The sequence below is a fragment of the Kordia sp. genome (assembly GCF_965283645.1).
Taxonomy (GTDB): domain Bacteria; phylum Bacteroidota; class Bacteroidia; order Flavobacteriales; family Flavobacteriaceae; genus Kordia.
The window spans coordinates 3,215,141-3,330,483 of the sequence record NZ_CBDIPG010000001.1; the positions used below are offsets into that span (position 1 = coordinate 3,215,141).

Sequence of the window (115,343 nt, forward strand, 5' to 3'; positions counted from 1 at the left end):
TTTCACCTTCTGGTCGATTGTTTTTTCGACGTTTGTACACATATATTTCTACTTCATCACCATCTAACGCTCTGTTTAGTTTGTTGTTTGGTACAAAAATATCTTCTTCAAATTCTTCACAAATTATATAACCTTGTCCGCGTGTGGTCATATCAAGAATTCCCGTGTAATATTCAGTAGATCCAACTACTTTGTATTTTCCACGTTCAATTTCTTCAATTTTCTGTTTTGCTTGTAATTTTTTAAGCGTTTTTATAATTTGATTTCTTCCGCTTGTATCATTAATATTAAGCTTAGAAGCTATTTGTTTGTAATTAAATATTTTGTTGGAAGATTTTTTAAATATTTGAAGGATCGCATCTGTTAAGTTTGGAATATTGTGCGATTTCTTTTTTTTCTTTCTTGTCATTATATCATTCTATTTTACACGATTTCGTGTATATTTTCGGTTTTTTGTTATTATTATTTATTGTTATGAAAAAAGCATACCGAAATTGCTTTTTTATGGAATTTTACTCGATAATCGAGATTTAACTTTCGGAAAAGTACAAATTAATTCTGTCAGGAATGTTGCTGTTTTTAGAAATTAACGATTTCTTTTTAAACACCAACGAGTAGGAGAGAAGTATTAATAATTCTGATGCAAATATAATACTATTTTTCAATTCGTATTTTGCAACACTTTAAATTGATGTTATTTATGTGTAAAGATACATGGTTTTTGATTGTAAATCCTGCTTCTGGAAGTTTTTCTGGAAAGCGAAAATGGAAGCAAATTGCGACAACTTTTGAAGCTGAGAACATTCCGTTTGAGTTTGAATTTACCACCAAACCTCAACATGAATACGAGTTGGTAATTGAAGCGTTGGAAAAAGGTTTTCGAAAATTTGTAAGTGTTGGTGGTGATGGCACTTTGCATCATATTGTAAATGGATTGATGCAACAAAAAATAGTTTCGAAAGATGAATTGAAACTTGCTGTTATTCCTTCAGGAACTGGAAACGATTGGGTAAAAACGTATAAAATTCCAAAGAAGATTAAAAAAGCAGTTGCAATTATTAAAGCTGAACATACTGTTTTACAAGATATTGGAATAATTTCATTGTTAAATTCGGATACAAAAGTATTTTTTAATAATGTAGCCGGTCTAGGATTTGATGGCTATGTAGTGAAACGAAATGAACGTTTGAAATTTTTAGGCGGTGTTTCTTTTTTAGTTTCTACCGTGTTGAGTTTGGCAAGTTATAAGACTACTGAGTTTAGTATTGAAAGTGTTGCAAAAAAAATAACTACAAAGTCATTGTTAACAATTGTTGGCATTTGTCAGTTTTCTGGTGGCGGCATGCAGTTGACTAAAGAAGTTGATTCTACTGATGGCTTGTTTGATGTTTCGGTTGCTAAACATTTTTCGTTGTTTAAGTTGATACGAAATGTAGTTGGTTTGTTTAACGGATCTATTACCAAACATCCGTTGGTAGAAACATTTAAAACAGATACAGTTACGATTGAAACTTTAGAAACGGATGTGTTTGTACAAGCAGATGGCGAATTGATTGGAACTGGCGGATTTACCGCTGCAATTTTACCAGGCGCTTTGCGGTTTGTGGTTCCTTAGATATCTCGAATGCGCTCGATATGACAATTGAATCTTAGAAAAAAGTGTTCTTTTTTTTAAAAATTTTAACTTCCTAAAATCTATTTTCTTAAAAAAAGTTAAAAAAATCTTAAAAAAAATGTAACATTTCTGTTTTTATCACGTCTATATAGAAAGTACTGTTAATTTTTTAACTACTATTTATGAAACGAGTGTATAAAGTTATTTTATTATTTATAGCGATCTTCTTGATCGGTATTTTCTCGTTTGGTAGTTATATTAACTCTTCACTAAAGAAGGAACAAGATACACGAGCTGTTGATATTCAGAAAGATTCCTTGAAAAACGCGTCTATAGATACGTATTATTTAAACTAGTTTTCTTACTTTTAAGTTATTACTTGATTCTCGATGTTATTATTTTTGAGTTGAGTAAATTTTCCATGCGATAGTTTATTTTTTGTTTTATGATCAATTTTGTAACCGTAGCGACTTTTACCTATCCTTTTGAGTATGCAATTTTACGAATTGTGTTAGATCAGAAAGGAATTACGTATGTGTTTGAAAATGAATTGATGTTGAGTGTTTTTCCTTTTTATTCAAATGCTATTGGTGGAATTTCGTTGAAAGTTCATAAAAATGATGTTGAAATTACACAACAAATTTTAGAAGATTTTGAAAGCAAACAATCACATTTACGAATTGTGTAATTGTTGAATGATTTAATGATTAAAAGAAGCGTTGTAAGCGTAGTTCAGCACTATTTGATACATAGACAAGCAAATTGATTCACCAATTGGGATTTAGGATGCTACTTTGTGTACTAGGAACGTTTTGTATGTTTTCTTTCTGAGTAGTTTCAAATAGTATTGACTGATTACCTTCTTTTTTTTTTGCGAAAGCGCTCTATTTTATAACAAACCAAATTGAGTTTTTACCTCACTATTTTCAATTTTAAAAGATCACTTTTATACAAATGTTATAAACATTAATAATATATATATTTCTTTCTTTTATAAATTTAAAAAAAATAATGATGGTTATTATAGCGTGTGAATAGGTAGCAAAACTTTTTTAGATTTTGATAGGATTTGTTTTTTATCGAATTTGATGAACAACTTATGAAAAGGGTAATGTGTTCATAGTAAGATTCATTAGCTAGGTTATCAACAGTTATTAACAACGTTTATACACAGCTTTTTTTTGATAAAAAGTTGGTGAATTATTGTTAACAATCAAGAAAACGATTCTTAATAAGTTTCCAAAAAAGAAATGCTAACTAAATAGGTTTCCTCAGTTTTTCGTTTGTATTGTAAAATTATTTGAAGCAACAAAATTTTGTTCTTAGTTTTTAGCTACTAGATATCAACAATTGATGTTAGGTTATAATTACCTCACTGTTAAGTTATTGTAAAATGAAATTAACAACAACTTTTTTCGGTTGTTCACAAGTCTATTCATACCTTTGTTTTCAACAAACACAACAACTTTATTTTATGAAACGAGCATGTTAAAAATATTATCATTTAATAAATGATTAATAGCGAATATATGTGACCTTTTAAAAATAAATAAATAACAAACACATGAAAAATATTGTCATCGGTAATGATCATGCCGGAACCGACTATAAAAATGCTATTGTAGCACATTTGGAAGCGAAAGGATATAGTGTTAAAAACTATGGAACAGATACAAATGATAGTGTAGATTACCCAGATTTTGTGCATCCAGTTGCTTCAGATGTGGAAAGTGGAAAAGTGAAATTTGGAATTATTATTTGTGGAAGCGGAAATGGAGCTGCAATGACGGCTAATAAGTATCAAAAGGTACGTGCGGCACTTTGTTGGACCAAAGAGATTGTTGCTTTAGCTAGGGAACATAATGATGCAAATATTTTGAGTATTCCTGCACGTTTTACGTCAATTCCACAAGCTATTGCTATGGTGGATACTTTTCTGGAAACAGCATTTGAAGGTGGACGTCACCAACGAAGAGTAACGAAGATTGCTTGTAGTTAATGTTAATAACTAAATAACTATAAGATTTAGAGATATTTATATTAAAAACCCAACTTGTTTAGAGTTGGCGTTTTTTTAGGTTATGAATATTTAATTATTTTATTTTTTTAAACCCTGCTTTTTTTATAAATGTATTTTCTAATTTTAAAATTTCTTCTTCCGACAACTTAATATCTTTACTTATATTAGTTAATACATGATTTAAAAATTTAGTATCAATATTGATAGTTGGATATTTTTCTATATAGGCTATAATGTATTGTGGCCAAAACCATTTCCCATCTGTATATATAGAAAGATACCCTATAAAGTCATCATCGTTATAATCATCTGTATCATAATATGGATCATTAGCATCTTCTACAAAACCCATCAAAGGAACACATAATTTTCCTTTTTTTAGATAGTTGATAACGTCTTTTCTGTGTGCATTTTCTTGCGTATTAGAACTTATTAATTCACTAATACTTTTTGCATAGCGTTGATTTTCATGTTCTTTTATAAAACCAAAATATTTCATAGTTTGTTTAGGTTGTGAGATTTAAAAATATTAAAAACCCAACTTGTTTAGAGTTGGGGTTTTTGGTTAAAGTTCTTTTAATTCATAAATACCATTACCATTTATTATAGCTTTTAATGGTATAGGTCTTCCCATAGAACAGTCTAAGTAAGCTTCTATTTTCAGTGTATCATCATCAATATAGATAATTATAGAAGCTAATTCTCCTGCAAATTGATCATCATTGACAGGTACGTTTACTAACCAACAATTTTCTATTAGTTTACCTGGATTATAGATTTTTTTATTTCTTATAAATTCAATAGTAATTGGTTTATAAGTATAATATTCCCTTTGTAAATCGTCCATTAATTTTTTAATGGTTTCATTAATTTTTTCTTTTGTATGTTTCATTTTATAAATCTTTAATTTCAACATTATCTTTACCAAAAAACTTTCTTAAATAAGGTTTCTAATGACTGTAAGAATTAATTACATCAATATCATTCATTATATCATCAATACTCCACTTTCCAACCTTTTGAGCATTTTGTTTCAATATTTCACCTACAACATTTAATTCATCTAACACCCTTGGTATTTTTTTATAAACAGAAGCTAATTCAGGAAATTCCTTAGTCATTTGATACCATAGTTTTAAATGTATTAGTTCATGTTGTATTGTATAAGCAGTAATTTTTATTTTTCCGCCGAATTTATGAATTCCTTGAAAAAAATAGATTGCAGGTCCATCAAGTACTATTTTATATCTAGAGTTTTTAAAAGTAGCCTTGTGAAAAACTGCAAAAATTGGATTATCATACCATTTTTTATATAATTCTGCAAATTCTTGACTGTTTCTATCAATCCAATGTAATTTAGTTCCAAAATGTTTTTCGATTTGTTTAGGTTGTGAGATTTAAAAATATTAAAACCCCAACTTGTTTAGAGTTGGGGTTTTTGGTTAAAAGTTATTCATCTAAAGTGTATACAGCTTCAAGAAATAGTTGATATCTAGCAGGTTGTTTTTCACCATGTGAAAATATTAGGAGATAATTGTCATCTAAAATATAATACAATCCTAAGTTTGATTCTTTAGATCTATACGTATTAGATGAAGTAATTACTATTTGATTGAATTCTTCTTCAGAAAATATATCCTTTAAATTTTTAAATTTATTTTTAACTAAATCCCATATTTTAAATGTTTTGTGATATCCTTTTATAGTAAATTCTTTTTTTTCTTTATATAATGGATCTCCTAAACCATCATATAATTTTTCAGTATTATTATGTATTAATTTCATAGTTTACTAATTCTCCTTTTTATCCCAGATTTTATCAATTGGATTCCATTCAAAAGTATCTGAATAATCTTCCATGATTATTTTTTCAATTCCATTTTTAAAATCTTTAGAAACTATAATTGGAAATTCCCCCATCAAATATATTGTTCCATTTTGATCGCATTCAATTGTTCCGTTGTCATCAGAATTATGGTAAAATCCAATAGGAAAAGTTAATACATTGTTTTTAAGTGATGGTTTTTCTAAATATGATTTTATTTTGAGTCTTTTTTTTGAAATTTCTTTTAGATTCAATGTTCCTGTAAAGGTTTTATCTGAATCAGTAGTTTGTACCATTAAGTCTCCATATTCATATAAAAACTCTTTTAGAAATTTAGGTAATTTATTGAAATACTTTATTTTATCATACTTATATACTTTCTGAATAGCTAAAAGTAGTTAAATTTTAGATGTTCATAATTATAAGATTTAGAGATATAAAAAATATTATTCTATTGATAAATACATTGGTTTATTTTCAGAAATACATTCTTTACAAATACTTATAATTAAAAAATAATCATTTATTAACCTATGTTCAGGGTTAGTAAATCTAAGATCTAATGAATATGTTTTATTTTGCCATATAATATCTTTATGTGCAGGTTTTTCTGAAGATTTATACTTAATAAGTTTTTTATTAAATTCACGCTCAAAAATAAATTTTATGCTTGAAATTTCTGCATTTGTTAAAATATGATCATGAAACAATTCATCTACTTTTGAACCTAATATTTCACGAAGTAATTCTTGATAAAGAGGAACCAAGGTACTGTAACTTTCACTAATACCAAACATTTTATATTTTACATTATTATAAAAGTCTAAAGGTGTCAATTTTTCTGTTTTTATATTACTTATACTTATTGCTTTCATTGAGATTCTTTTAAAAATTTAATTATTACTTCATCTGGAGTAATTTGTTGTTTTACATTTTCTACTACTACTTTGGTAAACCCATTTTCTTTAGCCCATTTTCCTCCAAAGGTGGAAAAAGCAGACTTTTCTATATCTCCTCCATTTTGTTTCATTGCTTTCCAAAATTGCTTTAATAGAATAGATTCACCTCCATAATTTTTATACAATCTTGAATCTTTTATATAAAGATCAATAGTACCGTCTACATTACCAAATTTTTTATTTTTCTTAAAGAAAGCTAATGCATCATCTAGCATTATTTTACCTAAACCTGAAAGTTCATCTGTAATAGATTTTGGAATAGCAAAATCAACATATAATAAATCTTCTCCATCTTTTATAGGTAATTTGTAAGTCTTTCCAAATTGCTTATTAGCAAGAGAAACTTCACTATAAATATTTATTTTTTTATTTTTATAAAAAAGACGATATTCTATTTTTCTATTTTTATTTGATCTTATTATTTTACCAATAACAGTACCAGAATCGTCTATCAGTTCTAATTTTGTAACACCTCCATTTTTTGGTATTGTTCCTAATTTTTCAGGATATTTTAACTTAATTTTATTTCTTGATGTATTTAATTTACCTACATTATCCATATACTTATTCAAAGCTTCATCACCAGATAATTTTGGATATCTTTCAGTAGCATCATTCATATATCTAGCCATTTGTTCAGCAGCTTCATCTTCAGTAAGTCCTGTATTATATACAATACTATTATCTGCTTCATCAACAATTTTATATTTTCCTTGTTTATCAGATATTGGAATTATACATGCTAAAGTGATAGAAGTATTTTTAGCTTTTACCAACTTTAAACCAGCTTGATTTAATAATTCCTTCAGTTCTTTTCTTTTCTTTCTTCTTTTTTCCCATGCATACATGAGAATTTTTAATAGTTTTCTCATTGTATGTTATTTTATTGGGCAAAAGGTGATGGCATTTCCAGCATCATTTACTTTTGTAGGTTTGAGTCCTGCATTGGTAATTTTATCTCTAGCTGCTTTACTTGGGAATAGTTTTTCAAAAGCAGTATCAATGTATTTATTAGCAGCTTTTAAAAGGTCATCAATCCAATTGTCTAGTTTTTTAAGTAATTCAGGAAGTTGTTTGGCTACCTTTTTTAGATTTTTAAATAATCTCGTAATAAGATTAATAGAAAATTTACCAACTTTAATAATTCCTTTTGTTACAGTAACTGGAGCTTTTATTATACCTCGTAATAAATCATAATACCCTTTAAATGTTGCACGAGTTGCTGTTTGAATGGTACTAGCACCACCTGTTACCAGTGTAAATAAAACTTCACTAATAATAAAACCTGTTAAATATCCAGTTGCATATCCGTATTGCTCTACGGAAATACTAGTTAAATAAGATTTGGTTTTGTTTTTTACTTTTTCAGGATATAAAATATTAGCAATAACTGTAAGAGCTTGTTTGTTACTCCATGCAATAAAAGCTGTTATATTTTTTAAAGAGAATAAATTGTATACTACTTCTAAAAAGTTTTCATATAATTCAAAAAACATACTAAATGTTTGAGAAGTATTGTTTTTTAAACTTCTTTTTACCCTTTCATATGCAGCCATCCCTTTTAATAACATGCTTATTAGTTGTATAATTCCAGTAACAAAATCTACAAGGCTATTATGTAATCCAATGATATATGCGTTTAAATGCAGATATATTTTTTTTACAACTGCTACTAGTATGTATTTATCTTTTAATTTGTTTAAAGCAGTTTCAGTTACTTCTTTTACATGAATTTTTGTTTGAGTTAATGAATCATAAACACCTTTTAACTTAGCCTTAGCTTTTGATTTTAATTGTTTAATTTGAAGTTTATCAATACAATTATCTAATTCTAACTCTAGTTTTGTTATGTCTTCATTGAATTTACTCAACATGATATCAGCTGTGAGATCTTTTAAAGCTTTTTCATTAGTGGCTTCCATCCTTTTAATCTCATCATAACCGTATAGGAAAGGATCAAAATTTGGATTTTCTTTCCCCATATTATCATGTGCTTTCCATGTGTTAATATCATTAGATCTTAGATTTACATGAATTAATTGTGTAAGTTTATCAAGTCCTTGAGCTGTTAAATCCATTGACCATTCAGGTATTCTACTAAAAACCCCAAGTTGTTTATTAACATGGTAGTAGTTTCTATCTTCAAAGCTTTCTGCAATTACTTCTTCAAATTGTTTGGTAGTGATAGACACACTATAAAGTTTGCATAAGTATGTCAAAGTACTGTAATGATCATGTTTTAGTTTTTCAACTTGTATATTATTTCCAAAACGAGCTCTAAATACTGTTCCAAAGAGATTTGAACCTAAGTTATTTTCTATAAAAATGACAATTTCATTTTCTAAAGGTGTGTGTAATTTATTAAACGCTTGTTCTAATTTGAAACCATCATTTGATATCATAATAATGATAGAAATATTTTCCTCCGCTAATAATTCATCTAAATCGAAAAGAATAGGTGCTAAAACTTTTTTTCTAGTTTCTTCAAAAGGTGTAATTTTTTGAGGTTTATTAATGGTAAATACTACTGGTTGAAGCTCATCAGCATCTAAAATATGTGCATAATATTCTTCATTGTAAATAGCTATTGGTCTATCTATTTGATTTGGTAATCCATTGATAGTTCGAGTATGTTCAGTAATCGTTACTCCATTAATTTTTGCAAGATATTCTTCAAAAAAACTAGTTGAATATTGTTGATAGTTTTCACCATATACTACTGAAGCAGTAGTTATATTGTCATCAAGCTTTACTTTTACATATATTCCTACTCCTTCAACTCCTCCTATAGTATCATCTTCAATTTTAATATCATCATTAAAAAGCGTAATACGATCATAAGGTCTGTATATCTCATTAAAATTCTTTAATCCGTATTCGTATGCATACATGATTTTATTTTTTTAAATATTTGTATTTAGATTCCTGTCAAAATTTGACACTAGAAAAGTTGTCCCGAACCTAGTTCGGGACTCACTTTTTCAATAAAAATCTATGATTAATTAAAGGCTATTGTACTATGATTGGATTCACCGTTTCGCTTCCAACACCTTCGCCACCACCAATAAGATCTTCATTTGGAACAATTGGGTTGGTAGATACTTGGTTTCCATCATCATCTAATACAGGATCTCCGTCAGAATTAAATTGTAACCAATCGTCACAATCCGTATCACATGGCAATCCTTCTACATCTAAACCAATAGCACCTGCCTGAATTACGGTTAATGAAGTTGGTACACGTGATTCCCACGTTTCTTCAACAATACTTTCCGGATTATCTAATTCTTGTATAATTGATACAAACTCATCATCGTTAAGTGTTGGTACTTGCCCACCATTCCAAACTTGTCCTGTTGCTATATACCAATTAACCATTTTTTCAAATCCTGGACGAACGGTAATAATTACACGCGCCATTCCACTTTGTAAAAAAGCTTTGAATAATGGATCATTGTTTTGAACTTGGTATAAATCTTCCCATTTTTCTTTAGTTGCCCAATAGAACGGATAGAAATTATAACTCATAATATCCCATTCAAAAGCTTGCTCAAAGAATTTTACTTTTGCGGCATAACTGTTTAAAGCGGCATTTGTATATTGAGGAATGATAGCAGAAAGCGTACCTCTGTTATCTACCAAATCTTGTCCAACATTTTCTTGTCCTAGTAAGTATGAAATACAGTTTTTACGCAATACAGTTCTTTCGATTTCTCTGTAGAATCCTGGGTTTATCTCTAAGAACTTCGTTTGCTGTTCTTTTTGTGCAGCATACTTTTCTTCAAACTCAGCTAAACGTTGTTCGTAAGCTTCAATAATAGTATTAAACGTTTCTATTTGCCATGCTTGTTTTACTTCAGGCATTAATTTACAGTCTACACGTAAGTTAAAAGCATAGGCTCCCATATCCCAAGAAGTTACCGCAAAATCTAAAGAGTTTATAATTGTATTTGCTACGTAAGTTCCAGTCACAGTAATATCATTTCCAGTGGCTAATGTATGTTTATTACCACCAACAGTGACATCTGCTCTCATATACGTAGAACCATCATGGTATCCATGTTCCGCAGAGAAATATCCGCTATATTTGAAAGCGTAATAATTTTCTGGAATTTCCACACTTTCATGTCCAGCATGTGCCCATCTTCCATCATTGATAGCCATATCATCTTTACTGTGAGATTTTGATACAGAGATACTGTTTGATGGCATTGCATTTACTTCGGCATTGTAAATTGCTGCCCAGTGTTTATAAGTATATTCATCAACTTCTGTGTAATCTTTCATATTTAAGCTACCAGAAGCTGTTCTTGGATCTACTGGTTTTATTAAGATTTCCGTGTCATTTTTTAATTGAATGGCTAAGTCGTGGAAAGAAGCAGGTTCAGGAACCATGAATTCATACATCAATCGTTTTCCGTAGTTTAGAATTTGATTTCTGTACACTTTATCTACCCAACGATACACACCCGAAATATGTTTGTCTCCTTTACGGTTATCGAATCCGTGAGACGTATTTTCTTCGTATTCTTCAACAACTTTTGTCACACGCTCTTCACGTACTTTTTGAACAACTCTATCCAATGCTCTTTCGGTTAATTCTTTTGCATGTGAAATTGCTTGGTTTTCTGAATCTTCAGAAGATGTGTTATTTGCAAAACTAGCATTAGCATTTCCACCAAAATTATCACCTCCCCAACGAACTCCAGCACTTGCATTTACAGATTGATCTTGAGAATTCATAGAAGCAATTTCCTGATTCATTTCAAAACGATCTGTTGAGGTAGTTTCTGTAAGGTTTTCTCGTTCGCTTTCGCTAGAAAAAGTATCTGTAGTTTCCTGACGACGTGTACGTGTTACACTTTTCAATTTGTGCTCACGTGCCATGATGTTTTCAATATGAGAAACTTCTCCAGGCACATAACAACAAACTTCTTGCTCTATTTTACGGTAATCGGCAATTCCTAAACGTTGAATACCGTATGCTACAGGTGGTTCTGTAGTTGTGCCACCGCCAACACTAGAAGGCGTAATTTTTCCTGTAAAGCATTTTTCTTTTACAAAATTTGTAATGATAAAATCGTATGAATCTCCATTTGTAAATGTAATTGTTCCAGAAAATTCAGTGGTAGGATTGTCTAAGTTGATTCCGCCATTGTACAAGCTCAACATAATTGAATTTGCTGTTTTAGTTTCTTCAAAGTATCCGTTTGTGTTGTTTGATGCATTCGCAAATTCTATATTATAGATCATACTTGCAACACTATACGATGCATTTGGCATACTTAACATCATTGCCACAGCATAGTTAGTACTTCCCGCTATAGGACGTGAACAAACTCTAAAGTTAAAAGGATTTGATGAAGGGTTAGAAACTGGGACAGAAACACCACCTGTAACTACTTGCGTGCTTCCAAAATCAATATTATTAAAAGCCGTTGCTGTATTTGTTTGAATTTCATCAGAAATAACAGCGCTTACCTCATCTAAGGTGGTAATTCCATGTTCTGTTTCAACAGCTGTGATATAATTAACAACTTCACCACTTAATCTACTAGCTAAAATATTTTTATCTAACTGATCTACTTTAGGAAAAGCATAGGTAGGAATAACTAACCCACTATATTCTTTCACTACAGAAGTTTCACCAGAGTCAGGATCTGTAACGACACGCTCTACAATGGTTGCAGCATCGTATGCATCTTTAACATCTTTATCATATGTTTTTTGATATGCATCTTTTGCTACTTGATTTTCTCTTTTGAATTTTTTTGATGCTTTTTCTATTTCTCCACCAATTTTTTTAAGCTCTTTGATACGATCTTGAGCCATAAATGCATCCATTTCTCTTTTTAAACTATTTTCAGAAATAGGTACATATTTGTCTGTAGCAGCAGTAGCAACTTCATTTGTAAATAAAGATTTATCTATAATTACTTTTGCGTTTGCTAACTTTCTATACATTTCATCAGTAGCATCTACGTTAGCTGCAGTATTGATAAAAGAACTAGCAACTATAAATGAAAGTAATAAGTCTCGTAAATACGGATCACCGTTGGTAAGGATGTTATAATGTAAATCGTCCCAAATTTCAATAATATCATAAGTAAAAGGGCCAGTTGCAATTTTAGCATCAGCTGCTGCTACCGTCAACGTTTTTTTGTTTGCACTTAACCATTTTACAAATTCATAAAAGGCAGCCAAATCTGTTTTTAATTCCTCAACGGTATTAAAGTGTACACCATATGAATCAACTGCAGTTGCAATGGCTTGTTTGCGTTCCGTCTCTGTTGTTGCCTGAGAAGCAGGAGCAATAAAAGCACTTGGTGCAAAATCAGGATACTGAACAAATCCTACTTCTTTTTCTTCGTCTCCAATAAGTTTTGGAGCTCGCATTGTCACAAATCGGTACAATGTGTTTTTGATGTTTTGTTTCATCTTTTAAATTTTAATCGTTTGGATATATTTTGAATAAACTGTTTCCGCTTTTCTAATAACAGCACTTCTTTTCTGTACGATTAAAACTTATTGTCATTCCTTTCAATATTCAATCAAATGTTTGAATATTTTCTCATAGAAATTAAATAATCCATATTTTTCAGCTATACTTGTATTGTTTTATAGCTTTTATGAATAAATAACGAAGCAAATATAAAACATATTACATATTAATCAAAACATATTACAATTTATTTTGTAAAATGTTCGAATATTTTTTATAAGATGTTGACAGTAAGCGTAAAGACTTTTAATGAGTTTACAATTGATGAATTGTATGATGTACTACAATTGCGAAGTGAAGTATTTGTAGTAGAACAAGATTGTGTGTACCAAGATTTGGACGGAAAAGATAAAAAAGCACTGCATGTAATTGGAAGTGATGCCGCTGGAAAAGTTGTTGCGTACACTCGACTTTTTGATGCAGGCGATTATTTCGATGCTGCAAGTATTGGTAGAGTAGTGGTTTCAGAATATGCGCGTGCCTTTGGGTATGGCCATACCATTATAAAAGCTTCTATAGTGGCTATTGACAGACATTATAATACTAAAAACATTAAAATTTCTGCACAAACGTATTTGAAAAAATTTTACGAATCGCATGGTTTTTCACAAATAGGTGAGGAGTATTTGGAAGATGGAATTCCGCATATTGCAATGGTTATAAACGGTTGATTATGAAAATTAGTTGTAGAAAATGTAGTCCAAATGAAGTGTTTGAAATTCCTAATTTCTCTTTAGCTGAAAAGAAATTGTTATTGGAAGCACTAAACGTTTCTGGCTTGGAAGCAATTAAAGAAATGCGAAAGTTGCATAGAATAACGCTTAGAAACGCAAAATTTGTGATGACTCACATCAATATAGAACACAAAAAATGTAATCGTTGTGCATATCAACTTAACATTCTTGAATATACTTCATGTGCCAATTGTGATGCGTTAAACCTTAATTGGAACGTATAATTTTTAGTTTAAAATTTTATCGTAGTTGTTTTTATTTGCTAAAATTTCTGTCGCTTTTTTAATAGCTTTATCATTTGTTAATTGATACGAAAATAAACCTTCTCGGTAGAAATAGCGCTTTAAAATTTCACTTTCAAGCTCTTTCATAATTTCATCCTTGTAGGTATCAAGCGCATCTAATTTGCTTTGTTTTATAGACGCTAACAATTCGTCATATTCTTTAGAAACATCTTGTCCAAAGTTTTTAGCTTCTTTCGTGTTCATTGCTTTTTTTAATGCTTTTTCGGTTTCAGTTTCATAAAAATCCAATCCAGCGGAAGCGATATTTTGCTTGAAAGTATTGTACTCAGAGTCATCAAAACTGAACGCATTTATGTCTGCAAATGAATTTTTGTTGTAGAATTCTGTTGCATAATCAAAGATGACTAAATTCCCTAGTAATGATCTTGTAAAATCACTAGTTTTTTGAGAAGCAATTTCAATATCTGGATTAATTCCACCACCATCATAAACCGTTCTTCCTTTTTTCGTTTTAAACGCTGTATAATCGTTTGCGTTTGTTCTAACAGCATTTCCATCTTCGTCTCTATTCCAGTAATCTAATGCTTGAATGCAACGTCCAGAAGGTGTATAATATCTTGAAATAGTTACTTTTAATTGCGTTCCGTACGTTAATTTTTTAGGTTGTTGTACCAAACCTTTTCCAAAACTACGTGCGCCAATTACAACGGCTCTGTCTAAATCTTGCAAAGCTCCAGAAACAATTTCGCTGGCAGAAGCGCTTCTACCATTTACCAACACAACCAACGGAATTTCAGTATCTACAGGTTTTTTTCTGGTTTTGTAGGTTCTGTTATATTTTTTAACCTTCGATTTTGTTGTTACAATCACTTCTCCTTTTGGTACAAATAGATTTACAATAGCAATTGATTCGCGAAGCAATCCACCAGGATTACTACGTAAATCTAATACAATACGTTCTGCGCCATCTTCTTTTAGTTTTTCCAACGCATCTTTGGTTTGTGCACTTGCTTTTTTGTTGAATTTTGCCAATACAATGTATCCAGTTTTGTCGTCAATCATATCAAAAAACGGAACTGCATCTACTTCTATTTTGCTACGTGTAAGCTTAGTTTTGTATTCTTTCCCTTGACGTTTGTAGACAATGTTTATGGTACTATTTGCAGCACCTTTGAGCAATTCTCCGGTGTCTTCTTTAAAGTTTGCAATGACGATATCATCAATTTGAATAATTTCATCACCAGCTTTTAGTCCGGCTTTGTCAGCAGGATAATCTTTATACGGCTCAATGATGGTTATTTTTTTATTGTTTCTTCGAACAGAAGCACCAATTCCAGAATATTCTCCAGCGTTTCTAATTTTGGCCGCTTCTACATCTTGTTCGTTGTAAAACTTTGTATACGGATCTAAATCGTTGAGCATTTCCTTTATTGCATCGTCCATTAACTCAGCAGGATTGGTTTCATCTACATAGTTCATATTTAATTGCTTAAACATGGTTGTAAATATTTCAATTTGCTTCGCGATTTCGAAAAAGTCACTTTTAAAACTTACAGTTCCAAGTAGAAATACGATAGCTAAAACTGGAATTACAATTCTTCTTTTAAATATTTTTTTCATCTTTTTATATCATTAATAGCTAGAAAGATAGCAGGAATAACATTATTTTTCGGGTGTGTTTGTTATAGATGTTTTTTCTAAAAATTTCTCCAACAAACGAACCATTGAGGTTTCAATTTCCTCAAAAGTAGGTTCTCGTCTTCCAATATACAAAAACATAAAAGCATAAGATGTTGATATTGTGTTAAAAACGTCATTTTTGTGCAATCGGTAGGCTTCTCGCAATAATCTTTTAATTCGATTTCGCGTGACTGCTTTTTTAAATCTTCTTTTTGTGACAGAAACTCCAGCTTGAATAGGTACATTTTTTGGCAATTCAGTTGCTGTGTAAATAAGTTTTAGCGGAAATTTTGAAACTGATTTTCCTTCACTAAAAAGTTGATCAATGCATTTTTTGCTTTTTAATTTTTCTTCTTTTGGAAAGCTATAATTCATGAAAATATATTGAATCTCGGTAAAAATAGAAAATAAGATTGTATTTACTATCTTTATTGTACACGGACTGCAAATGAAGGAAACAGATTTAGAACGATATTTTAAATTATTCACCAATGAAGAAGCTGAAAATTTCTTTGATTCGGCATTGAAACAGCAACACATTAAGTTTGTGAAGCGTGAAATTCCAGATTCTAAGTTTTCAGAGTATTTTTTTCATAAAAATGATATTGTTTTGGTAGAAATCATTAATGAAAAATTGAAAGAAGTAGAAGCAGAAGAAACAAATAGGCTAACGTCTAAAAAGCACAATAAACCATATACTATTGAGCTTTTATTAATGCTTGTGTTGATAGGAATTATTATTGTAATCATTACACGTTTATAGTAAAAAAACATCTCAACAGAGATGCTTTTTTACTTGATAAATAGAGTAGTTTACCATAACCGAACACCAACACCAATATTGTGCGTGGTTGATTGTATTTGATTGAGATTTACTCTGTAAGAAGCAAACCATTTTCCTTTATTTTGATATTGCAGCCCAAGACTTAGATTATCAAATTGAGTTTTATTTCCACCAATTTCACCAAAAACATACAATCCACTTTTATACGTTTTTGGATGTTCAATGGTTTTTGTGATGGTAATTTCTCTAGGAACTTTCAGTTTATATGAAAATTTGCTGTCAATTAAAGTTCCGTCCACTAAATTGTGTGTAAAAATATCAATGTCGTCGGTACGTAAGGTATCTTTATACAGCTTTCCTTGCTTAAATAATGCTGTTTCTGCAGTGGTAATTTCTTTTTTAAAATTTTTCTGTTCTTCTTTTGTTCCCTTAACGGGAATGTACACATATTCAAACTTTGTTGTTTCAACATGTAACGTATCAATTTTCGTTTGCCAAATGGTATCTTTTACAATTGTAATTGTTGGTTGTGGACTGATATTAACATCACTTTCGCACGACTTTAACAACATGTTATACCATAAGAAACCAATAATGACAACAAGCAATATACGGTCTGTAGATATATGTTTTGCATCCATGATTTTTTGAGATAAAAAGAGCCTTTGATTATCAAAGGCTCTTAGGTTAGTACTATTAATAATTATGTTTAGTAGGTATTGGTACTTCCAATAGTTACGGTTGCTGTTGAATTTGTATTTCCAACAATTGTAGTATTTAAAACACCATTGGTAACTAATGAATTTTGAAGTTCTACTTTAGAGCTAAAATTTGTAGGATTTGCAGTAGCGTACTTCGTTACTATGTCTGAACCAGGCGTTGTTGTTTGATAAATTGTATTGTGTCCTTTAAAAACAAGTGAATCTGTAGTGAAGTTCGTATTTGTTTCAAGAGCAACTAAACCAGCAGGAACTTCAATGTAAGAGTTTTTTATAAAAACTTGTGCGCCACCACCAATGTACGTACATATTGATCCTGTAGATTCTACAAGAATATTTTCAAAGAATAACTTGTTTTGTAATCTTGCTACAGCAGTATTCAATTTTACTTTATTTCCTGTAAAATAAGTTTCGGCAGCATTAAAGTTACCGTATACTTCAGCATTATTTTTAAAGTTAACATATACTTTTCCTCCTGTAGAAGCAGCTTTTATAATTTCGCCAGCAACATTAGGTTTATGCATACCAAAGTTAACATATACTGAGTACGAAAGTCCTGCTTTTAGTAGCATTACTTTATGTGTTCCTTCTGCAAGATCAAAATCAAAATAGTTGGTTCCGCTTCCTTCATTATTAACCATGAAATCAGCTCCAACACTTTCAACATTCCCTTTAAAACTGTTTACACTACTTGTACTTAATGTACTAAAGGCAATTCCACTTCCTTTAAGTAAATTGTAGGAAACATTAGCTTGTCTTACAGAAATAAATCCTTTACCAAAAACACTATATGCAGCTCCATAGGTTTCAATGGTATCAAATTCTCCTTCAAAATATAAAGTACCTCCTAAAAATTTGTTTTCAGAGTTATTTAGTAATCTTCCTTTTGGTAACGAAAACACATATTTATTGTAAACATCTTCAACTCTATCGTGGAAATACTCATTGGTATTATTTGAAAAGTCAATGGTACAGGCTTTTTCAGATTTGAACTGAATATTTCGTTGTGGTAATACTGAATTTATTTCATACGTATCATCTGTGAGTACTTCAACATTTAAAAAAGGATGTTCTAAACTTGTTAAATCTCCTTGGCGTGGTTTTTTTGTTTCAAAAGTAGCAATTGCCGCATCAATAGTTTTATATGGCTTGCCCATATTATCTATTTCTGCTGTAGTATCGTCTCCACTTTCTACATCTACAAATACCGTATTTTCAATTTGTATATCATCTTTATGAACAAGACTGTCAAATACATCTGCATATTCAGCTTGTGTAGGCTTATCTCCTGTTTCGAAATAAGATTTTAATGTTTCTAATGATTGTTTCATTTTTTTTGAATTTTATGATTTTGCTCTTTATCATTTACAAGAATGTCTATTGTTTCTTCTAATTCTTTTAGAGACTTTTTCTTAATTAAATTGATTAATGCTTTAAATGGATTGATGCCATATATTTTGTTGAAGTTTTCCAAAATAGATTTCACTTCAGCAATGGCTATAAACCCAGTAATAATTCTTTGAAAAGGAATTTCTTTTACAATATATTTTTCTAATAAAAAGGCGGATAATATCACCAGGTTATAGATGAAAAATTTAGAGATCGTATTTCCAATACGTTCACTGCTAATTGGAATATTGCTTTTAAAAGCAGCGTATGCTCCTGTAATAAAATCAACAACAATTAGGAAAATTATAGTGAACATTATGGTGGCTATTGGCGAAACTAAAGCCAACAACCAAAACACATATAATTTAATTTTCTCCATTTTTATATAGTTTTTTATAATCTAATATTCTATTTTTTGGATAGGCTTTTATACAAACACTATTGTTTTGGTTTCCGCCCAAAACATATACATAGCGTTTCGTTTGTTTTATAAAAAAGCCAACGTGTCCTTTCCAGCTACTAGGAGATTCGCGCCATAAAATGACAAGGTCTCCAAGCGCAGGTATTGCTGTTGATTCTCCAATATTTAGCCAACTTCGTGCATTTAATTTTCCGCTAAAAGGGTAATTTTGTGTTTTGGTAACCCAATTCACAAATGCACTACACCAAGCGGTTTCATCATGCAATTTATTACCGTCGTATCCTACTATTTCAAAGTATCTAACGATTTGAGGATTGTTAGATTTTCCACTAACTTCTTTAACACCATATTGTGATAATGCTTGTTGAATTAAGCTCATAGCTTTAACTTTTTTAGATTTAACGACAATAACTATTGCCTGAATAATGTTCATAGGTACTATATCGTGCAACTGTTTGTAACAGCGCATGATTTATATATTCATGAAAATGTTGGAATTGAATTTGAGAAGAAAAAGTAACTAATTATATGCAACAGTGATTTTTATATTTTCTTAACCAGAATAAGGCTTTTGCATGTGTGTTATGGTTCTTCTCAACAGTATTTTTGATATGAATCGTACAAAAAAGTTGTACCGTTCATTAGAAAAGCGAGTACAAATATAAAACATATTACACTATAAAACAAACATATTACAACATAATTATATGTTTTTCTGTTTTTTGTTGGAAAATGTTAACTTATGTGAATAATTGGCATAAAAAATCCCTTTCGTCATGAAAGGGATTTTTAAGTAATAATCTGATATTGGTTATTAAATTAACTTGCTAAAGGATCAATACCTTCCAATGCAATAATAGTATTGACAACTAAATACGGTTGCATGTTATTTACAGGAGTTGCACTTCCAGTAGTAGCCGTATTTCCAGATAATGTTACATTTCCATTGATTTGTACATTGTCTGCTGCCATTAATCTATCATTTGATACTGAATTATAAGACAAAGTATCGATATTAACAGAACTACTACTATCTATTAAACCAAAATTCTTTCCCGCTGGTTCATTAGACTCTCCATCATCTTCATTTGCCATAACGGTTCCTGTTAATGTGTTAGAGGTAGCTAAATTTCCAACAGCATGGCTATGTGAAGGTAATTGACTTTCTGAAAGTGTATTTTGTGCTTCCCCACCTATTTGACCAAGATTTGTAGTTTGACCATTATGCAACGTGACTCTATCTCTTAAATCAGGTAAGGCAAAAGTTGTAATTCCATCGCCACCATAGGTTGTACCAATTAAACCATATAAAATAGAGTTACTAGAAATTTGAAGTAATTGTCCATCACATTTAGCCCAGCCACTTGGAACAGCAGCAAAGCTTACAGTTTTTATTTCGCCAATCATTGGCATTGCCAAGCTATCTAGTAAATTCATATATTCAACTTCCATTCCTTGGAAATAAGATTTCAAAGTTTGTAGTGATTGTTTCATGGTATATAATATTAGTATTAATAAATTTCTTCAACAAAAGAAGTGTAATACTTTCAATATACAAATATATTAAGGAATAAGACTACAAATTATCAGAATTGACTAAAAAGCAACTTTATCTGCTAAAGAGATTTTTTGAATATTCGCTATTTAATGAGTTTTAACTTGCTAAAGGATTAATTCCCTCTAACGCAATAATGGTATTTATAACTAAATATGGTTGCATATTATTTACAGGTATTGCGCTTCCTGCAGTAGCTGTACTTCCAGAGAGTGAAATGTTTCCAGAAATAACTACATTTCCAGTCGCCATTAATCCCATATCAGTTGGAGTATCAGTGTAACTCTTTGGTATTCCCGACACAAAATCATTACCTGATGCTTCATCAGAGAATCCTTCATCTTCTTTAGCCCTAACTGTTCCACTCAATGTATGTGAAGCCGCCAAGCTTCCAACATCGTGACTGTGTGATGGCAATTGACTTTCAGACAATGTATTTTGTTCTGTACCTCCATTTTGTCCCAGGTCTTTAGTTTCACTTTTATGAACCATTACTTTGTCTCTTAAGTCAGGCAAAGCAAAAGTTGTGATTCCATCTCCGCCATATGTGGTTCCAAGTAAACTAAATAAAATTCCATAATCGGAAATATTTAATAGTTGTCCATCACATTTTGCCCAACCATCAGGTACAGTGGCAAAACCAACAGTTTTTATTTCGCCAACCATAGGCATTGCTAAGCTGTCAATTAAGTCTGAAAATTGACTTTCTGTAGGTTTATCTCCTGTTTCAAAATAAGATTTTAGTGTTTCAATTGTTTGTTTCATGATAAATAGTATTATAGGTTTTTACTAATAATTTGTTCTGTTTTGAATACTTCAACTTACGAATAAATTAAAGAATATACTTACACAAGTAAGAAAGCTCCTTTACCTTTACAAAGGAGCTTTCAGATATACATATTTTAAATGCGTATGAGTGACTAGCTAATTACTGTTTTAAAATATTGTATATGGTTTTTTCTGAGATGAATAACTGTTCTACTAACTCGTTAATTATTACTTTCATTTGTTTGGCAGAATTATCTTTTACATAGTTCTGCACAAATTGTTTTCGTTTGCCTAAAAGCTCTTTACTTCGTTTCATCTGTATTTTTTTATTTAATTAATTCTGTCAGATGGAATTTGCCAACAAGTCTAATTATTAGGTTGTAACTAGTTATTATGGCACATTTCATAACTGTTAAATGTATCGTGTATTTTATATGTTTTATGTTTCCAAAATCGTATTCAAAAAGTGATTTTCAATACGTAACCGTCAGTCTATATTTTGTCACCTATATTGTATTTATGAAGAATAAAACCGACATTTATATCCACAAATGTTTGATTTTCAATAAAAATTCATATCTTAGCAACAAATTACAATGCAAATATAAAACAAATTACAGAATAAATAAAACAAAAAACAGAATTTTTTGTAAAATGTTTAACTTTTAGTGAGCGAGATATGGAAGGTATACATGAAAAAATAAAAGAGATTATAGATAATTTTCACCTTAATAATAATTCATTTTCCAAACGAATAGGAGTGACTAGCACCACTATAGATAGCATTACCAATGGTAGGCCACAGTCCGACGGAACACGAAAAAGAACAAAACCAGGGTACGATTTATTAACGAGTATTATCAACGAATTTGAGATCAATCCAGATTATTTATTTGGAAAAAGCTCACAAATGTTTAAATCTGATAAAAAAGAATTTCAAACATATGCTGGAATTCCACAAGTAGTAGCCGTCAATCAAGATGGAGAAGAAAACGTAGTGTATGTTCCCATTAAAGCAAGAGCTGGTTATTTAGACGGTTATGGAGATGCAGGATATATAGAAACGTTGCCTTCTTTTAGCATGCCACATTTAACCAACGGAACATTTCGTTGTTTTGAAGTACAAGGAAATTCAATGGTACGTACGTTTTTTGATGGCGATTTGGTGTTTGGAAAGTATGTGGAGGATTTAAGCGACGTAAAAGACGGACGCGTGTATGTAATAGTGAGCCGTAATGACGGAATTGTGTTGAAACGTGTTATTAATAGAATAGAAGAACGCGGAAAACTGATTTTGAAATCTGATAATAAAGATGGAAACTATCCAACATATACTATTAATGCAGAAGAAATTATGGAAATATGGTATGTAACGATGTTTGCATCCAAACAAATGCCCGAACCTGTTGATGTGTACGACAGACTTCACGATTTGGAAAGTAAAATTGTATTGCTCGAAAACGCACTACAACGAAAGAATTAATCATTTATAAATAAACTTCTGAGATCGTCTAAAAGTAAATTTTAGGCGATTTTCTTTTTTACACTATAGCACTTTTAAAATTTTACGGCAATGCCGTAAGTCGCTGGGATATAATTTTTATAGTTTTCAGAGAACCAAAAAAAATTATATTATATCATGAAAAAAAAGAATCTAAAAACCTTAAACTTAAACAAAGAATCTATTTCTAAACTTGAAAATGAAAACTTAAAAGGAGGTTGGACAACGAAGCCAACTTCTCCATTAGTTTCTTGGCCTGGCTTAAGTTGTGATCCACTTGAAACCTGTGGAAATTGCTATTAAATTTCTTTTCATATATACTTTATTGGGAAAGATCAGAAAAGAAAAAGCGAGTTCATAATTAATTATGAACTCGCTTTTAAAGTATATAAGAGTGCCCAATTATTTTCGAGCAACATTGTTATCTCTGTCAATATCAGCCATCAATTGTGATGGATCTATTTCTACGCTTTTAATACCTTTATTTGTTTTTAAAGAATAATACGGATACGCCCAAGCCCAATCGTCTTTTATAGTAGCTTTTGTTGGCTTTTCACCACGCATCATACGTAACGGAATGTAAAAGTTTTCACTAGTTCCATCTGTGTAATTTACAGTAATATCTATAGGCATTGGCATTAATCCAATACGTTCTAAAACAACAGTATCTCCGTTAATTTCTTTTACACCATAATCAATAGTATTGGTTGTTTGCGCCCAATCAGTTAAATACCAATCTAAGTGAATTCCTGAAACTTTTTCAGCACTTCTTTTGATATCATTTGGTGTTGGATGTTTGAAACTAAAATCGTCAAAATACTTTCTAAGTGTCTTTTCTACGTTATCTTTTCCAATTACATATTCTAATTGTGCTAAAAAGATTTGTCCTTTGCTGTATGCTGAGGTTCCGTACGCTCTGTTGTACTCGTAACGATCAGCATGTGTTGTCAATGGCTGTTCTCTTCCAGATTTTACAAGTCTAAAATATGCGCTGTATGAACCTTTATATGGGTTTTCTACGTTTTTGCCCATCTTTTCATTCATGTATCTACCAGAAATATAAGAAGTGAATCCTTCATCCATCCATTCGTGCTTTGATTCGTTTGTTGCTAATAAGAACTGAAACCACGTATGTGCTAACTCATGTGCTGTAACGCCAACTAAGCTTCCAAATTTTCGCTTTCCAGTAATTAATGTACACATTGCGTATTCCATTCCGCCGTCTCCACCTTGAATTACAGAGTATTGTTTGTATGGATATTGTCCAATATGTGTATTAAAATAGTCAAGCATTTCTGCTGTTCTTGGTTGTAGTTTTTTCCAGTTTTCTTTGATGCTAGGATCATTTTTGTATAAAAAGTGCAATGTAACACCATTAGCTCCTTTGTAAGTATCATGTATATAATCTGGGTCAGCGGCCCAAGTAAAATCGTGAACATTTGGCGCTTTAAAATGCCAAGTAAGTGTATTTCCTTCAGGACGCTTTACAGTTCCGGTTTCGTATCCGTATCCTATTTTATTAGGATTTTGTAAATATCCAGTTCCACCTAAAATATAGTTTTTATCAATGGTAATTTTCACATCAAAATCTCCCCAAACACCATGAAATTCACGTCCAATGTATGATGGTGTATGCCAACCTTCAAAGTCGTATTCTGCCATTTTTGGATACCATTGTGTCATTGATAAAGCAATACCTTCTTTGTTGTTACGACCTGAACGACGAATTTGCACAGGAACTTGTCCTTTAAATGTCATATCAAATGTAGTAGATGCGCCTGGTTGAATAGGTTTTGCGAGCGTTACTTCTAAAATAGTATCTTCTGTCGTATGCGTTATTTTTTGTCCATTTTGCGTAAGCGATAGTACTTTTATGTATCCAATTTCTGAATCGGATAGTTTACTAATTCTGCTTCCAATTTTCGGGCTTGGATCTGCTATTGTTCTAGAACGTACGTCCATTTCACTTCCAGGTTGAAACGCATTGAAGTATAAGTGGTAATATACTTTGTCTAATACGTCTGGCGAATTGTTTGTATATACCAACTTCTGAGTTCCTTGATATTGGTAATTGTTCACATTCATGTCAATATCCATGGTGTAATCAACATGTTGTTGCCAATAGCCTGAAGATGAATTTGTGTTATTGTTACTTTTGGTAGTAGATTTTTGCGACGCGCAAGCCACAAATACCAAAAGAACGAGCATACTTATTTTACTAAAAATTTTCATGGAATTTGGTTTTATTTTACAATTTTACTTGTCCTCTATTTACTTTATCTGCTAAGATAAGTGCATTATATGCATTTACAATTTTACCTGAACGTGATGATTTTGAGAACGGCATTGCATCTTTAGATTGATCAACAACAACATCTCTGTTGATTGGAAGACCAGATTGCATGATGATTTGTTTTACTTGAGCCGCCGTTAATTTTGGATATTGTGACAATATTAATGCTGCAACTCCTGCAACTCCTGGTGCCGCCATAGAGGTTCCGCTAATAGCTTCATATTCGTTTTCAGGGAATGTAGAGTAAATTTGAGATCCTGGTGCAAATACATCTACGTTTGTTTGTCCGTAGTTAGAATATCTTGCAACCATTTGAGAACCATATTTGTTTGAAAGCGCGCCTACAGTTAAAAATGTATCAGATACTTCTGTTCCTGTTTTAGTTTGATCGTTTGGATAAACTGGTTTTGTATCTAAGTCTAGGTTTTCATTTCCAGCTGCATTAACAATTAATACATTGTTTTTTCCAGCGTAAGCGATTGCATCACGAACCCATTCAGAGTTTTGAGAGAAATATTTACCAAAACTTGTGTTGATAACTCGCGCACCATTGTTAACTGCATAACGAATTGCCAAAGCAACATCTTTATCATATTCGTCTCCATTTGGAACTGTACGTACAGCCATGATTTCAACGTTGTTTGCTACACCATTTACACCCTTGCCATTGTTACGTTCGGCCGCAATAATTCCAGCAACATGTGTTCCGTGTAATTCACTTTTTTTAATGTGTTTTACATTTCCGTTACCGTAGTTGGTATCTGTAATATCGTACGGATCGTCACCAACAGGAGTTCTTCCATTGAAATTTTTGTTTAAGTAATAGTTTAGAAAATCGGTTACACTTTCCATGTCACCATTAATTGCCTCTAAAACCTCACCTAAATTTTTGTACCTACCACTTGCCAATATTTGTTTTGCAAGTCCAATATGTTGTTGCAATTCCTCATTAGTTGTTTTGATCGCTTTTACTTCCTCAAATGTGTAATTATCTTTTTTGAAATATGCTTTTAATGCATCATCTGAGCTTTTAATTCTTGCCGCCGTTTGATCTAAACGTGTTTTAATACCGCTATACTTTTTGTACTCAGCATCAATTTCTGCTTGTGCCGCTTCATAATCAGGATGACTTGGTCCTTTTTTTGCGATACGTGTTTTTTCCATGTTTTCATTGTACGAATCACCTAAGAAGTTCCAACCGTGGATATCATCAACATATCCGTTTTTATCATCGTCTTTTCCATTATTTGGAATTTCTTTTTTGTTGGTCCAGATTACATCGTCCAAGTCTTCATGATCAATATCGATTCCAGAATCTAATACAGCAACAATTACTTTTTTTCCTTTTTTCCCTTTGATGATTTCTGCATATGCTTTGTCAACACTCATTCCAGGAATTGTATCTGTAATTAAATCTTTGTGTCCCCAAGTGTGTAATTCTTTTTCAGAAAGCGGCGTTTCTTTTAAAGGTGTTGTATCAATATTCGCTATAGGCGTTGATAAAATAGGAGCTGTACTTCCACAACTAGCTATAACAAGTGCAGAAGCAATATAAAATGAGGATTTTAATAGTTTCATGAGGAAAATTTTTATTCGTGAATTTGTATTTAATATGTTTAAAAAATGTCTTTACAGGTAAATACTTCATTGAGTCTTACACCTTTTTCTGTGTGTTTTACGGTAATAATTTCGTGATGTGCATCGTGTTCTAAAAATAGGTAATAGTTATTATCTGCGGCCATGTTTAAAAACGTTTCTTTTTCATCCAAGCTTAGTAAAGGGCGCGTGTCATAACCCATAACAAAAGGAATTGGTAAATGACCAACCGTTGGTAATAAATCTGCCATAAAACAAATTGTTTTTCCTTTGTAATGAATCATTGGAATCATTTGTTTTTCAGTATGTCCATTTGCAAAAAACACATCAAAACCTAACGCTGATTTAGTTAAAATGTCATCTTGCGGTTGTGCAATAAAGTTGAGATGACCGCTTTCTTGCATTGGAATGATATTTTCTTTTAAAAAGGAAGCTTTTTCACGTCGGTTAGGAACGGTTGCCCATTGCCAATGATTTTCATTGCTCCAAAATTTTGCGTTTTTAAAAGCTGGTTCGTATCCAGTTTTATCTTTATTCCATTGAATACTTCCACCACAGTGATCAAAATGTAAGTGTGTCATAAATACATCTGTAATATCATCTTTGTGAAAACCATGTGCTTTTAATGATTTTTCAATAGAATCATTGCCCCAAAGATGGTAATAGCCGTAAAACTTGTCTGTTTGCTTGTTTCCCATTCCTGTATCAACCAAAATTAATCGGTTTCCATCTTCAATGAGTAAACAACGTGCGGCAATATCAATCATGTTGTTTGCGTCTGCAGGATTGGTGCGTTGCCATAATGATTTTGGAACTACGCCAAACATAGCGCCACCATCTAATTTGAAATTTCCAGCCGCTATGGGATAAAGTTTCATACGAAAGTTAGGTTTTGGTTTCGCAAATTAACAAAACCACAACAAAAATGTGTGTTTGTTAAGTTTTTATTAAGAAAACCAATACTATATTTCTGATTTTTGCGACTATTTTAAATTCAGAAGTGTTTTTTTTATGGAATCTCTAAGTTTATGATTTACATATACTGCATCTGCATAATCATTCCAGTTTTGTACTTTTTCATTTATTTCGTTGATGATAGTCTCTGGTTTTTTTATGTTAATTTGTTTTGCAAAATGTAGTAAATCTTGTTTTTGAATACCTATTCTTTTCCCGTTAATACTTAGAGCGTGTTGACTTACCCAAATACTATCAGGTCTGTAAGCATGACAAATATCGTACCCAGGAGCTAATTCCCACCGATCGCCTTCTTTGAGTCGAAACGCAAAGTTTTTTGTATGATCGTCACAGTTTCTTGCAATTATATTAAACACCATTCTGCGATACATTTGCTCGGCTTCAGGATATGGCAAGCGCAGCAATCTCATGGTTTGAAATAGTTGTTCGTAACTAAAACTTCTAACTTCATTGAAATCATAATGTTGCATAGCGCAAAATGTTTGCATATGATATTTCGTTGCTCCTTGATCTCTGTCAAATCTTTTCGTCATAAAATGCGCTCTTCCATTTTCTTCCATCAATTCGGATTCCATCATTTGTATGCCACAATCTTTTGCCATATGATAATATGCCATTTCAATTCGGCCATAGCCTTTACTTTCCCCAAATTGAGCATCACTAACACCATCGAGTTTTATAAGCCAATGTTCAAATCCTTTTGGAGCATTTGTTTGTCCAGAACGAACTTGCCCAGTTTTTTTATTATAGGCAATAATAGCTTTAGGTCTAGCACCACCAGCAGAAGTACCAATTTTTAAGATTTCCATCATTGCCTGCTCTTCATCTTCATTTAAATTTGTTTCAAACTCTTCTCTTTTGTGGAGCATTCGTTGCGCTATAGTAACTAAGCTATCAATTTCTACTTGAAATGTTTTTTTAGCAGATTTTATTTGCGTGGGTTCAAATTCCAAAGCTCCCATACCTCTAGTACCAATAAAGCATAATTGTTCTATAGGATTCATACTATCTTGTGGGCGTCCATTTTGTGCTAACCAAATGTTGATTAATTGATTTCCATATTTATCTGGAAGTACATCTGCAAGCAAACCCGGAAGTCCTTTAAAAGTATCGTATTGACTATTTTTTGAAGCTCGTAATTCTGGAAATGAAAAGATACTTTGACGTGATTGAATGGGCATTTTTATTGGAGCTAAATCTATGTTTTGCGATTTGAATTTTGGATCATATTCAAAACTGGCAAGTTGTTGATTTTCATCCCAAGCGACTGCGCCAACAATTGTACCCCAAATTTTAACAAATGCTGTTGTTGTGGTTACCATTCGCTTTCAATTTGTGTGTTATCATTTTGGTCTTTGCTAGCTCTTTGCCTTTTCTGTTTTTCTAATTTTGCAAGTTCTAAAGGGCTGATTACTTTTTCAGCTTTAAATATGTCAAGTATATCAAGTAAATTGAGCGCTCTTAAAATTTGTATCAATGAGTTTAAAGATATAGGTTCTCCGTTTTCAATTTGACTCATAGTCCATCGATTGATTCCTGCCAACTCAGCAACTTTTGCTTGTGTTTTATTTTGCAGTAAACGCTGCTGCTTTACATAGCTGCCTATCATAGAAATGATAGCTTTATCGCTTAAAGAAAACCAGTTTATGTTAGTATTTCCCATCTTTATTGTATAAAATGATAGTTTATGTTGGTATTTTCTAACTCAAAGATATGAAAAATTAGTTAAATAGAGAATGTAGTGATGTTGGTATTTCCCATCATTATGATATATAATTAAATTAACGTTGGTATTTCCCAACAAGTAGATAATTAAAAAGTGAAGATTTTATTTTTGAAGTACATTTTTTAAACGTTTTCCAAAATCATAAATTACTTTAATTTCCTTGATGTTTGCCAAGCGTTCTTTCCCAAAAATCAACAAGGCTTTCCCGTTCGATTCTACATGATAATACAGATTGCTTTCAAAGAAATGTACCAAATCATCGTTAAAAAATGATTGAATGGCTTGTACATCTTCACCTAATAAGTAGAAACGATTTGAGAAATCGGTATGGTTATCAATTGGAATGTCTTCAAATCCTGCAAAGGCATATACTTTTTCTAAAAACCCTTCTCTATCAAGTGTAAATTCTGGAATTTCTTCCTGTAAACTCACATACATCATTGTGGTACGAACAACTTCTTTGGCAATAAATTCTCCTTCTGAAAATTCTAAATCGAACAAACGAATAGAATTGTGTTCATCTGAAAGCTGATTGTAGGTATGATTGATTTGTTTGGTTCGAAAGAAAAGGAAATTTTCTAAGAAGTGAATTTCTTTGTTCTTGTTTGATTCGTAACTTAAACAATAATCTACCGCCAATTCTTCAATCGTTTTTTGTCGTTTGGTTAGGTTTTTTGATAGCAAATTAGGAATTGGTAAAATACGTCGCAAAGCAAACGGATGTTTCGAATCGGTTCCGTGCATGTCAAGACCAATAACTTCAAAATGTCCACCACGTTTTGCAAACAATTCTTGGTAATTGTTGAGGTTTTCCATTACGGTATGATCTACAAATTCACACATAGAAAAATCAACAATAACATCTTTATCTTCAGGAATAGCGTCTAACTTATCTTTTAATTTGTAATAGTTTAAAAAGCTACAAAAATGCTTTACACTTAAGAAATAATCATTGCTCGTGTCTTGTTCTTTAAACATTAACACATTAGGTTTTAATAGATTTCTAAAGAATAATGAAAAGCTTTTATTGATAAAAATATGAATGAGAAAAGTAGTAAGCACACCAATTGCAATTCCTTCAATTAGTCCAACGCTTAATGTTGTTAGTAACGTGACAAAAAAGATGATTAATTGTTCTTTTCCGATAGAAAATATCTTATTTACAATGTTTGGAGATGCTAATTTGTAACCTGTATACACTAAAATTGCCATCAATGCTGGCAATGGAATTCGGGTGAGTTGTGTGCTGAATAATAGAATGAATAGAATTAAAAAGAACGCATGAAAAAAGTTTGCCGACCGGTTGCTTCCACCATTGTTTACGTTTACAGAACTTCTGGCAATTACCGTAACGACGTTTAATCCGCCTAAAAATCCACTTCCAATAGTAGCTAAACCAAGTGCTTTTAAATCTTTATTTACGTTTGATCGTCTTTTTTCAGGATCTAATTTGTCAACAGCTTTGATGCTTAGTAACGATTCAATACTTGCAATTAATGTCAATGCCAATACACTTGACCAAAATCCGAATTGACCAATTTTACCAAAACTTATTTCAGGCAAATCAGTAATAACTTCATTAAAACTTGGAATTGCAGGAATCATAGCACTTTTCGCAATCGGATTTGGCAATTGTAACACCATTTCATAGTAATAACTAAAGGCAATTGAAATGATAACAATCCACATTGGTGCAGGAATCAATTGTAAATATTTATTTCTGATTTTTGGATAGAATACCATAATAATCAAACTAAAAATTCCTGCTAAAGCCGCATATGTTTGACCAGAATTTTCATAAGAAAACAGCCCAATAATTGTTTTCGGAATTCCAAAAAGCAAGGCTAAAACACTTCCTTTTTCAAATAATGAAAACGAACCAATACTCATAGAAACACCTTGATAACCTTGATTTGCCAACATAATGTGTGTAGACTTTGCCAAGATAATTAAACCAATTGCCGCCAACATTCCCTGAATGGCTGATGATGGAAAAAAGTCTGCCAACTTTCCTAATCGTAAAAACCCTAAGATGAGTAATAAAATTCCCGAACAAATAATAGCGCCATAGGCATCACTAATTCCGAGTGTGCTAATGGCAATTAATAAAACACCAACCAAGCCGTTTCCTGGACCTGTAATAGTAACGTAACTTCCACCTAAAAGCGATACAACAATTCCGCCGACAACTGCGGCAATAATTCCTGCAATTGGTGGCGCGCCACTTGTCATAGCAAGTCCTAAACCTAGCGGCAATGCAATAAGACTTACCACAAAACCAGAAAATATATTTTTAGGCAATGTTTTTAGGAAATCTTTAAAAGTATTCTTTTTGGGACTCATTGAATAATTAGTACGTCGGTTGGTAGCTCGGTTAAAATATGTTCGATGTCATGTGGAAACAAACGATCCCAAAATGTCATCTTTGTTGTGGCATTCATCACTAACAAGTCAGCACGCACAATTTGTGCATAATGACCAATAGAATAACCTCGTTTTCCAAAAATAGGTTGTGAATTTATGGTAATATCTTCAATATATTCTTTCGGAATTTCAGTCACAATCTTTTTAATTCTGCTTTCTTCCCGATTTCTAATACGTTCTTTTCTTAAAGTTGCTTTTCGCAACGATTTGTCGTCATCTACATTTACAGCAACTTCTTGTTGTCTAATTTCTTCTACAATGGTAATTTTTTCAGCACCTAATTGATGACCAACATAAAACGCAGATGAAATGGCTTTTTTCGTTTTTTGATCTTGCAAACCATTCACTACGATATGTTCACACGGAATGCGTTCTATAGCTGGTTTTATCATTAATAAAATAGAACAATTTGCTTTACGCGTAATTTTTCTAGCAATGGAACCCACATAATATTTTAAAAAGTTTTCACGCTGTAACGCACCTAAAATAAGCAGGTCAACACTTTTTTCTTTACTGGTAGATAAAATCACATCTACAGGATCACCTGTTTTAAACACAAGTTCATATGCAAGATTTTGCGCACTAAACGGTTTTAAAATTTCTTCAATTTCTTTTGTTTTTTCTGTAGAATTTTCACCAACATGAATGAGGACTAATTTTGCTTGAAAAAGCAAAGAAAGTCGTGCAGATTCGTTAATATTAGCTTTTAGATTTGGAGAAAAAGCGACTCCAATTCCAATAATATGAAAAGGTTTTTGTTGCAAAAAAGGTTATTTTCTGAATTCGATTTGAAAGATAGTATTTTTTTGAAAATAACATAGGTTAATTGTCAAAATCATGGTTTTTAAAATCGTGTAGTATTGCCAACACAATTGTATAACCATTTAATACCTTAAAAGCTTTTGTATTTTTGATAGATGATTGATAGGAGAAACAATATGCCGCTTCTTAAAACAAAAAAATAGTTGAAAATAAATTTAAATTATCTATTTATTTTACCTTTAAGGCAAGAAATATCCGATGGCAATTAACAAAGAGCTAGACTTAGCATTTAATTTTATAGAAAAAACGAATAGAAATTTATTTTTAACTGGGAAAGCAGGTACTGGTAAAACTACTTTTTTGCACAAAATAAAATCAGAATCTTTAAAAAGATTAGTCGTTGTAGCACCTACAGGTGTTGCCGCAATTAATGCAAAAGGAGTTACAATTCACTCGTTTTTTCAATTACCTTTTGAACCTTTTATTCCGAGTAGTACTGGAAAAAATACGACAATTCAACGTAAGTTTAGTAAAACTAAAATCAATATTATAAAATCATTAGACCTTGTAATTATTGATGAAATTAGTATGGTGCGTGCCGATGTTTTAGATGGCATAGATGAAGTATTGCGTAGGTACAAAAATAACGCAATGCCTTTTGGTGGCGTACAATTATTACTCATTGGTGATTTACAACAACTCTCGCCAGTGGTGCGTCCAAACGAATGGCAGTTGTTAAAAAACTATTACCAAACAGCGTACTTTTTTAGTAGTATTGCGTATCAAAAAGCCGCTATTTTACCTATTGAGTTAAAATATATTTACCGTCAGCAAAACCAAGCGTTCATTGCTATTCTAAATGAAATTCGCAACAATAAACTCTCTACAGCTTCTGCTGAAATTTTAAATAAACAATATCAACCAGATTTCAATCCGAAAAAAGAAGATGGTTACATCACACTTACGACGCATAACAATCGTGCGGACGCTATCAATCAAAAAGAGCTAGACAATTTAGACACTAAAAAAAGAGCATATGTTGCTAATGTTTCAGGCGATTTCAATGAAAAAACATATCCAAACAGAGAAAATTTAGTGCTTAAAGAAGGAGCACAAGTTATGTTTATTAAAAATGATAGTTCACTGGAAAAGCGGTATTACAATGGTAAAATTGGCACAGTAATTCATTTAGACGAAGATACGGTAACAGTAAAATGTTCAGAAGATGATATCATTGAAACAACGCACGAAACTTGGGAAAATATAAAATATACACTCAATAAGGAAACCAAAGAAATTTCTAATACTGTTGAAGGAACATATACGCAAATTCCGTTACGATTGGCATGGGCAATAACCATTCATAAAAGTCAAGGTTTAACGTTTGATAAAGCTATTATTGATGCCGAAGCTTCCTTTGCGCACGGACAAACGTATGTAGCGTTGAGTAGGTGTAAAACGTTGGAAGGTATTGTATTAAAAACACCGATAAAAGCGGCGAGTATCATTAGTGACGCCACCATTAATACGTTTACAAAGCATTTAGAAGAAAACGAACCTAACGAAGCTGATTTGAAAGCTTCAAAAAAATCTTTTCAGCTAAATTTAATGAGTGAAATATTTGATTATCATCCGTTTATGTATCCAATAAATCGATTGATAGATATATTTCATAAACATAAAAATACGCTTACTGGAACTATTTTGCAACCGCTTGAAACTATAAAAGATACTGGAATTATACCTTTATTGAAGATTAATAATTCGTTCAAAAAACAATTAGAATCGTTAGCGGAAACTGTTGAAAACCCAGAACAAGATACCGCAATTCAAGAGCGTTTTAAAAAAGCAATTACTTATTTTAAAGAACATACAAACAAAAACATAGCAACCATTTTAAACACGTTAACGTTTGCAACCGATAACCAAGCTATATTGAAAGATTTTGAAAAACAACTAAAAGACCTAGAAGACAAATTGGCAATTAAAACGAAGATTTTAGAAGCCTTGTCGGATCATTTTTCAACGGAAAGCTATTTAAAAATACGTGCAAATTCAATCTTAGAAGTTTCAGAAATTAAGGTTGTAAAAAGACAAATAGCGACTTCTACAACGCATGAAGAATTATTTGAAAACTTACGATTGTTTAGATTGAGTGTTTCTAATTCTGATAACGTTCCGCCGTTTCAAATATTTACTCAAAAGTCATTGTTTGAAATGTGCGAACTATTACCAACGACAGCAAAACAGCTTCGAAAAGTACATGGTATGGGAAAAGTACGTGTAGAAAAATATGGTGAAGAAATTTTAGAAATTATTGATGATTATGTTACCCAAAATAATCTTTTACCAAAGCAGGAAGAAGTGGTGATTGAGGTTGAAAAGAAAAATACAAAAGAGATTTCATTAGATTTTTTTAAAGAAGGTTTGTCTATTGAAGAAATTGCAACAAAAAGAGCGTTGGCAGCTTCCACAATTCTAGGGCATTTAGGACATTATGTTAGCGAAGGTGTGTTGGAAATTACCGAAATACTACCAGAAGAAAAGGTGAAAAAAGGGTTAGAAATCATCAAAAAGAATACGTTTGAAGGCTTAAACGAACTGAAAGAAATTGCAGGTGCTAATTTTTCGTATAACGAACTTCGTATGTTGGTAAAGTATAGCGAAGAAAAGTAGTTTCCAAAAAATGGAACTTGATTTAGTAAATTAAAAAACGTACTTTTTAATTTGATTTTATATGATATTCTTTTAGCTTTAATTTTTAACTAAATTTACATATAGAAATAATAGGAATTCCTGTTATATATACGTTACCCAACATTACGAAAAAACTAAAATCTTACCTTTACAAAATGAACAAAGATTTAACGACATCTGATTTACATAGAAAGAATATTCTGAATAATAACTATGCTTTAGAAATAATCTATTCAGAGGTTTCTTTTCCAGGTGTAATGTTTGAAAACAAATTCAGATTTACTAAAAAGCAAGTTGCTGAATTTTTTGAAATTGACAATAGAACTGTTGATAGGTATATTGAAAGTAATAAAACAGAATTTGAAGAATCTGGGTATGAAATTTTAACTGGAAACCGCTTGAAAAACTTCAAATTAGCATATGGTAACGACACAAATGTCGCTACCATAGATGAATCTTTAAAAAAGACATCTGTATTGGGTGTTCTTACTTTTCGTGCATTTTTAAATATTGGAATGCTTTTAACTGAAAGTGAAAAAGCGAAATTGCTAAGAGCTTTTATATTAGATATTGTTTTAGATTCAATAAATCAAAAACTAGGAGGGAATACCAAATATATAAACCAAAGAGAAGAAGAATTTCTTTCAAGTGCTTTAAGAGAACACAATTATAGAGAAGAATTTACAAACGCACTAGATAATTATGTGGAGTCTAATAAATTTAAATATGCCCAATTAACCAATAAAGTTTACAAAAGCGTATTCAAAGAAGATGCTAAAGAATATCGTCAAATACTTAAATTGAAAAACAAAGAAAGTGTTCGCTCTACAATGTACTCAGAAGTACTAGATTTGATTTCTAGTTATGAAAATGGATTTGCAGATTTTTTAAAAAAACATTCAGAAAAAGAAGGACGAAAACTTCGCCTTTCAGAAACTAATGCTTTATTTGACAGGTTTGAAAACTTGACTAATTTAATATATGAACCCTTAAGGGAGAAAGCCCGAGGAATAATGGCTAGTAGAGATATGGCATTTAGAGACGCTCTACATGAAAAACTCAAAAATTATATTACACATCTTACAGTAGAAGAATTTGATAAATTTCTTGGAGAAAAAAGTATGGATTTAGAAGATAGAATTCTAAAAAACATTGATGTTTTTAAAAGATTAAAAAATAGATAATGGAAACATATATTTATTTTGATATACAACACGCTATTCGTACACACAGTTTTATAATTGAAAATTCTGGAGGAAATTCTGGAATAATAGAAATTGGGAAAATAGAAAGTGTTTTAGAGCATATAAAAAACGATCTTTATTATCCTGAATTTGAAGAGAAACTAACGCATCTTGTTTTTTCAGTTAATAAATTCCATGCGTTTAATGATGGAAACAAGAGAACTTCAATCGCTCTTGGAGCATATTTTTTAGAAGTAAATGGAATTGAATACTGTATTGATAAGTTCATTATAGAAATGGAAAACATTTCAGTATATGTTGCTGACAATAAAATTGACAAACATTTATTACAAGAAATAATTAGTTCTATATTGATAGAAGATGATTTTAATGAAGAACTCAAATTGAAAATTATAGATGCATTGAGTGAACAATAACATTGTATATAATTTAAGAAAATCCGATAGATGACTATAAAAGAACTATGTGGAATCCATATGTTTTCAGAAAATCATGAAAGTTCAATTGATTTTTATTCAAAAAAAATAAAATTAGAATAATGTCACTACTATGGAGATGGAAGTTCAGCCGCATTTTTTTGGATTCTAAAAACTCAAAAGAAGAAATTGACAAATAAAAAATACCTCTGGAAATCGAAGATTCACTAATTTCCAAAAAACAGTTTTTTTAATATGAATATATCTAACTTACTTTCATATTATAATTGTTAAATTTACGATTCAATTCAAAAAAAAGTATATGCTCGAATTAGCGGGAATTATCATCTTAGGAATATTGGCACAATGGGTTGCTTGGAAATTTAAAATTCCAGCAATTTTACCATTAATTCTTATCGGTTTGCTTGTTGGACCTATCGCCGCAGAATTTTTATCAGAAGATGGAACAAAGTGGATTGAACCAATTTGGGATAACGAAAAAGAAAAAGGACTGTTTCCAGGAGAAAGTTTGTACTATTTTGTGTCTTTGGCCATCAGTATCATTCTGTTTGAAGGTGGATTAACCCTAAAACGTGCTGAAATTAAAAATGTAGGCCCTGTCATTACAAAATTAATTACGTTAGGTTCAACCATTACATTTTTTGGAGCAGGAATTGCAGCACATTTTATTTTTGGATTAAGCCTTGATTTATCATTTCTATTTTCAGGGTTAATTATTGTAACCGGGCCAACCGTAATTACGCCGATTCTTCGAAACATTCCACTGAAAAAAGACATATCTACAGTATTAAAGTGGGAAGGAATTCTAATTGATCCAATTGGTGCGTTGGTTGCCGTTTTGGTTTTTGAATTTATCAGCGTAGAAGGCGATAGTGGTTTTACAAAAACAGCGTTGATCGAGTTTGGAAAGATTATCTTATTCGGAACCACCTTCGGATTTACGTTTGCACATGCTTTAGCTTTCGCGATAAATAAAAAATTCATTCCGCATTATCTATTAAATGTAGTTTCACTATCTGTGGTGTTATTGGTGTTTGTTGAGTCTGAAATATTTGCACATGAATCCGGTTTATTAGCTGTTGTTGTCATGGGAATGGTGTTAGGAAACGGAAAACTAGAAAACATAAAAGAACTCTTATACTTTAAAGAATCATTAAGCGTATTGCTAATTTCGATACTTTTTATTCTGCTTGCCGCAAACATTAATATAGAAGATTTAATGTTGTTGTATAACTGGAAAACAGCCGTATTATTCATCGTTGTGGTATTTGTCATACGACCGCTTGGTGTTTTCTTGAGTACATCGAAATCGAAACTAAAATTAAATGAAAAACTCTTCATTAGTTGGGTTGGACCGCGTGGTATTGTGGCGGCAGGAATTGCTTCATTATTTGGAAGTAAACTGGTAAAACAAGAAGTTCCAGGTGCTGAATACATTACACCATTAGTATTCATGATTGTTTTAGGAACAGTTTTATTAAATGCAACAACCGCACGATTGTTTGCGAAATTGGTAGGTGTATTTTTGAAAAAATCGAACGGAATTTTAATTGTTGGCGCTTCAAAAGTTTCACGTTTACTAGGTCATTATTTAGAATCGCATGGACGACATGTAGTATTAATTGATAGCAATCTGAATAATATCGCGAAAGCAAAAGAACTTGGTTTAGAAGCTATTAGTACAGATATTTATTCAAATACACTTACGGATAATATAGAATTGAATGATGTTGGATATTTAATGGCACTTACTGGAAGCTCTGGAATTAATAAATACGCTATTGATAAGTTTAGCACAGAATTTGGTGAAAATGGTTCGTTCCGATTGGTGACAAAAGAAGAAATGTTAGACGAAAATGACAATCCAAAAGAAGGTTTATTTTCGCATACAGATGATTACAACTCATTAACAGAAGTTACGCTAAAATATCCTTCAATTCAAGAAATTACTATTAATGACACAGCACATTATAAAAACCTAATTGAAATTACCAACAACGATAAAGATATTATTCCGTTGTTTATAAAAGATTCAAAAGGAGAACTTAAAATCATTTCATCATACAATATGGATATTGATGTTGTTGGTGAAGATTGGCAACTTGTATACTTAGGAAAGCCGTTTGATGTAGAAACTACGGAAACAGCTTAATTTCGTGTTGCGCACGAGTTATAAATTGTAGTATTTTAGGGCAGTTTTTTCTTCATTCAGGAGTTTTATAAATTCGTAACTTGTATTGAAAATAATTTTACATGAACGACGCAATAAAATATTTATCATTACATTGGGAAGCTGTGGCGGGAGTTTTAATTGCGGTAACCACAGCAATTTTCGGAATTATCAAGTTTTCACAAACCAAGAAAGAAGAATTTAAAAAAGAATTTTGGCAGAAACGCTACGAAAACTACGAACGCGTGTTGGAATTAGCTTCAAAAATTGCAGTTACCGAAAATTTAGAAAAAACACCAGAAGAAATTGTTGAATTTCGGCAATATTATTGGGGGAAACTTTCCATGATTGAAGACCAACAGGTGTATGATGCCATGATTCAATTTGAAAATAAACTCAAATATTTGGAAGGAAGCGAATCAAATGATTTTTCTGAACTCAAAAATGCTTCTTACGATTTAGCGAGAGCTTGTAGAAACTCACTAAAAGAAACTTGGGAACCTGTAATTTTAGAGGATTTAAAAGATCCGCTGGTTTAAAAACACACAGGAATTCTTCACTATTACATGAAGCTGAATCACATTGAATCAAGTGTATGAAAAAAGTTTTCTAATGATATAAAGATCTAACAATCCAAAAATCTAGAACTTAATCATTCAACTTCAACACTGCCATAAACGCTTGTTGTGGTATTTCTACATTACCAACTTGACGCATACGTTTTTTACCTTTTTTCTGTTTTTCCAGTAGTTTACGCTTACGCGAAATATCTCCTCCGTAACATTTTGCAGTTACATCTTTACGAAGTGCTTTGATGGTTTCACGCGAAATTATTTTTGCACCAATTGCCGCTTGAATCGGAATATCAAACTGTTGTCTTGGAATCAATTCTTTCAACTTTTCACACATCTTTTTACCAATGTTATACGCATTGTCTGCATGAATTAACGCAGAAAGCGCATCAACCGATTGTGCATTCAATAAAATATCTACACGAACCAATTTCGACTTGCGCATTCCAATTGGCGAATAGTCAAACGAAGCATATCCTTTGGAAACCGTTTTTAATCGATCATAAAAATCAAATACAATTTCTGCCAATGGCATATCAAACGACAATTCAACACGTTCTGTAGTCAAATATGTTTGATTGGTAATTTGTCCTCTTTTTTCAATACAAAGTGACATTACGTTTCCGACAAAGTCAGATTTTGTAATGATCGTTGCTTTGATATACGGCTCTTCTACACGATCCAAACTTGATGGATCTGGTAAATCAGAAGGATTATTTACAATAACAATTTCCTCCGGATTTTTCTTTGTAAACGAATGATACGACACGTTAGGAACTGTTGTAATTACGGTCATATTGAACTCACGTTCCAAACGTTCCTGAATAATTTCCATGTGCAACATTCCTAAGAATCCACAACGGAAACCGAAACCTAAAGCGGCTGAACTTTCTGGTGTAAATACCAACGAAGCATCATTTAGCTGTAGTTTTTCCATTGAATTACGAAGTTCTTCATAATCTTCAGTATCAACAGGGTAAATTCCGGCAAAAACCATTGGTTTTACATCTTCAAATCCACCAATAGGATTTGTTGTTGGAGTTTTGGCGTCTGTAATTGTATCACCAACTTTTACTTCACGGGCATCTTTAATACCCGTAATTAAGTATCCAACATCACCAGTTTTAATTTCTTTCTTAACAACCTGATTCAACTTTAACGTTCCAACTTCGTCAGCATTGTATTCGTTATTTGTTGCTACAAACTTAATACGTTGTCCTTTTTTAATAGAACCATTCATTACTCTAAAATACGTTTCAACACCTCTAAACGGATTGTAAACAGAATCGAAAATTAATGCTTGTAACGGTTCGTCATATATACCTGTTGGTGCAGGAATACGATCAATAACTGCGGCTAAAATATTGTCAACACCAAAACCTGTTTTTCCACTTGCGTGAATTACCTCTTCGGGATCGCAACCTAATAAATCAACAATATCATCGGTTACTTCTTCAGGATTGGCACTTGGTAAATCTACTTTATTTAATACGGGAATAATTTCTAAATCGTTCTCTAAAGCTAGATATAGATTAGAAATTGTCTGTGCTTGAATACTTTGCGCGGCATCTACAATAAGCAAAGCACCTTCACAAGCGGCAATAGATCGTGAAACTTCATAGGAAAAATCGACATGTCCAGGCGTATCAATCAAATTCAAGATATATTCTTGACCTTCATGTGTATATTCCATTTGAATGGCATGCGATTTAATCGTGATTCCACGTTCACGTTCTAAATCCATACTATCTAATAATTGATCTTGCTTTTCTCGTTCAGTTACAGAGCCTGTAAAATCTAACAATCTGTCAGCTAATGTGCTCTTTCCATGATCGATATGTGCAATAATGCAAAAGTTTCTTATGTGCTTCATCTAATTCTATCGCTAATAATTTGCAAATATAGCTTTTTACTAGGTAAAACCTCATGTTTTAATTGCATATACAAAGATTTTTTAATTATTTGTGTAGCTTTTTTTCTACATTAAATAAAAATCAATATATTTGCAGCCAAGTAACCAAACCATAACCATGAACCTGAAAATCACAAGTTTATTTGTGCTTTTTACAATTTTTACCGTATTCGGGCAGAAAACCTATCAAGTCTCGGGTACATTAATTGCTTCCGACTCGGAAACTGCAATAGCATTTGCGAATGCTGTATTGTTGCACGATGGCAATGTCGTAAAAGGAAGTTCTTCAGATGGTTCAGGTGTATTTTTAATTCCCGATGTTTCTGCAGGAAAGTACACACTAAACATTAGTTTTTTAGGGTATAAAACATATACACAGGTAATTGAAATTAAAGGCACTAAAAATTTAGGAACTCTTATTCTTCAGAAAGATACAGAATCACTTGATGGTGTTGTTATTTCTTCAAAAAAACCTACGCTAAAGCGCGAAATTGATCGTTTGGTATTTACGGTAGCAGGAACTGCATTGACAGAAGATAACACGTGGGAAGTATTGCGCAGAACACCTGGTGTTATTGTAGTTAATAATACGTTATCTGTTAAAAATAGTACTCCAACTGTGTATATTAATGATCGGAAAGTACATCTTTCGGCAAGCGAAATTTATCAATTATTAGAAGGTACACCAGCACAAAATGTAAAATCTGTTGAGGTCATCACGAATCCGCCCGCACGATATGACGCACAAGGTGGCACAATTTTGAATATTGTAATGACTAAGAACTTAGCTTTAGGCTACAACGGAAGTATTTATGGGAACTTTACACAAGGAATTTTTCCACGTTACAATGCCGGAATGAATCACTTTTATAAGCGTGATAAGTTAAATATATTTGGAAGTTATAGTTATACAAATACAAAAATTAACAGAGACAATGATGAGCGTATTAACTATTTAGACAATGCAGCTACAACATCAATTTGGAATTCTGAAAGTAACAGAAATACAAGAGAAAAAAGACACAATGTTAATTTGAATCTTGATTATGAGTTTGATGCAAAAAATATATTGAGTTTTTCAGGAAACTTGTTATACAATCCATATTGGAAACGCAGAACGTTAACGAATTCAATTGTAGACGATCAAACTGCTGCAAATGAAGATTTTTCGTTGGCGGCAATCAACAATTCCAATCAAGACAAACACAACTTAGGTTTAAATTTAGATTACGCACATTATTTTGCAAAAGAAGGAGAGAAGCTTTCGGTAAATGTACATTATACAGATTATGACAAAGCTAACGACCAGCATGTATTTACAAATTATGATGTCGTTTCAAGTCCAGATTTTACAACTGCATTTACAACACATGCCAATCAAACAACAAATATTGTAAGTGGACAAGTTGATTATGAATTGCCAATAAGTGAATCGGCTACTTTAGAAACGGGAATTAAAGCGGCATCTATTGAAACTGATAGTAATTTATGGCAGTTTAATATTGAAAATGGTGTTTCGGTATTAGATGTTACCAATTCTGATACGTTTCAATATGATGAAGCTATCTATGCAGGCTATGTAAGTTATGCAAAGAGTTGGGAAAAGTGGAGTTTAAAAGTTGGGTTTAGAGGTGAGCAAACGGAAATCAAAGGAAACTCTATAAGTACAAATCAAGTAAACACGCAAAACTACTTTGAATTGTTTCCAAGTGCTTACATAAGTCATAAGGTATCGGATAAATTCAATATTTATGCAGACTTTAGCCGAAGAATTACGCGTCCAAGTTTTGACAATTTAAATCCGTTTCGATATAATTTTACTGATTTTTCATTTGTGACAGGAAACCCGAAATTACAACCATCTATTGTAAACAACTATAAAATAGGAGCAGAAATCAATGACAAGTTCTTTATAGAAGCCTATTATACGTATGACAAAGGCGCTATTTATGAATTGACGCTTCAAGACAATGAAAATGATGTATTACAATATGTTGCTTCAAATGTAGAAAATAACGTAAACTATGGTTTAGATTTTGTAACCTATTTTTCTGTATTAGATACATGGGATGTTTCTGTGGTCACCTCTATGTTTAACCTTGAAGATACTTATACATTAGATGATGTAAGTGTTTCACAAAAAAAATGGTCAAATTACACATCTATTGATAATAATTTTACGTTTTTAAAAGATCAAAGCTTAACAGCTAATTTGTCGTTTTTATATATATCGTCCAACATTCAAGGATTATCTAATATTTCAGACAGAAACTTAATAAGTCTTTCATTTCGTAAAACAATATGGAATAAGAAAGCTACCGTATCATTAGCTTTAAATGATATTTTAAACGGTCAAAAATTTACAAAAACAACACAATTTGTCAATCAAAATAGTGCATATACTTCAGATTTTGATACACGAAGTATCCGTGTAGGATTCCGTTATAACTTCGGAAACACCAAATTAAGCACCAATCAGCGCACAAAATCTTCCGCAGAGCAAGAACGTTTAAAAGAGTAGTGTTTACCACGTTACAATTTTTCATGTATCTTTGCAAAATCTTTTAAGAATAACATATTGTGGTCAAAATAGGAGACATAGAGTTACCAGACTTCCCGTTGCTTTTAGCACCAATGGAAGATGTAAGTGATCCGCCATTCCGAGCGTTATGCAAAGAACAAGGTGCAGATGTAGTATATACAGAATTTATTTCTTCTGAAGGACTCATTCGTGATGCCGCAAAAAGCACCATGAAGCTAGATATCTACGAAAAAGAACGTCCAGTTGGAATTCAAATATTTGGGGCAAATCTTGATTCAATGTTGCAATCGGTCGAGATTGTTGAAAAATCAGGGCCAGATATTATTGATATCAATTTTGGTTGTCCTGTAAAAAAAGTAGTAAGTAAAGGTGCTGGCGCAGGAATTTTAAAAGATATTGATTTAATGGTTTCCTTAACAAAAGCCATGGTAGAACATACCAAATTACCTGTGACGGTAAAAACACGTTTAGGTTGGGATCATGATACGATAAAAATTGTTGAAGTTGCCGAACGTTTGCAAGATGTTGGTTGTGCCGCTATTGCCATTCACGGACGTACGCGTGCGCAAATGTACAAAGGTGAAGCAGATTGGCATCCGATTGCTGCGGTAAAAAACAATCCAAGAATGCACATTCCTGTATTTGGAAATGGCGATGTAAATTCTCCTGAAAAAGCATTGTTAATGCGTGACAAATTTGGCTTAGATGGCGCAATGATTGGTCGTGCAAGTATTGGTTATCCTTGGTTTTTTAGAGAAGTAAAGCACTTTTTTGAAACGGGTGAACACATGGCAAAACCTACAATGGATGAACGAGTTGACGCAGCTAGACGTCATTTGCAAATGTCTATTGATTGGAAAGGTGAACGTTTAGGTGTTTTTGAAACCAGAAGACATTATACCAACTATTTTAAAGGAATTCCACATTTTAAAGAATATAGACAACGCATGGTTACTACAGACGATTCTGCGGGTGTTTTTCAAGTGTTTGATGAGGTGTATGAGAAATTTGGTGATCATCAATTTGTGTAATTTCAGTACATTTCGATTCCGTTCAATGTACAAAAATCTATGATTATGAGAAGCTGAATCAAGTTCAGCTTGACGCAAATTTCAGTTTAAAACTTATTAATTCACATACCAAAATACCAAGAGCACGGCGAGTCTAAAAGCGAAGCGGTCCAAAATCAAGAGTTCGCAATAAAATTTCTATTAATGCGATTACTTGCAAGGAAAGAAGCAAATATTCCTAAAATTGTAATGGTTAAAAATACTGTTACACAATTTATAAAGTTCAATTCTACAGGATATGGCAAGCTTGGTGTAATGTAAAATAACTTAAATTGTAATTGGCAGAAAATTACAATCACGCCAAGTGTAATTCCTAATAAACCACCTAAAACGGTAATAATTATTCCTTGAAAGAAGAAAATTTGTTTGATTTCTCGGATGGTTGTTCCCATACTAAACAGGGTTTTCATATTGTTGCGCTTGTCCAAAATCATCATCACAATAGCACCAACTACATTAAACAAAGCAAGAATTAAAACGAGTGTAAAAATTAAGTAAATAGCTATGTTTTCCGTATTTAGCATTTTGTACAAAGCATCATTTAGCTCAATTCTACTTTTAACCAATACTTCATTATCAAAAATAGCCGCAATCTTTTCTTTTACACTAGTTTGATCCGCTTCAGGCTTTAATTTAAACTCTATATGTGTAATTTCATTCGCGTTTAAATCTAATAATTCTTGCGCCAATTCTAAATTTGTAAACACATATTTACTATCTAAATCTTCATTAATCCGATAAACACCTTTCGTAATTACTTTAATTTTTTCATACGGACTTTTAGAACTACTTGTGATGCTTTTTGTTCCAGGTTTTGGTACAATAATTTCTAACAAATTGCTATAATCTTGTGCAACAACACCTAAAAGATTAGCCGTTCCGGTACCAACAACAGCTTCGTCAAACACTTCCGGATTCACCCAATTTCCAACATACATAATGCTATCAATAGCGTTGACATTTACAAAAGAAGCATCAACACCTTTTATGTTGGCAATATGGTGTTTGTTGTTTAAACTCAATACAACACGTTCTTCCACCACTTGCGAAAAGGAAGTAATTTCAGGAATTTCTTCTAACGATTTTAGTTGTGTTTCGCTTACGCGAAATGTCTTTCCAGTAGCCGCTTCAATCTTGATATCAGGATCAAAATCATTGCTAAAAGATAGGCTAAATGTTTTCAATCCTGCAAAGCCAGAAAGTACAATAAACAAAGCCAACGCACCAATAACAACGACCACACTTGTGACAATGTTAATGATGTTGATAGCGTTTTGAGAACTTTTAGAAAACAAATACCGCTTGGCTATGTAAAAAGGAAATTTCAATTACGATTTCTTTCTTTTTTCTAATAAATTAGGATCTTTAATAGGGTTTTCTTCGCGTTTAAGCGATTTTTCAATGTTTTCAATATACTCTAATGAATCGTCTACAAAAAACGTTAAACTAGGTACTTTACGCAACTGATGTTTTACGCGTTGCGCCAATTCGTGTTTAATTAAGGGAGCATTCGATTGAATTCCTTCTAATAACTCTTTTCCTTTGTTATGTGGAAAAATACTCAAATATACTTTTGCTACGGAAAGATCTACCGTAACGTTCACTTTCGTTACCGAAATAATAATGTTTGTTAATCCGCCACCACGTGCAGCGCCTTGCAAAATGTCTACCAAATCTTTTTGTAAAACACCTGCTATTTTTTTCTGTCTGTTACTTTCTATATCACTCATAATGCTGCAAAAATAAAATATTAAGACCACAAAACGTTGACTTTACTACTGAATTACAATAACTTTGCTCAATAATTGAGATTTAAATGCTCTGATGCTTGTGTTAAAATGATATTTATACATTTTTTTCACGTTTTTAGAGCTTACTTAAAAAGGTAGTTGACAAGTAAATTAGAGAAATACGTGAATAAAATAGAACATATTGGAATTGCGGTCAAGGATATTGAAGCATCCAACAAATTATTTGCAAAGTTGTTCAACAAGGAACATTATAAAATGGAAGAAGTTGCTAGCGAAGGCGTGAAAACCTCTTTTTTCCAGTTAGGCGAAAGCAAAATAGAATTATTAGAAGCTACTCGCGATGATAGCCCAATTGCAAAATTTATTGCTAAAAAAGGTGAAGGTGTTCATCACATTGCATTTGATGTAACGGACATTTATGCAGAAGTAGAACGACTTAAAAATGAGGGTTTTATCGTGCTAAACAAAACACCAAAAAAAGGAGCAGATAACAAATTAGTTGTATTTTTACATCCAAAATCTACCAATGGTACGCTTATAGAGTTGTGTCAAGAAATAATTTAATGCAGTTATATTTTTTCGGAATTAAAAAAAATAGTAATATTGCACCCGCATTGGTCCCATAGCTCAGCTGGTTAGAGCATCTGACTCATAATCAGAGGGTCCTTGGTTCGAGCCCAAGTGGGACCACCTATTAAAACGAAAGCCTTTCAGGAAACTGAGAGGCTTTTTGTTTTGATTACGGTTGTCAACTTATTTTTATAAAGATTATTCATAACATTTTATTCCAATTCTAGTATTTTTTTAAGCTTACCAATTATTAATTCTTTGCGTATTTCCGATGTAAAAGGGTTTATATGACATTCTATAATTTCATCACGTGAGGAGTGTGATAAAATAGTTTTACACATATTTTTTAAAAATAATTTCACATCATCTTCAGCGCTTTTAACATCTTCTATAAGACCGATATTATTATCAATTACATAAATAATGTCTTCAAAATCATGACTCATTCTTGGATCGTTACCTCTATTTTGGAATGCTTCCCACTTAGTTGCTAAAAATAAGCTAACGGGTAAAATGTCAATCTCGGTACTGCCAATTTCTACTGGATACGCTTTTTCAAAACCTGGTTTTAGCCAACTATTTGTTGGACCAAGAGGAGTTTGCTCATAGGGAATGAAATCAATTAGGACATCTTCATAAGTATATCGATATATGACTGTTTCATAAGATGCTGGATAGATTTTTTTAGAAGCTAATTTTTCTCGTAATTCTTCCATTTCAGCATATGTGCTTATCTGAACAGAAATATCAATGTCTTTTGTTGGTCTTGGTAATTCGGCACCTTCATCAGTAACATATAGACTGACTACCGCGCCACCAACATAAATTACGTCTTCATTAATTTCCTCCAAAGCAGAAGCAACTTTTTCTATGACCCCTAAATTTATTGTTTGGTTTTTAAGCATACTCAATTTTTTCTCTCAACATATCAAAAGCAATATTTTGTTCTCGTACTTTTCCAATTCTAATAGCATCCGTCAATGCCATTAATTCGTAATACTTTTTATCCTTGAGACAAGCTTCTGGCGTTTTAGGATGAAGAGGTTCTATTACTTGTCCTCTCATATTTCCTTCTCCAAAAGCCCATACAAATCGATCAATACTGACAATCTCCTTATTTAACGGGCTTGCAGAAATTGAAGTCCCAATACCTCTAACCATTGCGCCAGGTTGTTGTGGATATACATATTTCAATCCTGATTTTAAAAAGTCTAAAAGCGCTAGTTTTTTGAGTGATCTCTTATCGCTACTAATTAAGCCTCCAATTACAGAGCGATATATACTTTCACTTATTTCACTTGGACTTATACTAAGTTCATGAGCTAAGTCTTTCATGTACCATTTTTCGTTTCCTTTACTTGCAATTTTAAGAAGAATAGCAATGTCGTGAGGACGCATACCATTGTGTTTTTTCATAAAACAATTCTTTTGAATATTTTCAAAAATACAAATAATTATTTGCAATTCGCGAATCGCGAATTGCAAATAATTATTTATTTAAACGAATTATAAAAGATTAAGAATCCTCACAAGGTTTCTTCTTTAGTCTTATAGCGTTCAATTCCTTCCAAATAGTGTGTTCAAATGGTTTTGGTGAGAAACGAAATAGCACCATTGATCGTTGCTTTTCTTTACAGTAATATTGTTTTACGGTACAATATAAAATCATAATGTCTCTCGTGTGAAACGAATTGTATACTTGAAGTTTCCCTACAAAATCTGCATTTTCAGTAGGAGTTTCTTTTTTGAGAATAAACGCGATCGTTTTTGGTAAAACCTTGCCTTTATCTTTATTTACGCCGTCCATCAAACCATCAAAATAATACTGCAAATCGGTTTCTAAATGGGTTGCTGTTAGTTTTTTATCCAAATCAACGTCCCAAACAAACGCGTATGTCCAATAACCATCTTTATCTTGTTTGGACCAATCTGGAGAAAAACGTAACTCTTCCACTCCTTTATACGGAATTTCAGGTGCAAAATGTAATGGCATCCTAATGATTTCTTTTCCCCAAGAAGCATCTGAAGTTAATAAATTGACTTCAGACTTTTCTTGTCCAAATACCGTAAATGTGCAAAAAAATACAATTAAAAATAGTATATGTTTCATAGTTACAAATTACAAACTTAATGTTACGTCAAAGCCAATAGCATCTGAAATAGCTTGGTCTTTTAGTTTACTATTATACACAATTCCCCAACGCGTACGATCAATTTTAAACTTCGTTTTCATCGTTTTTTGCTCAAAATCAAGCGTAGCCTGAAATTTTACAGCTTGTGTAATTCCTTTAATTGTCATATCGGCTTTTGCTTCAAAATGTGTCGCATCATGATAGGAAACACTTGTAATTACTAAAGTTGCCGTTGGATATTTGTTTACCTCAAAAAAATCAGGATCTTTCAAATGGTTTGTCAAACCTTCATTTCCATCTTTTTCCATGTCTTGCGCCATAATGGTATTTAAATCAATGATAAAACTTCCACCCGTAATTTTATCGTTGGTTTTGATAAAATAACCTTCTTTAAATTTTACAATTCCATAATGACCACTAAAGTAAAAACTATAATCACACGACCATTTTATGTCACTTTTAGACGTGTTTATTGTCAATAAATCTTGTGCATTTGTTGTTGCAATGCAAATTGTAAAAAAGGCAAGTAATAAGATATATTTTTTCATAATTAATTGTTCGTGTTTTGTTGTTTAATTTCTATGTTTCCTGATGTATTTGTAATTTTAAAATGTATTTTTTCTAGTGTACAACGCGGTTCAATTACAAACTGAACCAAGCCAGCAACTTCAAAGTCATTTGTATCGGAAATCGTAAACTGTTTTGTGTAGGTTGTGTGCTCTCTTACAAAGTTTACAGGACCGCCATTCCAAGGATCAATACTTTCTTTTGACAATGGAATTTCTGTAAATGCTTCATTCATACGAAGCTTTGTATTCTTATCCATAATCATGGTAAATTGACCCAAATACGAACCTTTTGAATTTGGAGACACATAATGCGCATCTTTCTCCAATTCCATACTAATGATAAAATTGTAGGTATTGTTTTTTAACTTTTCAACCTTAAATGTAATGTCGTACGGTTCTTCTTTTTTGATGATTTCTTTCTGTAAAGGAAAATTACTTTTTGTTGTGAATTCATCATTTGTATGATTGCCTATGCTAAAAAGAGCAAACATGAGGATTAGAATTTTGTTCATTTTTCGAATGTTTTGATTTTGAAGTAAAACTAGATCGAACACATGCTAAAAAATGTCAAAAAAGTGTAAAAGAAGTGTCAACAGTTGTAAAATGTCATGAAATTGTATGTTATTTACTCGATAATTGAGATTTTAGTGCTTTGGCATGTCTCTGTTTGTTATCTTGAATTCTATAAAAATATCTTGTGGTCTTATCCTAAAGCAACTGGTTTACCTTATGAACAAAAAACGGATTTACCTATACAGTATATTGATACTGATTGGAGTATTAATTTGGCAATTTTCAAAACCGAATCAGGCAGCAACGGAATTTTCTGAAAAAGTAAAAATCGCATTGCGTGATGTTGGAAACAAGTTACTGTTGTCTGAAAAAGATAGTACGTCGTTAATTTTGCCTGTAAAAGAAATTTCCAGAGCGAAATTTGAATTGTCTTTTCAAAACGCGCTCGAATTTGAACCAAATATGATGGTTTCTATCATGAAAAATAGTTTCACAAGATCACAATTGCCATCTGCATATCTTGTTGAGGTTATCCAATGTACCGATGCGCAAGTTGCATATAGTTTTCAAATGACAAAACATGAAGAAAGCACCATTATTCCATGTGCCGGACGTTGGTTGCCTAAAAACTGTTATACTATTGAAGTCCGATTTACAGAAATTAAAACAGCTTACATTAATATATCTACTTTTTTATATGGTCTTATTCTGTTGATTATCATTGTGATGGAATTGTTCTTTTTCAAGAAAAAACAAGTTGAACATTCTCAAGAAAGTAACGAAAGCTACGCACAATTGGGAAGTTTTCAATTTTATCCAAGTCAAAATAAATTGATAAAAGAAGCTACCGAGATCAGTTTATCCAAGAAAGAATGTGAATTGTTGAAAATTTTTATCGCAAACCCAAATCAAATTGTCACACGTGACGAATTAACCAAAAAAGTTTGGGAAGACAACGGTGTAATTGTCGGAAGAAGTTTAGATACCTACATTTCCAAAATTCGCAAAAAACTAAAAGAAGATCAAGACATCAAATTGACCAATGTACATGGTGTTGGGTATAAGTTGGAAGTTTAGATTTATTACTTTATTTTTTCGCAAATTTAATTAATGCTTCAGGATCTCCATTATCGGCTTTTTTCAAGGCGTTGATATATTCTTTTCTAATTTCATTGGCTTTCACCATGTTTGATTGATGCCACGAGAATATTTCTTTCCCAAATATTGATTCAATAATTATATCCGCCATCAATCTTGAATGCCTTCCATTTCCATTAGGAAAACAATGAATTGATACGATTCGATGTTTAAAACGAATAGCAATTTCTTCATGTGAATACGTTTTATTTTCAATCCAATACTTTGTATCATCCAATAAATTCCTTGTTTCAATTCCAATCTGTGTCCAAGGAATTCCGATATTTTTTTCAGTTTTTCTATATACACCTGCCCATTTCCATACATCACCATACATTCTTTTGTGTAAATTTTTAATAAACTTTTCTGTCAAAATAGTTTTAGTTTTCAATTTTGCATGCATAGTCCATTCGACTGCTTTTTCAATGTTTAATTGCTCAAATTCATCCAATTCTCCTTGAGTAGTAACTGACTTTATTTTGAGACCTTCTTTTTCTTCTTCATCTAATGGTGTTTGACCGTTTTTGTAATTGAATTCTAATCCCATAGTGATTTTTTCATCTCTCGTTTTATTTCATAAGCAAGTTCCTTGATGGTTTTAGCGATCTTTTCATCTCCAATTCCTTGGTCTTCTAATTTCATATTTTGATTGGTTCGTAATACTATTTTTTGGGCAAGCTTTTCTGCTTTTATTTGTATTAAATCGTCAATAGTTCCATTTTTTGGAACCAAAGCATACACTAATTTTAAGTCCATAACATTGGCGGCATGCTTTAAAGAATTAAGTGTTATGGTGCCATTAGCTTCACTTTCCTCAATTCTTTTTACACCTTGTCTAGTAATATTTAGTTTGGCACCAAGTTGAGCCATTGTCATATTAAGTGTTGTTCTAATGGTATGTATCCATCCGAGTTCTGGAATCAAAATCTTTTTAGTTTCAGAGAATGGTTGTAGCTTTTGGTCTAACTGTTCAATTAAAAGTTTTCGCTTATTTCTCATATTTTGTAAACTTAAGTGTTTACAAATATATATAAAAGTAAACACATGTGTTGACAAAATGTAAAAAAAGTAAACAGATAGGTTTACTTTTAGTTTTAAAGTATAACTAAAATCATAATAATTTTATTCAAAACTATCTCATATATTTTTAGATGTACTACAGCTTTTAGAGTGTTAAAAAGTTAGATAAATATGATAGCAAATAGCTGTAATTTAATTATTAAGTAAGTATTTTGTCAAGTTGAATTTGATTCAACTAACTTCCCATTAGAATAAGGAAGAATTATAAAATTGTTACGCTATAGCGAACAAAGTGAAGCTATCTGTTTCAATAGTTACAGATTATTTTGTTGCAAACTTCTCGTAATATTGCTTGGATAAAAGACCAAAAGCGAAGCGATCTAAGAGATTCCCGTCTACGCGGGAACAAGTCTAAAACTTCACATTTAACAACTCGCCACTTAATTGCAAAACCGTAAGTTCAGCTAATTTTGCGTTGTATTTTGCTTGATTTCTGCTAAGTTCCGCATTTAGTAAGTTTAATTGTGCTTGACGAAATTCAATAGAGTTTACTTGTCCTATTTTGAATTTTTCTTTTGTTCGATCAAAATTATTGGTAGCGGTTGCAATATTTTTCTCTTGCAATTGAAAAATGACAAGTTTATTTTGATAATCGTCCCAAGCATTGTTAAAATTACGTTCCAAATCGATCATTACTTGCTCTTTTTGAAGCTGTTGATTTTCAAGTGCAATTTTGGCATTTTTTACGCGTGTTATCGTGCCTCCACCATCAAATAGATTCCAAGATAAATTGATGCCTCCAGAAAGTCCCGTATTGGTTGAAACAGCTACGAAAGCCGCAGCATTATTATTATTTCGGTTCCAACCATAACTTCCCGTTAAACCAATTGTTGGTAAATATTGCGATCGATTCGATTTTACATCTAACGAACTAATGCTAATGTTTTTTTCAATTTGTAATACAGAAACATTATTGGCTTTCGTTTTTGCCCACAATTCTTCTTTGGAAATTTCTAACAGAAAAGAAATATCTGTATTTACACTAAATTCTTCCGACAAGTTATTCCCCAAAATTACGTTGAGGTCACGTTTTGTGTTTTTTAATTGTTGCTCTGTATTTACAATCGCTATGCTATCGTTATTGATATCAACTTGCGCGTTTAATACTTCTAATTTTGTATTCTGTCCATATTCAAATTGGTATGATGCACGTGTCAATCGATCTTTTGAAATTTCAAACGTTTCTTCAATAGCGTCGGTGTTTTCCGAAAGTTGTGCAACCGAATAATACACTGAAAATAATTGTAAGAGTGTATTTTCAATCGTTTCACGCGCTTCCAATTCTGAAAGTTGATATTGCTCTTTTAGTCTTCTATAATTGTATAATCGGCCTAAGCCATCAAATAAAGTATAATTTAAGTTTACAGATGCATTGTAACGCGAACTTTCGGCACCATTTAAAACAGTTGAATTTCCATTAGAAAATTCCGCTTCTGTATTATCTAAATTATACGTTGCACCAGCATTTCCTGTTAAAGTTGGTAAGTAACCAGAATTTAAAATACTTGTATTATTCTCGGCAACTTTTACTGTATTATTGGCAATTTTGATTCCGTAATTGTGTGATAACGTCAATTGAATTGCTTCTTCAGGAGTCAGTATTTGTTGTGCATTCGCGAAGATTGCGAAGAAAACTAAACTGTATGTTAGGTAATTTCTAATGTTCATCTGTTTCGTTTTGTTCTTTTAGCGATACTATTTTTTCATCTTCTATGTGTAGTGTATCTTCTTTTTCATCCAAAAGGCGTTGTTGTGCTGCTTCATGTTTTTGTTCTTTTACAACACGTTCTACTTCTTCTTTGGTAATATTTCTACCAGTTACTAACCACATTCCATTTTTCTTTATATAGTTACTAAATGATAAGAAAATAGGCAATACAATTAAGGTTAATATTGTTGCAAACCCAATTCCGTATGCAATAGAAACTGCCATTGGAATTAAAAACTGTGCCTGTCTACTTTCTTCAAAAATTAAAGGTGCCAAACCAGCTACAGTTGTTAAGGAAGTTAAGAAAATAGCTCTAAAACGCGAACGACCAGCTTCGTATAAGGCTTCATCAAACAGCATTCCTTCTCGTAAATTGTTATTAAATTTCCCAATTAAGACGAGTCCGTCATTCACCATAATTCCTATTAAGGCAATAATTCCTAACATGGATAAGATATTCAATGGGAAATCGTGAATCCAATGTCCCCAAGCTACGGCTGGCAAACTCAACGGAATTAATAATAATAAAAGTAATGGCTGACTGTAACTTCTGAAGGTAAATGCAATAACGATGTAAATAAAAATTAAAACGGTAATTCCAACAGGTCCTAACGAGTTTATCAATTTTACACGTTCTCGGTTTTGTCCTTCGTAGGAAGGAGTTACCGTTGGATATCGGGATAAAATTTCAGGCATAATTTCAGTTCTAATTTCTGCCATAATATCTGTAGGACTTGTCTTTTTCGCATCTTTAATATCAGCCGAAACTTGAATTTCTCTTCTTCCTTCCAAATGATTGATTGCTACATCACCACGTTCAATGGTATAACTCGCAATTTCTTTTAACGGAACACGTTGTCCATTTGGTGTTACAATACGCATGTTGTCTAAGTTGTTGATAGACGATCGATTTGGTTTATCATACCGAACCCAAACCCGAATTTCATCTTGTCCACGTTGAAAACGTTGTGCTTGTACTCCAAAAAATGCGGAACGTACTTGCGACATGACATCACGTAAATTTAAACCGAGCGCATACGCACCTTCATTGAGTTTTAAACGTATTTCTTTTATTCCTGCCGGATCTGTATCAGTAACATCTTTTAGTAAAATATTGTTTTCTAATACTTGCTTTAATTCAGCTTTTACCGCTTTTAATTCGGCAATATTATTTCCTAATAAAGAAACCGATACGGGAAGTCCACCAAAGTTTCCACCACCACCATATACTAAACTTTCGACACCAATTACAGGTCCAACTGCTTTTTTGATTCGGTTTGAAACGATATTGGACGTAATTTCATTTGGACGTTCTTCTCCTGGTAATAAGTTGATTTCTAAAGATGCTGTTGACGAACCTGGGCCAACTTTTTTTATCATGTTTTCAACCAAATATATATCTGCATCTTCACCAATGTATTCATCATTAATGGCTTTTGTAACTTCAATTGCTTTGTTTTCAATGAATGAAATAATACTATCCGTTACTTTTTCATTAGTTCCATTGGGCATATTGAGTGCAATGGTTACTCTATCGCTGGCAATTCTTGGGAAAAACGCACCTCTAATGATTCCTGCATCAAAACTTGATTTGGTTAGTATCATAAATACAATGAAGAACGAAAGCATTAAGAATTTATACTTTAAAGCAAATCGTAATACAGGACTGTATACTTTATCACGCAACCAACTCATGATAAAATCACCAAATGTATTGACGTATCGTAGTTTTGAAAACATTCTTGGGAAAAACCCTGTTGGTTCTTTCTTTTGCGCGCGCAATGCTTTGGAATGCGCCAAATGCGCAGGTAATATGATTAGAGCTTCAATAAGTGAAACAATTAATGTAAGCATAACTACCACAGAAACTTCACCAAATAACTCACCAATTCTTCCATCTAAAAATAGGAAAATACTAAACGCTAAAATAGTAGTTGTTATTGCTGAAATAATAGCAGGCAATACTTCCATAACACCATCAATAGCAGCTTGTTCTGGCGATTTCCCCTTTTCGTATTGTTGATAGATGTTTTCGGCAATTACAATTCCATCATCCACTAAAATACCAATTACAATAATCATCCCGAAAAGGGACAATACATTTATAGTTACATTAAAGTAGCTCGCAAACATAAACATTCCTAAGAATGCTACAGGCAATCCAAATGCTACCCAAAAAGCCAAACGTGTGTTTAGAAATAATGATAAAAATATAAGCACGAGAATCATTCCGATAATCGCGTTTTCGGTAAGCAGCGCAGTCCGTTGTACTAATGTTGTAGATCGATCGCCAACGACATTTAATTGTACATTGTTATATTTTTGATTGAAATCTGCAATGTATTCTTTTACAGTATCTGCCGAAGAAATTAAATCTTCCGAGTTGGTACTGGTAATACTTATATTGATAGAAAGATTGCCGTCAAAATAATTTGCGTTTGGTGTTTCTGAAAATCGATCGCGTACGATGGCAACATCTTTTAAACGAATAATTCTACCTGAAGCATCCGATTTTACAATCAAATTAGATAATTCGTCAGCATAATATGAACGTGCGTTGGCGCGAATTAAGTATTCTTCCGCATTCGTTTTTATGGTTCCACCTGTAGTAATTAAACTTGCTTGATTGATAACTTGTGAAACTTCCGCAAACGATAAGTTATAAGCTAACAAATTGGTTTCGTTAATGGCAATTTCTATTTCTTCATCTGGATATCCAGAAATTTCTATTTGCGAAATTCCATCAATACCACGCAAATCATTTTCAACCTGTCGACCAATTTGTTTTAAGGTTGCTAACGGAATTTTATCACCACTTATGGCAAACGAAATGGTTTCTCGTACGGCTTCTCTTTTGGCAACAACCAACGGTTCCATACCTGTTGGAAACGACGGAACACGATCGACGGCGTTCTTTATTTCCAACAACATAAAGTCAATATCTTTGCCTTTTTCTATCTCAATATTAATAGAACCACTGTTTTCCCTAGAAGTTGAGGTTACACGTTCAATACCATTTAATCCTTTTAAATTGTCTTCTATTTTAAGTACAATTCCTTCTTCAATTTCTTGTGGAGACGCACCAGGATAGGTAATGTTAACGGTAACATTTTTAGAATCGACCAACGGAAAAAACGAAGATTTTAATGTGTACGCTCCATAAAATCCAAAAATTACAAATGTTATTACAACAACATTTACGGCAACACTATGCTTTATAAAGTAAGCAATTAGTTTTCTCATGACTTACTTTTATTTACTGGGTTGAAAAGGTTTTACCAACATTCCGGCATACGCGCCAGGAACAGGTTTTGATAAAATTACAGTTCCGTTAGGAATATCTTTTAAGACAGCTTTTGTTGCTGAAAAATAGATAGGTTTAGCATCAATGACATCTAAAATACTATCACGAACAATAAAAATTTGATCATTATCAAGCACTAAACTTCTATTAATCTCTATGGCATTTGCTTCTTCTTTTGCATTTAAATTTGCTTCCAAATACATGCCTTCTCGCAACGAAGCGTCTTTAACTTCAATAAAAGCTGTGATGGTTTGTGTAGTTTGATCAATATTTCCATTAATTCGAGAAACGACACCTGAAAATGTTTGTGTTTTTTCAAGATTATTTAAGACTACTTTTTCACCTATTTTCAACAAACTAGCATACTTTTTACTCAAAGCAACTTCCATTTCATAAATAGATGTGTCAATAAACTCACCCAATTTTTGTCCGTTTCTAACCAAAGAACCTTCCGTAACCAATGTTTCTGTCAAAATTCCTGAAAACGGAGCGCTGATGGTGTACTTAGCCAAACGTTGTTCTAAATTCTTAACATTATAATAATTGGTCACAATAGTTCGTCCTGTAATAAAGTATTTTTCTTTCTCAGTTGTCATTTCAGGCAACTTTGGTGTTGTTTTATTTAAATCGAAATTATTCAGATAAGTTTGCCATTTTTGATAAATTTCTGGAAAATCTAATCGCAAATCGGGCATAATTGCCGCAATAGAATTGTATAAATTACTTTTAGAAGATTGAACACCAGCGTAATATTCGGCGGCATCAATACGAATTAACGTTTCTCCACGGCGAAATGTTTGTCCAGGTTTAAATAATTTTCTGCCAGATTTAAAAATACCTTGCACTTCTGAAAATAACTCCACACGGCGTTTTGCCACAAGGTTTCCATTTGCAGGAATAATAATAGGAATTGTTGTATTCTGAACAGTTTCAGTAAACACAGTTTTGACTACTTTTTCGGGAACAGGTCGTTGCTTCTTTTTACTATTAGAAATCTCTTTTCCGAGAAAAATGGCAACAACAATAAGCAATGCTCCAATGATCGAAAGTACAATATTTCGCATTTGGTGGAATTATTTTAGATGGTTAGACTACAAATCTATCCAATAGTTTACTTTAAAACTCTTAAAAAAACCTTAATAAAATTTACTTCGTACGTATATATGGTTCTATTTTGGAACATTTTTTGAAGATAACTTCAGTATAACACACAAGAACCATGTAAAAATTGCGTTAAGAAACTATCAGGAGTATAAAAACTCTTTTGTAGTGTTAAATATAGTTTTTAAATTGGTTTTTTATTAAGAGAAGGCAACAGAAAAACATGAAAATGCTTGCTTGATCGATGATTTTCGTCGTTTTATAGATTATTTATGAATGATATAACGTAAAATGTTTTGTTGAATCTTATAATTTTTTACTTTTACACCGTTATGGCACGAATAAACAAAAAGACCCTGTTGTGTTTTGTTCTAATTGCAATTGCTTTTTTAACAGAAACACACGCCCAAATCACACCTCCACCGCCAGGACCACCACTACCACCGGGATTCCCGATTGATGCAGGTATTGTTGGCGTTCTTGCGGCTGGACTTTTGTATGGTATACGGAAAAAAGTAAAAAGTAATTAACTTCTATAGCCCCTGAAGTCTTGCGACATACTTCCCTATCACATCAAATTCCAAATTTACTTGTGATCCAACGTTGAAAAATTGAAACGTTGTATGATCATACGTATATGGTATGATTGCTACTGAGAATGCATTTCTTTCAGAATTAACTACTGTAAGACTGGTTCCATTTATAGTAATAGAACCTTTTTCGATGGTAATATTATTTAATGAGGAATCGTATTCAAAAGTAAAATACCAACTTCCATCACTTTCTTCAATAGCAGTACACTTTCCTATTTGGTCTACATGACCTTGTACAATATGACCGTCTAAACGATCACCTAATTTCATGGCACGTTCCAAATTAACACGATCATTCAGACGCCAAGTATTTAAATTTGTCTTATCTAAGGTTTCCTGAATAGCCGTAACAACATATGTGTTTTCCTCAAGATTTCTATCAACAACAGTCAAGCAAACACCGTTGTGGGCAACGCTTTGATCAATTTTTAATTCAGGCGTTAAACTGCTCTGAACTGTAATGTGAAGGTTTTCTTTTTCTTTTTCAAGATGCGTAATCACACCTAATTCTTCAATAATCCCTGTAAACATCTATTTATTTAGTTAAATTTGCATGTAAAATTAAGAAATAAAAGTCTGAATACTTAAATGAAGAAAGAGGAAAAAATAAAAGTAGGAATTTCGGTTGGAGATTTAAATGGTATCGGAACTGAGGTAATTCTGAAGACATTCGAAGACAATAGAATGTTAGAGTTGTGTACGCCTATTATTTTTGGCTCCACTAAAATTTTATCATTTCAAAAGAAACATTTCAATATAGCTACAAACTTTTTTGGAATTCCAACTGCTGACAAAGCACAGCATGGAAAAATAAATGTGGTCAACATTTCAAAAGAAATTGTAAACATAGCGTATGGAGTTTCATCGGAAACGGTTGGGCAGTTTGCTATCAAGTCATTTGTGGAAGGAACCAAAGCGTTAAAAGAAGGTGCCATAGACGTATTGGTAACAGCACCTATAAATAAACACAATGTACAATCGGAAGATTTTAAGTTTCCAGGACACACAGACTATTTAGGCGAAAACCTAGAAGGTGATAGTTTAATGTTAATGGTAAATGGTTCATTGCGTGTTGGCTTACTCACAGATCATGTGGCTGTAAAAGATGTTTCTGAAACAATTACACCAGAACTTATAGAAAAAAAGGTAAACATTATATACAATACGTTAAAACAAGACTTCGGAATTAGCAAACCTAAAATTGCAATTTTGGGCATCAACCCACATGTTGGAGACAATGGAGTTATTGGCGTAGAAGATGATGAGGTGATGAAGCCAACGTTGGAAAAAATTAAAAACTCAGGCAAGCTAGTCTTTGGACCATATGCGGCAGATAGTTTCTTCGCATCTAGCAATTACAAAAACTTTGATGCTATTTTGGCGGCCTATCACGATCAGGGATTAATTCCGTTTAAAACGCTATCATTTGGACAAGGAGTTAATTTTACGGCAGGACTTAACAGAGTTCGTACATCTCCAGATCATGGAACAGCCTATGAAATAGCAGGAAAAAACAAGGCAGATCACAACTCTTTCAAAGAAGCGGTATTCACTGGAATACAGATTTTTAAAAGCAGAACTGACTACCAACAAATTGCAAAAAATCCACTAAAAAAGCAACCTGCCAAGATATAAACAAAAAAATGTTAACAACTTAACGTTGATACAAAAAAATTTATATCTTTGCACGCTCGAAACTGATGTTTAAGATGATGGAACTAAAGGACTTTAACATTCCTTTTATAGGATTAAAAGAAGGAAAGCACCAGTTCGAATATCAAATTGATAATTCGTTCTTTAAACTTTTTGATTATGATGAATTCAATGCAACTGCAATTCGTGCAACGTTAGCATTTCACAAAAAAGCAACCATGCTTGAATTAACGTTCAATGCAACTGGAACTGTAACTATAAATTGTGATTTGACAAACGAGCCGTTTGAGCAGCCAATTGAAAGTGATTTAGACTTACTAGTGAAGTTCGGAAACGAATACAATGATGAAAATGAAGAAATTCTCATCATACCACATGGAGAGTATGAAATTAATGTTGCACAATATATATATGAAATGATTGTGTTGGCAGTACCTTCAAAAAGAATTCATCCAGGTATTGAAGACGGAACATTAGAGTCGGACATACTAGAAAAGCTAGAAGAATTACAACCTGGTACAGATAAAAAAGAAACTGAAGAGGAAATAGATCCTCGTTGGAATACATTAAAAAAACTATTAACGGATAATAAATAAAATAGAAAATGGCACATCCTAAGAGAAAAATCTCGAAAACAAGAAGAGATAAGAGAAGAACACATTACAAAGCATCAGTTCCTCAAATCGCTACGTGCCCAACTACTGGTGAAGCACACTTATACCACAGAGCTCACTGGCACGAAGGAAAACTATATTACAGAGGAAAAGTATTGATTGACAATACTGTAGAAGAAAACGTAGCATAATTTTATAAAATGCTATAGTGATAAAAGCTCTCACTTTTGTGAGAGTTTTTTATTTGTTCATTTTTTTGTTAAAAATGTAAAAACGACATATTTTGCCAAGATTATCAGAGAATTTTAGTAATTTCGTTTAATTTTGAATGAATTTTTGTTAAAAAACAAAAAAAACCAACGTTAAGGTATGACCAAAATTACAGCAGCAATAACAGCTGTAGGAGCTTATGTTCCTGAATATGTATTAACCAACAAGATACTTGAAACAATGGTTGATACTAACGATGAGTGGATTACCACTCGAACAGGTATCAAAGAACGCCGAATTCTTAAAAAAGAAGGAGAAGGAACCTCATACTTGGCTATCAAAGCCGCAGAAGACTTACTTGCCAAAAAAAATTTAGATCCTAAAGAAATAGACTTAGTCATTGTAGCTACAGCAACACCCGATATGCCCGTAGCTTCGACTGCTGTATATACAGCTAGTAAAATAGGAGCAACAAATGCATTTGCTTTCGACTTACAAGCGGCATGCTCTAGTTTCTTATACGGAATGTCTACAGCGGCAAGTTATATACAATCTGGACGCTATAAAAAAGTACTTTTAATAGGTGCTGATAAAATGTCTTCAATAATTGATTATAAAGATAGAGCAACATGTATTATCTTTGGTGATGGAGCTGGCGCAGTATTATTTGAGCCAAATGAAGAAGGACTTGGATTGCAAGACGAATATTTGAGAAGTGACGGAGTCGGAAGAGAATTCCTAAAAATAGACGCTGGTGGATCAATATTACCAGCATCAACAACAACATTAGAAAACAATCAACACACTGTATTTCAAGACGGAAAAACAGTTTTTAAATTCGCAGTATCTAACATGGCAGATGTGAGTGCCAAAATAATGGAAGATAACAACCTGACGAATGAAGACGTACAATGGTTAGTGCCACATCAAGCTAACAAACGTATCATTGATGCCACTGCAAGGCGAATGGGCGTAGATGAAAGTAAAGTAATGGTAAATATCCAGCGTTACGGAAATACAACCTCTGGAACGCTTCCCCTGTGTTTACATGACTATGAAAAACAACTCAAAAAAGGAGATAACCTTGTTTTTGCCGCTTTTGGAGGCGGTTTTACTTGGGGAGCTATCTACCTAAAATGGGCATATAATTCAAACTAGAAAACGACTAAAACCTATCTCATGGATTTAAAAGAAATACAAAACTTAATTAAATTCGTAGCCAAATCTGGAGCAAGTGAAGTAAAACTTGAAATGGACGACGTAAAAATCACCATTAAAACTGGAGAAGCTAAAGGCGAAATGACAACTGTAGTGCAACAAATTCCGATGGCCGGAATTCCGCAACAAGCACCAGCTCCAGTTGCGCCACAAGCACCTACAAACACTGAAGCACCTGCTACACCTGCCGCCGCTGACGATAATGCTAAATATATTACTATAAAATCACCAATTATTGGTACTTTCTATAGAAAACCATCTCCAGACAAACCCGTTTTTGTTGAAGTTGGACAATCAATTTCTGAAGGAGACGTATTGTGTGTGATTGAAGCAATGAAACTTTTCAACGAAATTGAATCAGAAGTTTCAGGAAAAGTAGTGAAAGTCTTAGTAGATGACTCTTCACCAGTAGAATTTGATCAACCATTATTCTTGGTAGATCCATCATAAGAAATTTTAGATAGCACTTGAAGTACAAAAAACACTTGTTGTACAATTCAAAAAGTTACAGATTTTAATTTCAAAATTTAAAATTTCAAAAGATGTTCAAAAAAATATTAGTTGCAAATAGAGGGGAAATAGCACTTAGAGTTATTAGAACCTGCAAAGAAATGGGTATCAAAACAGTTGCAGTATATTCTACAGCTGACATTGATAGCTTACATGTTCGATTTGCTGATGAAGCGGTTTGCATTGGACCAGCTCCAAGTAGTGAATCGTATTTAAAAATGGCAAATATTATTGCTGCTGCAGAAATTACAAATGCAGACGCCATTCATCCAGGATACGGATTCTTATCAGAAAATGCCAAATTCTCTAAAATTTGTGGAGAACATAATATCAAATTTATTGGTGCTTCTCCAGAAATGATTGATAGAATGGGAGACAAAGCTTCTGCAAAATCTACTATGAAAGCTGCAGGCGTTCCATGTGTTCCAGGAAGTGAAGGAATCATTGAAGATTTTGAAGAATGTGAAAAACTAGCCGTAGAAACAGGATATCCTGTCATGCTTAAAGCAACTGCTGGTGGTGGTGGAAAAGGAATGCGTGCCGTTTGGAAACCAGAAGATTTAAGAGACGCTTGGGATTCTGCTCGACAAGAATCGAAAGCGGCTTTTGGAAATGATGACATGTACATGGAAAAATTAATTGAAGAACCAAGACACATCGAAATTCAAGTGGTTGGAGATTCTTCAGGGAAAGCATGTCACTTGTCAGAGCGTGATTGTTCTGTACAACGTCGTCACCAAAAATTAACAGAAGAAGTACCTTCTCCATTCATGACAGACGATTTGCGTGCACGTATGGGAGAAGCTGCTGTAAAAGCTGCCGAATACATTAAATATGAAGGTGCTGGAACGGTTGAATTCTTAGTAGATAAGCATAGAAACTTCTATTTTATGGAAATGAATACGCGTATCCAAGTAGAACATCCAATTACGGAGCAAGTAATTGATTTTGATTTGATTAGAGAGCAAATCTTAGTAGCGGCTGGCGTGCCAATTTCTGGGAAAAACTATACGCCAAACTTACACTCAATTGAATGTAGAATTAACGCAGAAGACCCGTTTAACAACTTCAGACCTTCTCCAGGAAAAATTACAGTATTACACGCACCAGGCGGACACGGAGTTCGTTTAGATACGCATGTATATGCTGGATATTCAATTCCGCCAAACTACGATTCAATGATTGCAAAGTTGATTACAACTGCGCAAACACGTGAAGAAGCAATCAACAAAATGAAACGTGCGTTAGATGAGTTCGTAATTGAAGGCATTAAAACGACAATTCCTTTCCACAGACAATTAATGGATCATCCTGATTATGTGGCTGGAAATTATACAACGAAATTTATGGAAGATTTTGAAATGCAACCAGAAGCAGAGTAAATTTCAACCAAAAAAATATAAAAAAGCTCTTTACATTTGTAAGGAGCTTTTTTTATGATGGAAAACTAGACTGTAATTTTTCTATCATAAAATTTTAAAATAAACATATGAACCTTAGCTATTGGGAATACAAAACATGGTTGACAAATGTCGATTTTACGATTGTCGGAAGCGGTATTGTCGGACTTAGTTGTGCGTTGCAACTTCGCGAGCAATATCCGACAGCAAAAATAATCATTCTCGAAAAAGGAATCTTGCCACACGGCGCAAGTACAAAAAATGCTGGTTTTGCCTGTTTTGGTAGTCTCTCCGAGATTTTAGACGATTTGCAGACACATTCTGAGCAAGAAGTAATAGAGCTCGTTAAAAGACGTTGTGAAGGTTTGCAGTTGCTTCGTTCAACTTTAGGTGATGCTACCATAGATTTTCAACAATTGGGCGGTTACGAATTATTTACAGAAGAAGATACGGAGTTGTACGAATCGTGTTTGACACAGAAAGAAAAGATCAACGACTTGTTGCAACCAATTTTTAAAGATGCTGTATTTAGTGAAGTTTCAAATTCGTTTCAGTTTGAAAACATTCAGAAAAATTATATTTTCAATCAGTTTGAAGGACAACTCGATACAGGAAAAATGATGAATGCGTTGTTACAAAAAGTATTGGCGAGCAACGTTCAGATTTTAAATTCGATTTTGGTTCAACATTTTGAAGAAAGCGGAAATTTGGTACATGTTGAAACGAATCATGCTAATTTTTATACCAAGAAATTATTAGTTGCCACTAACGGATTTGCGTCACAGTTATTAGACGAAAATGTAAAACCTGCACGTGCGCAAGTGTTGATTACGGAGCCAATTCCTAATTTGCATATTAAAGGAACGTTTCATTTAGATAAAGGTTATTATTATTTTAGAAATATCGAAAATCGAATTTTATTAGGCGGTGGACGAAACCTTGATTTTGAAGGTGAAGAAACGACAGAATTTAAACTAACCGAGTTGATTCAAGATAAGTTAGATTCTTTATTGAAAACAACTATTTTACCAAATACTTCTTTTGAAATTGAACATCGTTGGAGCGGAATTATGGGTGTTGGATCACAGAAAAAAGCCATTGTAAAACCAATTTCTAACCATGTATATTGTGGCGTTCGCTTAGGCGGAATGGGCGTTGCTATTGGTAGTTTGGTAGGAAAAGAATTAGCACAATTGATATGAGTTTAAAGAAAACATTACACAAATTGTGTTTGGATAGTGTTAACGAACGCCAAGCGAATATTCAAAAAAATTTTTCAAGTATTCAAGAAGCAATGTTGTCCGAAACCAAAAGTTCGGCAGGCGATAAGCATGAAACAGGCAGAGCCATGTTGCAGTTGGAACGTGAAAAGTTGGGCAATCAACTTGCGGAAATTCAGAAAGTAAAAGAAATTTTGCTCAAAATAGATGCTACTTCAATTGCAAAACAAGGTTGTTTAGGCAGTATTGTGTATACAACACAAGCCAATTATTTTATCGCTGTAAGTGTTGGCGAAATTACTATAAAAAATGAAAAATTCTACGCTATTGCGACTAATACGCCGATTGGAAAGTTATTGCTTGGTAAAAAAGTAGGCGATCCTATTTCATTTCGGAATCAATCATTTGTTATTAAAGATATTTTTTAGACTTGCTATGAATTTTAGTTGTCACATCGAGCGCAGTCGAGATGCAAATGATAATTTTGTTTCTCAAATGACAGATAGCTTCACGTTGTTGGCAATGACGTGATATAAAGTTTATCCAAATGACAAAACTCCAACACTTTTAAAGCATTGGAGTTTTATAGTTTGAATGTTTTTTTGTTATTGTTTGATGAATTTCTGAGTAAATACTTTTCCTTCAGATTCTAATCGTAAAATATAGTTTCCTTGGCGTAAGTTTGATACATCAATGTTATGTTCTTCTAATTTTAAGTTCATTACACGTTTTCCTTCAATATTGAAGATGGTTGCAATTTTCCCAATTAAATTAACTGGACTGTTGATATTCATTACATTTCCAACAGGATTTGGATGAATTACAATACTTTCAAATAACGTTTCATCTTGAACACTTAACGCTTGCCCTTCAGTAATGATATGATGCGTATTGATTGCCGGATTTACAATATTATCAATAGTTCCAGATGGCCAATAAATAAGAATGTTTGTCACAGCAGTATCCGTTCCGATTCCAAAGTGTACATTAAGCGAACTCATAAAACGGAAACCTTCTCCACTACGTACATCACGTATTTGAACTCCAGAAGCTGTATATATTTCTACTCTAGCACCAATTCCGTTAATGTTACTTGCAACTCCAGTTGTTGTAATTTTTATCCAATTATTACTGTTTGTTGTGTTTGTATATAGCGTAGTTCCTGAAATAGCATCAATAAATCCGTCATTGTTTAAATCGCCGAAAGAGCCATTATTTCCAGCTAGTATATTGTCGTAAACGGTAAATGTTAAGTCACCATTTCCAAATAATATACTACCATTAGAAGCAATATCTAAGTTTCCATCATTATCAAAGTCATATGTAGCATTTTCGATACCTAAGTTGGTTAATGCTGGTAATATTCCTGAAGCAGCCGTTACATTTGTAAATGTACTATTTCCATTATTTCGCATTAATTTGTGTGTACCATCAGCTGTAGAACTTGCACCAACAAAAACGTCCATATCTCCATCGTTGTCAAAATCTCCCCAAGCGGAAGACCATGTTTGTAATGGATCTGCTAAACCTGCGGTAGAAGCAACTTCTGTAAAGTTTCCTGTTCCGTCATTTTCGTGTAATTCGTTTATATTAATTGTACTAGAACCTCCACGACATTTTGCAATAAACATATCCATATCTCTATCATTATCATAATCAATCCAGACAGAACCATAGTTTCCTCCACCTGCAATATCTCCAAGTCCACCTTGATTAAATACGAGATTTCCGCTTCCATCATTCATATAATATACATTTGGATCAACATCATGACAAACAAAAGCATCTAAGTTTCCATCTTGGTTTAAATCGACAAAATTTGAACGTTGTGAGAATACATATTCAGGTCCAGAAATTTCTGTAAATCCTGTTCCTGTTGCATTTGCTCTCATAAATGTAACACCATTTTGTCCACCGTATAATAAATCGGTAAATCCGTTTCTATCAAAATCTGCAGCGGCCAAACTCCAAGAAGGTGAATTATCTGCGCTAGTTGTTGTAATATTTGTTCCAGTAGCACTTAATCCGCCAAGCATTTGTTGGTAAAATATATTGACATTTGTTGTTCCAATAGAAACTACATCGTCTAAAAAGTCTCCATTCATATCAACGGCGGCTCTTTGCGTTCCACTTGTAGCAACAGTAGATGTTGTAAAGTCAGCTGGCGGCGGCGGCGCTAAGGTTTGAAATGTTAATGGTGCACTCCAAATACTAGTGTCTAACCCGCAAATAGCACGTACATATACTTCGTAACTTGTTCCTGCATTTAAAGCAGTTAGGTTTACACTTGTTGTGCTTGAAGCAGTTCCTGAGCCTGTAGGTGTTCCTGTTCCTGCAGGTTGTATTACATATTCCCAAGCAGTTTCTCCGTTGTTAGCTATCCAAGAAACTGTTGCTGAGGTTTGTGTAATTGCAGTAGCGGTTAGGCTAGAAGGCGCAATACAAAATGACCCGCATGTTTCTACACGAACTAAATCGATAGACATATCTCCTGAGAAACCTGTTCCAGTTCCAGTGTGACTAAATTCTACATAAATTATTTGTCCTAGGTAACTATCTAAGTTGACACCAACAGGAACCCAAGCTTCTGATCCGCTTGTTTGTAATTCTCCAATTTGTGTAAATACAGTTGTAAAAGGTCCTGAGGCACTTGTACCAATTTTTACGTTTAATGTTCCCATATCAGCTCCATACGCATGTAAATAGAATGAGAGTTCTGCGCTATCTGTAGCTGTTGATAAGTCGATTGCTGGACTTACGGCAGAGCCTGTTACTGTTGTATCTCCAGAGGCTTCATAGTTCATAAAGTTTGCACCACTAAAAGCAGTATCTGGACCAGTATTATTAGAGGTGGATTCGTTAGGTATTTCCCAAGAACCATTTCCGTTGTTTAAATTTCCTGTCCATCCAGAAACGGTATCAAATTCTTCTGTAAAGATAAACGTTGATGCGCCCGAACCACAAGTTACACCAACAGGTGGCGGTGGCGGACAATTACTTTGTGTTATTGAACCACTACTAACGATACAGTTTGCATCTTGATCATTTTGAATAGATATTATAACATCTGTAGCATTTGCATATGGGCCAAATTGCAGGTTTCCTGCCATCGATAATGATTGTGTTGCACTTGCTTGATTGTCTGAAACGGTTACTGATGTTGCCGATCCAAGGTCAGATACGTTAACATCTACAAAGAAACCTCCACTTGTTGCACAATCATCAACTACAGTATACGTAGCAGTTGCGTTTGTACAAGTTGCACAGTTTACATTAAAATCCCACGGCACGAATCCGTTACCTGAACAATTTACAGCAATATCTGAGTTTACAGAAACTGTAATTGTATCTCCACTTGACAGGAATGTAAGACCTGTTAAGTCTCCAGTATTTCCATAGCCGTTGTATAGTTCGGTTCCGTCGGTATCTAGTACAATTAATTGATCCCAAGTATCTTCTACTTGTCCAGCATTAAACGTAACACTTAAATCAGAACCATCAGAACTTACAAAAACAAAACTTGTAGTATCATTATTTACATAACAATAGGTTGTATTTACAGCTCCTAAGGAACAATCGACGGTAGTTTGTGCCATGCCAAAAAAGCAGGAAGCTATCAAACTTATTAGTAAGGTAATTTTTTTCATAGGCTTGGGTTTGTATGTATGTGTGAACTTAGCTTGCTAAATTCACGGTATCAATTTGGTTTAGTTTTAATCACACTCGTTTGTGAGTCCATCAATCCATTGTCCGATAAGCTCTACAGCTTCTTCATGAATGATGCTTCTTCCTAATAATGGCATTCTAAATTCTTCCGCTTCTGTATTTAATCTGTAATACATTACAGAACGTTCTTTTAAAGTAGGAGTTACAATGTTTATCATTCCAGGAATTTCAGTATCTGGATCTACGCAAATACCTAAGTTGGTATCGTCAGCAGATTCATCAAACGCAAAACGCACAGGTCTGTAATCACAATGCGATAATTCTTGATGACAATGCGCACAGTTAATATCAATATACGAACGAACACGTACATCAATAGGTTGTGTTTCATCGCTCCAGTTTACTACTGTGTTAATCGTAGTTGGTAAGTTGTCTTCTAAATAGCCTTCATCAATTAGTTTTTGTAGTTGGTTTTTTGTGCCATCTACATAATCATACATGCTGTTGAGGTTTTGTGGTTTTACACCAATAGGAATAGGATTGTTTTGACTTTTGTGACATGTAAGGCACTCCACATCTGATGGAATTCTGTAGTTAGTATTTTTTGGCGTACCGTTTTGCATGAAATCGATGTTTGTAAATGAACCATCTAAGCTAAATGTTGCTTCTGTTTGCTCGTCATTCCAAACGTAGTCGGCAAATTCCCAGCCGCTACTTTTCTTTAACATTAAGCGTGTTTCTACAATACGTGGTGCGTTGCTAGGTTGCACATTTTCATAATAGAATGTTTTTATTAAAAATGTACCTACGGGCATATCTATCAATTCAGTATCAGCGGCATATGTTGCTTGTACGTCACTTGGCATCCAAATGAAACGTTTCTTTTTAGCATAATCTGTAAATAAAGCAGAAATTGGTTCGTATGGAATAACACCAAGTACAGGTGTTTGGTCTTTCATTTCTCCATCAAAAAAGTTGTAATCTGATAAGTTATCAAATGGAAAATTATCTGCATCTAATACTACTGGCGAAGTCGGAATTGGGATATAATCGTCATCCACAGAAGTTGGTGGATTCGTAGGATCGTTGTCGTCTGAACAAGAAAATAAGATAGCAGTAATCACTGCTAGTATAGCAATTTTACGTAGTTTTTTGATCATGTTTTAGTTTAGTTAGAGCACTAATATAACAAAAATATTACATGTAATATTTGATTATTAGTGAGTTACTTATATTATAAAACAACTCAACTTCCTTTTATCCTATCTTTTGGATGGAGTTATTTTTTATGAATACTGATTTTGTAGTAATTTTACTAATTCTGAAATTTCAAGAAATATTTTAAACTCAATTATGAAAACCTAGCAGATGTTGTTGGCATAGTAGTACCTAAAGATTACAAAGGGTTTTTAAGAATGAAACAAGCGTACGAGTTAAAAGAACTATGTTGAATCTAAGCTGAAAACTTTATAGATGTAACTAATGCCAATAACTATCAATATCATTCAAAGGCTAAAATGAGGTATCAAGCTTTTAGAAAAAATAAGTATTATAAATCAAAAAACTAACCCAACCAAAACACCATTTTCCAGCACTTCCAAACTCTCAAAAAACACACTAATTTCTTCATGTTTTGCTACAACCAAATAATGACTTCCTTTAAAATAACTTTGCTGTACAGTAACTTTAAAAGCAGCAGTTTCGTCCACTTTTAATTGATGCGGATAGACCAAAATTGTTTCGCTTTTTGTTTGAACTTCTGGAAATAAACTCGCAGGCAATTCATTGACTTCACCAAATAGTGATGCTACATATGTGTTTGGCGGATTTTGATACAATTCCTTAGAATTGCTTTGTGAAATGAGCTTTCCCTGTTGCAATACAATAGTTGTATCGGCAAACGAAAGTGCATCTGTTTTATCGTGTGTAGCTACAATACAGGTAATGTTTTCTTTTTTGAGATAGTTGAACAGATTTCTGCGTAGTTTATTCTTTCGGAAGTTATCAATATGACTAAACGGTTCGTCTAATAATAACACTTCAGGTTCGTGGGCAATTGCTTTCGCCAACGCGACACGTTGTTGTTGTCCGCCACTGAGCAATTTTGCTTTTACATTCGCAAACGCAGTCATTTCTACCATGTCTAACAATTCGGCAATACGTGCTTGTTTTTCTTCAGGATAGAAATTAGACAAATAACTTCCCACATTTTCAGCAACGGTAATGTATGGCATTAAGCCAAAATTTTGCGCGAGATATTTCATCCGATCATGACCTGGCACTAAGTTGTACGCTGGACCTAAAACCTGTTCGTCTTTCCAAAAGATTTCGCCTTTTTCTAGATCGTGTAAACCGTATATAAGTTTGAGTAACGTGCTTTTTCCGCAACCACTTTCACCAATGATTGATATGTGTGTTCCTTCCTGAATTTCAAAAGAAATATCTTTTAAAGTTGGTGTGTTTTTAAGATAGGAAAAGGAAACGTTTTGAACGCGAAGCATATGTGTTGTTTAGAGCTACAAAAATACGGAGATAATTTCAAATACTATTTGTATATTAATGAGTTTGTGGATTCCTGTCTAAGCAGGAATGACAGTGCGTAAATTTGTGATGTTTTTAGCATCAAAGCTTTTATATGATTGTTATTTGTTGAGTAATTCTTTTAGAATTTCAGGATTCATTCTATTGTTAAAAAAAGTAATAAGATAGATTTTGTTATGTTGTGTATCCTCTTTGTAGAATAAAGAAACATTTTTATGAATGAAAGCCTTATGAATATTATATGTATGATTAATTAGTGGATAGGTAACTTCCTTTTTTTTTAACTTTTTTAAGCAAATCATTAGTCAAGTTATTGAAACTCTTAATTTCTTTTTTTAGTCCATCTTCGGTTAAGGTTTTCAAGAATTTTTAGATATGTAATCCTTGCAAGTTTAGTCCAAATGATTTCCATTTTACTAAATTCCATAGGTTTTATTGATTTCTTCCATAACTTCTTGATGCGTAAACGTATTTCCTTCTTCAATATCTTTTAACCCAGCATCAATGAAAAGCTTTTCTGTTTCTGAAACATCATAGTTTGAGTCAGCGTCTTTTTTGAGTTCTTTCAATTTATGAATAATGGATTCATCTTTCAGACTCATTAACCACTCCATTAATTTGTATTTCTCTAACTGTAAATCCATAGTAAAAGCTTTATACTTAAAGATAGTAATTTTATAAATGCTGATTCAGCATCTTATAAGTTTGATTTGTTATTTTTAAAAGAATACAGAAGTGTTTTTAATTATTCAATCTTTTAATCTTTGAAGTGAATTAAATTTCTGCCTTCGCAGGAATATAAAAACAGTTATAAAGAAACCGCCAAACTGAATTTCAATTTGGCGGTTTGTGTGTTATTAGAAATAGATTTCTAAGTATTTCTCGATACAAATTTGTTTCACAAATTGACTAGAAATGACGTTTAAAAATTAATTAGTCTTTAAATTTTTCTAAGATTGCTTTGTTTGGCAATTCTTTGAAGCCCATATTGTATAGTGTAAAACCATACATATCAGCATATTGTTCAATAGTTTTCGAAATTGGCGTTCCTGCTCCGTGTCCTGCATCTGTTTCTATACGAATTAATGTAGGATTGTTTCCAGATTGTTTTGCTTGCAATTCTGCAGCAAATTTGAAACTGTGTGCTGGTACAACTCTATCATCATGATCTCCTGTAGTTACCATTGTTGCTGGATATGCTACACCTTCTTTTACGTTGTGTACTGGCGAATATCCTTTTAAGTAATCAAACATTTCTTTACTGTCTTCCGAAGTTCCATAATCATATGCCCAACCTGCGCCCGAAGTAAATGTGTGGTAACGTAACATGTCTAAAACGCCAACGGCTGGTAGTGCAACTTTCATCAAATCTGGACGTTGTGTCATGGTTGCACCTACTAACAAGCCACCATTTGAGCCACCACGAATGGCTAAGAAATCGCTCGATGTATATTTTTTAGCAATTAAATATTCTGCAGCAGCGATAAAATCATCAAATACATTTTGCTTTTGCATTTTTGTTCCTGCATTGTGCCATTTTTTACCGTATTCTCCACCACCACGAAGGTTTGGTACTGCGTAAATTCCGCCTTGTTCCATCCAAACAACATTGGCAACACTAAATGAAGGTCGTAACGAAATGTTGAATCCACCGTAACCGTATAAAATTGTAGGGTTTTTTCCGTCTAACTTAATTCCTTTTTTGTGTGTAATAATCATAGGAACTTTTGTTCCATCTTTTGAAGTATAAAAAACTTGCTTGCTTTCGTATTCATCTGGATTGAAGTCAATACCAGGTTTTCTATACACTTTAGACGTTCCGTCTTTTGGATTGTATGTATAAGTGGTTCCTGGTGTTTTGTAGTTTGAGAATGAATAGTATAATATTTCATCTTCTTTGTCTCCACCAAATCCGCCAGCAGTTCCAACGCCTGGTAATTTTACTTCGCGAACTAGTTTTCCATCGTAATCATATTGTAATACTTTAGAAACGGCATCTACCATATAAGTTGCAAAGAAATAGCCTGAACCTGTACCTGGACTTAATACGTTTTCTGTTTCAGGAATAAAATCTACCCAGTTTTCTGGAGCAGGATTTGATGCATCAACCGTTACTACTTTTTGGTTTGGTGCGTCCATATTTGTCATAATGTATAGCTTAGAGCCATTACTTTCTATAACAAATGAATCTGTATTAGCATGATCAATAATGGTAATAATTTCGCTATCTGGTTTTGATAAATCTTTCATCAACATTTTATTTCCAGAGGTTGAAATTTTAGGATAGATAAATAAATAGTTTCCATCTTCCGTAACGCTACCACTTACATACCGATGCTTTTCTTCAGGTGTTCCGCCATATACTAAGATGTCTTCATTTTGCTTAGTTCCTAGTTTGTGATAGTATAATTTATGTTGATCTGTCTTTGCAGAAAGTTCACTTCCTTTTGGTTTGTCGTAACTTGAGTAGTAAAATCCGTCGTTTTCTTTCCAAGAAATTCCAGAGAATTTAATATCTACCAAAGTATCTTCAACTACTTGTTTTGAAGCAACATCCATGATAATTACTTTTCGCCAATCGCTTCCACCTTCTGATATTGGATATGCAACTGTTTTCTTGTCCTTTGAAAAACTCAATCCACCACCAAGTGATACAGTTCCATCTTCTGAAAATTTATTAGGATCTAAAAAGACTTCTAACTCTTCGTCTCCTTTTTGTCTGTAAATCACATATTGATTTTGTAGACCATCATTTTTGTAAAAATAACTATACTCACCTTCTTTTCTTGGTGCGCTAATTTTTTCATAATTCATTAATTGTGTGTACCGTTTTTTAAGAGCGTCACGAAAAGGAATTTTGTCTAAGTATCCAAATGTTGTTTTGTTTTGATCTTTTACCCAAGCTTCTGTTTCTTCGGATGTATCGTCTTCTAGCCAGCGATATGGATCTTTTATTTCTGTATCAAAATACGTATCTACAACTTCTTTTTGCTGCGTTTCAGGATATGTCACTATAATTTCTGTTTTTTTGGGTTCTTGTTCGCAAGAGAAGAAAAGTACTGCGAGACAACTAATTTTTAACAATTGTTTCATTAGGAAATGGTTTTAGTTTTTTGATGTGTCAATAGGACTGGTTTACTTCAAATTTACTTTAAAAAAAACCACTTGATACAATTGAAAGTGGTTTTAACAAAATACTAAGATTTTTTATCAATAAAATAGTGGTTTAAATTGTGGCCAATGTTTGTAAATTAAAATTCCGTTTAGCAAGGCTACAATAATAGCACCAATCATTCCACCTGATAAATCGAGAAAAAAGTGAAATAATAAAATATTTACAGAAATTGGCGCAAGTAAGATTAACGCAAAAGGCACCCATTTTTTTAATATGAGCAATATTCCTATATACACTTCCAACGCGCCAACAACAGGTAAAATATATCCTGTTGCGCCTAAAGAAGTCATAAAGTTACTTGCATTTTCGGGTAATGAAGGTTGCGGCATAAAACCAGTTTCATTAATGATCATGACGAGTTTGTTGGCGCCGAATACAATAAGAATTAATCCTAATACGAAACGGATAATTTTAGTAAAATTCGAATTCATACATGAGGTTTTTTAAGTTAGTTACTCTTAAGGTATGAAAAAGATCGAAAAATCACTAACTATTTCGATAATAGGAAGGTTTATTACTTTGTAATAAGATGTTGATTTGTAGTAAATTGAAAAGAAAAAGGACACTTCGACTCCGCTCAGTGTCCTAACTAATGTATTTTTATGTTAGACTAAATTATGGTCTATCAAATGTTGTGCAATTTGAACCGCATTTGTTGCGGCACCTTTACGTAAGTTATCAGCAACAATCCACATATTTAATGTGTTTGGTTGCGAACCATCACGGCGAATTCTTCCCACAAATACTTCATCTTTTCCTTCTGCATAAATTGGCATCGGATATACATTTGTATCTGGATTATCTTGAACAATAATCCCTGGAGATTTGTGCAATAGTTTACGAACTTCTGCAACGTCGAAATCATTTTCAAACTCAACATTTACACTTTCCGAATGTCCGCCAACAACAGGAATACGAATAGCTGTTGCCGTAATTGCAATGGTTTTATCATTTAAAATTTTCTGCGTTTCGCGTACTAATTTCATTTCTTCTTTTGTGTATCCATTTTCTTCAAATACATCACAATGTGGCAATGCATTTTTATGAATTGGATATGGATATGCCATTTCTCCTTTTTCACCAGCGTATTCACTTTCCAACTGTTGAACTGCTTTTACACCAGTTCCTGTAATGGATTGATAGGTTGAAACTACAATACGTTTTATTTTATATGTAGCATGTAAAGGCGCTAATGCAACTACCATTTGAATGGTAGAACAGTTAGGATTTGCAATAATTTTGTCTGTTGTTGTTAATTCTTTTGCATTAATTTCTGGAACGACTAATTTTTTAGTTTCATCCATTCGCCATGCAGAAGAATTATCGATGACTGTTGTGCCAACTGCTTCAAATTTTGGTGCCCATTCTAAAGAAGTATTTCCACCTGCAGAAAATAATGCAATATCTGGTTTGGCATTTATGGCGTCTTGCATGTTTACAATAGGATATGCATTTCCTTGATATGTGATTTCTTTTCCAATGGATCTTTCAGAAGCTACTGGAATTAATGTGGAGACAGGAAATTTTTGTTCTGCTAATACTTTTAACATCACAGTTCCTACCATTCCTGTTGCGCCAACGACTGCTACTTTCATGAGTTTGTTTTTTGTGTCTTTTTATCTACTGTATGAAACATTTATAAAAACATTTTTATAATTGAATGCTTCACTTTATTTATTTGTGGTAAACAAAATTAGGAATAATTACAGCGCGGTTTCAATAAAAAATTAGAAATATCAAATTTTTCACAAAAAGTTATATATAACACAAAAGCCACTCCGTAAAGAGTGGCTTTTTATATAGTATTTTGAATTTTTTTACTTTTTCAATAAATCTCTAATTTCTGCTAATAGTTCTTCTTGTGTTGGTCCTGCTGGAGGTGCTGGCGCCGCTTCTTCTTGTTTCTTTTTTGTTTTGTTATAAGCTTTTATGATAAGAAACATTACCAAACCTACAATTATTAAATTTACAATTGTGTTTATCCAACTTCCCCACATGATGGCATTTTCTGGAGTGGTAACTTTTCCTGTAGCATCAACTACAGCTTCACTCAAAATTATTTTTTTGTCGGCAAAATCGGCTCCACCAGAAAAATACCCAACAATAGGCATTACAATATTGCTTACAAATCCTTTTACCACACCACCAATAGCACCTGCCATAATTACTGCGACTGCAAGCTCTATGACATTACCTGTCATAATAAATTCTTTAAATTCTTTCAACATAATATTTGATTGTTAGTTTGTATTTGAATCTAAATTTAGTGAAAAATAGTGCAACTTTAACATTTGCTATTATGAAGAATATAATACTTATCGAAGAAATACACGTTTTACTCGTTGAGAAACTGCTGTAAGCAATTCATAGGAGATTGTGTTTATTTTGGCGGCGAGTTCTTCAGCGGTTTGTCCTTCACCAAAAATAATGACTTCATCACCTTCATTGCAACGAATTCCTGTGATGTCAACCATAATCATATCCATACAAACATTTCCAATAATTGGTGCTAGTTTTCCGTTAATGACCACACTTCCAACACCATTTCCAAATTGTCGGCTAATTCCGTCCGCATGTCCTATAGGAAGTGTAGCAATGGTTTTATAATCATCAGAAACAAAAGCTCTGTTATAGCCAACGCTTTCTCCTTTTTCAATACGATGAACTTGGGAAATAACTGATTTTAAAGATGTTACAGGTTGTAGTTGTTTGTCAAATTTTGCTTCGTTTCCAAAACCATATAAACCAATTCCTGTACGAACCATATCAAAATGTGCCTCTGGATAGTTAAAAATCCCAGAAGTATTTACCATATGCAACATCGGTTTGTACTTCATTTCTTTTTCAAAAGTGGCGCTAATTTCCTTGAATGTTTTTATTTGAGCTGTCGTAAATTCTTTTTCGGTATGATCTTCCGAAGCCGCCATGTGTGAAAATAAAGAAATCGCTTTTAATTGTTTCAGTGTTTTTAATTTCTGTATTACATGATTTACATCAGATTCAAAAAACCCAAGTCTATTTAAACCTGTGTTGAATTTTATATGAACAGGGTATTCTTTTTTTCCTTGTTTTGCGGTTTCTTTCGCGAAAGCGGTAAATATCCGATCGTTATATAGACTCGGTTCCAAATTGTAGGCAATGGCATGTTTTAGGTTTACAACTTGCGGATGCAATACTAAAATTGGTTTGGTAATTCCGCCAGCTCTTAAGTACGCACCTTCTCGGATGTATGCAACGGCAAAATAATCGACATCAAGTTCATCTTGGAGGTATTTGGCAACTTCAATAGCATCGCTTCCGTATCCGAATGCTTTGACGACGGCTAAAATTTTAGTTCCAGTTTTTGTGATGGATTTTATAAACTTGTAGTTGTGTGCTAACGCCTTAAAATTAATTTCTAGGACAGATTCTTGAATGTGTAACATTATGGTAGTTAATTGTCTGATTGTTCATTGGGAATGATTTCATGAGCATTATCAACTTCAATCTCTTTCACAGATTCTTTAAGCATTGCTTTGTAGTAAGCAGCGCGACTCAGTGGTTCGTATTCGTCAGTTTCTCCAAGCAACACAAGATCGTCGCTTTTAGATTTTCTGAAACTATATTGTGCTAAGTTTCCTGTACGTGTACATACAGCATGTACTTTGGTCACATATTCGGCAGTTGCCATTAGTGCTGGCATGGGTCCAAAAGGATTTCCTTTAAAGTCCATATCAAGTCCAGCAACAATAACGCGGATTCCTTTATTGGCAAGATCATTACATACGGCAATAATTCCGTCATCAAAAAATTGGGCTTCATCTATTCCGACAACATCACAATTATCGGCAAGTAAGCGAATGTTTGCGGCGGCGGGAACTGGTGTAGAGCGGATTTCATTCGCATCATGCGATACTACTTTTTCATCATCATATCGAATGTCGACGGCAGGTTTAAAAATTTCTACTTTCTGCTTTGCAAATTGAGCTCTTTTGAGTCTGCGGATCAATTCTTCGGTTTTTCCAGAGAACATTGAACCACAAATAACTTCAATCCAACCAAATTGTTCTTTATGATTTACTGTATTTTCGAGAAACATTTTGTAATTTTCAAGTCGAAAACGAATTTATACTCGTTTTTGTAAAGGTGGAACAAATTTACTAAAAAACCAAAGGTTATACAACGACATTTAGTTTAAAAAGTTATGAAGAAAAAATTAGAAGGAGATTTAATAAGTATCGCACATCGAATCCTAAAGTTAAAGGGAAAAGAAGATGTAGTTGCTTTACATAAAGAAGCGAAAGAAGTTTTTGAAAAATTGTCAGTAATGCTATTTTTTGAAGAACAATTTAAAGATTCAGTACCAGATTATGCTGATTCTTCTTTTTTCCAAACGTTGGAAAATGTATACAATCATGATAAGGTAGAAAAGAATGCAGCAGAAGATGACATTATTCGTCATCATTTGGTTGCTGAAGATCCTGAGCAAGATGAATTGATAGAACCTTTAATGGAAACTATTAAAAATATGGTTGCCGAAATGCCTGAAGATAAAGAGCAAGAAACACTCGAAGATATTTTAGCAGATGTGTTGCCACAACCAACTTTTGTAAAGAGTGAAGAAGTAGCAAAAGAGATTGCAAAAGAAGTAGTGGTTGAAGCCGTTGCTCCAAAAGTTGAGGTTGTTGCCAAAAAAGTAGAAACGGTAAAAAGTGAAGAGAAACCAAAATCGTTAAATGATCGTTTGAATACAGGAATTTCTATTGGATTGAATGATCGTATTGCGTTTACTAAACACTTATTTGGTGATAATCAAGAAGATTATAATAGAGTAATTTCACAGTTAAATACGACAGCATCTGAAGCGGAAGCAAAGGACTTTATTTATAATATGATTAAGCCTGATTATAACAATTGGGACGGAAAAGAAGAGTACGAAACACGTTTTATGGAGATTATTGAACGAAAGTTTGCATAATTAACGTTATGCGAATACTGAACTTGATTCAGTTTCACATGAATAGATGCTGAATCAAGTTCAGTATCCATTCAGCGTCTTATTATACAATAACTATATTGGCAACGTTCATTTTTGTCTTGACACAAAAACGAACCAAAAAAGTCAAGACAATCTATAGGAAATTGCTATGCAACATTCGTTTATGCGCTGCATGCTTGAAGCTACGCTTTGCAATTCCGCTTTTCACTCATTGTTTCTGAAGATGGTCACTTTTACTTTTTGTGTATATATTTATTCTATCCGTCATGTAGAACTTTTTTTACACTGAGCAAAGTTGAAGTGCCTATATTCTATGTTCTCAAAATCTAATAATTAATATATACCCAACCTGTTTTTTCAGTGGTATTTCCTTGTAATTTTAGAATGTAAAAATAGGTTCCTGCTGGTAATTGTTGGTTTTTCTTGAAGATAACTGCTCCTTGGTTTGCTGTTCCATTCCAGTCGTTTGCGTAGTTTCGGGTTTTGTAAATAATAGTTCCCCAGCGATTGAAAATGATCAGTTCATTGTCTGAGAAGTGATCCAAACAAGCAATTTCCCAAACATCATTCACGTTGTCATCATTTGGAGAAAAACCACTCGGAATTTCTAAACAATCAGGTAATGTAAGTGCTTCCGCACTGTTATTTGTGATGTCTAAGTCAATTTCAGCTTGACTGATAATTTGAACAATATTTGTATAATCGTCAATATCGGTAACTGTGACCGTTACCGTCAATGTAGCCGAATTTCCCGCAGGAAGCGTCGCAATTGTCCATAATTGTGTGGTAGCATCATACAAACCTGTAGTTGTTATATGTGAAACATATTCGTAACCACTTGGAAGCAATTCTTCTATAACAATATTCGTTGCATCATCTGTACTGTTATTTGTAATCGTAATTGTAAATGCAATCGTTTCTCCAATAGAAGGCATTGGTGTATCAACTGTTTTTTCGATGCTTAAATCGACACAATTTACGATAGTTATATTCACAAGTGCTCTGCTAATTCCAGGGCAATTATTTTCGTTAATGACTTCAATTTCATACGAAGTATTTGTAGTAAGAATTGGGGTTTCAAAAGAAGTTCCTGTAAAGATAATTTGATCAGGATTTGAAGGTTCGTACCAATTGTACGTATACAAATCGTTTGGATTGTTGATGATTAATGTTGTTGCATTTCCGTTACAAATTTCGACATCATCAATGGTTACATCGACATCATTATGAATTTCAAAAACGCTGATTGACAATGTTGTTTCATCATCATCGGTAAATCCGTCATTTAAATCGTCACTATCAAAACTTGTAGCAACATCACTATCTAAATCGGGTAAGTTTGTAGCTGTAATTTCGGCAGTATTTTCATACTGATTTGTCACAATAGCATCTACATTTAAAATAGTGGCGACAACTTCTGCAGAAAATGTGTTGTTTCCAGCTGTAGCTGGAATAGAAATGTTTGAAAGTTCCCAAATTCCAGTAGCGTTTGTGTATGTTCCGCCTGAATTATCAGAAATATAACTAAAGCCTACAGGATTTAAAAAGTGTTCAATAGAACTATTAGCTGCATCATCAGGACCATTGTTTGTAATAGTTACTGTAAATGTAATTTCATCACCTTCACAATAGTCCGTTTGGTTTGCTGTTAAGGAAATTTCCAAATCGGCACTTGGTGGAAGCGGTAATACATTTAAGGTAGCAAAAACGTTGGTAGCATCAATATTATTTAAGTTTGAAAAATTCGTAAATTCATTCGTGTAAAAATCACTTGTAGCAGAAGTTACCAATACTGCAAAGGTACATTCGGCAACACCGTTTGGAAATACCAAATTGGCAACTCCGACAAAATCATCATTTATCAAACCGACAAAATCAGCAGTACAGCCATTACTATTTACCCAATATGGATCGCCTGCTAAGACAATTCCGTTAGGTAAATTATCGGTAAATGAAATACCCGATTGTGCCGCATTTCCGGGAATGTTACTAACTGTAAATGTGAGTAAGGAAGTTTGCGTTTCTAAAATTTCGTCAGGTGCAAAGCTTTTTTCAACTTGTGGAGAAATTACTTGTACACTTGAAATTGAAATGTTGGTACTTGGATCAAATTCTCCATTATTTGCAAGATCGGGTTGTACTTCGGCTACATTATTAAATGAACCTCCAAAATTTGGTGCAGTTACAGGAATTCGCAATTGAATTCTTGCTTCTGGATCTAACAACGGAATGATTCCATCAATGATATTTCCGTTTACATTAAATGTGCTAATACACGTAGCATTTCCGTTCGTAACTGTACATGTTGGTGTTCCTGTAATTGTAAATGCATTATTAACAATGGTACTAAATGCCGCATCAGTTGCTGTAGAACTTACAACGCTGTTGGTAATATCTACAATCCATTCAAAATTTGTATTGATTGGTACTGTTGGCGATGAAGGAAATGTTTGTATAATTAAATCTACGCAAGGAGTTAAATAACTGTTTGCAGCAGCTTCTTTTGTAATATCTAAATCTATCACAGTACTTGTAACACTATTGGTAACTCTGGTAACATTGCTTGAACATTCAGGTGTCCAGTTGATGACAACTTCAAACGTAACAGAACTTTCAGGTGGTAACTCCCAATTTTCACTGGCAGTAATTTCCCAAAAAACATCGTCTTCTGTAGTATAAGCAACTCCAATATTAGCATTTGTTACAGTAATACAATCAGCTGTTCCTGTAGTTTCAATACAATTTACAGATTGCAAAATAGCCGTTACATTATTGGTTTGTAGTACTGGAGGCGCTCCGTAAAAGTCACTAATTGTTAGTGGAATTGCTACTAAGTTATCATTTGTGGCAGTAATATGATAGGTAATATTTCCCCAAGGAATTGGCTCACTTTCAGAACCGCCTAACGGTAATACAGGATCTACTTGTGTTTTGGTCAATGTAAAATCTAAAGCATCTACACATTGGTCAGTTCCGGTTGCAACAGGAAGAAAAACATTTCCAAATTCATTATTATCATCAGGATTACAATCAATATGCTCTAACATATTAACTGTACTTCTATACGGAGAGGGAACAATAAAATCTACTGGGCAAATGGGTTCAATATAGCGAACGACAGTTCGGGTTACAATTTGTGCTCCAGACGGAATCATAAAATTTTGTACTTCCCAAAACTGTTGTGATGTCATTGTATCATATACAACATCTCCACAATTAAGTCCGCCAGTAGCACTGATACATTCTACAGATATAATTTCCCAAGGGTATCCCAGATTTTGTAAGTAAAAAAGAATGGTTGTATCTAAAGGGCCATGATTAGTTACCGTTGTTTCATAGGTTACCGTTTGATTATAGTCTGAAATAATAGCACTTCCTGGAGGATCTGTTTTAATGGTAAAAATAGATACATCTGTACACGGACATATTGTAGCAAACAGTAAGTCGGTTAGTTCAATATTTGAACTAACATCAGGAAGTGATGCATCTTCAAAACCTATTTTAGCAAAACTTCTTCCAACAATAAGGTCTGGAATTTCTCCACAATTTCCTTCAAAATAAGCATACGTTACACTAAATGTTACGCTTGATTGTGACGGGAAAATAATCGGGTTTTCATAAATATACATTTCCTGTGTTGGAATCACTACTGACGGATTCCCTACAGTTACACCTAAACTTGGTGGGCAAGCGGCTCCATTTGTTGTGTTAATACAAGAAACGGAAATCAATTGTACAAGTGCCGTTCCGAAAATAGCATCTGATTGTATGGATTGCGATAAGCTAAATTCGCTAATAGGATATTCAATAGTACTATTATTTGTAATTGTAACTTCAAAAGTAACCTGATCGCCCCAAGCGGTAATTCCAGTTCCAGATGACGGCGAAACTTGCTCATAATCTACTGAAAAATCGATCGGAATATTAGTAACATCCATTGAAACAATTGCAATATTACTATCGGGCATTGTATCGGTTGTTCCTGTTGGTGGAAAAATTTCGGCAGTAGTAGAAATTCCTCCCAAAGAAATAGGCGCTCTAACGTTAATTTGAATTTGTACGCTAGAACTTGTAGGCATATTGGGAAGTATTCCTGTAATGGTATCTGTACCAGTATCAAAAGCCAAATTTGACGCTAAATCTGCGCCGCCTAATGGATTGATACTTTGCACTGAAACAAATACTACGTTAGGATGCAATTGCTGTGAAAATGTAGCATTACTTACGGTATTTCCTGAATTACTTACGGTAGTTATATAGCTAAATTCTTGAAATAGAAAAACATTCGGAATTGTACTTCCGTTTGAATCAACGACTTCAATACTTACTGATAAATCAGTAGTCTGACTCCATAATGATGCAGATATTAATAAGAAAAATAGGTAAAAAAGTCGGTTCATATATAATAAATGATACGCAAAATGATAAAAGGTTGCGTATATATAACAATAAAGATAGGGTAAATAGGACTTATATTTTTTTAATAGTTACTTTTGAATCGAAATTTACTGATAATTTCAATTTCTAAAATTTTGCATTAATGAAACTTTACATCGTTCCTACACCAATCGGAAATTTACAAGATATGACCTTTAGAGCCGTTACGGTTTTACAAAATGTCGATTTGATTCTTGCAGAAGATACACGCACGAGCGGAAAGTTATTAAAACATTTTGAAATTAGTACACACATGCAAAGTCATCACATGCACAACGAGCATAAAACAACAGAAATGTTGATAAAACGTATGCAAGCAGGAGAAACATTTGCTTTAATAAGTGATGCTGGAACGCCTGCAATTTCTGACCCTGGGTTTTTGTTGACACGTGCTTGTATAGCAAATAATATTCCTGTAGAATGTTTGCCTGGCGCAACGGCTTTTGTGCCTGCGTTGGTGAATAGTGGATTGCCAAATGATAAATTTGTCTTTGAAGGGTTTTTGCCTGTAAAAAAGGGAAGACAAACACGATTTAACATCTTGGCGGAAGAAACGCGCACGATGATTTTTTATGAATCGTCACACAAATTGGTCAAAACCTTGGGACACTTTTGTGAATATTTCGGCGAAGACCGACAAGTTTCTGTTTCTCGTGAACTCACAAAACTCTACGAAGAAAACATTCGCGGAACCGCAAAAGAAGTATTAGCATACTATCAAAACAAACCACCAAAAGGGGAAATTGTGATTGTGGTTGAGGGAAAGGGAAAATAGCGATGAGGTTTTAGTAGTGAGAATTGAGGTAAGGTTTTTGAATAGTTAGATAATTTTACGTCAAGCTGAACTTGATTCAGCATCTCATTGAGTCAAGAAGCAAGAAGCTTGATGAAAAATAGTGCTTTCAAAGCACTTCTCGATACAAATTTGTTACACAAATTCACTCGAAGTGATGTTTATTTTCTAAGCAAATATGTATTATCAATTTGAGTAAAAGATTCAAAACCCAACACCAAAAAGCAAAGCGACCAAAAACCTAACAGCCAAATATCAACTCGCTTTCTCCAAAATCCCATACAACGAAAACACATTCTTATGGAGCATTCGCTTGGCTTTTTTAAACAAGTTCATCACAATACCTTTTTCTTGTTGTATAATCTGAAAAACGCTTTCAAGAACCTTAATATCTTTTGAAGTATACTTTTTCAAACACAAAATATAAGGTAAGTCATTTTTACTTGTCAAATATCGAACGCCAGCTTTAATTGCGGCTTGATGACCACGATCTTTTTTCACATCAATAATTGAAATTGGAATTGCTGTTTCTTCTTTTATTTCTTTCAATAAATCAAGCGTTTCATCTGTACTTCCGTTGTTTACAAAGCAAACATTCAATTTTGTTTTTTTAACAAACAGCTGTATAAAACGTTGTACTTCAATTGCGCTTTCATCATTACGGAATACTATTAAAATTCCAATCTTCATCGTGTCAATTATTTTAAGGTTTAGGGGAACTAGGGGAAACGTGTTATTTTTTATGTTTATGCGATTTCTAGATCTACATTTGAGTTGTTTTTAGCTGTAACTTTTTTTTTACCTCTGTACGACCAAGCAATTTGTCCTAACTGTCCAATAATTTTGATAGAATCTTTCATTGATAACTTTGAACCATCTGCGTGAATCCAACGTTTTAAAGGTTTCTCACACATCATTGCTCTCGCTTTATCCAATCCGAAATGTCTACGCATACGCATGAAGATTTCTACATCAAACAACCACTTTGTGATAAACTTCTTGTCAAACGAAAGATTAATTACATCTTTATGAAAAATCTTCGCACCACATTGTGTGTCTTTAAAATTCATCGATAAAATAGTTCTGATAATCAAATTGATTGTCAAACTGATAATTTTACGCGCAGATTCTTTCGTAATATTTGCGCCCATTCTACTAATTCTTGAACCGCTAACAATTTTAAAATCTGAATTTTCAATCGTAGAAACCAATTCGTCAAAATCAGCCAAATCGGTAGACAAATCAGCATCTAAAAACCCGATATAATCTAAATCTTCTTGCTGTGCCATGTGTAACATTCCTAAACGAACTGCTTCTGCTTTTCCGCCATTTTTCTCACAATCATACACCGCAATAAAATCTTCTCTACCTTTTTGTAAATTGTGCAAAACCTCTAGCGTTGCGTCTTTACTTCCATCATTTACAAAACACAAACGATATCCTGAGTTACGATCTACAAAATCTGTAAACTCTGTACTCAATAAACGTGCTGCTTCGTTATAACAAGGAATCACCACACCAACACATCGTTGTTGAATCATTACGGTATTTGTATTGGCAACAGTTTCCGTTTTTGGAACACCAATCAATCGTTTCACACGAGCACAAACTTCGTTTAAACTCAACGGTTTTTTCATATAATCGTTAATACCTAAATCAAAACCTTCAGTAATCATTTCATCATCTGTATTTCCCGATAAAACCATTACTGGTGTGTTATCTTTTTTGTCTTTTCGAATATGTTTTACGATATCCATTCCAGAAACGGCTGGCATATTCATATCAACAATTACTAAATCTGGTTGAAACGTATTGTACAATTCCATTCCTTTCATTGCGTTTGTTTCTGTGATTACTTCATATCCTAATTCGGTTAATCTACTTTCTAAAGGAATCAAAACTAATTTTTGGTCGTCAATAGCTAAAATTTTCATCGTGTATGTATTTAATTAGATTCGTATTATTTGAGTAACATTCGTTCGTATTTATATTGTTTTTCGAATGACTTACAGGTCAAAAGTAGGTTGGATTCGCTGAGAATTTTGACAGAAACACCTTAAACGGAACTATCTTTAGACGAAATGCAATTTGCTTTAGTCCAATTAAAAATTACACCGTTTATCTTTATTTCATCGAAAAAAGCTTTTTTACGAATTATAGAGTCTGTAAGTAAATGACTATATTTCTAGCAACGGTTTTTAATTATAATAAAAAGGATAGACTCTCATGAAAGAGACCACAAACAAACTATTACTATTGGCACTACTTCTCGGAGTTGTGTTTCACGGTACAGCTATCTTTTTCACACTCGAAACTACGTACGATGCACTAATCCATTTGTTCTTTGCCGATCATTATGCAAACAGTTGGTTTGAACCTTGGAACTACAAATGGTACACAGGTTTTACCGTAATGAGTTATCCGCCATTAGTACATCAATCTATAGGTGCGTTATCACTTATTGGCGGCTTAAAATTTGGAATGTTTACGGTTGCAATTATTGGAGTCATACTATTCATTACAGGCGTATATCGATTCTCTTTATTAATGACAGGAAACAAAAGAGTTGCAGGATATGCGGCTATTTTGGCGGTATTTTCATCTTCGTTTGTAGAAACTTTACACATCTTTGGGCAATTGCCAAGTATTGTTGGAATTTCAGTATTAATGCATGCCCTTCCGGAGATTTATCTCTGGCTAAAAACTGGCAAATACAAATACTTACTAACATCGCTTTCGCTGATTGCAGTGACGGTAACCTCACATCATGTAACGCCAATTTTCGGAATGATCTTTTTCATATTTCCATTAATCGGAATGGTCATTATGGATGCTTCTCGCGAACGTGTAAACACAATGAAAGAAGTTACATTGCTCGTATTTTGGAGAAACTTTTGGAAGCTTTTCAAACGCATTGTGAGTTTCGGAATGTTGTCATTAGTCATCATTGTCGGATGCATTTTACCATACTGGATCAACTCCAAAAACAATCCAATCACGCAAGTGCCAATTCCGCATGGTTCACGCGATCACTTCTTAGAAATCACTTCTTCAGGATTGGTTTTCTTTTTAATTCCTTGGGGAATATTACTCTTCTTATTACCATACATTTTCTATAGATACTACAGCAAACGTTACCTGTTTTTTGGTCTATCAATTACACTATTATTTGTGTTAGGAACTGGCGGAACAACGCCAATTCCGAGAATGTTATTGGGCGAAACCGCTTTCAATATCTTAACATTAGACAGATTTACCTTGTGGGCTTCTATCATGTCGTTACCGCTTTTTGGTGAATTTGGTTATCGTTTTGTGGAAGGCGATTTAAAAACATTTTTACAAGAAAAATTTGGCGCTGTATACCATAGAATTATAGGTGGCGGATTGGCAACGTTATTTGTCTTCATGACGATTTTTACAATGAGTTTGGGTTATTTCAGACCTTCGCAACCGCAAAAAATAAACATGTTACCCATTGTGAATTTCTTAAACCAAGATGATCACGATCAATGGCGATATTTAACGCTTGGTTTTGGCGATCAAATGGCTTGGTTATCGGCACAAACAAACGCACTGACGGTTGACGGAAACTATCATTCTGCACGACGTTTGCCAGAACTCACCACACGACCAATAGAACGTTTGGAAAACTCAAAATTTAAAGGCGTTGCCGGAATTGGTTCGTTACAACAATTCTTAACAACTCCCGAAAAATACAATCTAAAATATATCTTTTCAAATGATAAATTCTACGATCCAATTCTCTATTTCTGCGGTTGGCAACGGTTGCCACAATTAGAAAACGGAATTATGGTTTGGGAAAAGTTGAATGTTCCGCCACTTTCTTCCATTTTGCCGAAAGATGCCATTTCAACCTGGCAAAAATTGTTGTGGGGAATCATTCCGTTTCTCACAGTAATCTTAGCGTTTGTATTAAATATTCAACCCATATTTCTGAGGTATATTCAGCGAAAGCGAAATGATTCAGAAGCCTATTTACAATTCAATAAAAGCTATACAAAATTTTCTAGCAACATTGTAAAAGTGAGTCATATTTGGGCACTAATTTTAATTGGAATTCTAGCGTTTGGAACCTATCAATTCTATATCAAAAATGATGCGCAACGTTCGCCTGAAAATGTAGTAAAAGCCTATTACGATGCTTTAGATTTCAAACAGTTTGAAACCGCACACAGTTTTATCAATCCAGAAAATAAACTAACAATTGCACAATACATGTTAGAAATTTCGTCTACAGATGGATTGTTAAGTTCGTACGCAAAACTAGACGCGATAGAAACTGAAATTAAAACGAAAACGGATAGTTTGGCAACGCTAAAAGTTAGCACAAAGTGGATTACACCATTAGAGAAAATTGAAAAAACAGCTTATAAAACGGTTATAAAACGTGATGGAAAGTGGTTTTTAGAAGCAGAAATGGTAGAAGCCGATTTGCCTCCAGATCAATTGTTCTCAAATAATAAAACTGCCTATTTCAATCATGGAAGACGACGCATTACTACCGAACAAACCTATCATGAAGATGTATTGAAACAACCTGTTTTAGAAATTATTTCGGCAAAATTAGTCAAACATAACGGACATTACGCCATTGTAGGCGAAGTGCAAAACATAGACAATGTGCCAGCTGATGTGGTGCTAAAAGGAACGTTGTACAACGACGAAAATGTAGAATTGGCAACCTACAACGCAAAATACCACATGAAGCATAAATTGATGCCGAAAGAAGTGACATCGTTCCGAATAAACTTTGAAGGAATTGCGTGGTCCAAAACACAAGATTCCATTCCAGAAACCTTCAATCCAGACGAATTTACGCCTGTGGAATTAACTGATACGCCAACAAAATTCAACTTGCAAGCCGCAGGAAATGTTTCAGGTTCCGATTTGTACAAAAACATCGTACTGAGCGATTTAAATATTAACCCAAAAACAATCGACGGAAACTTATTTAATAGTGGATTGCAAGAAATTACGGTTCCGCAATTATTAATCACATATTATGATGAAAACAAACAACTTTTGTGGGTTGATCATCAGTTTTCAGACAAAGGAATTCGTCAACAACGGAAACAACCGTTTCGTTATGAAATTGCAGGAAATGACACGATAAAAATCATTAGTACAAACATGGAAAACTGTTATGTAAACGGTTTGCCAAACGAAGACATTTCTGCCAAAATACTATCAAACAGAAAACAAATCAACGTGTTACAAAAAATTTCGCATCCAATATACAGTTATGTGAAAATTGAAATGAACGCGTATATCGGAAACCCAAAATGATGAACTTTAAATACCTTTTATATTGCTTTTTCTTTTTTGCGTCAAGCGCGAACGGATTCAGTACGAGCACAACCGAAACAATTCAGCTAGAAACTTCCGAACGCGAATTTACGGCTGGTGAAACCATTGTATTGACATTTTCGGGAACGCAAGATGCTTCCATTATGTTGTATTGCGCCAATAGTTACGGAACCACGTTGGTTTCTCCAAAAGCGGAAAATAATCAATTGCAGTATACGATTCCAACACAAATTAGTAACAAAATCGGAATTGTCAACTGGAAGCTTTTAAGCACTAACAATTCACTTTCAGGAACATTTACTATTGTTTCGCAAGCAATACCAGTTGCTATGGAAACTTATGTTGGTCCGCCAAGTATTGCGGCTGGAAACAAAGATTATACGATGTTAGTGGTGATTCCAACAGATGCTTTAGACAATCCTGTAAAGTCAACTACACAAGTGAATTTACAACGTCAGTTTTTGTCAGATGAAAAAGAAGAAACGATTCTGACGAAAAATCTAATCGCATATCAAAATATATATTCGCCAACAGAAAGTGGAAGAATGTTATTAGCAACCGAATGTTTAGGCTTGAATTCTAAAGAATATACAGTAAACGTTTTGCCTGCCATTTCTACAGATTTTGAAATTTTTGCCAAACGATCACACGAATACGCAGATGGAAACCAAATCACGACGTTTACGACTTCGGTTTTAAAAGATGAACACAATAATGTGGTCAGCGATGGAAGTTATGTAGAATTCTTCATCACAAATACTGATGGAAACATTTTAAAAACTGCAGGAACGACTATTGATGGTGTTGCCACTGCAAAAATGATGCATCCTGATCATGCAGAAACCTGGAGCGTAAAAGCGTTTGTAACTGGAATTTCGGAGAGTAACACAATTTTGCTCACGTATAAAAAAGTGATTGAAGACTTTACGATTACATTCTCAAAAAACAACAGAAACATTGAAGTTGGTCCGTTAAAAAGCTTTATGAATCAACTCATTCCTGATGGTTTGCAAGTGAAATTGATCGTTTCTCAAAATGGAAAAATGATCAAAACCTATCTAAAAGAATCGCGTGATGGTTTTGTAAATTTTGAATTGAATCCAAACATTTTTAGCAACGGAAATTACGATCTAGAAATCTTAACCGCAGGAATTACAAAAACAATTAAAAAGAAGAAACTATGGTAAAAGCAGACAAAAACATCATGCGTGGACTCTTAGTGTTTTCATATATATTCATCATTTCTATGCTGATTTTCTTAATTAGTAGCTCGTTTAGTTACCTAAATACGGGCGCAGACAGAAGCAAAATGTTGCATACGGAAGTTAAAAAAGCGGAAGTATATCTTCCAAAAATGGTTTGGACAGATGACGGAAATGAAGGTAGAAAGCTAGATGCGCAAACACTCGCAAAAATTGAAAACGATTACCTAGACGCTTGGTATGTTAAAAATATGGCGTACAAAACCAACTCGACAACAGGAATTGATGATTTTTATACGGATAACGCGCGTAAAAATATTTTTGCTTTTATAGAAGACAATAAAAAACAACAGATTTCTGTAGACGCAACAACACTTTCACACGAACCGAATATTGAATTTTTTAGTGAAGACGGACAACTTATTGTGTTGAAAGATGAAAATGTAGTGGAATACAAACAAGTCTATAAAGATGGGAAGTTTGTGATGGAAACGACGGAAACTGCCAATTATAAAGCTATTTTATTACTGGAAGACGGTTTTTGGCGCGTACGTCATTTGGTGAAAGAAAGCGTAAAAGCGCAAGATAAAACTCCAGCAACGAAAACAGTTTCAAATCTAAATATAAAAGGAATTAATTACTATCCGCAAGCAACGCCTTGGGACATGTTTGGTGATCAGTTTGATATGGAAATTATCAAAAATGACTTTGATATTATGAAAAATGCTGGTTTAAATACCATTCGAATTTTTGTGCAGTATGAAGATTTTGGCAAAGCGAATGTAAACCAAGATAAACTTGAAAAACTACAACAAGTTTTAGATGTTGCCGAAACCAAAAAACTCAAGGTTGTATTGACACTTTTCGATTTCTACGGAAACTATGATGTATTAGATTGGACCTTGACGCAACGACATGCAGAAACGATTGTTTCTAGATTTAAAAACCATGATGCAATTTTGGCTTGGGATATTAAAAACGAACCAAATTTAGACTTTGAATCACGTGGAAAACAAAACGTTTTGGCTTGGTTAGAAAGTATGATTACGCTTGTAAAATCAATTGACGACAAACATTTGATAACTATTGGTTGGTCCAACACGGAAAGCGCACATTTGCTACAAGATAAGCTCGATTTTGTGTCTTTTCATTACTACGAAGATAAAGCTAATTTTGAGCAATCGTATATAGATTTAAAAGCAAAAGTTCCCAACAAACAAATCGTTTTAGGTGAATATGGACTTTCGTCGTATGGCGGATTTTGGAAACCTTTTGCGGGATCAGAAAAGAAGCAAGCAACGTATTACAAAGAAATGCAGCAAGTGCTGAAAGTGCAAAATATTTCGTATTTGGCTTGGACATTGTATGATTTTGAAGACATTCCGAGTTCGGTTGTTGGGAATCGTCCTTGGCGAACGAATCCACAGAAAAAGTTTGGGATCATTGATAAAGATGGGAAGCGGAAGAAGGCTTTTGAGATTTTGATGGAGTGATATTTATACTTTCAAAAACTACTAATTTATGTAATAAAAAGTCTCATAACAAAAAAACATGTACTTTATTTTGTATTTTTGGTACATATAACGCAGATACGAGACAAAATGCACCAAGTAAAAAGCCTTGATAAGTTACCACCAAAAAGCGAGAAAGTAGAGACGTTAAAAATTTTTAGGCAATTAAGTAAATCATCAAAATCTTTAGGAGAATTAAAAGGAATTGCCCAAACGATACCTAATCAAGAAATGCTTATAAATGCTGTTGTGCTTCAAGAAGCAAAAGATAGTTCTGAAATTGAAAATATAATTACTACACAAGACGAATTATATAAAGCATTAACAACTACTGAAAAACAAGTACCAGAAGTAAAAGAAGTTATAAATTATAGAAAAGCAATTTTTTTAGGATATACTTTATTAAGTAAACAAGGTTTTTTGAGATTAAAGGATATTGAATTTTTACAGAAAACAATTATTGAAAACAATGCAGGAATTAGAAATATTCCAGGAACTGTTTTAAAGAATGATAAAACTGGCGAAGTAGTATACATGCCTCCACAAGACAAAGAACAAATATTAGATTTATTAGGTAATTTCTTGGAATATTTTAATTTGAAACAAGAAGATTTCCCTCCATTAATAAATTTAGCAATATTGCATTATCAATTTGAAAGCATTCATCCTTTCTATGACGGAAATGGACGAACAGGCCGCATACTTAATATTTTGTATTTGATAATTAATGATCTTCTAGATATCCCAATTTTATATTTAAGTTCGTACATCAACGAAAATAAAACTGATTATTACCGACTTCTAAATAAGGTAAACAAAACGGATGAATGGGAAGAATATATTTTATATATCCTAAAAGCAATTGAGGTAACGGCGAATAGGACGATAAACAAAATAAGTACTATTAATGAATTACTTTTTGAAACTATAAGAATAGTACAAATAAAATTACCGAAAACATACAAAAAAGAACTTATTGAATTACTATTTGAGCAACCATATTCAAAAATTGAATACGTAGTGAAAAAACTAAATGTTGAAAGAAAAGCAGCATCGAGATATTTAAATAAGTTAGAGAAAATAGGAATTGTAACTTCTAAGAAAATAGGTAGAGAAAAAATTTATATTAATGATAAATTAATTGAAATCCTTAAAAAGCATTAAAATCCACCAACTCCTTCAAAGAAACTTCCAAAGCATTGGCAATTTCTAACAAGGAATAAATAGTTGGGTTCACTTTTCCATTCTCTAGTTTTTCAATCGCTTGTCTGTCTTTATTACAAGCGCGCGCCAAATCAGATTGATTCCAACCTTTCTGACTTCGTAATTCAACAATACGTTGACCAATTTTCTTTTTTAATTCTTCTTTATTCACAAAAACAAATGTCAACTAATTATACGACAAAAATATGAAGAAGCATAGAATTTTAAAAATACACAACAAGTTTCAGTTAAGAGCTTGGAATAACAATACGATTGTACCAGAGATTAAGTTTCAAATCGGGATATAAGGTTGTGATTGAACAACAGCAACATAAATTGGTGATTACGTTGCAGAAGTGATTTTGATTTTCTGTTGTCATTCCTGCGAAGGCAGGAATCCATAGTACTTCAAAGTGGATTTCGCATCAAGTGCGGAATGACAAAGACGATTCGATTTAACTATCAGGATGATTAATAAACCTTCGTCGTACTAAACTGTGTACAGAACTTGTCGAAGTACAGTATCAGATAAGAGTGAGAAAACAATTTAAAATTCAACATCTAACATTTAGAATAAAAAAGAACAAGTCTAACAGCTAACAGCAGAGCAATTTAAAAGCTTTCCTTCAATAATCGCTTCAAATTCCTGCAAATACATATCCGTAATGCGTTCCATAGGAAATGCAGTAGCAGCTTTGTAATTGGCGTTTCCGAGCGAAATTCTATACGTTTCGTTTGTTACAATTGCTTCAATGGCATTTGCTAAACTGTTTACACTTGTAGGTTCGAAAAATTCACCTCTGTAACCTTCATCTTTAACAAGCAACGCTAAATCGCCTAAATCTGGCATCACAACTGCTTTTCCGTAACTTCCCGCTTGGTGCAAAACGCCCGAACTTCCCGTTGTAGACGTATACGGAAATACTACAACCGCACTTTCTTGGAATAATGGTGCGACATCAGCTTCTTCCACATACCCTGTAAATGTCAATTGTGAAACGTGCTTGTATTGTTCTTGTACGTTAGCCAAATAGCCTGGCACATTAGGGTTATCGGTTCCTGCAATGACAATTTCTAAATCTAAACCTGAAGTTTTGCGAACTTTTTCCACAGCTTCAATCATAGCTTCTACTTTTTTATATGTTCCAAACTTTCCAAATGTCATTATTTTTAATGGTCCTTTCGGTAATTTGTAAGTTGGATTCTCTGGAATTTCAAACGTTCCGTGCGGAATCATTTTTACATTATCGGCTACATATTTTTCTTGTAATACAGCTACATATTTTTGCATGGTTACTGCAACTGTGTCTGCTTTTAACAATAATTTTGTTAAGCTTGTTCCGATGAAATTATATGCTTTTTGTAAGATTTTATTTGAGGTGAATCCGGCACTTCCTAAATCAACTTCTTCTAAGATATTGTGCAATAACACAATGTTTGGAATGTTTTTTAGGGAACAAATCCAAGGAAGCATCAAACCTAAAGCGGCCGCAATTTTTTTGTCGCCAAATTTCATGAATTGCAAGTTGAATAAAACCGCATCAGGTTTTGTCTGATTGATTGTTTTGGTGACTGAAAAGATGTTTTTGTAACTGTTAAATTTCCAGCATTCTTTTACTGTAATTTTACAACCGTTTTCTGAGAAGTTCAAATCTTTTGCTTCTGGTGTTGCATCTGTTAACAAAATGATTTCCGTAATGTTTTCCTTCTGGCGAAAGCTCTTTACTAAGTGATATGCGTATTCGTTTAAGGTTACTTTACTTGGTGGATATGCTGTTACAATTGCTAGTTTCATGATGTGCTTGTTTTTAATTATAGTACAAATTTGCATTTTAAACCTGTGAAAAATAGACGAGTTGTGTTGAAATGCAATTAGGTTTCGGTGAAAGGAAAGAGTGTTTAGATTTGGTTTTTTTGGAGATTAAAGATTTTTAGAATCAGGATTCAGGGTTTTTTCTGATGTCATTCCTGCGGAGGCAGGAATCCATGAATTTTCAAAGTAGATCTCGATACAATTTTCTATCGAAAATCACTCGATCTGACGGTTTTATAATACAATAGTTTATTACTGAGCGAAGTCGAAATAGAATATCACACAAGAGAGCGAAAACAATTTAAAATTCAACATTTAGAATTTAACACGATAAAAAGCGTCTAAAAGCGAAGCGATCTATTTTTATTTTCAAAGAAGAAAAAAGTCAACTGTACAAGCAATAATAAAACCATGGCGATGATTTGTACATGAACTACTTGTGCCAAGCTTTCATGAAAGAAAACGACCAATACAACTTGAAGCATTCCGCAGCTACCAGAAAGCACTACAGGAATGTATTTGTCTAAGGATAAATAGTAATAGGCAAAGATATTTGAGATGGCGAAGATTCCAGTTGCCAACGCATATTTCCATAATAATGGCGTAATTTCTAAATAACTTTCGCCGAATAAAATGTATACAATTTGTGTTGGGAAGAGTACACAACTTATAATAATTGTTGCGGCAATTCCTCCAATGTAACCTACATATTTTAGTAAAATAGGAACCGTATCTTTTCCTTCTTTTTGCAGTTTTACCACAGTTGGAAGTAATAACATTACAAACATCCAAGCAACAAAATATACAACACGCCCGATTAGAGCCAATGAAGCATATAAACCTGCGTCATACGATTCAAAATAGTGTTTTACTAATAGAATATCACTGTTGTTAATGATGATTTGTGTGAGTTCGTAAAAAGCAGTAATGATAAAGAAATTACGAACCAATGTACGTTGTGTTTTACTTAGTACGTTTACTGATTTCCATGAAATATTCTTCAAATCAAAAGGAATCAATCCGCACAGAAAAGAAGCTAAAATTCCCAAAGAAATAATTAGAGAAGATTCAATTTTGAGGAAATACAATAGTGCTAACGTTATCAATAATCTACTTACCATTTCGGCTTGATAGGTTACAGAAAGTGACACTAATTGTTGTTTCCCTTGAAAAATTCCTCTGTTGATACTCATAATAAAATACAATGGAATTCCAACTCCGAACGCGACAAACATACTTGAAGTTGAGGTTTTGAAAAATGTTTGCAATTCGCTTGCAAAAAGGACAATCAAGATTCCTAAAATGATTCCTGTAATGATAGATTTTTTGTACATGTTTGTAGCAAAAGCTTTGAAAATACTCGCTTCAAACACTACTGAAAATTTAGCCGTTACCAATTGAAATGTCATAGCAACAAACGATAATACCAATAAAAAAGTAACCAAAACGGCGGCATCTGCAAACTTTTCAGGTCCTAAAAATCGACCTAATAGTAAATTGTAGACATAGTTTCCGCCATTCACTACTATTCCACTTAGCATAAAGATATGTGCTGTAGTAAGGTTACTCTTTATTTTTTTTGTGATTGCGATCATGTTTTTGTGTTTCATTTGCATCTCGACTGCGCTCGATGTGACATTTTAGATAAATTAATAACATATTTTAGTTTGAAAGTATCTCAATACTAAAATCTCAATTCTCAATACTTATTAAGCAACTTGTGAGCAGTTAAAATCTTGGTAAATGTCTTTGCAACCATTTCCGATTACAGAAAACATTTTATGATTTCTAAGAGCAATTGCTGTTAACGTTTTAATTCCTGCTAAGCCATCATAATCTATTTCGGTTACGCCATCAATATTTAATACTACATTTTGCTGTTGTTCAATGATGTATTTGAAGTGATTCATAAATGATGTTGTTGTAGCCGAATTTAATTGTCCATCTACTAAAAAAGTTCCGTTTTGTTGTGTGATTTGTAAAGCCATTTTTAATTGTTTTTGTGATTAATATTGATACAAATATCTTTGAAATGCTATGAAAATAGGCGTGTTGTCGGTGAAATTCAATTTACTTACGATGAATGATCGGTAGCTTATGCTTACCTTACAATTGTCTAAAATCAAGATCATGAACACAAAATATTTATTACTTTTTTCGTTTCTATTTATATCTCTTTTTTGCTTCTCTCAGAATATGAAAGAAGGATTTACATATTTGGAAACAGGAAAGTATCAGCAAGCCGAAAATTTCTTTAAAACTGTCTTAAAAGAATATCCAAATAATAAAACAGCACGTTTGTGTTATGGTCGTGCGGTTGGACTGAATGGCAATTCGGTAGAAGCGAAAAAAATATTTTCAAGCTTAGTACAAGATTTTCCAAACGATTTTGAAGTGAAGTTGAATTACGGAGAATCGTTATTATGGAACAACGAGTTTAATCTCGCGAAAGCGTATTACCAAAAATTAGTGATAGAAAACGCCAAAAGTTTTCCTGCATTATTAGGTTTTGCAAATACGTTGTCGAACTTAAAAGAATATGAAAAAGCATTGGTGTATGTGAATAAAGCATTGGACGTTTCTCCTGGAAACCCAAACGCACTAACGTCTAAAAAGTATATCTATTTAGGATATGCGTATCAAAAACAGCAGTCGCAACAATATACTGAAGCTGAAAAGTTGTTGCAAAAATGTCTATCGCTTTTCGCGAATGATAAAGACGCATTGTTGAATTTGGCAAATTTATATTTAATTATGAATGAATTGGACAAAGCAAAAGCAACCTATGATACATTGCTTGAAAGTTCAAAAAACACTGAAGATAAAGTGATTGTTTTGAACGGTTGGTCGTTGGTTTCACATTTAAAAGGAAAAGAAAAAGAAGCACTAAAAACGAGTCAATTAGCTTTTGATAGTTTGAACGATGCAACTGGCGCTTCTGTTACGCAACAAACGACAGAACGTTATATTCAGGCATTAATTTGGAATAAAAAATATAGCAAAGCAACAGGTTTGATTGATGAATTAATGAAAAAACAACCGAACGAAAACTGGGTTTTGGCATTACGTGCAACATTGAATGTGTATAAAAGTAATTTTAAAAAGAGTCTGGCAGATTACAATCAGATTTTAGCGAATGACTCTACTTCGTTTGATGGAAACTTAGGAAAAGCCAATGTTTTAAAAGCGTTAGGAAAGTATGATGAAGCATTCACTTCCGCAGCTAATACACTGAAATTTTACAATAATCAGAAAGATGCAACAAACTTTATCAAGCAATTGCAAATGAAGTTTACGCCTTTTTATGAAGGAAAAGCGTCGTACACATTTGATAATGGTGATAACGAAGCGTTTTCGGTTCAAAATAGCGTAGAATTTCCACTTTCAACACGTTTGAAACTACTCGGAAACTACAATTACCGAACTACCAATAATACCGTAACCAATAACAAAGCGACTTCCAACGATTTTTCTGCTGGTTTGGAATATCAATTATTGCCAACAGTAACGTTTAAAGGAACTGTTGGAATTACGTCTGCTAAAGCTGAAACCAACGATTTTACACAGTTGTTGACAGATTTGTCGTTGAATATAAAACCATTCAAACTACAAACCTTGGATATTGGTTATAAACGTGAAATTCAGAGTTTCAATGCTGCTTTATTAGATCGTGAAATTGTGCAAAACAACTTGTATGCAAATTATAATGTGAGTACAAATTTCAATTTGGGTTGGTTTACACAGTATTTTTATACAGCTCAGAATGATGACAATTCTAGACATTTATTGTTTACGTCTTTGTATTATAATATTTTGAGCAAACCATCTTTAAAAGTAGGCGTAAACTACCAATACATTACGTTTGAAAAGCAAGTGCCTAGTATTTATTTCAGTCCAGAGAAATTCAACGCTGGCGAAGTATTCTTAAACTTGATTAAAGATGAAGCTGTTACAAAGCCAACCGAATGGTTTTACGAACTCACGGCTGCGACAGGTTTACAATATATTGAAGACCAGGAACGTCAAAGTACGTACCGTTTTCAGGGGAAATTAGGGTATAAATTCTCCGATCGTTGTTTGGTCAATGTTTTTGGAACACGCAGTAATATTGCTTCTGCAACTGCCGCCGGATTTACGTTTACGGAAGTTGGTGTAAGGGTTAAGTGGTGGTTTGGAGGGAAAAATGTTTTGAAGACAGGAAATTAGTATTTTCTTATAATATCGTTTCGTTTATTTCGTTTATATTTGTACTGTACAACAATACAAATTACTATGGAATATCTACACGACATACGAAAGCCTTCAAAAAAAGAGCAGATTGCCGCAATGGAATCCTATAATGCGTTAGCTGCTACTTTGGAAGAACTACATTCAGAAAATCCAGAGATAGAAATAGAAGAAACTACCGAAAAAATTAAAATACCTTTAAAAGCGCTTAAACTTCTAGCGCAAATATTAAAAGCAACAAGTCAAGGAAAACCAATTTCTGTTGTTCCTATAGCAACTGAAATGACTACACAAGCGGCGGCTGAATTGCTAGGTTGTTCACGTCCACATATAGTAAAACTTCTTGAAACAGGTGAAATTCCATTTACAAAAATTGGCAGACATCGGAGAGTGAAGTTTGAAGATGTTATGAACTATAAGAAAGCAATGAAACAACAACAAGAACAACTTCTTATTGATATGATGAAGTCTGATGAAGAATTAGGTTTGTATGGTTCATAGTGTTCGTTATACCGCAGTTCTTGACACCAATATTATATACCCAATAGAAATAAGAGATTTATTATTTTGGTTTGCACATTTAGACTTGTTTACGCCTAAATGGAGTGCGCATATTTTTGATGAATGGGAAAGTGTTATGAAACGAAAAGAAGTCATTCCATCAGAAATTAAAAGAAGAACGAATATTGCCAATTTAGCTTTTCCAGATGCTCTAGTTCATAACTATGAATCGTTGATTTCGGGTTTAACATTACCTGATGAAAAAGATCGTCATGTACTTGCGGCGGTAATTAAAACGAATGCAAATGTAATTGTGACTAACAACCTCAAAGATTTTCCAACACCATATTTGGCTACTTTTGGTTTGGTTGCCAAATCTGCCGATGATTTTATAGCCGACATTATTGACTTGAATCATGGCAAAGCTAAAGAAGCTTTTCTGAAATTGGTATTAAATAGAAGAATCCCTGATTTAGATGAATTTGAAGTTTTAGATAATCTAAGAAAAAATGGATTGAATAATTCTGCGGACTATTTACATTCGTTGCTATAGAAGTTACTTTAGCTTTTAACAACAAAAAGACAAAAGAATCGCTCCTTTTGCCTTTTCTAATTAACCAAAATAATTATTATGAAAAACTACCTCACTCTATTGAACTATTAATTTTATGGTTTTATAGGTTTGTTTAGAACCTGTTATTTTACAGAAATACAATCCGGAACGCAGGTTATTTCGGTTTAGGGGGATTTTGTTCTGACCGTTTTCAGTTGTAATCATTGCCTTGTAAACTATTTTACCTACTTGGTCAAAAACAAGTAACTGTGCGTTCTCGGATTGCGTTGCTGTAAAGTGAATGTTTGTATGTGTCGTCATCGGATTTGGAATTGCCGAAGTGTGTTGTATTTCATTTTCAAAATTTGTGATGCTTAATGTACCTTCTGTAGAGAAAAATACTTGTGATATATCCATTGTTTTGCTAACCATTTGACCATTTTCAGAAGCCATTGTGAATACAATTGTTACCACATCATTTAGTTCGATGTCTTCACCAGTTGTTGAAGTAAAACTTGCTAATGGAATGTTGAATTCTTGCGCTGTATCTGTTAATGAAATGGTAGTTTTGTGTTGCGCTTCCCAATCAGAAATGCTTGCTTTTACGAATGTGATTTCTACGTTTCCTGTTCCACTTGCTGTTAAGTTAAATGTTTCATAACCAGTTACATCAACAGCTTTAAATCGTGGTGTTAACGCTCTGTACGCGGCAACATATGTACTTGTGGTTACATGTAGAGAAACGTTTCTTTCTATTGGAAATACAGCTGCATCAAAGTAGTAGTCATTTGGAGAAACTGTGTAATCTAATACTGTTGTACTTGCTTGCGAATCGTCAATTCCCCAAGGTCCATCAGACATAAATAAATCGTCAGGCGTTGCAATTCCGTCTCCAATTCTGAATCCGATATCAAATAAGTTCCCTGTTGGTACTTGTAAGTTGGTAATATAGTTTCCGCTTATGTCTAATGTTGCTGTTGTATTGTCAAAATCACCTGTTTCTGTCGTTCTAAAACCTGCATCAAAACTTATGTTTTCTGTAGCATTTGTGTTTACTATTTGTAAATCTAACGCGCCGTTTTCATATTTTCCTTTTCTTACAAAAACGGTTGGTGGCGTTGATAAATCATAGTCTGAAATTGGTTTTTGAACGTTTATTAAATTCAATACTTCTTTTCCTAAGAGATATAAATCATCTAGTGAGTTTGACCAAATTTGAAAGTTGTAAAAAGTAACATCACTTTCGTACCTGTCTAAATTCCAGTGACTTTCTACTTCAAAATTTGCTTCGTTATTAACAACTTTCGCCGAAAGGCTTAACACAAATTCTACGGTATTATCTGTATTTCTGATTAATGATTTTATAAATTGTTGTCCGTTGATATCAATGGTTGATACTGAAATTAATTCCGCGCCCAACAAACGATCACAAATATATTTTGTATGCTCATATACACCATTTTCTGTTTTTAAAGCAATGATTGAAGCAATAGCAGTATTATTTCTCATATAATCCACCGAGTAAATTTCTGTTGCGTTTGTAATTGCAACTAAATCTGCTGGTGTCGATTCTATAGCTTGGTCTTCGTTGATGATATCTAACGGAATAAAATCTTGTAATGTGAAATCATTTTCGCTCGTTTCGGCATAAAACTGTGATTTTGTTACACGTGGTGCATTGTTTTTATCAAAAGTGAAACTTGTTTTTGCTCTGTTGTAATTACGTTTGTTAATTGCATCTGACAATCGTCCATTACTTTCTAAACCGCCTTCGTTTCCTCCAGAAGTTTCAGGTTCAATTACATCACATTCGCCATAACCAGAACATGAAGGATCTTGACAATCTATTAAACCATCACCGTCATCATCAATTCCGTTATCACAAATTTCTTGCAAAACGGGCGCCGTAGGACAACGCGCTCCATCATTACTTGCGCTTGAAGGTCCAAATGCAAATAAGTTAGAAATCATTCCATTACTACCATTCAAATCTTGAACCGCCTGTATTACATAAATTGTTCCTGTTTCATTGGCTGATACGTAAAAACGTCCTGAAAGATCAAAATATACAGCGCCATACGTATAGCTTAGTCCTGACAAGATTGGCACAACTCCTAATGATTGTACAGCATTCGTTGTTGGGTCAATTCGATATAATCGATTAGAATTTTTTTCAATGGTATATAATTTATTATCGACAGCATTAAACGCCCAATCATGAATGTTGATGTTTTGCGATAAAGTTTCAGTTCCTAAATGTTCTGTATATGTATCAGAATCAGGATTTATATCAATTTTATAATAGGTTGTTCCGCTACCTTTTAAATGGTATACGCCGTTTGCGCTTACATCACCAACATATCTGTTAGAAGATGGCAATTCGTCTACATAAAAAGAAGTTGTTTGAAAATCTTGTCCAATACGAACAATTGTTTTTGCTGGCGAATTTAACGATCCCCAAATAAAACCATCTGCAGGATTGTATGCCGCCGCATTGATGCTTCCTGGTGTAATGTTTTCGGCAACTAAATACGAGTTTCCAGAAGCTAAATCTATTGAGTATACATCATTGTACTGAAACAAATATGCATCGTAGACACAGTTGAAAGGATCGTCTTGAGCGTTGCTGCAAATTGCTGTAAATATGCTTAAAAGTAGTAGTATTTTCTTCATGATATTATTTATTTATATCACAAAACTAGCAACTGAGAACTGCTAAAAACTTAATCGACGGCGCGATCAGTTTATGTGTAGACGAAATGCAATTTGCTTTAGATTAACTTTTTTTGGAGCGATAGATTGTTAGAGTTTTGGACGTGCTTTGTTTTTGGAATGTTAGTTATTTTGACGTATTTCCATTACTTCAATGTATAAAAGCTATTTGTTAATATTGAAACAGATTACTTGGTCATTCTTCCTCGCAATGATAAGAAGCTTCTAACAGCGAAGCGATCTAAAATCCAACAGCGTCAGCGGTCTTAAAGCAACGCGATCTAATTTACAGTAAATCGAGTCGTTTCATAAGTTCAGGGCGTTTAGAACGACTTACCGGAATCACGTCTTTTTTGATTAATACACTATTGTCTTCAATATCAATGATTTTTTTGAGATTGATAATGTATGAACGGTGAATTTTTAAGAATAACGTATCAGGCAGTTTTTCTTCTATTTTTTTTAAGGTAGAATGTACTGTGTAGTTTTTGTCTTCCGTTTTAATATGAATGTAATCGCCTTTTGCTTCAACCAAATAAATACTTGGAATGTCAATTTTTATTAAACGACGATCAATGTTGATGTAGAAATCATTTTCAGGCGTAGTTTCTGCCTTTTTTTCTTCTGTTTTGGTCGCAATTAATTGTTGTTTTTTAGCTTTTTCAATCGCCATTTTAAAACGATCAGTGGCAACAGGTTTTAATAAATAATCTACAATACAGTCATATTGAAATGCTTCAATTGCAAATTTCGGATCGGAAGTTGTCAGTACAATACTTGGCGGATTTTTTAAGGTTTTTACAAAGTCAAATCCTGTAAAATCGGGCATATGAATGTCTAAAAAGATGAGGTCAACTTCATTTTCATTTAAATATTTAATAGCTTGCATTGCATTAGGAAATTCTTCTAAAACATGTAAAGAATCAATTTCATCACAAAGTGTTTTGATAATCGTTCTTGCCAATTTTTCATCATCAATAATAATACAATTCATAACATTAAATAGTTTTTATATACTCCGTAATTGTAGTTAAAATTTGTTCAAATTCTTCAACACCATCCATCTTTTTTTCACGCAAATTGTGTTCGTATGTATTTGCCAATTCATAACTTTGTTCCAGCCCTAAAATACTAATTTTGTGCTTAAGTCTGTGCACATTTTCCTCAATTTTTTTGTAATCTTTTTTGTCTAAACTATCATGGTAATCTTGTTTTTCATCAGGAAATTCCGTTTTAATAACGTCAATAAGTGTCTGTCTTATAGCAGCATCGCCACGTGCAAGTTGTTCAATATAGGTTAAGTTTGGCTGTTCCATTTTTTATTTTTTTAGAGTAAAATAAAAGGTTGATCCTTGTGTTGGCGTAGATTCAATCCATATGTCACCTTCATAAAGGTCGATAATTTTTTTTACGATTGAAAGTCCAATACCTGTAGATTTGTAATTATTTTCCAATTTTTGAAACGCTACAAATATTTTTTCAAAGTATTTTTCTTCAATTCCTTTTCCATTGTCTTGTATGTAAAACTCCCAAAAATCATCTGCGTCCGTATATCCAATTGTAATTTTACCTGTTGGTTTGTCATTGAATTTTATAGCATTTTTGAGTACGTTTCGAAACAATTCTTCCAATCGAAAATGATCACCAGTTACTGTTGGTAATTTTTCTGGAATGGAAACCGTAATATGTTCAGGAATTTTAATGAAATCGACTACTTTTTTTATGATTTGATTGGTGTCAACTTTGTAGAAGTCTTTTTTCACACTTCCGATAGACGAATATTTTAAAATTCCTTTTACTAAAGTGTCCATTTTTTCAACATTACTACGAATCAGCTTGATGGTTTCCTTTCCATTTTCGCCCAAAAGTTCATTATAATCGTTTTGCAACCATGTAGTTAATGCATCAATACTTTGCAAAGGCGATTTTAAATCGTGAGAAACCAAGTGTGCATAATCGTTCAATTCTTGATTCTGACGTTCTAAACTTGTAACTAATTTGTCTCGTTGTTGGTTTATTTTTAAAATTTCTTTGGTTTGATTGTCAATTAAATCAACCAATGTCAACGAATCTAAATCTAAGTTTTCTTGATTTTCATGCTCGTTTAATTCATATGAATTTAGCGTATCAATAACGTTTTTTAGCTTTTCAATAACTTCTTTTTGCGAATTGGATTCTACGCGAAGCTGTTGGTTTGCTTCAAAAAGTTCTTCTGAACTAATTGCCGTTGCGCGTTGCAACATTGCAAATTGCTCGTTGGAAGTATTGTATGAACGATTTATGGCATCTAAAAAGCGTTCCATTTCAGGGTTTGCCTGTAATTCAGGACTTATATATTTTCGTAATTGTCTTTTTAATAATGGATTCATCTATTCGCTTATTAGCGTAATTGTCATCGTTTGATTGTGTAATTGGCAGTTTTGTTCACCTCTAAAAGGCGCAATTTCTCCATATGAGTACAGTCCGCAAATAGTAGTATTTTTTCCAACAACTTCGAGTACTTCTTCAACTTCTTCTTCAACACGTTGATCTAACACTAGTTTACGTCCAATACAACTTACTAAAATTGCCAATTCAGGTTTTTTAGTTCTGTTTTCTAAAGCTTGCAAAGCCGCTTGTTCAGAAGCATCTACAATAGTATCAACATTAGTCATCATTAATTGTACACGTGAATTTTCGAGGATATCGCCAGCTAAAATCATAGAATTTTCTTCTTCATTGATGTTTAAAATGGTGCGCACAATCGATTGTTTTTCATTGGTCGATTTTACTTTTAGTGGATATAATAAAGCCGCGGCAGGCAATTCTTTAGATTTTTCACCCAAATATTTTTTATACAAGTCTAATGCAGGCTTATTGTCCAATTCGTACAATACATTTGCGTTGGATTTTGTCACAATGCGTTCAGGTCCAAAAGGTGTCCAACCGCCATTTATAGAAAAACTTATGTCCAAGGTTTCACCATATAAACCAATTGCAATGATTTCGCCGGCTTTTGGCACTTCATTATAGGAAGCAATTGTTTTTTCAAATCGTGCCGCATCACCACATAATGCGCCTGTAATGAGTAATTTATCTTCCGTTCCTGAGTTCATGCCTAACGTGAGTTGACTTCCGTTAATGAAGCTTCCTTCCGACACAATAAATACATGTTTTAAGCCTTTAGTATCAAATTGTTCAATGAGTTTTTTTCCAGTTTCGTAACTATTAATTTCTGAATTGTTTGCCAATACATTTGCAGTTTTAATGACAAACTTACTTTTTTCAAACTCAATAGCAGTAATCGTAATGCTTTCATCGTCTACATATTGAGATGTTATATCTCCAGCTGTTGAACCAAATACAAATTCTCCATTTGGGAATAGCAATTTTACTTCTGTGAGTATCGCTTTATTTTCTAGTAAATATCTGTTTCCAAAAACAAAAACTAACGGTTTTTCAAGCGAAATTTGTTCACTAATATATTCCCAATCGGAATTTACTGCTTTTCTTAGTTGTACCGTTTTCATGTTTATTTTTTTATGGTGAAGAAGAAGGTTGTGCCTTTTCCAAGTTCACTTTCAAGCCAAATGGTTCCTTCGTATAAATCAACAATTTTTTTTACGATAGAAAGTCCAATACCTGTTGATTCTTTGCTTTTGTTTAAGGAATGAAAGATTTTGAAAATGCGGTCATGAAACTTTTTTTCAATACCAATTCCGTTGTCTTTTATTGAAAATTGATAGAAAGAAGCTTCTTCTACAACATCAATTTCTACAATTCCTTTGTCTTTGTTGCTAAATTTAATAGCGTTGCTGAGTAGGTTTTGAAATAATTGTTGAAGTTTTGTAGGATCGCCTTTAATTGTTGGCATTTTTTTCAACACATTGATCGAAATATGCTCAGGAATAAATAACAAACGATGCAAATCTTCCATCGTTTCGTTTAAATTTACTTCTTGTGATATGTTGGTTTCTGAGCCAGCACTAGAATATGCTAAAATGTTGGAAATTAGGTTTTCCATCGTTTCCAAAGTTTCTTCAATAAGTTTGAAATTTTGCAAAGTAGGTTCGTCTAATTTTCCTTCGTTGTCCATTTTTATCCATGAAATCAACGCATCAATACTGCGCAAAGGTGATTTTAAATCGTGCGAAACAACATGCGCATATTCATAAAGTTCACTATTGCTTTTTTCTAGCGCATTGCGTATTTTTTCTTTTTGCTCTTCTAACGATTTTAGCTCAGTAATGTTTCTAATGATTCCTTGTGCGGCAATGGGTTTTTTGCTTTTATCGTAAATTAAACTAGCGTTAATTTGAACCCAACGAACTTCTTTATTTTTACGATATACACGCGCTGTATAGTTGGAAAATGAACCTTTTGCAATTAATTCGCTAAACGATTCAAATGCGTAAGCAGTATCTTCCGGATATATTAAACTGTTAACATTTAGGGCTTCATGGGCAATGTCATATCCAAAAAGATCAGACGCGGCATCGTTCATTTTTAAAACGTTTCCAGCTAAATCCATTACCATATAAGCATCAATAATATTTTCAAAAACACCTGCTAGCTGCGATGATTTCTCATTGACAATATCTTCTAGTTTTGCGTTGGAAATTTTTAATTCTTCAGATAGCGAATACAACTCTCTAGATTTGTCTTCCAGAATTTTTTCGGCGGCTCTTCGGGCAGCTTTTTCTCGCTTTAGCGCACGTTGTAGTATGTCTATCTGCTCTTGGCTCATTAATTTTTATGAATGATAAACTTTACTTCTGTTCCGTCTTCTTTTATTTTTTTCAATACAATTTCGGCCGAACTATTAAAGTGTTCAAACGTTTTATTCATTAAACCCAAACCAAAATGATGCATTGCTCTGCTTGATTTGTAGATCATTGTTAATGAATTTGCTGTTTTTTCTACAACCACAAATGTGGGCAATTCGGCGTCAGGATATATTTTTCTAACTTCTACATGAATGTGATTTTCAATAGAAGCAATCATTTCAATCGGATCTTTGTAGGTTGCTAATAATCCAGGATAACTGTTTTCGATAACGCTAAAAAAGTGTTCTGCATACGTTAACAATAAATCATCAATAGAAATGTCGGTATTGGCGCTTAAGTTTTGGAGTAATTGTAGCATTTCTGAAAAACGATACGTTCCAATGGCAGTATATATGCCTTCTGATTCTAATTTTGATTGTGTAATGATTTGATCTACCATTTCCAATCCAAATTTATCTTCTACCAAGTCTAAAAATTCTGTAAAGATGATTCCTTTCATGAGATATTGTCAGGTCGAGCGCAGTCGAGACCTTTTTTTGCAATTCGTATCTAATGATCTCTCGACTGCGCTCGAGAAGATAACTAGTTTTTTTAAATATTAAGCACTTTTCAATTCATTAATAGACCAGTATGAAAGTGCAATTTCTATTTTAGAAACATAGTCTTCATATTTTAATGGTTTTAAAATGTAGCCAGAAATTCCAATTCGGTAACATTCTAACACATCTTTTCGATTGTCAGAAGTTGTTAATATAATTGTTGGAATATGTCGTAATTCGGGATCATTTTTTAAGATCGATAAAAATTCGATACCATTAATTTTTGGCATATTTAAATCGAGCAAGATGATATCGGGCAAGTTTTCTTTAGTTTCTAAAATAGCAAGTGCTTCTTCGGCATTTTTAGCTTCCGTAATTTGATGCTTCACTTTTAGTAACGAAACCGTACGATTCATCTTCATGATTTCGATCATGTTATCTTCGATTAATAATACTTTTAATGAATTTTTCATTTTCTTAGTTTGAGCAATTATATTACAATTTTACTCCATAAAAAACCATTTAAAGTTGAATGCAGTTTAACGAAGTATAAGTGTAGACGAAATGCAAAAAAGTGTAGACGAGAGATTTTTCATTTTTAGTGTTTTTACTTTAAAAGCACGTTGTAAAAAATAAAAAACCCTTACTAGAAAGGAGTAAGGGTTTTGGTTTGAGGAAAATCATTTTTAGGTAACAAAATAAAATAATGCTACAAACACGATGTACATAATTAGCAATACGATTTCTGAATAGTAGTTCTTTTTTTTACGAGTTTTCATTATTCTTACTCATAGCCTATAAGTATGATACTTTAAAAAAACCCTTAAAATATAAATACCTTAAGGGCAATAAATTCATAGTATATAAACCTTAAACTATGATTTTAAATTTTGATTATTTTTTTGTGAATGTTCCCTTGTGCGGTGTTAATTGTTACATAATACATTCCTGATGGCAAATTTGAAATATCAATCGTTTTTTGATGGGCATATTCCATGACCTTTCGAGCATTTACATCATATACTTCAACATGGTTGATTTGAATTTCAGTTTGAATAGTGAAGCTGTTTTTAGTTGGATTGGGCACTACCGATAAGCTCTTTTCTGACAAGAATACGTCTTCTATGTCCAATGTGTTTAGTGAATTTTTAGTGATGAATGAACTCCGATTGCTCGAAACAATGTTTTGTGTAGTGGACGAAACATCTGCGTCAATTGTTCCAGAGAAATCTCCTGTAAAGTACAGATTTGTACCCGAAATAAGAACAGACGACATTCTGTCTGTGGTACTGTTGCCAAATGTATAGGTGTTTTCGTAAGTTCCATCTTGCAGGTAATGAACAAAATAACCATCTAAATCTCCGCTGGTTGTTCGCGTATCACTACCGCTGGTGGAGTTGAATTCAAAGGTGTCATTATAGCTTCCTGAAAGGTAAATATTGTTTTGATCAACGGCTATGTTACTTGCATATGCAGAAGTATATCGAGAATTTCCATAAATTAATCGTCCCCATTGTATCGTTCCAGATAAGTCAAATTTCATTAAAAATGTTTTTGTCGATTTGTAAAACGCACCTAATGCGAAAGATTGTCCTCTAATACGAATATAAAATGCAGAACCTGATGCTGTTGGTGCAAAATGATTTCCTGAAAACCCAGAAATGTAAATTCCATTTGCGTCAATAAAAATATTGGTAAGTCCTTCATCCATCTCTTCAGAACCTATAGATCGTACCCAAACTCCTGAAAGTGAGCTATTCATTTTCATTAAAAACCCATACGCACTATTAAAATTTAAATTATCAGGATGTCTAACTTCTAGTCCGTATACATTGGTCATCCAATAATTTAATGCTTGTCCTACAATATAGATGTCATTGTTATAGATTTTTAAATCTCTAATGACAATAGCATCATTTTCAAAGGTGTATGCTAACCGATTGTAATTGGTGTCAAACTTCCATACAAATGGTTGTCTTCCTGCAGGTCTTGTTTCATTGTAAAATGTCAGCAAATTTCCAGAAGCATCCAATATTTGATATCCAAGATTGCTACTAGATGAAGCATTCAACTCTCCAAACATGTAAATTGAATCGGTATTGTCTAAAATAGCACCTTGCAGTGTAAGATCGTTTCCATTAGCTATAAAACGTCCGTTATAACTCCATTGTAATGTTCCGTTTGTGGTGTAATAAAACACCAATTTAACGTTTCCTGAAAAGGCAGTTATCACGAGGTTTCCAGCATCATTTACCGATAACTTTCGAACCGTAACAGCAGAAAAATTATTGTAAACAGTTTGCACTTCTTTTGCCCAAAGTAAATTTAAATTACTATCATATTTAGCGATAAAAGCTTGATTGAGATTATTACCACTTCCATCACTTGCGGTTATATTTAACGTGAGTTCGACTTAAGAAGATGTTTTAATTGTTTGTAAAATAGAGAAGGAATCATTAACTTAATATTCTGAATAACAAGCTAATAATAAGAACTTCTCTATGATTACTGACAATAAAATTATTGAAATATTTTGTCTTTTAGACGATTTTAGTAAAGAATATAACGATTTGGTTACCAAAAACAGTCTTCTTGACCCAAATAAAAAGAAAATACGCAAAAGAAAGCGTAAAATGTCTGATGCAGAAGTAATGACTATTTTAGTTATTTTTCATTTCAAATCTTACCGAAATCTGAAGCACTTCTATATAAATCATGTGTGTAAACATATGCGTAATGAGTTCCCCGATTGTGTTTCATACAATCGTTTTGTTGAACTTCAAAAAAAAGTAGTTCAACCACTAGGAGTATTTATGAAAATGCATTGTTTGGGTAGTTGTACTGGCATTTCATTTATAGATTCTACTACGTTGAAATCCTGTCACTATAAAAGAGAAAAGCAACATAAAGTGTTTGCTGGTTTAGCTCAAAAAAGTTACGGAACCTTAGGTTGGTTTTATGGATTTAAATTACATCTTGTCTGTAACGATAAAGGTGAACTAGTCGAGTTTATGCTTACTCCAGGGAATGTGGATGATAGAAAACCTCTTAGAAACAAATCATTCAATGATAAAATATTTGGTAAAATTTATGGAGACAAAGGCTATCTCGGAAAAGATTTATTTGAAAAATTATTTGTAGATGGAATTCATTTAATAACAAAAGTGAGAAAGAATATGAAGAAAAAAGCAATGGATTTTATGGATAAAGTACTATTAAGAAAAAGAGCTGTAATTGAATCTGTAAATGACATCTTAAAAAATGTATGTTATATTGAGCATACAAGACATAGGTCGGTAGATAATTTTATATCAAACTTGGTCTGTGGATTAATAGCATATAGTTTTATACCTAAAAAACCATCTATCAAAATTACTAATATGCTCCCAAATATTGGAATAAGTTAAGTCGAACTCACGTTATTTACGGTATTTGTAGTGCTCGGATCAAAATCGACAGTTCCTCTAAATTCGCCTGTAACGTAGATGTTTCCAGAGATATCGGTTTCAGAATCTTTAATTGTAATTTGTAAATCAGATTCCAATTGTGTTGCGTTGTCCAATGCCCATTGCGCTTTTGCTTGTATCGCAAAGAGAAATAAAAGCAGGATAAAGTATTTTGTTTTCATCATAAATGTGTTTAAGGTTTATGATGGTAAAAGAAGTGGAAGTGTATAAAACGAGTGCTAAATTGTTTCCGAGTGCTGTAAATTTATTTCCGAATGAATTTTTTAAGAAGAGAAACCAAGTTTGCGTTCTACAATTTCTTTATAACTCTTACTTACTGGAAGTTGCGTGTTCGTATCTACAGATAGTTGATGTTCTTTTTTAGAATACGAAACAACATAATCTAGGTTTACAATCCAAGAACGATGTGTTCTGCAAAAGTTTTCGTTAACAATTAGCAATTCTTCAAAATAGCTCAGTTTTTTAGCGTACAAAAATGTTTTTTGAGGTTTATCACTTTTAATGTGAATAATACTGTACATACGATCCGCTTCAATGTATAAAACATCTTCAATATTGATAATGATATAATCACTTTTATACGGAATAGATAATTTCCGAATTGCTGGATGCGAATTGTTTTCTTGAAAAACGCTAATTCGTTCCATAAAATGCTGTGCTTCTTGTTTTAAAGCAACTTTTTCTACGGCACTTTTTAACAAATCAATTGCGATTGGTTTTAATAAATAATCAATTGCCGAAACCGAAAAAGCTCGAATGGCATGCTGATCATATGCAGTTACAAAAATAGTGTGAAAAGAAACTGTTTCGAAAGAATTAAACAATTCAAACCCTGATTTATAGGGCATTTCTATGTCTAAAAACACGAGTTCTGGCGTTGTTTCTTCAATTAAAATAACAGCTTCATCTACATGAAATGCTTCCCCAACAATTTGTACAGTTGGACAATATTGTTGTAGTAAATACCGCAAATTTTCATGTGCGCTCAACTCATCATCTACAATAATTGCGCGTATTATAGTAGCTTGTTTATTCATCGAGAAACGGAATTTTTATAATAACGCGAGTGCCTTCTACAGTAGTGTCATTCAGAATATCTTCATACACAAAACCCAAATCCATTTTATAATATTCTTTAAACAACTCAAATCGTTTTGCAATGGCGCTTGTGGCAAAAGATTTGTGCGAAGTGTGCTTCGATTTTAGTTCTTCGGAAGCTTTGCGTCCAATACCATTATCTTCTACAATACACGTTAAAAGTGTGCTTTGTTCAAAACGAATGATTAACTTTTTTGCTCCTGTTGAATGCATGAGTCCGTGTTTAATAGCATTCTCGACAAATGGCTGAATAATCATAGCCGGAATTTTAATATCTTCAATGTTTTCTGCGCCCAAAATCTCATACGTAAAATCTGCACTAAACCGAAGCTCTTCCAGTTGTAAATAAGTGTCAAGCAATTGCAATTCTTGATCAAAATACACAAAATTCTTTTCGCTCATATTTAAGTTTTCTCGAATAAGTGCAGCAAATTTTGTGAGATATGAATACG

The 115,343-nt window shown here is 33.0% G+C and carries 105 protein-coding genes and 1 tRNA gene (2 of these 106 running past the window's edge); 37 read left to right on the forward strand and 69 right to left on the reverse strand.

Annotated features, from left to right (window positions below; all coding sequences use genetic code 11):
• A protein-coding gene (gene rnr, locus ACQ654_RS14150) for a ribonuclease R (protein ID WP_430410992.1) crosses the window boundary here: on the reverse strand, positions 1 to 409 show its 5' portion. Its footprint begins 1,787 nt before the window's first position; the window shows 409 of its 2,196 coding nt (coding positions 1-409); it begins with the start codon at positions 407 to 409; its stop codon lies beyond the left edge, outside the window.
• Positions 410 to 700: 291 nt separating this feature from the next.
• Here rnr and ACQ654_RS14155 point away from each other — a divergent pair, with 291 nt between their 5' ends.
• From ACQ654_RS14155 to rpiB, 3 genes are all read left to right on the forward strand, one after another.
• The gene (locus ACQ654_RS14155; protein ID WP_430410993.1) at positions 701 to 1,615 is read left to right on the forward strand and encodes a diacylglycerol/lipid kinase family protein; all 915 of its coding nucleotides are present in this window, start codon (positions 701 to 703) and stop codon (positions 1,613 to 1,615) included.
• 445 nt (positions 1,616 to 2,060) lie between these two features.
• Complete coding sequence (locus ACQ654_RS14160) at positions 2,061 to 2,303, forward strand: DUF2007 domain-containing protein (RefSeq protein ID WP_430410994.1); 243 nt, start codon at positions 2,061 to 2,063, stop codon at positions 2,301 to 2,303.
• A gap of 876 nt (positions 2,304 to 3,179) precedes the next feature.
• Positions 3,180 to 3,614, forward strand: a complete 435-nt coding sequence (gene rpiB / locus ACQ654_RS14165) for a ribose 5-phosphate isomerase B (RefSeq protein ID WP_430410995.1) — start codon at positions 3,180 to 3,182, stop codon at positions 3,612 to 3,614.
• Between the two features lie 94 nt (positions 3,615 to 3,708).
• On the opposite strand, the gene ACQ654_RS14170 is transcribed toward rpiB, so the two are convergent.
• From ACQ654_RS14170 to ACQ654_RS14210, 9 genes are all read right to left on the reverse strand, one after another.
• Entirely contained in the window at positions 3,709 to 4,134 is a 426-nt protein-coding gene (locus tag ACQ654_RS14170; RefSeq protein ID WP_430410996.1) for a hypothetical protein, read from the reverse strand.
• Positions 4,135 to 4,200: 66 nt separating this feature from the next.
• Complete coding sequence (locus ACQ654_RS14175) at positions 4,201 to 4,527, reverse strand: hypothetical protein (protein ID WP_430410997.1); 327 nt, start codon at positions 4,525 to 4,527, stop codon at positions 4,201 to 4,203.
• Positions 4,528 to 4,585: 58 nt separating this feature from the next.
• A complete protein-coding gene (locus tag ACQ654_RS14180; protein WP_430410998.1) occupies positions 4,586 to 4,756 on the reverse strand; it encodes a hypothetical protein in 171 nt (56 codons plus the stop codon).
• Between the two features lie 328 nt (positions 4,757 to 5,084).
• The gene (locus ACQ654_RS14185; protein ID WP_430410999.1) at positions 5,085 to 5,420 is read right to left on the reverse strand and encodes a hypothetical protein; all 336 of its coding nucleotides are present in this window, start codon (positions 5,418 to 5,420) and stop codon (positions 5,085 to 5,087) included.
• Positions 5,421 to 5,426: 6 nt separating this feature from the next.
• Positions 5,427 to 5,756, reverse strand: coding sequence for a hypothetical protein (locus ACQ654_RS14190; protein WP_430411000.1), 330 nt, complete (start codon positions 5,754 to 5,756; stop codon positions 5,427 to 5,429).
• A 150-nt stretch (positions 5,757 to 5,906) separates the two neighbouring features.
• The gene (locus tag ACQ654_RS14195; RefSeq protein WP_430411001.1) at positions 5,907 to 6,335 is read right to left on the reverse strand and encodes a hypothetical protein; all 429 of its coding nucleotides are present in this window, start codon (positions 6,333 to 6,335) and stop codon (positions 5,907 to 5,909) included.
• Complete coding sequence (locus ACQ654_RS14200; protein ID WP_430411002.1) at positions 6,332 to 7,291, reverse strand: hypothetical protein; 960 nt, start codon at positions 7,289 to 7,291, stop codon at positions 6,332 to 6,334. Before ACQ654_RS14200 ends, ACQ654_RS14195 begins: the two co-directional genes overlap by 4 nt.
• Positions 7,292 to 7,297: 6 nt before the next feature.
• On the reverse strand, positions 7,298 to 9,310 hold the full coding sequence (locus tag ACQ654_RS14205) for a hypothetical protein (protein WP_430411003.1): 2,013 nt from the start codon (positions 9,308 to 9,310) through the stop codon (positions 7,298 to 7,300).
• Between the two features lie 118 nt (positions 9,311 to 9,428).
• Positions 9,429 to 12,857, reverse strand: coding sequence for a hypothetical protein (locus ACQ654_RS14210; RefSeq protein WP_430411004.1), 3,429 nt, complete (start codon positions 12,855 to 12,857; stop codon positions 9,429 to 9,431).
• A 285-nt stretch (positions 12,858 to 13,142) separates the two neighbouring features.
• On the opposite strand from ACQ654_RS14210, the gene ACQ654_RS14215 reads away from it, so the two are divergent.
• Both ACQ654_RS14215 and ACQ654_RS14220 read left to right on the forward strand, forming a co-directional pair.
• Positions 13,143 to 13,592 (forward strand): GNAT family N-acetyltransferase, encoded by a 450-nt coding sequence (locus ACQ654_RS14215; protein ID WP_430411005.1) that lies wholly within the window; start codon positions 13,143 to 13,145, stop codon positions 13,590 to 13,592.
• 2 nt (positions 13,593 to 13,594) lie between these two features.
• A complete protein-coding gene (locus ACQ654_RS14220; protein WP_430411006.1) occupies positions 13,595 to 13,879 on the forward strand; it encodes a hypothetical protein in 285 nt (94 codons plus the stop codon).
• A 3-nt stretch (positions 13,880 to 13,882) separates the two neighbouring features.
• Here the strand turns inward: ACQ654_RS14220 and ACQ654_RS14225 are convergent, their stop codons facing one another.
• Together ACQ654_RS14225 and rnpA are read right to left on the reverse strand one after the other, a co-directional pair.
• Entirely contained in the window at positions 13,883 to 15,520 is a 1,638-nt protein-coding gene (locus ACQ654_RS14225; RefSeq protein ID WP_430411007.1) for a S41 family peptidase, read from the reverse strand.
• Between the two features lie 42 nt (positions 15,521 to 15,562).
• On the reverse strand, positions 15,563 to 15,955 hold the full coding sequence (gene rnpA, locus ACQ654_RS14230) for a ribonuclease P protein component (RefSeq protein ID WP_430411008.1): 393 nt from the start codon (positions 15,953 to 15,955) through the stop codon (positions 15,563 to 15,565).
• Between the two features lie 73 nt (positions 15,956 to 16,028).
• On the opposite strand from rnpA, the gene ACQ654_RS14235 reads away from it, so the two are divergent.
• The gene (locus tag ACQ654_RS14235) at positions 16,029 to 16,343 is read left to right on the forward strand and encodes a hypothetical protein (protein WP_430411009.1); all 315 of its coding nucleotides are present in this window, start codon (positions 16,029 to 16,031) and stop codon (positions 16,341 to 16,343) included.
• Between the two features lie 50 nt (positions 16,344 to 16,393).
• Here the strand turns inward: ACQ654_RS14235 and ACQ654_RS14240 are convergent, their stop codons facing one another.
• The 7 genes from ACQ654_RS14240 to ACQ654_RS14270 all read right to left on the reverse strand — a co-directional run bounded on the left by ACQ654_RS14240 (position 16,394) and on the right by ACQ654_RS14270 (position 21,532).
• A complete protein-coding gene (locus tag ACQ654_RS14240) occupies positions 16,394 to 17,005 on the reverse strand; it encodes a hypothetical protein (protein ID WP_430411010.1) in 612 nt (203 codons plus the stop codon).
• A 68-nt stretch (positions 17,006 to 17,073) separates the two neighbouring features.
• Positions 17,074 to 18,414: a hypothetical protein gene (locus ACQ654_RS14245; protein WP_430411011.1), complete on the reverse strand. Its 1,341-nt coding sequence runs from the start codon at positions 18,412 to 18,414 to the stop codon at positions 17,074 to 17,076.
• On the reverse strand, positions 18,411 to 18,851 hold the full coding sequence (locus ACQ654_RS14250; RefSeq protein ID WP_430411012.1) for a phage holin family protein: 441 nt from the start codon (positions 18,849 to 18,851) through the stop codon (positions 18,411 to 18,413). Before ACQ654_RS14250 ends, ACQ654_RS14245 begins: the two co-directional genes overlap by 4 nt.
• Entirely contained in the window at positions 18,838 to 19,272 is a 435-nt protein-coding gene (locus ACQ654_RS14255; protein WP_430411013.1) for a TIGR02594 family protein, read from the reverse strand. Before ACQ654_RS14255 ends, ACQ654_RS14250 begins: the two co-directional genes overlap by 14 nt.
• Positions 19,273 to 19,712: 440 nt before the next feature.
• Positions 19,713 to 20,387: a phage tail protein gene (locus ACQ654_RS14260; RefSeq protein ID WP_430411014.1), complete on the reverse strand. Its 675-nt coding sequence runs from the start codon at positions 20,385 to 20,387 to the stop codon at positions 19,713 to 19,715.
• Positions 20,388 to 20,547: 160 nt separating this feature from the next.
• Positions 20,548 to 21,213 carry a phage tail protein gene (locus tag ACQ654_RS14265; protein WP_430411015.1) on the reverse strand — a complete coding sequence of 222 codons (666 nt, stop codon included), beginning with the start codon at positions 21,211 to 21,213 and terminating at the stop codon, positions 20,548 to 20,550.
• Between the two features lie 163 nt (positions 21,214 to 21,376).
• Positions 21,377 to 21,532, reverse strand: a complete 156-nt coding sequence (locus ACQ654_RS14270; protein WP_298417843.1) for a hypothetical protein — start codon at positions 21,530 to 21,532, stop codon at positions 21,377 to 21,379.
• A 444-nt stretch (positions 21,533 to 21,976) separates the two neighbouring features.
• On the opposite strand from ACQ654_RS14270, the gene ACQ654_RS14275 reads away from it, so the two are divergent.
• Entirely contained in the window at positions 21,977 to 22,699 is a 723-nt protein-coding gene (locus ACQ654_RS14275) for a S24 family peptidase (RefSeq protein ID WP_430411016.1), read from the forward strand.
• A gap of 156 nt (positions 22,700 to 22,855) precedes the next feature.
• The gene (locus ACQ654_RS14280; protein WP_430411017.1) at positions 22,856 to 23,020 is read left to right on the forward strand and encodes a class I lanthipeptide; all 165 of its coding nucleotides are present in this window, start codon (positions 22,856 to 22,858) and stop codon (positions 23,018 to 23,020) included.
• A gap of 99 nt (positions 23,021 to 23,119) precedes the next feature.
• On the opposite strand, the gene ACQ654_RS14285 is transcribed toward ACQ654_RS14280, so the two are convergent.
• From ACQ654_RS14285 to ACQ654_RS14315, 7 genes are all read right to left on the reverse strand, one after another.
• Positions 23,120 to 24,949, reverse strand: coding sequence for a M1 family metallopeptidase (locus ACQ654_RS14285; RefSeq protein ID WP_430411018.1), 1,830 nt, complete (start codon positions 24,947 to 24,949; stop codon positions 23,120 to 23,122).
• A 16-nt stretch (positions 24,950 to 24,965) separates the two neighbouring features.
• Positions 24,966 to 26,588, reverse strand: a complete 1,623-nt coding sequence (locus ACQ654_RS14290; protein ID WP_430411019.1) for a S8 family peptidase — start codon at positions 26,586 to 26,588, stop codon at positions 24,966 to 24,968.
• A gap of 38 nt (positions 26,589 to 26,626) precedes the next feature.
• Positions 26,627 to 27,484, reverse strand: a complete 858-nt coding sequence (locus ACQ654_RS14295) for an MBL fold metallo-hydrolase (protein WP_430411020.1) — start codon at positions 27,482 to 27,484, stop codon at positions 26,627 to 26,629.
• A gap of 105 nt (positions 27,485 to 27,589) precedes the next feature.
• A complete protein-coding gene (locus ACQ654_RS14300; RefSeq protein WP_430411021.1) occupies positions 27,590 to 28,903 on the reverse strand; it encodes a type II toxin-antitoxin system HipA family toxin in 1,314 nt (437 codons plus the stop codon).
• Positions 28,897 to 29,244 carry a helix-turn-helix transcriptional regulator gene (locus ACQ654_RS14305; protein ID WP_430411022.1) on the reverse strand — a complete coding sequence of 116 codons (348 nt, stop codon included), beginning with the start codon at positions 29,242 to 29,244 and terminating at the stop codon, positions 28,897 to 28,899. Before ACQ654_RS14305 ends, ACQ654_RS14300 begins: the two co-directional genes overlap by 7 nt.
• 165 nt (positions 29,245 to 29,409) lie before the next feature.
• On the reverse strand, positions 29,410 to 31,650 hold the full coding sequence (locus ACQ654_RS14310) for a SulP family inorganic anion transporter (RefSeq protein WP_430411023.1): 2,241 nt from the start codon (positions 31,648 to 31,650) through the stop codon (positions 29,410 to 29,412).
• Positions 31,647 to 32,495, reverse strand: coding sequence for a universal stress protein (locus ACQ654_RS14315; protein WP_430411024.1), 849 nt, complete (start codon positions 32,493 to 32,495; stop codon positions 31,647 to 31,649). The genes ACQ654_RS14310 and ACQ654_RS14315 overlap by 4 nt, the downstream gene beginning before the upstream one ends.
• A gap of 256 nt (positions 32,496 to 32,751) precedes the next feature.
• Here ACQ654_RS14315 and ACQ654_RS14320 point away from each other — a divergent pair, with 256 nt between their 5' ends.
• From ACQ654_RS14320 to ACQ654_RS14340, 5 genes are all read left to right on the forward strand, one after another.
• Complete coding sequence (locus tag ACQ654_RS14320; RefSeq protein ID WP_430411025.1) at positions 32,752 to 35,169, forward strand: helix-turn-helix domain-containing protein; 2,418 nt, start codon at positions 32,752 to 32,754, stop codon at positions 35,167 to 35,169.
• A gap of 176 nt (positions 35,170 to 35,345) precedes the next feature.
• Positions 35,346 to 36,374 (forward strand): DNA-binding protein, encoded by a 1,029-nt coding sequence (locus tag ACQ654_RS14325; protein WP_430411026.1) that lies wholly within the window; start codon positions 35,346 to 35,348, stop codon positions 36,372 to 36,374.
• Positions 36,374 to 36,811, forward strand: coding sequence for a type II toxin-antitoxin system death-on-curing family toxin (locus ACQ654_RS14330; protein ID WP_430411027.1), 438 nt, complete (start codon positions 36,374 to 36,376; stop codon positions 36,809 to 36,811). Before ACQ654_RS14325 ends, ACQ654_RS14330 begins: the two co-directional genes overlap by 1 nt.
• Before the next feature lie 322 nt (positions 36,812 to 37,133).
• Complete coding sequence (locus tag ACQ654_RS14335) at positions 37,134 to 38,984, forward strand: cation:proton antiporter (protein ID WP_430411028.1); 1,851 nt, start codon at positions 37,134 to 37,136, stop codon at positions 38,982 to 38,984.
• A 101-nt stretch (positions 38,985 to 39,085) separates the two neighbouring features.
• A complete protein-coding gene (locus tag ACQ654_RS14340; protein ID WP_430411029.1) occupies positions 39,086 to 39,541 on the forward strand; it encodes a hypothetical protein in 456 nt (151 codons plus the stop codon).
• Between the two features lie 109 nt (positions 39,542 to 39,650).
• Here the strand turns inward: ACQ654_RS14340 and lepA are convergent, their stop codons facing one another.
• Positions 39,651 to 41,447 carry a translation elongation factor 4 gene (gene lepA, locus ACQ654_RS14345; RefSeq protein WP_430411030.1) on the reverse strand — a complete coding sequence of 599 codons (1,797 nt, stop codon included), beginning with the start codon at positions 41,445 to 41,447 and terminating at the stop codon, positions 39,651 to 39,653.
• A gap of 157 nt (positions 41,448 to 41,604) precedes the next feature.
• Between lepA and ACQ654_RS14350 the strand changes: the two genes are divergently transcribed.
• Positions 41,605 to 44,007 carry a TonB-dependent receptor domain-containing protein gene (locus ACQ654_RS14350; RefSeq protein ID WP_430411031.1) on the forward strand — a complete coding sequence of 801 codons (2,403 nt, stop codon included), beginning with the start codon at positions 41,605 to 41,607 and terminating at the stop codon, positions 44,005 to 44,007.
• 59 nt (positions 44,008 to 44,066) lie between these two features.
• On the forward strand, positions 44,067 to 45,059 hold the full coding sequence (gene dusB, locus ACQ654_RS14355) for a tRNA dihydrouridine synthase DusB (RefSeq protein WP_430411032.1): 993 nt from the start codon (positions 44,067 to 44,069) through the stop codon (positions 45,057 to 45,059).
• Between the two features lie 155 nt (positions 45,060 to 45,214).
• Here dusB and ACQ654_RS14360 read toward each other — a convergent pair whose 3' ends face one another.
• Positions 45,215 to 46,426 (reverse strand): ABC transporter permease, encoded by a 1,212-nt coding sequence (locus ACQ654_RS14360; RefSeq protein WP_430411033.1) that lies wholly within the window; start codon positions 46,424 to 46,426, stop codon positions 45,215 to 45,217.
• Positions 46,427 to 46,819, reverse strand: coding sequence for a 30S ribosome-binding factor RbfA (gene rbfA, locus ACQ654_RS14365; protein ID WP_430413028.1), 393 nt, complete (start codon positions 46,817 to 46,819; stop codon positions 46,427 to 46,429). It lies immediately after the preceding gene.
• Between the two features lie 192 nt (positions 46,820 to 47,011).
• Between rbfA and mce the strand changes: the two genes are divergently transcribed.
• Together mce and ACQ654_RS14375 are read left to right on the forward strand one after the other, a co-directional pair.
• Positions 47,012 to 47,413 carry a methylmalonyl-CoA epimerase gene (mce, locus tag ACQ654_RS14370; RefSeq protein WP_430411034.1) on the forward strand — a complete coding sequence of 134 codons (402 nt, stop codon included), beginning with the start codon at positions 47,012 to 47,014 and terminating at the stop codon, positions 47,411 to 47,413.
• Between the two features lie 52 nt (positions 47,414 to 47,465).
• Positions 47,466 to 47,539, forward strand: a tRNA-Ile gene (locus ACQ654_RS14375).
• 92 nt (positions 47,540 to 47,631) lie between these two features.
• On the opposite strand, the gene ACQ654_RS14380 is transcribed toward ACQ654_RS14375, so the two are convergent.
• From ACQ654_RS14380 to ACQ654_RS14400, 5 genes are all read right to left on the reverse strand, one after another.
• Positions 47,632 to 48,324 (reverse strand): nucleotidyl transferase AbiEii/AbiGii toxin family protein, encoded by a 693-nt coding sequence (locus tag ACQ654_RS14380; protein WP_430411035.1) that lies wholly within the window; start codon positions 48,322 to 48,324, stop codon positions 47,632 to 47,634.
• The gene (locus tag ACQ654_RS14385; protein WP_430411036.1) at positions 48,317 to 48,835 is read right to left on the reverse strand and encodes a hypothetical protein; all 519 of its coding nucleotides are present in this window, start codon (positions 48,833 to 48,835) and stop codon (positions 48,317 to 48,319) included. The genes ACQ654_RS14380 and ACQ654_RS14385 overlap by 8 nt, the downstream gene beginning before the upstream one ends.
• Positions 48,836 to 48,935: 100 nt before the next feature.
• Positions 48,936 to 49,529 carry a hypothetical protein gene (locus tag ACQ654_RS14390; RefSeq protein WP_430411037.1) on the reverse strand — a complete coding sequence of 198 codons (594 nt, stop codon included), beginning with the start codon at positions 49,527 to 49,529 and terminating at the stop codon, positions 48,936 to 48,938.
• A gap of 9 nt (positions 49,530 to 49,538) precedes the next feature.
• Positions 49,539 to 50,099: a YceI family protein gene (locus ACQ654_RS14395; protein WP_430411038.1), complete on the reverse strand. Its 561-nt coding sequence runs from the start codon at positions 50,097 to 50,099 to the stop codon at positions 49,539 to 49,541.
• 2 nt (positions 50,100 to 50,101) lie between these two features.
• Positions 50,102 to 50,632, reverse strand: coding sequence for a hypothetical protein (locus ACQ654_RS14400; RefSeq protein ID WP_430411039.1), 531 nt, complete (start codon positions 50,630 to 50,632; stop codon positions 50,102 to 50,104).
• Positions 50,633 to 50,849: 217 nt separating this feature from the next.
• On the opposite strand from ACQ654_RS14400, the gene ACQ654_RS14405 reads away from it, so the two are divergent.
• Positions 50,850 to 51,710 carry a winged helix-turn-helix domain-containing protein gene (locus ACQ654_RS14405; RefSeq protein ID WP_430411040.1) on the forward strand — a complete coding sequence of 287 codons (861 nt, stop codon included), beginning with the start codon at positions 50,850 to 50,852 and terminating at the stop codon, positions 51,708 to 51,710.
• Positions 51,711 to 51,720: 10 nt separating this feature from the next.
• On the opposite strand, the gene ACQ654_RS14410 is transcribed toward ACQ654_RS14405, so the two are convergent.
• The 5 genes from ACQ654_RS14410 to ACQ654_RS14430 all read right to left on the reverse strand — a co-directional run bounded on the left by ACQ654_RS14410 (position 51,721) and on the right by ACQ654_RS14430 (position 58,926).
• Positions 51,721 to 52,317, reverse strand: a complete 597-nt coding sequence (locus ACQ654_RS14410) for a mobile mystery protein B (protein ID WP_430411041.1) — start codon at positions 52,315 to 52,317, stop codon at positions 51,721 to 51,723.
• Positions 52,308 to 52,769 (reverse strand): mobile mystery protein A, encoded by a 462-nt coding sequence (locus ACQ654_RS14415; RefSeq protein ID WP_430411042.1) that lies wholly within the window; start codon positions 52,767 to 52,769, stop codon positions 52,308 to 52,310. The genes ACQ654_RS14410 and ACQ654_RS14415 overlap by 10 nt, the downstream gene beginning before the upstream one ends.
• Positions 52,770 to 53,201: 432 nt before the next feature.
• Entirely contained in the window at positions 53,202 to 54,518 is a 1,317-nt protein-coding gene (locus ACQ654_RS14420; RefSeq protein ID WP_430411043.1) for a TolC family protein, read from the reverse strand.
• Positions 54,508 to 57,801 (reverse strand): efflux RND transporter permease subunit, encoded by a 3,294-nt coding sequence (locus ACQ654_RS14425; protein ID WP_430411044.1) that lies wholly within the window; start codon positions 57,799 to 57,801, stop codon positions 54,508 to 54,510. The genes ACQ654_RS14420 and ACQ654_RS14425 overlap by 11 nt, the downstream gene beginning before the upstream one ends.
• A 9-nt stretch (positions 57,802 to 57,810) precedes the next feature.
• Positions 57,811 to 58,926: an efflux RND transporter periplasmic adaptor subunit gene (locus ACQ654_RS14430; RefSeq protein ID WP_430411045.1), complete on the reverse strand. Its 1,116-nt coding sequence runs from the start codon at positions 58,924 to 58,926 to the stop codon at positions 57,811 to 57,813.
• Positions 58,927 to 59,322: 396 nt separating this feature from the next.
• Here ACQ654_RS14430 and ACQ654_RS14435 point away from each other — a divergent pair, with 396 nt between their 5' ends.
• The gene (locus ACQ654_RS14435; protein WP_430411046.1) at positions 59,323 to 59,493 is read left to right on the forward strand and encodes a PID-CTERM protein-sorting domain-containing protein; all 171 of its coding nucleotides are present in this window, start codon (positions 59,323 to 59,325) and stop codon (positions 59,491 to 59,493) included.
• A gap of 3 nt (positions 59,494 to 59,496) precedes the next feature.
• Here ACQ654_RS14435 and ACQ654_RS14440 read toward each other — a convergent pair whose 3' ends face one another.
• Entirely contained in the window at positions 59,497 to 60,087 is a 591-nt protein-coding gene (locus tag ACQ654_RS14440; protein WP_430411047.1) for a riboflavin synthase, read from the reverse strand.
• Positions 60,088 to 60,144: 57 nt separating this feature from the next.
• Between ACQ654_RS14440 and pdxA the strand changes: the two genes are divergently transcribed.
• The 8 genes from pdxA to ACQ654_RS14480 all read left to right on the forward strand — a co-directional run bounded on the left by pdxA (position 60,145) and on the right by ACQ654_RS14480 (position 66,809).
• Entirely contained in the window at positions 60,145 to 61,191 is a 1,047-nt protein-coding gene (gene pdxA / locus ACQ654_RS14445) for a 4-hydroxythreonine-4-phosphate dehydrogenase PdxA (protein WP_430411048.1), read from the forward strand.
• Between the two features lie 74 nt (positions 61,192 to 61,265).
• The gene (locus ACQ654_RS14450) at positions 61,266 to 61,805 is read left to right on the forward strand and encodes a YceD family protein (RefSeq protein WP_430411049.1); all 540 of its coding nucleotides are present in this window, start codon (positions 61,266 to 61,268) and stop codon (positions 61,803 to 61,805) included.
• Between the two features lie 8 nt (positions 61,806 to 61,813).
• Positions 61,814 to 62,014: a 50S ribosomal protein L32 gene (rpmF, locus tag ACQ654_RS14455; RefSeq protein WP_046755216.1), complete on the forward strand. Its 201-nt coding sequence runs from the start codon at positions 61,814 to 61,816 to the stop codon at positions 62,012 to 62,014.
• A gap of 178 nt (positions 62,015 to 62,192) precedes the next feature.
• The gene (locus tag ACQ654_RS14460) at positions 62,193 to 63,191 is read left to right on the forward strand and encodes a beta-ketoacyl-ACP synthase III (RefSeq protein WP_430411050.1); all 999 of its coding nucleotides are present in this window, start codon (positions 62,193 to 62,195) and stop codon (positions 63,189 to 63,191) included.
• A 21-nt stretch (positions 63,192 to 63,212) separates the two neighbouring features.
• Positions 63,213 to 63,701, forward strand: a complete 489-nt coding sequence (accB, locus tag ACQ654_RS14465; protein ID WP_430411051.1) for an acetyl-CoA carboxylase biotin carboxyl carrier protein — start codon at positions 63,213 to 63,215, stop codon at positions 63,699 to 63,701.
• A gap of 92 nt (positions 63,702 to 63,793) precedes the next feature.
• Positions 63,794 to 65,143: an acetyl-CoA carboxylase biotin carboxylase subunit gene (accC, locus tag ACQ654_RS14470; protein ID WP_430411052.1), complete on the forward strand. Its 1,350-nt coding sequence runs from the start codon at positions 63,794 to 63,796 to the stop codon at positions 65,141 to 65,143.
• Between the two features lie 107 nt (positions 65,144 to 65,250).
• The gene (locus ACQ654_RS14475; RefSeq protein ID WP_430411053.1) at positions 65,251 to 66,363 is read left to right on the forward strand and encodes an NAD(P)/FAD-dependent oxidoreductase; all 1,113 of its coding nucleotides are present in this window, start codon (positions 65,251 to 65,253) and stop codon (positions 66,361 to 66,363) included.
• A complete protein-coding gene (locus ACQ654_RS14480; protein ID WP_430411054.1) occupies positions 66,360 to 66,809 on the forward strand; it encodes a 3-oxoacyl-ACP synthase in 450 nt (149 codons plus the stop codon). Before ACQ654_RS14475 ends, ACQ654_RS14480 begins: the two co-directional genes overlap by 4 nt.
• Before the next feature lie 177 nt (positions 66,810 to 66,986).
• On the opposite strand, the gene ACQ654_RS14485 is transcribed toward ACQ654_RS14480, so the two are convergent.
• The 10 genes from ACQ654_RS14485 to ACQ654_RS14530 all read right to left on the reverse strand — a co-directional run bounded on the left by ACQ654_RS14485 (position 66,987) and on the right by ACQ654_RS14530 (position 79,841).
• The gene (locus ACQ654_RS14485) at positions 66,987 to 70,028 is read right to left on the reverse strand and encodes an FG-GAP-like repeat-containing protein (protein ID WP_430411055.1); all 3,042 of its coding nucleotides are present in this window, start codon (positions 70,026 to 70,028) and stop codon (positions 66,987 to 66,989) included.
• 66 nt (positions 70,029 to 70,094) lie between these two features.
• Positions 70,095 to 71,207: a hypothetical protein gene (locus ACQ654_RS14490; RefSeq protein WP_430411056.1), complete on the reverse strand. Its 1,113-nt coding sequence runs from the start codon at positions 71,205 to 71,207 to the stop codon at positions 70,095 to 70,097.
• Between the two features lie 396 nt (positions 71,208 to 71,603).
• Positions 71,604 to 72,548 carry an ABC transporter ATP-binding protein gene (locus tag ACQ654_RS14495; RefSeq protein ID WP_430411057.1) on the reverse strand — a complete coding sequence of 315 codons (945 nt, stop codon included), beginning with the start codon at positions 72,546 to 72,548 and terminating at the stop codon, positions 71,604 to 71,606.
• Positions 72,549 to 73,004: 456 nt separating this feature from the next.
• Positions 73,005 to 73,232, reverse strand: coding sequence for a hypothetical protein (locus tag ACQ654_RS14500; protein WP_430411058.1), 228 nt, complete (start codon positions 73,230 to 73,232; stop codon positions 73,005 to 73,007).
• A gap of 289 nt (positions 73,233 to 73,521) precedes the next feature.
• The gene (locus tag ACQ654_RS14505; RefSeq protein WP_430411059.1) at positions 73,522 to 75,681 is read right to left on the reverse strand and encodes a prolyl oligopeptidase family serine peptidase; all 2,160 of its coding nucleotides are present in this window, start codon (positions 75,679 to 75,681) and stop codon (positions 73,522 to 73,524) included.
• A gap of 117 nt (positions 75,682 to 75,798) precedes the next feature.
• Positions 75,799 to 76,194, reverse strand: a complete 396-nt coding sequence (locus tag ACQ654_RS14510) for a DoxX family membrane protein (protein WP_430411060.1) — start codon at positions 76,192 to 76,194, stop codon at positions 75,799 to 75,801.
• A 174-nt stretch (positions 76,195 to 76,368) separates the two neighbouring features.
• Positions 76,369 to 77,358 (reverse strand): aspartate-semialdehyde dehydrogenase, encoded by a 990-nt coding sequence (locus ACQ654_RS14515; RefSeq protein WP_430411061.1) that lies wholly within the window; start codon positions 77,356 to 77,358, stop codon positions 76,369 to 76,371.
• A 222-nt stretch (positions 77,359 to 77,580) separates the two neighbouring features.
• Complete coding sequence (gene mscL / locus ACQ654_RS14520; RefSeq protein WP_430411062.1) at positions 77,581 to 77,991, reverse strand: large conductance mechanosensitive channel protein MscL; 411 nt, start codon at positions 77,989 to 77,991, stop codon at positions 77,581 to 77,583.
• Between the two features lie 87 nt (positions 77,992 to 78,078).
• The gene (gene alr / locus ACQ654_RS14525; RefSeq protein WP_430411063.1) at positions 78,079 to 79,188 is read right to left on the reverse strand and encodes an alanine racemase; all 1,110 of its coding nucleotides are present in this window, start codon (positions 79,186 to 79,188) and stop codon (positions 78,079 to 78,081) included.
• An 8-nt stretch (positions 79,189 to 79,196) separates the two neighbouring features.
• Complete coding sequence (locus ACQ654_RS14530) at positions 79,197 to 79,841, reverse strand: thymidine kinase (protein WP_430411064.1); 645 nt, start codon at positions 79,839 to 79,841, stop codon at positions 79,197 to 79,199.
• A gap of 105 nt (positions 79,842 to 79,946) precedes the next feature.
• Between ACQ654_RS14530 and ACQ654_RS14535 the strand changes: the two genes are divergently transcribed.
• Positions 79,947 to 80,720 carry a hypothetical protein gene (locus ACQ654_RS14535; RefSeq protein WP_430411065.1) on the forward strand — a complete coding sequence of 258 codons (774 nt, stop codon included), beginning with the start codon at positions 79,947 to 79,949 and terminating at the stop codon, positions 80,718 to 80,720.
• A 347-nt stretch (positions 80,721 to 81,067) separates the two neighbouring features.
• Here the strand turns inward: ACQ654_RS14535 and ACQ654_RS14540 are convergent, their stop codons facing one another.
• Positions 81,068 to 85,141: a gliding motility-associated C-terminal domain-containing protein gene (locus ACQ654_RS14540; protein ID WP_430411066.1), complete on the reverse strand. Its 4,074-nt coding sequence runs from the start codon at positions 85,139 to 85,141 to the stop codon at positions 81,068 to 81,070.
• A gap of 140 nt (positions 85,142 to 85,281) precedes the next feature.
• Here ACQ654_RS14540 and rsmI point away from each other — a divergent pair, with 140 nt between their 5' ends.
• Positions 85,282 to 85,953: a 16S rRNA (cytidine(1402)-2'-O)-methyltransferase gene (rsmI, locus tag ACQ654_RS14545; protein ID WP_430411067.1), complete on the forward strand. Its 672-nt coding sequence runs from the start codon at positions 85,282 to 85,284 to the stop codon at positions 85,951 to 85,953.
• Positions 85,954 to 86,226: 273 nt separating this feature from the next.
• Here the strand turns inward: rsmI and ACQ654_RS14550 are convergent, their stop codons facing one another.
• Both ACQ654_RS14550 and ACQ654_RS14555 read right to left on the reverse strand, forming a co-directional pair.
• Complete coding sequence (locus ACQ654_RS14550; protein WP_430411068.1) at positions 86,227 to 86,661, reverse strand: glycosyltransferase; 435 nt, start codon at positions 86,659 to 86,661, stop codon at positions 86,227 to 86,229.
• A gap of 56 nt (positions 86,662 to 86,717) precedes the next feature.
• Positions 86,718 to 87,905 carry a response regulator gene (locus ACQ654_RS14555; protein ID WP_430411069.1) on the reverse strand — a complete coding sequence of 396 codons (1,188 nt, stop codon included), beginning with the start codon at positions 87,903 to 87,905 and terminating at the stop codon, positions 86,718 to 86,720.
• Between the two features lie 292 nt (positions 87,906 to 88,197).
• Between ACQ654_RS14555 and ACQ654_RS14560 the strand changes: the two genes are divergently transcribed.
• From ACQ654_RS14560 to ACQ654_RS14575, 4 genes are all read left to right on the forward strand, one after another.
• Positions 88,198 to 91,278, forward strand: coding sequence for a hypothetical protein (locus tag ACQ654_RS14560; RefSeq protein ID WP_430411070.1), 3,081 nt, complete (start codon positions 88,198 to 88,200; stop codon positions 91,276 to 91,278).
• A complete protein-coding gene (locus tag ACQ654_RS14565) occupies positions 91,278 to 92,486 on the forward strand; it encodes a hypothetical protein (protein WP_430411071.1) in 1,209 nt (402 codons plus the stop codon). The genes ACQ654_RS14560 and ACQ654_RS14565 overlap by 1 nt, the downstream gene beginning before the upstream one ends.
• On the forward strand, positions 92,480 to 93,994 hold the full coding sequence (locus tag ACQ654_RS14570; protein WP_430411072.1) for a glycoside hydrolase family 2 TIM barrel-domain containing protein: 1,515 nt from the start codon (positions 92,480 to 92,482) through the stop codon (positions 93,992 to 93,994). The genes ACQ654_RS14565 and ACQ654_RS14570 overlap by 7 nt, the downstream gene beginning before the upstream one ends.
• A 108-nt stretch (positions 93,995 to 94,102) precedes the next feature.
• Entirely contained in the window at positions 94,103 to 95,176 is a 1,074-nt protein-coding gene (locus ACQ654_RS14575) for a Fic family protein (RefSeq protein ID WP_430411073.1), read from the forward strand.
• On the opposite strand, the gene ACQ654_RS14580 is transcribed toward ACQ654_RS14575, so the two are convergent.
• The 4 genes from ACQ654_RS14580 to ACQ654_RS14595 all read right to left on the reverse strand — a co-directional run bounded on the left by ACQ654_RS14580 (position 95,163) and on the right by ACQ654_RS14595 (position 99,016).
• Positions 95,163 to 95,387 (reverse strand): helix-turn-helix domain-containing protein, encoded by a 225-nt coding sequence (locus ACQ654_RS14580; RefSeq protein WP_430411074.1) that lies wholly within the window; start codon positions 95,385 to 95,387, stop codon positions 95,163 to 95,165. The two genes, ACQ654_RS14575 and ACQ654_RS14580, sit on opposite strands and share 14 nt — an antisense overlap.
• Positions 95,388 to 95,804: 417 nt before the next feature.
• The gene (locus ACQ654_RS14585) at positions 95,805 to 97,010 is read right to left on the reverse strand and encodes a glycosyltransferase (protein ID WP_430411075.1); all 1,206 of its coding nucleotides are present in this window, start codon (positions 97,008 to 97,010) and stop codon (positions 95,805 to 95,807) included.
• Positions 97,011 to 97,369: 359 nt separating this feature from the next.
• Positions 97,370 to 98,623 (reverse strand): oligosaccharide flippase family protein, encoded by a 1,254-nt coding sequence (locus tag ACQ654_RS14590; protein WP_430411076.1) that lies wholly within the window; start codon positions 98,621 to 98,623, stop codon positions 97,370 to 97,372.
• A gap of 114 nt (positions 98,624 to 98,737) precedes the next feature.
• A complete protein-coding gene (locus ACQ654_RS14595) occupies positions 98,738 to 99,016 on the reverse strand; it encodes an STAS domain-containing protein (RefSeq protein WP_430411077.1) in 279 nt (92 codons plus the stop codon).
• A 142-nt stretch (positions 99,017 to 99,158) separates the two neighbouring features.
• Here ACQ654_RS14595 and ACQ654_RS14600 point away from each other — a divergent pair, with 142 nt between their 5' ends.
• The 3 genes from ACQ654_RS14600 (at position 99,159) to ACQ654_RS14610 (ending at position 102,309) form a co-directional block, all read left to right on the forward strand.
• Positions 99,159 to 101,234 carry a tetratricopeptide repeat protein gene (locus ACQ654_RS14600; RefSeq protein WP_430411078.1) on the forward strand — a complete coding sequence of 692 codons (2,076 nt, stop codon included), beginning with the start codon at positions 99,159 to 99,161 and terminating at the stop codon, positions 101,232 to 101,234.
• Between the two features lie 66 nt (positions 101,235 to 101,300).
• Positions 101,301 to 101,756 (forward strand): helix-turn-helix domain-containing protein, encoded by a 456-nt coding sequence (locus ACQ654_RS14605; RefSeq protein ID WP_430411079.1) that lies wholly within the window; start codon positions 101,301 to 101,303, stop codon positions 101,754 to 101,756.
• Positions 101,746 to 102,309: a PIN domain-containing protein gene (locus ACQ654_RS14610; protein ID WP_430411080.1), complete on the forward strand. Its 564-nt coding sequence runs from the start codon at positions 101,746 to 101,748 to the stop codon at positions 102,307 to 102,309. Before ACQ654_RS14605 ends, ACQ654_RS14610 begins: the two co-directional genes overlap by 11 nt.
• Before the next feature lie 96 nt (positions 102,310 to 102,405).
• Here ACQ654_RS14610 and ACQ654_RS14615 read toward each other — a convergent pair whose 3' ends face one another.
• The 9 genes from ACQ654_RS14615 to ACQ654_RS14655 form a co-directional block, all read right to left on the reverse strand.
• Complete coding sequence (locus ACQ654_RS14615) at positions 102,406 to 104,982, reverse strand: DUF6923 family protein (RefSeq protein ID WP_430411081.1); 2,577 nt, start codon at positions 104,980 to 104,982, stop codon at positions 102,406 to 102,408.
• 325 nt (positions 104,983 to 105,307) lie between these two features.
• Positions 105,308 to 106,015, reverse strand: coding sequence for a LytR/AlgR family response regulator transcription factor (locus ACQ654_RS14620; RefSeq protein ID WP_430411082.1), 708 nt, complete (start codon positions 106,013 to 106,015; stop codon positions 105,308 to 105,310).
• A 4-nt stretch (positions 106,016 to 106,019) separates the two neighbouring features.
• Complete coding sequence (locus ACQ654_RS14625; protein WP_430411083.1) at positions 106,020 to 106,337, reverse strand: Hpt domain-containing protein; 318 nt, start codon at positions 106,335 to 106,337, stop codon at positions 106,020 to 106,022.
• Positions 106,338 to 106,340: 3 nt separating this feature from the next.
• Positions 106,341 to 107,390 carry a sensor histidine kinase gene (locus ACQ654_RS14630; protein WP_430411084.1) on the reverse strand — a complete coding sequence of 350 codons (1,050 nt, stop codon included), beginning with the start codon at positions 107,388 to 107,390 and terminating at the stop codon, positions 106,341 to 106,343.
• A complete protein-coding gene (locus ACQ654_RS14635) occupies positions 107,391 to 108,530 on the reverse strand; it encodes an FIST signal transduction protein (RefSeq protein WP_430411085.1) in 1,140 nt (379 codons plus the stop codon). It abuts the gene before it with no gap.
• Positions 108,531 to 108,532: 2 nt separating this feature from the next.
• Positions 108,533 to 109,747, reverse strand: coding sequence for a sensor histidine kinase (locus tag ACQ654_RS14640; RefSeq protein ID WP_430411086.1), 1,215 nt, complete (start codon positions 109,745 to 109,747; stop codon positions 108,533 to 108,535).
• Positions 109,747 to 110,286, reverse strand: a complete 540-nt coding sequence (locus ACQ654_RS14645) for a heme NO-binding domain-containing protein (protein ID WP_430411087.1) — start codon at positions 110,284 to 110,286, stop codon at positions 109,747 to 109,749. The genes ACQ654_RS14640 and ACQ654_RS14645 overlap by 1 nt, the downstream gene beginning before the upstream one ends.
• A 99-nt stretch (positions 110,287 to 110,385) precedes the next feature.
• A complete protein-coding gene (locus ACQ654_RS14650; protein ID WP_430411088.1) occupies positions 110,386 to 110,799 on the reverse strand; it encodes a response regulator in 414 nt (137 codons plus the stop codon).
• Between the two features lie 410 nt (positions 110,800 to 111,209).
• The gene (locus ACQ654_RS14655) at positions 111,210 to 112,631 is read right to left on the reverse strand and encodes a T9SS type A sorting domain-containing protein (RefSeq protein WP_430411089.1); all 1,422 of its coding nucleotides are present in this window, start codon (positions 112,629 to 112,631) and stop codon (positions 111,210 to 111,212) included.
• Between the two features lie 196 nt (positions 112,632 to 112,827).
• Between ACQ654_RS14655 and ACQ654_RS14660 the strand changes: the two genes are divergently transcribed.
• On the forward strand, positions 112,828 to 113,733 hold the full coding sequence (locus tag ACQ654_RS14660) for an IS982 family transposase (protein WP_430409813.1): 906 nt from the start codon (positions 112,828 to 112,830) through the stop codon (positions 113,731 to 113,733).
• On the opposite strand, the gene ACQ654_RS14665 is transcribed toward ACQ654_RS14660, so the two are convergent.
• From ACQ654_RS14665 to ACQ654_RS14675, 3 genes are all read right to left on the reverse strand, one after another.
• A complete protein-coding gene (locus ACQ654_RS14665) occupies positions 113,730 to 113,954 on the reverse strand; it encodes a hypothetical protein (RefSeq protein WP_430411090.1) in 225 nt (74 codons plus the stop codon). The two genes, ACQ654_RS14660 and ACQ654_RS14665, sit on opposite strands and share 4 nt — an antisense overlap.
• Before the next feature lie 102 nt (positions 113,955 to 114,056).
• Positions 114,057 to 114,830 carry a LytR/AlgR family response regulator transcription factor gene (locus tag ACQ654_RS14670; protein WP_430411091.1) on the reverse strand — a complete coding sequence of 258 codons (774 nt, stop codon included), beginning with the start codon at positions 114,828 to 114,830 and terminating at the stop codon, positions 114,057 to 114,059.
• Positions 114,823 to 115,343, reverse strand: partial view of a tetratricopeptide repeat-containing sensor histidine kinase gene (locus ACQ654_RS14675; RefSeq protein WP_430411092.1) — the end only. 1,453 nt of this gene lie beyond the right edge of the window; only the last 521 of its 1,974 coding nucleotides appear in the window; the start codon falls outside the window, past its right edge; the stop codon is at positions 114,823 to 114,825. Before ACQ654_RS14675 ends, ACQ654_RS14670 begins: the two co-directional genes overlap by 8 nt.

Excerpts from the sequence above, each read along its gene's own strand:
- ACQ654_RS14615 (WP_430411081.1), bottom strand. The coding sequence starts at position 104,982 with ATGAAGAAAATACTACTACTTTTAAGCATATTTACAGCAATTTGCAGC.
- ACQ654_RS14380 (WP_430411035.1), bottom strand. The coding sequence starts at position 48,324 with ATGCTTAAAAACCAAACAATAAATTTAGGGGTCATAGAAAAAGTTGCT.
- ACQ654_RS14560 (WP_430411070.1), top strand. The coding sequence starts at position 88,198 with ATGAAAGAGACCACAAACAAACTATTACTATTGGCACTACTTCTCGGA.
- ACQ654_RS14515 (WP_430411061.1), bottom strand. The coding sequence starts at position 77,358 with ATGAAAGTAGCAGTCGTTGGCGCAACAGGAATGGTAGGAACTGTGATG.
- ACQ654_RS14645 (WP_430411087.1), bottom strand. The coding sequence starts at position 110,286 with ATGAAAGGAATCATCTTTACAGAATTTTTAGACTTGGTAGAAGATAAA.
- ACQ654_RS14220 (WP_430411006.1), top strand. The coding sequence starts at position 13,595 with ATGAAAATTAGTTGTAGAAAATGTAGTCCAAATGAAGTGTTTGAAATT.
- accB (WP_430411051.1), top strand. The coding sequence starts at position 63,213 with ATGGATTTAAAAGAAATACAAAACTTAATTAAATTCGTAGCCAAATCT.
- ACQ654_RS14340 (WP_430411029.1), top strand. The coding sequence starts at position 39,086 with ATGAACGACGCAATAAAATATTTATCATTACATTGGGAAGCTGTGGCG.
- ACQ654_RS14290 (WP_430411019.1), bottom strand. The coding sequence starts at position 26,588 with ATGAAACTATTAAAATCCTCATTTTATATTGCTTCTGCACTTGTTATA.
- ACQ654_RS14495 (WP_430411057.1), bottom strand. The coding sequence starts at position 72,548 with ATGCTTCGCGTTCAAAACGTTTCCTTTTCCTATCTTAAAAACACACCA.
- ACQ654_RS14260 (WP_430411014.1), bottom strand. The coding sequence starts at position 20,387 with ATGAAACAATCACTACAAACTTTGAAATCTTATTTCCAAGGAATGGAA.
- ACQ654_RS14505 (WP_430411059.1), bottom strand. The coding sequence starts at position 75,681 with ATGAAACAATTGTTAAAAATTAGTTGTCTCGCAGTACTTTTCTTCTCT.
- ACQ654_RS14430 (WP_430411045.1), bottom strand. The coding sequence starts at position 58,926 with ATGCGAAATATTGTACTTTCGATCATTGGAGCATTGCTTATTGTTGTT.
- ACQ654_RS14200 (WP_430411002.1), bottom strand. The coding sequence starts at position 7,291 with ATGAGAAAACTATTAAAAATTCTCATGTATGCATGGGAAAAAAGAAGA.
- ACQ654_RS14410 (WP_430411041.1), bottom strand. The coding sequence starts at position 52,317 with ATGGGATTAGAATTCAATTACAAAAACGGTCAAACACCATTAGATGAA.
- ACQ654_RS14350 (WP_430411031.1), top strand. The coding sequence starts at position 41,605 with ATGAACCTGAAAATCACAAGTTTATTTGTGCTTTTTACAATTTTTACC.
- accC (WP_430411052.1), top strand. The coding sequence starts at position 63,794 with ATGTTCAAAAAAATATTAGTTGCAAATAGAGGGGAAATAGCACTTAGA.
- ACQ654_RS14490 (WP_430411056.1), bottom strand. The coding sequence starts at position 71,207 with ATGATCAAAAAACTACGTAAAATTGCTATACTAGCAGTGATTACTGCT.
- ACQ654_RS14215 (WP_430411005.1), top strand. The coding sequence starts at position 13,143 with ATGTTGACAGTAAGCGTAAAGACTTTTAATGAGTTTACAATTGATGAA.
- ACQ654_RS14425 (WP_430411044.1), bottom strand. The coding sequence starts at position 57,801 with ATGAGAAAACTAATTGCTTACTTTATAAAGCATAGTGTTGCCGTAAAT.
- ACQ654_RS14320 (WP_430411025.1), top strand. The coding sequence starts at position 32,752 with ATGGCAATTAACAAAGAGCTAGACTTAGCATTTAATTTTATAGAAAAA.
- ACQ654_RS14245 (WP_430411011.1), bottom strand. The coding sequence starts at position 18,414 with ATGAAACAATCATTAGAAACATTAAAATCTTATTTCGAAACAGGAGAT.
- ACQ654_RS14170 (WP_430410996.1), bottom strand. The coding sequence starts at position 4,134 with ATGAAATATTTTGGTTTTATAAAAGAACATGAAAATCAACGCTATGCA.
- ACQ654_RS14485 (WP_430411055.1), bottom strand. The coding sequence starts at position 70,028 with ATGAAAAAAATTACCTTACTAATAAGTTTGATAGCTTCCTGCTTTTTT.
- ACQ654_RS14625 (WP_430411083.1), bottom strand. The coding sequence starts at position 106,337 with ATGGAACAGCCAAACTTAACCTATATTGAACAACTTGCACGTGGCGAT.
- ACQ654_RS14270 (WP_298417843.1), bottom strand. The coding sequence starts at position 21,532 with ATGAAACGAAGTAAAGAGCTTTTAGGCAAACGAAAACAATTTGTGCAG.
- ACQ654_RS14460 (WP_430411050.1), top strand. The coding sequence starts at position 62,193 with ATGACCAAAATTACAGCAGCAATAACAGCTGTAGGAGCTTATGTTCCT.
- pdxA (WP_430411048.1), top strand. The coding sequence starts at position 60,145 with ATGAAGAAAGAGGAAAAAATAAAAGTAGGAATTTCGGTTGGAGATTTA.
- rpiB (WP_430410995.1), top strand. The coding sequence starts at position 3,180 with ATGAAAAATATTGTCATCGGTAATGATCATGCCGGAACCGACTATAAA.
- ACQ654_RS14295 (WP_430411020.1), bottom strand. The coding sequence starts at position 27,484 with ATGAAACTTTATCCCATAGCGGCTGGAAATTTCAAATTAGATGGTGGC.
- ACQ654_RS14395 (WP_430411038.1), bottom strand. The coding sequence starts at position 50,099 with ATGAAAAAATATATCTTATTACTTGCCTTTTTTACAATTTGCATTGCA.
- ACQ654_RS14640 (WP_430411086.1), bottom strand. The coding sequence starts at position 109,747 with ATGAGCCAAGAGCAGATAGACATACTACAACGTGCGCTAAAGCGAGAA.
- ACQ654_RS14500 (WP_430411058.1), bottom strand. The coding sequence starts at position 73,232 with ATGGATTTACAGTTAGAGAAATACAAATTAATGGAGTGGTTAATGAGT.
- ACQ654_RS14240 (WP_430411010.1), bottom strand. The coding sequence starts at position 17,005 with ATGGATGCAAAACATATATCTACAGACCGTATATTGCTTGTTGTCATT.
- ACQ654_RS14570 (WP_430411072.1), top strand. The coding sequence starts at position 92,480 with ATGGTAAAAGCAGACAAAAACATCATGCGTGGACTCTTAGTGTTTTCA.
- ACQ654_RS14595 (WP_430411077.1), bottom strand. The coding sequence starts at position 99,016 with ATGGCTTTACAAATCACACAACAAAACGGAACTTTTTTAGTAGATGGA.
- ACQ654_RS14420 (WP_430411043.1), bottom strand. The coding sequence starts at position 54,518 with ATGAACATTAGAAATTACCTAACATACAGTTTAGTTTTCTTCGCAATC.
- ACQ654_RS14195 (WP_430411001.1), bottom strand. The coding sequence starts at position 6,335 with ATGAAAGCAATAAGTATAAGTAATATAAAAACAGAAAAATTGACACCT.
- ACQ654_RS14590 (WP_430411076.1), bottom strand. The coding sequence starts at position 98,623 with ATGATCGCAATCACAAAAAAAATAAAGAGTAACCTTACTACAGCACAT.
- ACQ654_RS14405 (WP_430411040.1), top strand. The coding sequence starts at position 50,850 with ATGAACAAAAAACGGATTTACCTATACAGTATATTGATACTGATTGGA.
- ACQ654_RS14630 (WP_430411084.1), bottom strand. The coding sequence starts at position 107,390 with ATGAATCCATTATTAAAAAGACAATTACGAAAATATATAAGTCCTGAA.
- ACQ654_RS14225 (WP_430411007.1), bottom strand. The coding sequence starts at position 15,520 with ATGAAAAAAATATTTAAAAGAAGAATTGTAATTCCAGTTTTAGCTATC.
- ACQ654_RS14600 (WP_430411078.1), top strand. The coding sequence starts at position 99,159 with ATGAACACAAAATATTTATTACTTTTTTCGTTTCTATTTATATCTCTT.
- ACQ654_RS14415 (WP_430411042.1), bottom strand. The coding sequence starts at position 52,769 with ATGAGAAATAAGCGAAAACTTTTAATTGAACAGTTAGACCAAAAGCTA.
- ACQ654_RS14620 (WP_430411082.1), bottom strand. The coding sequence starts at position 106,015 with ATGAATTGTATTATTATTGATGATGAAAAATTGGCAAGAACGATTATC.
- rsmI (WP_430411067.1), top strand. The coding sequence starts at position 85,282 with ATGAAACTTTACATCGTTCCTACACCAATCGGAAATTTACAAGATATG.
- ACQ654_RS14180 (WP_430410998.1), bottom strand. The coding sequence starts at position 4,756 with ATGACTAAGGAATTTCCTGAATTAGCTTCTGTTTATAAAAAAATACCA.
- ACQ654_RS14550 (WP_430411068.1), bottom strand. The coding sequence starts at position 86,661 with ATGAAGATTGGAATTTTAATAGTATTCCGTAATGATGAAAGCGCAATT.
- ACQ654_RS14650 (WP_430411088.1), bottom strand. The coding sequence starts at position 110,799 with ATGAAAAATTCATTAAAAGTATTATTAATCGAAGATAACATGATCGAA.
- ACQ654_RS14185 (WP_430410999.1), bottom strand. The coding sequence starts at position 5,420 with ATGAAATTAATACATAATAATACTGAAAAATTATATGATGGTTTAGGA.
- ACQ654_RS14250 (WP_430411012.1), bottom strand. The coding sequence starts at position 18,851 with ATGGAGAAAATTAAATTATATGTGTTTTGGTTGTTGGCTTTAGTTTCG.
- ACQ654_RS14530 (WP_430411064.1), bottom strand. The coding sequence starts at position 79,841 with ATGTTTCTCGAAAATACAGTAAATCATAAAGAACAATTTGGTTGGATT.
- ACQ654_RS14155 (WP_430410993.1), top strand. The coding sequence starts at position 701 with ATGTGTAAAGATACATGGTTTTTGATTGTAAATCCTGCTTCTGGAAGT.
- ACQ654_RS14160 (WP_430410994.1), top strand. The coding sequence starts at position 2,061 with ATGATCAATTTTGTAACCGTAGCGACTTTTACCTATCCTTTTGAGTAT.
- ACQ654_RS14325 (WP_430411026.1), top strand. The coding sequence starts at position 35,346 with ATGAACAAAGATTTAACGACATCTGATTTACATAGAAAGAATATTCTG.
- ACQ654_RS14390 (WP_430411037.1), bottom strand. The coding sequence starts at position 49,529 with ATGAAACATATACTATTTTTAATTGTATTTTTTTGCACATTTACGGTA.
- ACQ654_RS14660 (WP_430409813.1), top strand. The coding sequence starts at position 112,828 with ATGATTACTGACAATAAAATTATTGAAATATTTTGTCTTTTAGACGAT.
- ACQ654_RS14400 (WP_430411039.1), bottom strand. The coding sequence starts at position 50,632 with ATGAACAAAATTCTAATCCTCATGTTTGCTCTTTTTAGCATAGGCAAT.
- ACQ654_RS14605 (WP_430411079.1), top strand. The coding sequence starts at position 101,301 with ATGGAATATCTACACGACATACGAAAGCCTTCAAAAAAAGAGCAGATT.
- ACQ654_RS14255 (WP_430411013.1), bottom strand. The coding sequence starts at position 19,272 with ATGAGCTTAATTCAACAAGCATTATCACAATATGGTGTTAAAGAAGTT.
- lepA (WP_430411030.1), bottom strand. The coding sequence starts at position 41,447 with ATGAAGCACATAAGAAACTTTTGCATTATTGCACATATCGATCATGGA.
- ACQ654_RS14565 (WP_430411071.1), top strand. The coding sequence starts at position 91,278 with ATGAACTTTAAATACCTTTTATATTGCTTTTTCTTTTTTGCGTCAAGC.
- ACQ654_RS14585 (WP_430411075.1), bottom strand. The coding sequence starts at position 97,010 with ATGAAACTAGCAATTGTAACAGCATATCCACCAAGTAAAGTAACCTTA.
- ACQ654_RS14305 (WP_430411022.1), bottom strand. The coding sequence starts at position 29,244 with ATGGGAAATACTAACATAAACTGGTTTTCTTTAAGCGATAAAGCTATC.
- ACQ654_RS14190 (WP_430411000.1), bottom strand. The coding sequence starts at position 5,756 with ATGGTACAAACTACTGATTCAGATAAAACCTTTACAGGAACATTGAAT.
- alr (WP_430411063.1), bottom strand. The coding sequence starts at position 79,188 with ATGTTACACATTCAAGAATCTGTCCTAGAAATTAATTTTAAGGCGTTA.
- ACQ654_RS14670 (WP_430411091.1), bottom strand. The coding sequence starts at position 114,830 with ATGAATAAACAAGCTACTATAATACGCGCAATTATTGTAGATGATGAG.
- ACQ654_RS14330 (WP_430411027.1), top strand. The coding sequence starts at position 36,374 with ATGGAAACATATATTTATTTTGATATACAACACGCTATTCGTACACAC.
- ACQ654_RS14385 (WP_430411036.1), bottom strand. The coding sequence starts at position 48,835 with ATGAAAAAACACAATGGTATGCGTCCTCACGACATTGCTATTCTTCTT.
- rpmF (WP_046755216.1), top strand. The coding sequence starts at position 61,814 with ATGGCACATCCTAAGAGAAAAATCTCGAAAACAAGAAGAGATAAGAGA.
- ACQ654_RS14210 (WP_430411004.1), bottom strand. The coding sequence starts at position 12,857 with ATGAAACAAAACATCAAAAACACATTGTACCGATTTGTGACAATGCGA.
- ACQ654_RS14510 (WP_430411060.1), bottom strand. The coding sequence starts at position 76,194 with ATGAATTCGAATTTTACTAAAATTATCCGTTTCGTATTAGGATTAATT.
- ACQ654_RS14575 (WP_430411073.1), top strand. The coding sequence starts at position 94,103 with ATGCACCAAGTAAAAAGCCTTGATAAGTTACCACCAAAAAGCGAGAAA.
- ACQ654_RS14635 (WP_430411085.1), bottom strand. The coding sequence starts at position 108,530 with ATGAAAACGGTACAACTAAGAAAAGCAGTAAATTCCGATTGGGAATAT.
- ACQ654_RS14535 (WP_430411065.1), top strand. The coding sequence starts at position 79,947 with ATGAAGAAAAAATTAGAAGGAGATTTAATAAGTATCGCACATCGAATC.
- ACQ654_RS14540 (WP_430411066.1), bottom strand. The coding sequence starts at position 85,141 with ATGAACCGACTTTTTTACCTATTTTTCTTATTAATATCTGCATCATTA.
- ACQ654_RS14280 (WP_430411017.1), top strand. The coding sequence starts at position 22,856 with ATGAAAAAAAAGAATCTAAAAACCTTAAACTTAAACAAAGAATCTATT.
- ACQ654_RS14300 (WP_430411021.1), bottom strand. The coding sequence starts at position 28,903 with ATGGTAACCACAACAACAGCATTTGTTAAAATTTGGGGTACAATTGTT.
- ACQ654_RS14610 (WP_430411080.1), top strand. The coding sequence starts at position 101,746 with ATGGTTCATAGTGTTCGTTATACCGCAGTTCTTGACACCAATATTATA.
- ACQ654_RS14335 (WP_430411028.1), top strand. The coding sequence starts at position 37,134 with ATGCTCGAATTAGCGGGAATTATCATCTTAGGAATATTGGCACAATGG.
- ACQ654_RS14235 (WP_430411009.1), top strand. The coding sequence starts at position 16,029 with ATGAAGGAAACAGATTTAGAACGATATTTTAAATTATTCACCAATGAA.
- ACQ654_RS14450 (WP_430411049.1), top strand. The coding sequence starts at position 61,266 with ATGATGGAACTAAAGGACTTTAACATTCCTTTTATAGGATTAAAAGAA.
- ACQ654_RS14440 (WP_430411047.1), bottom strand. The coding sequence starts at position 60,087 with ATGTTTACAGGGATTATTGAAGAATTAGGTGTGATTACGCATCTTGAA.
- ACQ654_RS14205 (WP_430411003.1), bottom strand. The coding sequence starts at position 9,310 with ATGTATGCATACGAATACGGATTAAAGAATTTTAATGAGATATACAGA.
- mscL (WP_430411062.1), bottom strand. The coding sequence starts at position 77,991 with ATGTTGAAAGAATTTAAAGAATTTATTATGACAGGTAATGTCATAGAG.
- ACQ654_RS14175 (WP_430410997.1), bottom strand. The coding sequence starts at position 4,527 with ATGAAACATACAAAAGAAAAAATTAATGAAACCATTAAAAAATTAATG.
- ACQ654_RS14480 (WP_430411054.1), top strand. The coding sequence starts at position 66,360 with ATGAGTTTAAAGAAAACATTACACAAATTGTGTTTGGATAGTGTTAAC.
- ACQ654_RS14665 (WP_430411090.1), bottom strand. The coding sequence starts at position 113,954 with ATGAAAACAAAATACTTTATCCTGCTTTTATTTCTCTTTGCGATACAA.
- ACQ654_RS14475 (WP_430411053.1), top strand. The coding sequence starts at position 65,251 with ATGAACCTTAGCTATTGGGAATACAAAACATGGTTGACAAATGTCGAT.
- ACQ654_RS14555 (WP_430411069.1), bottom strand. The coding sequence starts at position 87,905 with ATGAAAATTTTAGCTATTGACGACCAAAAATTAGTTTTGATTCCTTTA.
- ACQ654_RS14285 (WP_430411018.1), bottom strand. The coding sequence starts at position 24,949 with ATGAAAATTTTTAGTAAAATAAGTATGCTCGTTCTTTTGGTATTTGTG.
- rnpA (WP_430411008.1), bottom strand. The coding sequence starts at position 15,955 with ATGAATTATAGCTTTCCAAAAGAAGAAAAATTAAAAAGCAAAAAATGC.
- ACQ654_RS14310 (WP_430411023.1), bottom strand. The coding sequence starts at position 31,650 with ATGAGTCCCAAAAAGAATACTTTTAAAGATTTCCTAAAAACATTGCCT.
- ACQ654_RS14265 (WP_430411015.1), bottom strand. The coding sequence starts at position 21,213 with ATGAAACAAACAATTGAAACACTAAAATCTTATTTTGAAACAGGAGAT.